At 45.6% G+C, this 115,343-nt stretch carries 82 protein-coding genes and 1 pseudogene (2 of these 83 cut by a window edge); 67 read left to right on the top strand and 16 right to left on the bottom strand.

Going from position 1 to position 115,343, the window contains the following annotated elements:
- Positions 1 to 1,109: the 5' portion of a right-handed parallel beta-helix repeat-containing protein gene (locus ABIE27_RS03885; RefSeq protein WP_429349985.1), read on the bottom strand. 124 nt of this gene lie to the left of the window's left edge; the window shows 1,109 of its 1,233 coding nt (coding positions 1-1,109); the start codon lies at positions 1,107 to 1,109; the stop codon falls past the left edge of the window.
- A gap of 737 nt (positions 1,110 to 1,846) precedes the next feature.
- Positions 1,847 to 3,439, bottom strand: a complete 1,593-nt coding sequence (locus tag ABIE27_RS03890) for a catalase (protein ID WP_429349942.1) — start codon at positions 3,437 to 3,439, stop codon at positions 1,847 to 1,849.
- A 201-nt stretch (positions 3,440 to 3,640) separates the two neighbouring features.
- On the opposite strand from ABIE27_RS03890, the gene ABIE27_RS03895 reads away from it, so the two are divergent.
- Positions 3,641 to 5,623, top strand: coding sequence for an ATP-dependent DNA helicase (locus ABIE27_RS03895; protein ID WP_429349943.1), 1,983 nt, complete (start codon positions 3,641 to 3,643; stop codon positions 5,621 to 5,623).
- Between the two features lie 358 nt (positions 5,624 to 5,981).
- Here ABIE27_RS03895 and cysK read toward each other — a convergent pair whose 3' ends face one another.
- The 4 genes from cysK to ABIE27_RS03915 all read right to left on the bottom strand — a co-directional run bounded on the left by cysK (position 5,982) and on the right by ABIE27_RS03915 (position 9,445).
- Positions 5,982 to 6,956 (bottom strand): cysteine synthase A, encoded by a 975-nt coding sequence (gene cysK, locus ABIE27_RS03900; RefSeq protein WP_429349944.1) that lies wholly within the window; start codon positions 6,954 to 6,956, stop codon positions 5,982 to 5,984.
- A gap of 216 nt (positions 6,957 to 7,172) precedes the next feature.
- Positions 7,173 to 7,559 carry a hypothetical protein gene (locus tag ABIE27_RS03905; protein WP_123062307.1) on the bottom strand — a complete coding sequence of 129 codons (387 nt, stop codon included), beginning with the start codon at positions 7,557 to 7,559 and terminating at the stop codon, positions 7,173 to 7,175.
- 618 nt (positions 7,560 to 8,177) lie between these two features.
- On the bottom strand, positions 8,178 to 8,411 hold the full coding sequence (locus ABIE27_RS03910) for a hypothetical protein (RefSeq protein ID WP_123062306.1): 234 nt from the start codon (positions 8,409 to 8,411) through the stop codon (positions 8,178 to 8,180).
- Positions 8,408 to 9,445, bottom strand: coding sequence for a nucleotide-binding protein (locus ABIE27_RS03915; protein WP_123062305.1), 1,038 nt, complete (start codon positions 9,443 to 9,445; stop codon positions 8,408 to 8,410). Before ABIE27_RS03915 ends, ABIE27_RS03910 begins: the two co-directional genes overlap by 4 nt.
- A gap of 901 nt (positions 9,446 to 10,346) precedes the next feature.
- Between ABIE27_RS03915 and ABIE27_RS03920 the strand changes: the two genes are divergently transcribed.
- Positions 10,347 to 11,081 (top strand): YitT family protein, encoded by a 735-nt coding sequence (locus tag ABIE27_RS03920; protein WP_123062304.1) that lies wholly within the window; start codon positions 10,347 to 10,349, stop codon positions 11,079 to 11,081.
- Positions 11,082 to 11,279: 198 nt separating this feature from the next.
- On the opposite strand, the gene ABIE27_RS03925 is transcribed toward ABIE27_RS03920, so the two are convergent.
- The gene (locus ABIE27_RS03925; protein WP_429349945.1) at positions 11,280 to 11,765 is read right to left on the bottom strand and encodes a DUF2188 domain-containing protein; all 486 of its coding nucleotides are present in this window, start codon (positions 11,763 to 11,765) and stop codon (positions 11,280 to 11,282) included.
- A gap of 190 nt (positions 11,766 to 11,955) precedes the next feature.
- Here ABIE27_RS03925 and ABIE27_RS03930 point away from each other — a divergent pair, with 190 nt between their 5' ends.
- From ABIE27_RS03930 to ABIE27_RS03980, 11 genes are all read left to right on the top strand, one after another.
- Entirely contained in the window at positions 11,956 to 12,756 is an 801-nt protein-coding gene (locus ABIE27_RS03930) for a lipid II flippase Amj family protein (RefSeq protein ID WP_429349946.1), read from the top strand.
- A gap of 583 nt (positions 12,757 to 13,339) precedes the next feature.
- Entirely contained in the window at positions 13,340 to 13,945 is a 606-nt protein-coding gene (locus tag ABIE27_RS03935) for an anthranilate synthase component II (RefSeq protein WP_123062301.1), read from the top strand.
- 27 nt (positions 13,946 to 13,972) lie between these two features.
- Positions 13,973 to 15,769 (top strand): aminodeoxychorismate synthase component I, encoded by a 1,797-nt coding sequence (pabB, locus tag ABIE27_RS03940; protein ID WP_429349947.1) that lies wholly within the window; start codon positions 13,973 to 13,975, stop codon positions 15,767 to 15,769.
- Between the two features lie 17 nt (positions 15,770 to 15,786).
- Positions 15,787 to 19,557, top strand: a complete 3,771-nt coding sequence (locus ABIE27_RS03945; RefSeq protein ID WP_429349948.1) for a condensation domain-containing protein — start codon at positions 15,787 to 15,789, stop codon at positions 19,555 to 19,557.
- Positions 19,547 to 22,015, top strand: coding sequence for a non-ribosomal peptide synthetase (locus ABIE27_RS03950; protein ID WP_429349949.1), 2,469 nt, complete (start codon positions 19,547 to 19,549; stop codon positions 22,013 to 22,015). Before ABIE27_RS03945 ends, ABIE27_RS03950 begins: the two co-directional genes overlap by 11 nt.
- Positions 22,008 to 35,531: an amino acid adenylation domain-containing protein gene (locus ABIE27_RS03955; protein ID WP_429349950.1), complete on the top strand. Its 13,524-nt coding sequence runs from the start codon at positions 22,008 to 22,010 to the stop codon at positions 35,529 to 35,531. Before ABIE27_RS03950 ends, ABIE27_RS03955 begins: the two co-directional genes overlap by 8 nt.
- A gap of 84 nt (positions 35,532 to 35,615) precedes the next feature.
- Complete coding sequence (locus ABIE27_RS03960; protein ID WP_429349951.1) at positions 35,616 to 49,592, top strand: amino acid adenylation domain-containing protein; 13,977 nt, start codon at positions 35,616 to 35,618, stop codon at positions 49,590 to 49,592.
- A gap of 28 nt (positions 49,593 to 49,620) precedes the next feature.
- Positions 49,621 to 49,770: a hypothetical protein gene (locus ABIE27_RS03965; protein WP_161556823.1), complete on the top strand. Its 150-nt coding sequence runs from the start codon at positions 49,621 to 49,623 to the stop codon at positions 49,768 to 49,770.
- Positions 49,771 to 49,899: 129 nt separating this feature from the next.
- Positions 49,900 to 50,529 (top strand): TetR family transcriptional regulator C-terminal domain-containing protein, encoded by a 630-nt coding sequence (locus ABIE27_RS03970; RefSeq protein ID WP_429349952.1) that lies wholly within the window; start codon positions 49,900 to 49,902, stop codon positions 50,527 to 50,529.
- 72 nt (positions 50,530 to 50,601) lie between these two features.
- A complete protein-coding gene (locus tag ABIE27_RS03975; protein ID WP_123062295.1) occupies positions 50,602 to 51,837 on the top strand; it encodes an MFS transporter in 1,236 nt (411 codons plus the stop codon).
- A gap of 17 nt (positions 51,838 to 51,854) precedes the next feature.
- Positions 51,855 to 52,565, top strand: coding sequence for a thioesterase II family protein (locus ABIE27_RS03980; RefSeq protein WP_123062294.1), 711 nt, complete (start codon positions 51,855 to 51,857; stop codon positions 52,563 to 52,565).
- Positions 52,566 to 52,746: 181 nt separating this feature from the next.
- On the opposite strand, the gene msrA is transcribed toward ABIE27_RS03980, so the two are convergent.
- Together msrA and ABIE27_RS03990 are read right to left on the bottom strand one after the other, a co-directional pair.
- The gene (msrA, locus tag ABIE27_RS03985; RefSeq protein WP_123062293.1) at positions 52,747 to 53,709 is read right to left on the bottom strand and encodes a peptide-methionine (S)-S-oxide reductase MsrA; all 963 of its coding nucleotides are present in this window, start codon (positions 53,707 to 53,709) and stop codon (positions 52,747 to 52,749) included.
- A 247-nt stretch (positions 53,710 to 53,956) separates the two neighbouring features.
- Positions 53,957 to 54,568 carry a TVP38/TMEM64 family protein gene (locus tag ABIE27_RS03990; protein ID WP_123062292.1) on the bottom strand — a complete coding sequence of 204 codons (612 nt, stop codon included), beginning with the start codon at positions 54,566 to 54,568 and terminating at the stop codon, positions 53,957 to 53,959.
- A 233-nt stretch (positions 54,569 to 54,801) separates the two neighbouring features.
- Here ABIE27_RS03990 and ABIE27_RS03995 point away from each other — a divergent pair, with 233 nt between their 5' ends.
- Both ABIE27_RS03995 and ABIE27_RS04000 read left to right on the top strand, forming a co-directional pair.
- Positions 54,802 to 55,740, top strand: coding sequence for a Gfo/Idh/MocA family protein (locus tag ABIE27_RS03995; RefSeq protein WP_123062291.1), 939 nt, complete (start codon positions 54,802 to 54,804; stop codon positions 55,738 to 55,740).
- Between the two features lie 91 nt (positions 55,741 to 55,831).
- A complete protein-coding gene (locus tag ABIE27_RS04000) occupies positions 55,832 to 56,146 on the top strand; it encodes a hypothetical protein (RefSeq protein WP_123062290.1) in 315 nt (104 codons plus the stop codon).
- 124 nt (positions 56,147 to 56,270) lie between these two features.
- On the opposite strand, the gene ABIE27_RS04005 is transcribed toward ABIE27_RS04000, so the two are convergent.
- Positions 56,271 to 57,089, bottom strand: a complete 819-nt coding sequence (locus tag ABIE27_RS04005; RefSeq protein ID WP_123062289.1) for an AraC family transcriptional regulator — start codon at positions 57,087 to 57,089, stop codon at positions 56,271 to 56,273.
- Between the two features lie 193 nt (positions 57,090 to 57,282).
- Between ABIE27_RS04005 and ABIE27_RS04010 the strand changes: the two genes are divergently transcribed.
- The 6 genes from ABIE27_RS04010 (at position 57,283) to ABIE27_RS04035 (ending at position 62,731) form a co-directional block, all read left to right on the top strand.
- Entirely contained in the window at positions 57,283 to 58,395 is a 1,113-nt protein-coding gene (locus ABIE27_RS04010; RefSeq protein ID WP_123062288.1) for a Gfo/Idh/MocA family protein, read from the top strand.
- 156 nt (positions 58,396 to 58,551) lie between these two features.
- A complete protein-coding gene (locus ABIE27_RS04015; RefSeq protein WP_123062287.1) occupies positions 58,552 to 59,520 on the top strand; it encodes a sugar phosphate isomerase/epimerase family protein in 969 nt (322 codons plus the stop codon).
- A 24-nt stretch (positions 59,521 to 59,544) separates the two neighbouring features.
- The gene (locus tag ABIE27_RS04020) at positions 59,545 to 60,273 is read left to right on the top strand and encodes a ThuA domain-containing protein (protein ID WP_123062286.1); all 729 of its coding nucleotides are present in this window, start codon (positions 59,545 to 59,547) and stop codon (positions 60,271 to 60,273) included.
- A gap of 311 nt (positions 60,274 to 60,584) precedes the next feature.
- Positions 60,585 to 60,908 (top strand): winged helix-turn-helix transcriptional regulator, encoded by a 324-nt coding sequence (locus tag ABIE27_RS04025; RefSeq protein ID WP_123062285.1) that lies wholly within the window; start codon positions 60,585 to 60,587, stop codon positions 60,906 to 60,908.
- Positions 60,909 to 61,092: 184 nt separating this feature from the next.
- Complete coding sequence (locus ABIE27_RS04030; RefSeq protein ID WP_123062284.1) at positions 61,093 to 61,821, top strand: hypothetical protein; 729 nt, start codon at positions 61,093 to 61,095, stop codon at positions 61,819 to 61,821.
- A gap of 160 nt (positions 61,822 to 61,981) precedes the next feature.
- Entirely contained in the window at positions 61,982 to 62,731 is a 750-nt protein-coding gene (locus ABIE27_RS04035; RefSeq protein WP_429349953.1) for a hypothetical protein, read from the top strand.
- 94 nt (positions 62,732 to 62,825) lie between these two features.
- On the opposite strand, the gene ABIE27_RS04040 is transcribed toward ABIE27_RS04035, so the two are convergent.
- The gene (locus ABIE27_RS04040; protein ID WP_123062282.1) at positions 62,826 to 63,542 is read right to left on the bottom strand and encodes a Crp/Fnr family transcriptional regulator; all 717 of its coding nucleotides are present in this window, start codon (positions 63,540 to 63,542) and stop codon (positions 62,826 to 62,828) included.
- Between the two features lie 428 nt (positions 63,543 to 63,970).
- Between ABIE27_RS04040 and adhE the strand changes: the two genes are divergently transcribed.
- From adhE to ABIE27_RS04100, 12 genes are all read left to right on the top strand, one after another.
- Positions 63,971 to 66,583: a bifunctional acetaldehyde-CoA/alcohol dehydrogenase gene (gene adhE / locus ABIE27_RS04045; protein ID WP_123062281.1), complete on the top strand. Its 2,613-nt coding sequence runs from the start codon at positions 63,971 to 63,973 to the stop codon at positions 66,581 to 66,583.
- 137 nt (positions 66,584 to 66,720) lie between these two features.
- On the top strand, positions 66,721 to 66,867 hold the full coding sequence (locus ABIE27_RS04050) for a hypothetical protein (RefSeq protein ID WP_429349954.1): 147 nt from the start codon (positions 66,721 to 66,723) through the stop codon (positions 66,865 to 66,867).
- A gap of 282 nt (positions 66,868 to 67,149) precedes the next feature.
- Positions 67,150 to 69,408: a formate C-acetyltransferase gene (pflB, locus tag ABIE27_RS04055; RefSeq protein ID WP_123062280.1), complete on the top strand. Its 2,259-nt coding sequence runs from the start codon at positions 67,150 to 67,152 to the stop codon at positions 69,406 to 69,408.
- Between the two features lie 86 nt (positions 69,409 to 69,494).
- Positions 69,495 to 70,247, top strand: coding sequence for a pyruvate formate-lyase-activating protein (gene pflA / locus ABIE27_RS04060; protein WP_123062279.1), 753 nt, complete (start codon positions 69,495 to 69,497; stop codon positions 70,245 to 70,247).
- A gap of 307 nt (positions 70,248 to 70,554) precedes the next feature.
- Positions 70,555 to 72,852, top strand: coding sequence for a stalk domain-containing protein (locus ABIE27_RS04065; protein ID WP_429349955.1), 2,298 nt, complete (start codon positions 70,555 to 70,557; stop codon positions 72,850 to 72,852).
- A 316-nt stretch (positions 72,853 to 73,168) separates the two neighbouring features.
- Positions 73,169 to 73,639 carry a Fur family transcriptional regulator gene (locus ABIE27_RS04070; protein WP_123062277.1) on the top strand — a complete coding sequence of 157 codons (471 nt, stop codon included), beginning with the start codon at positions 73,169 to 73,171 and terminating at the stop codon, positions 73,637 to 73,639.
- A 2-nt stretch (positions 73,640 to 73,641) separates the two neighbouring features.
- Positions 73,642 to 73,896: a membrane protein insertion efficiency factor YidD gene (gene yidD, locus ABIE27_RS04075; RefSeq protein ID WP_090922569.1), complete on the top strand. Its 255-nt coding sequence runs from the start codon at positions 73,642 to 73,644 to the stop codon at positions 73,894 to 73,896.
- 493 nt (positions 73,897 to 74,389) lie between these two features.
- Positions 74,390 to 76,420 (top strand): methionine--tRNA ligase, encoded by a 2,031-nt coding sequence (gene metG, locus ABIE27_RS04080; RefSeq protein WP_123062276.1) that lies wholly within the window; start codon positions 74,390 to 74,392, stop codon positions 76,418 to 76,420.
- A 264-nt stretch (positions 76,421 to 76,684) separates the two neighbouring features.
- On the top strand, positions 76,685 to 77,746 hold the full coding sequence (locus ABIE27_RS04085; protein WP_429349956.1) for a metal ABC transporter substrate-binding protein: 1,062 nt from the start codon (positions 76,685 to 76,687) through the stop codon (positions 77,744 to 77,746).
- 111 nt (positions 77,747 to 77,857) lie between these two features.
- Positions 77,858 to 78,616, top strand: coding sequence for a metal ABC transporter ATP-binding protein (locus ABIE27_RS04090; protein ID WP_429349957.1), 759 nt, complete (start codon positions 77,858 to 77,860; stop codon positions 78,614 to 78,616).
- A 49-nt stretch (positions 78,617 to 78,665) separates the two neighbouring features.
- A complete protein-coding gene (locus ABIE27_RS04095; RefSeq protein ID WP_429349958.1) occupies positions 78,666 to 79,469 on the top strand; it encodes a metal ABC transporter permease in 804 nt (267 codons plus the stop codon).
- A 77-nt stretch (positions 79,470 to 79,546) separates the two neighbouring features.
- Positions 79,547 to 80,266 (top strand): cytochrome c biogenesis CcdA family protein, encoded by a 720-nt coding sequence (locus tag ABIE27_RS04100; protein ID WP_090922559.1) that lies wholly within the window; start codon positions 79,547 to 79,549, stop codon positions 80,264 to 80,266.
- A 107-nt stretch (positions 80,267 to 80,373) separates the two neighbouring features.
- On the opposite strand, the gene splB is transcribed toward ABIE27_RS04100, so the two are convergent.
- Positions 80,374 to 81,444 (bottom strand): spore photoproduct lyase, encoded by a 1,071-nt coding sequence (splB, locus tag ABIE27_RS04105; RefSeq protein ID WP_429349959.1) that lies wholly within the window; start codon positions 81,442 to 81,444, stop codon positions 80,374 to 80,376.
- Positions 81,445 to 81,630: 186 nt separating this feature from the next.
- Here splB and mntR point away from each other — a divergent pair, with 186 nt between their 5' ends.
- From mntR to ABIE27_RS04120, 3 genes are all read left to right on the top strand, one after another.
- On the top strand, positions 81,631 to 82,059 hold the full coding sequence (gene mntR / locus ABIE27_RS04110; RefSeq protein WP_090922556.1) for a transcriptional regulator MntR: 429 nt from the start codon (positions 81,631 to 81,633) through the stop codon (positions 82,057 to 82,059).
- A 186-nt stretch (positions 82,060 to 82,245) separates the two neighbouring features.
- Positions 82,246 to 83,853, top strand: a complete 1,608-nt coding sequence (locus tag ABIE27_RS04115) for a family 10 glycosylhydrolase (RefSeq protein WP_123062271.1) — start codon at positions 82,246 to 82,248, stop codon at positions 83,851 to 83,853.
- Between the two features lie 127 nt (positions 83,854 to 83,980).
- Positions 83,981 to 84,982 carry a patatin-like phospholipase family protein gene (locus ABIE27_RS04120; RefSeq protein ID WP_429349960.1) on the top strand — a complete coding sequence of 334 codons (1,002 nt, stop codon included), beginning with the start codon at positions 83,981 to 83,983 and terminating at the stop codon, positions 84,980 to 84,982.
- A 95-nt stretch (positions 84,983 to 85,077) separates the two neighbouring features.
- On the opposite strand, the gene ABIE27_RS04125 is transcribed toward ABIE27_RS04120, so the two are convergent.
- Positions 85,078 to 85,416: a hypothetical protein gene (locus ABIE27_RS04125; RefSeq protein WP_123062270.1), complete on the bottom strand. Its 339-nt coding sequence runs from the start codon at positions 85,414 to 85,416 to the stop codon at positions 85,078 to 85,080.
- Positions 85,417 to 85,421: 5 nt separating this feature from the next.
- Entirely contained in the window at positions 85,422 to 86,414 is a 993-nt protein-coding gene (locus tag ABIE27_RS04130; RefSeq protein ID WP_429349961.1) for a DUF1385 domain-containing protein, read from the bottom strand.
- A gap of 319 nt (positions 86,415 to 86,733) precedes the next feature.
- Here ABIE27_RS04130 and ABIE27_RS04135 point away from each other — a divergent pair, with 319 nt between their 5' ends.
- From ABIE27_RS04135 to ABIE27_RS04155, 5 genes are all read left to right on the top strand, one after another.
- Positions 86,734 to 87,240 carry a YqhR family membrane protein gene (locus ABIE27_RS04135; protein WP_429349986.1) on the top strand — a complete coding sequence of 169 codons (507 nt, stop codon included), beginning with the start codon at positions 86,734 to 86,736 and terminating at the stop codon, positions 87,238 to 87,240.
- A gap of 77 nt (positions 87,241 to 87,317) precedes the next feature.
- Positions 87,318 to 87,761, top strand: coding sequence for a type II 3-dehydroquinate dehydratase (gene aroQ / locus ABIE27_RS04140; RefSeq protein WP_123062268.1), 444 nt, complete (start codon positions 87,318 to 87,320; stop codon positions 87,759 to 87,761).
- 39 nt (positions 87,762 to 87,800) lie between these two features.
- Positions 87,801 to 88,874, top strand: coding sequence for a M24 family metallopeptidase (locus ABIE27_RS04145; RefSeq protein ID WP_123062267.1), 1,074 nt, complete (start codon positions 87,801 to 87,803; stop codon positions 88,872 to 88,874).
- Between the two features lie 41 nt (positions 88,875 to 88,915).
- The gene (gene efp, locus ABIE27_RS04150; RefSeq protein ID WP_123062266.1) at positions 88,916 to 89,473 is read left to right on the top strand and encodes an elongation factor P; all 558 of its coding nucleotides are present in this window, start codon (positions 88,916 to 88,918) and stop codon (positions 89,471 to 89,473) included.
- 192 nt (positions 89,474 to 89,665) lie between these two features.
- The gene (locus tag ABIE27_RS04155) at positions 89,666 to 90,919 is read left to right on the top strand and encodes an aspartate kinase (protein ID WP_123062265.1); all 1,254 of its coding nucleotides are present in this window, start codon (positions 89,666 to 89,668) and stop codon (positions 90,917 to 90,919) included.
- Between the two features lie 89 nt (positions 90,920 to 91,008).
- Here the strand turns inward: ABIE27_RS04155 and ABIE27_RS04160 are convergent, their stop codons facing one another.
- A complete protein-coding gene (locus ABIE27_RS04160; protein ID WP_123062264.1) occupies positions 91,009 to 91,758 on the bottom strand; it encodes a 2-phosphosulfolactate phosphatase in 750 nt (249 codons plus the stop codon).
- A 253-nt stretch (positions 91,759 to 92,011) separates the two neighbouring features.
- On the opposite strand from ABIE27_RS04160, the gene spoIIIAA reads away from it, so the two are divergent.
- The 25 genes from spoIIIAA to spo0A all read left to right on the top strand — a co-directional run bounded on the left by spoIIIAA (position 92,012) and on the right by spo0A (position 113,940).
- The gene (gene spoIIIAA / locus ABIE27_RS04165) at positions 92,012 to 93,016 is read left to right on the top strand and encodes a stage III sporulation protein AA (protein WP_240036587.1); all 1,005 of its coding nucleotides are present in this window, start codon (positions 92,012 to 92,014) and stop codon (positions 93,014 to 93,016) included.
- Entirely contained in the window at positions 93,009 to 93,527 is a 519-nt protein-coding gene (gene spoIIIAB, locus ABIE27_RS04170; RefSeq protein ID WP_123062263.1) for a stage III sporulation protein SpoIIIAB, read from the top strand. The genes spoIIIAA and spoIIIAB overlap by 8 nt, the downstream gene beginning before the upstream one ends.
- A gap of 29 nt (positions 93,528 to 93,556) precedes the next feature.
- Positions 93,557 to 93,760: a stage III sporulation protein AC gene (spoIIIAC, locus tag ABIE27_RS04175; RefSeq protein ID WP_017687585.1), complete on the top strand. Its 204-nt coding sequence runs from the start codon at positions 93,557 to 93,559 to the stop codon at positions 93,758 to 93,760.
- A 31-nt stretch (positions 93,761 to 93,791) separates the two neighbouring features.
- Positions 93,792 to 94,181, top strand: coding sequence for a stage III sporulation protein AD (gene spoIIIAD, locus ABIE27_RS04180; protein ID WP_123062262.1), 390 nt, complete (start codon positions 93,792 to 93,794; stop codon positions 94,179 to 94,181).
- A gap of 20 nt (positions 94,182 to 94,201) precedes the next feature.
- Positions 94,202 to 95,392: a stage III sporulation protein AE gene (gene spoIIIAE, locus ABIE27_RS04185; protein ID WP_123062261.1), complete on the top strand. Its 1,191-nt coding sequence runs from the start codon at positions 94,202 to 94,204 to the stop codon at positions 95,390 to 95,392.
- Positions 95,393 to 95,424: 32 nt separating this feature from the next.
- Positions 95,425 to 96,276: a stage III sporulation protein AF gene (gene spoIIIAF, locus ABIE27_RS04190; protein ID WP_123062260.1), complete on the top strand. Its 852-nt coding sequence runs from the start codon at positions 95,425 to 95,427 to the stop codon at positions 96,274 to 96,276.
- A 15-nt stretch (positions 96,277 to 96,291) separates the two neighbouring features.
- Positions 96,292 to 96,930 (top strand): stage III sporulation protein AG, encoded by a 639-nt coding sequence (gene spoIIIAG, locus ABIE27_RS04195; protein WP_123062259.1) that lies wholly within the window; start codon positions 96,292 to 96,294, stop codon positions 96,928 to 96,930.
- Between the two features lie 67 nt (positions 96,931 to 96,997).
- On the top strand, positions 96,998 to 97,828 hold the full coding sequence (locus ABIE27_RS04200) for a SpoIIIAH-like family protein (protein WP_123062258.1): 831 nt from the start codon (positions 96,998 to 97,000) through the stop codon (positions 97,826 to 97,828).
- 139 nt (positions 97,829 to 97,967) lie between these two features.
- Entirely contained in the window at positions 97,968 to 98,432 is a 465-nt protein-coding gene (gene accB / locus ABIE27_RS04205; protein WP_123062817.1) for an acetyl-CoA carboxylase biotin carboxyl carrier protein, read from the top strand.
- 53 nt (positions 98,433 to 98,485) lie between these two features.
- On the top strand, positions 98,486 to 99,829 hold the full coding sequence (gene accC / locus ABIE27_RS04210) for an acetyl-CoA carboxylase biotin carboxylase subunit (protein WP_123062257.1): 1,344 nt from the start codon (positions 98,486 to 98,488) through the stop codon (positions 99,827 to 99,829).
- Positions 99,830 to 100,046: 217 nt separating this feature from the next.
- Positions 100,047 to 100,457 (top strand): Asp23/Gls24 family envelope stress response protein, encoded by a 411-nt coding sequence (locus tag ABIE27_RS04215; RefSeq protein WP_090922519.1) that lies wholly within the window; start codon positions 100,047 to 100,049, stop codon positions 100,455 to 100,457.
- Between the two features lie 146 nt (positions 100,458 to 100,603).
- Entirely contained in the window at positions 100,604 to 101,143 is a 540-nt protein-coding gene (gene amaP / locus ABIE27_RS04220) for an alkaline shock response membrane anchor protein AmaP (RefSeq protein ID WP_090922517.1), read from the top strand.
- A 14-nt stretch (positions 101,144 to 101,157) separates the two neighbouring features.
- Positions 101,158 to 101,391: a DUF2273 domain-containing protein gene (locus ABIE27_RS04225; protein ID WP_123062256.1), complete on the top strand. Its 234-nt coding sequence runs from the start codon at positions 101,158 to 101,160 to the stop codon at positions 101,389 to 101,391.
- A 216-nt stretch (positions 101,392 to 101,607) separates the two neighbouring features.
- Entirely contained in the window at positions 101,608 to 102,060 is a 453-nt protein-coding gene (gene nusB, locus ABIE27_RS04230; protein ID WP_123062255.1) for a transcription antitermination factor NusB, read from the top strand.
- 101 nt (positions 102,061 to 102,161) lie between these two features.
- A complete protein-coding gene (folD, locus tag ABIE27_RS04235; RefSeq protein ID WP_123062254.1) occupies positions 102,162 to 103,019 on the top strand; it encodes a bifunctional methylenetetrahydrofolate dehydrogenase/methenyltetrahydrofolate cyclohydrolase FolD in 858 nt (285 codons plus the stop codon).
- A gap of 10 nt (positions 103,020 to 103,029) precedes the next feature.
- Positions 103,030 to 104,394: an exodeoxyribonuclease VII large subunit gene (xseA, locus tag ABIE27_RS04240; RefSeq protein WP_123062253.1), complete on the top strand. Its 1,365-nt coding sequence runs from the start codon at positions 103,030 to 103,032 to the stop codon at positions 104,392 to 104,394.
- The gene (gene xseB / locus ABIE27_RS04245; protein WP_090922507.1) at positions 104,384 to 104,641 is read left to right on the top strand and encodes an exodeoxyribonuclease VII small subunit; all 258 of its coding nucleotides are present in this window, start codon (positions 104,384 to 104,386) and stop codon (positions 104,639 to 104,641) included. Before xseA ends, xseB begins: the two co-directional genes overlap by 11 nt.
- Positions 104,634 to 105,539, top strand: coding sequence for a polyprenyl synthetase family protein (locus ABIE27_RS04250; RefSeq protein WP_123062252.1), 906 nt, complete (start codon positions 104,634 to 104,636; stop codon positions 105,537 to 105,539). The genes xseB and ABIE27_RS04250 overlap by 8 nt, the downstream gene beginning before the upstream one ends.
- Before the next feature lie 285 nt (positions 105,540 to 105,824).
- Positions 105,825 to 107,732 (top strand): 1-deoxy-D-xylulose-5-phosphate synthase, encoded by a 1,908-nt coding sequence (gene dxs / locus ABIE27_RS04255; protein ID WP_123062251.1) that lies wholly within the window; start codon positions 105,825 to 105,827, stop codon positions 107,730 to 107,732.
- 31 nt (positions 107,733 to 107,763) lie between these two features.
- Positions 107,764 to 108,609, top strand: a complete 846-nt coding sequence (locus ABIE27_RS04260) for a TlyA family RNA methyltransferase (RefSeq protein WP_123062250.1) — start codon at positions 107,764 to 107,766, stop codon at positions 108,607 to 108,609.
- 86 nt (positions 108,610 to 108,695) lie between these two features.
- Positions 108,696 to 109,181, top strand: coding sequence for a hypothetical protein (locus ABIE27_RS04265; RefSeq protein ID WP_429349962.1), 486 nt, complete (start codon positions 108,696 to 108,698; stop codon positions 109,179 to 109,181).
- Positions 109,182 to 109,276: 95 nt separating this feature from the next.
- On the top strand, positions 109,277 to 109,726 hold the full coding sequence (ahrC, locus tag ABIE27_RS04270) for a transcriptional regulator AhrC/ArgR (RefSeq protein ID WP_090922497.1): 450 nt from the start codon (positions 109,277 to 109,279) through the stop codon (positions 109,724 to 109,726).
- A 23-nt stretch (positions 109,727 to 109,749) separates the two neighbouring features.
- A complete protein-coding gene (gene recN, locus ABIE27_RS04275) occupies positions 109,750 to 111,468 on the top strand; it encodes a DNA repair protein RecN (RefSeq protein WP_123062248.1) in 1,719 nt (572 codons plus the stop codon).
- A gap of 120 nt (positions 111,469 to 111,588) precedes the next feature.
- Positions 111,589 to 112,917 (top strand): SpoIVB peptidase, encoded by a 1,329-nt coding sequence (spoIVB, locus tag ABIE27_RS04280; protein ID WP_429349963.1) that lies wholly within the window; start codon positions 111,589 to 111,591, stop codon positions 112,915 to 112,917.
- Between the two features lie 204 nt (positions 112,918 to 113,121).
- Positions 113,122 to 113,940, top strand: a complete 819-nt coding sequence (gene spo0A, locus ABIE27_RS04285; protein WP_123062246.1) for a sporulation transcription factor Spo0A — start codon at positions 113,122 to 113,124, stop codon at positions 113,938 to 113,940.
- Positions 113,941 to 114,353: 413 nt separating this feature from the next.
- Here the strand turns inward: spo0A and ABIE27_RS04290 are convergent, their stop codons facing one another.
- Positions 114,354 to 115,106 (bottom strand): hypothetical protein, encoded by a 753-nt coding sequence (locus ABIE27_RS04290; RefSeq protein WP_123062245.1) that lies wholly within the window; start codon positions 115,104 to 115,106, stop codon positions 114,354 to 114,356.
- A 186-nt stretch (positions 115,107 to 115,292) separates the two neighbouring features.
- Between ABIE27_RS04290 and ABIE27_RS04295 the strand changes: the two are divergent.
- A pseudogene (locus ABIE27_RS04295) lies at positions 115,293 to 115,343 on the top strand (sporulation initiation factor Spo0A C-terminal domain-containing protein); its annotated part runs 64 nt beyond the window's last position; the annotation flags it as partial.

The following is a 115,343-nucleotide window of genomic DNA, read 5'->3' on the forward strand; positions in this document are numbered from 1 at the left end:
AGGGAGACGAAGTCGTCTGCGCTGGCGAGCAGGCCTTTGTCGTTAACGCTTTTTTTGTTTTTCCACCAGACGTTGGTACTGCTGACATCGGTTCCGCTGGTTTTGTCGCTGGCGCCGCCTTGGAAGGACAGGTTGTTGGTGAAGATATGGGTACCTTTGTCAAAGGCGAAGTTGCTTTGTCCATTGTTCCATGAGGTGTTGTTGGTCATCTGGATCGAACCCGGATTGCTGTTATAGGTAAAGCCATGCTTTTTGTTATTAAACGCAATATTGTTCTCGACAATATGGTTCACGGCAATTTTTTCGCCGCCCAGCTTGAAGCCGTTACCATCACTGTTGGAGGTGGAGGTTCCATCAGCGGTGGCGCCGTTACCGTATGCGATACTGTTGCGGATCGTCACTGCACCGATAGCGCCTGTGTCTGTTTTACTATAGAGATCCCAGCCATCGTCCACGTTATAGGCGGCAATACAGCCGTCAAAGACGTTCCCTGGACCGACCGTCAGCTTGGCGGCAAAACCGTCCGCATCCTCGCCGTCATCCGGGTCATAGTTGTTGTGGGAGTAGGAACGAATGACTTCGTTATATGAAGGCCATTCACTTTTGGTAGCCGTTGAAGCATAACGTCCGATCTGAATACCTGTATCCCGGTTGTGATGCGCTTCGATCTGCTCCAGACGGTTGTAGCTGCCACCGATGAAGATACCGTTATCGCCCGCACCTTTGACTTCAAGACCCTTGACGAACCAGTAGTCTCCGAACATTTGCAATCCCCGATTCGTGGAAGCAAAGGTTTGAGCCGAGAAATCGAAGACAGGTTTTTCCGATCCGTAGGCGACCAGATTTTTACGTTGTGAAGAGGTGCCGCTGTTGCCGCGTTCGATCGTAATCGTTTGCGAGAAGCTGTAGGTTCCGCCGCGCAGATAGATCGTTTTACCCGGGGCGATCTGGGTCAGAGCGTTAGCGAGTGACGTCGGACTGTTGATCGTTCCCGGATTGCTGGCAGAACCGTTAGGAGACACATACAAATCGCCCGCAGCCAGCGTGATATTGGAACTGTTCACCACTGACTCTGACGCTGAGGTATTAGGTAACCCGCCTTCCAACATTTCTGCGGCACCGACCGAACCACCACTTAATAGTAATAGAGGGAATGCGGCACTAAGACAGATGTTGGTCATTTTGGATTTCAGGGAACGCTGGGATCGTGCAGATGCATGAGTAGATGTGGAAGGGAATAATTTCATGATGCAAGCCTCCTTGGTTAATTGGAATAAAAGATCGAGCTGGCGGAAACCGAGTATGGACTGAACAAAGCAGAATAGAGCAGAACAGAGCAGAACAGAACAGAACAGAGCAGAGCAGAGAGTACCTTCAATGAAAGCACGATATGGTACATCATGCGCTTCGTCCTACCGTCCGGCTAGCTAAAAGGTATCCACCAGAACACAGCTTCATGGTAAATGTTGTAAACGTTATTATCAATAATCATTTGATCAGGTTGCGTTTAAGACTGGCAGGACAGGCATAAGCGCTCCGAATCCCATCCAATCCACAAGGGAAATGTAATCCGATCATTGGCTGATCGCCTTTTTTTAACGAACCATCGTCTGAAATGAACGTGAATATGCCTGTTTTTCCCAGGCTGATCACACGAGACTTATCCCTAATCCATCGCTTTGAACTTCACTTTTCTCCAAATCAACAGCTGTCACCACACAAAAAGCCCCATAAGCGGCTGCCAACACAGGCATCCAGACTCATGGGGTGATACTCTCATCTAACTTTTTATACGACAATACTCATTCAATTACGGACAATACTCGTTCGGCTCATCTAACGCCAATTAATACCCATCCGTTTCCCGACTACGCTTTTCGGCTTGTTCCACGGCTGGATCATGTTTCGGTTGTACCGTAGCACTATCGTCTGTGGATACAGCAGCCAGTCCTTCTGCCACACGTCGCCCGTAATCCGCATCCGCTTGGGTAAAATAAGAGATCATGCGCTCCCGGATATCCGGTTTGCATTGAGCCAATGCACCGACCATGTTGTTGATCAGCTCATCTCGCTCCCAGTCCTCGAACGCCCGGTACGTATCCCCGGCTTGTCCAAAATCATTCGTACGTTCAATCTTCTCCCGCACCAGATGGCCTTCCACCAGCGGTTCATGCTCTTTACCACGCGGCTGCGCTTCTGTTAACCCCCCTAGCGAAGAAGGCTCGTAGTTCACATGTGGATTCTGACCCGGTGCCCGATCGACTTTATATTGCATTTGCCCGCCGCTTTGATTGGTAGCTACCCGGTTCTTTGGCGCATTCACGGGTAGTTGCAGATAGTTGGCACCCACCCGGTGACGCTGGGTATCCGAATAGGAGAAGGTACGTCCTTGCAGCAGCTTGTCATCCGAGAAATCAAGCCCGTCCACAAGAACCCCCGTTCCGAATGCGGCTTGCTCCACTTCATTAAAATAATCCTCGGGATTGCGATTCAGCGTCATTTTACCTACAGGCAAAAACGGAAACTGATCCTGCGGCCACAGCTTGGTCGGGTCCAACGGGTCAAAATCCAGCTCCGGATGTTCACCATCCTCCATCACCTGAACGCATAGCTCCCATTCCGGATAGTCACCCTGTTCAATGGCATGATAGAGATCGAGCGTAGCGTGGTTGAAGTTCTGGCCTTGAATTTCACTGGCGTCCTTTTGCAGCAGGTTGCGTATGCCTTGTTTCAACGGTTCCCAGTGGTATTTGATGAGCACACCTTTGCCGTCCTGGTTCACCCATTTGTATGTATTTACACCTGACCCCTGCATCTGACGATAGTTCGCTGGAATGCCCCACGGAGAGAAGAGAAAGGTCACCATATGTGTTGCTTCGGGACTAAGGGAGACAAAATCGAAAAAACGCTCCATATCCTGTGCGTTGGTCAGCGGGTCGGGTTTGAAGGCATGCACCATATCCGGGAATTTGAGCGGGTCACGGATGAAAAAGATTTTCAGATTGTTGCCGACCAGATCCCAGTTGCCGTCTTCGGTATAAAATTTAACTGCAAATCCGCGCGGGTCCCGCAGCGTCTCCGGGGAATGCCCGCCATGGATGACGGTCGAGAAGCGTACGAACACGGGCGTTTGTTTGCCTTTTTCCTGAAAAAGACGTGCTCTCGTATACTTCGATACGGGTTCATTTCCAGCCGTTCCATACGCTTCAAATACGCCATGAGCGCCAGCCCCACGGGCATGCACGACCCGTTCCGGGATACGTTCGCGGTCGAAGTGTGTAATTTTTTCCAGAAAGTGATAGTTCTCCAGTGTGGTTGGACCGCGGCTGCCCACGGTTCGTACGTTCTGATTGTCGGTAATCGGATGGCCCTGCCGATCTGTCAACGTTTCGTTGGATGGGTCTGAGGAATGCCCGGATGGTGAAGAATGTTTATCCATGGAGTGGCATACCACCTTTCCTATAGTTGGATTTCTGTATATATTTTCCCTGTAGTCAACATCTATACATAGCCCTATTCAGGCTTCTCTATTAACCAAGTGAAAAAAAGCTTGTCACTTACCTCATCACATGCGATAATTAAATTTTGCCCTGCGGCCTTTTTTGAACGGAAAATGGATGAAAGAGGACCGCGTCTAAGAATGGAGGCTGACCCAGGATTGTCTACACAACGTTACCCTTTTGCATATGATCCGGCTGAACCTTTTGTATCCCGTCTGGGAGAGTGGGTTGCCGATGTGTTTTATGATATTTTGCCAGAGTCCGGCTTCGAGGTACGGGACGAACAGATTTTTATGGCGTACCAGCTCGAACGGGCCTATGGAGATAAAAAGACGATTATGGCCGAGGCCGGCGTAGGAACAGGTAAAACACTCGTTTATCTGCTCTACGCGGTTTGTTATGCACGTTATACGGGCAAACCGGCGGTGATCGCCTGTGCCGATGAGTCTTTGATTGAACAGCTGGTGAAGCCGGGCGGAGATATTGCGAAGCTCGCTGAACATCTGGATTTGCAAGTGGACGCGCGTCTTGGCAAGTCGCCAGATCAGTACGTCTGCCTGAACAAGCTGAGTGCCGTCCGATTCGCCGATGAGGATGCGCCAGTGATTGAAGAGGTGTACGAGAGTCTGCCGGAATTCGTGAACACGCCGGGAACACTACAGGCTTTCCATCCGTATGGTGACCGCAAGCAGTATCCGCATCTGAACGACCGCCAGTGGAACAAGATTAACTGGGACCCGTTTCAGGATTGTTTTGTGTGTCCGAAAAGACAACGCTGCGGCCTGACGCTATCGCGTGATCACTACCGTCGTTCCAAAGACATCATTATCTGTTCCCATGATTATTACATGGAGCATGTGTGGACCTATGAAGCGCGCAAACGAGAAGGACAACTGCCTTTACTGCCTGACCATAGCTCGGTTGTATTTGATGAAGGCCATTTGCTGGAAGAAGCGGCACTGAACGCCCTGAGTTACAAGCTGAAGCACCGCATTTTCGAGGAACTGGTTACACGTCTGCTTGAAGGCGAGATTCGTGAAACCCTTGCAGAGCGAGTAGATGAGGCGATTGAAAGCAGTGAGCGATTGTTCCGCTTGCTGGATACGTATACGGTGGCGATTCCCGGCTCGGAACGGAAAGAAGTGCGGGTAGAGGCTCCGCTGCTGCGTGAGATTGAACGATTAAACGGCGTGCTGGATGCGATTGGAGAAGAGCTGGTATTCGAAAGCGGTTTGTTCTCGCTGGATGGGTATCAGATGCGTGTCGTGGAAGAGCATTTGGATATGATCCAGACGGCTTTGTCCCTGTTCCGCAAGGAGGATGGTTACATCTGCTGGGCGGAAGAGAGCGAGGATGAGACGACATTGTCGATCATGCCGCGTACCGTAAAAGAAATTCTGAACGAGCGTGTGTTCAACACGGGTATTCCGATTGTGTTTTCGTCGGCTACGCTGTCTGTGGACAACTCATTCCGTTATGTGGCGGATAGTCTGGGGATTGACGATTTTGTATCGTTCTCCGTCGCTTCTCCTTATGATTACGCAGATAAAATGCAGATGAAAATTGCCGAACAAGCTGTTCCAGGCCATGCAGAGAACGAAAACCGTTTGCGTGATGCGGCGGCTTTGCTCCAAGAGAGCGGCGGTCGGGCATTGATCCTGTTCCGTACAATGGAGGAACTGCGCGCATTCAAGCAGGACATCGTTCATGTCCCTGAAGCAGAAGGATTACGCTTTATGTACGAGGGAGACAGAGAGATCAGTGACCTGATCGCAGCGTTCCAGCAGGATGAGGAGAGTGTGCTGTGCTCTGTCAATCTGTGGGAAGGTCTTGACGTTCCAGGACCATCGTTATCCAACGTGATGATCTGGTCACTTCCGTACCCACCGCAGGACCCCGTGTTTAATGCCAAACGGAATGCATCGGCTTCGCCATATGAAGAGATTGATCTGCCGTATATGCTGCTGCGTGTGAAGCAGGGCCTTGGACGTCTCATTCGCACAAGCAGTGACTCCGGTTCGGCCGCGATTCTGGATGAGTCACTCTATACCCAGAAGGAAGCCAAAGACCGCATTGCCGCTCTACTTCCCGAAGGTGTGGAATGGACAACCTTGGCACATTAATCGGTAACCAACTTTTCTAAGCGTTAAACGAACATGTAGGCGCAGCATGGATGTAGCACGGGACGAGGGATTTCATGTTTTGTGATGGATGTTTGTCATTCATATTTTGTGATTCATGTTTCCGCTGCATGCCTCATGTCTTATGTCTGATACCTGCGCTCTGAGCGATTACTTTTGTGTTGCGAAAATTAAAAATAAGCTCCTGTTCTCTTGGATACATGATCCGAGGTGAGCAGGGGCTTATTTATTTTGATTAGCTATTCGGTTATTCATTTGGTTCTCGATTTTGTTATGCGATATGAACGTAGAGCTTGTTGTGTAAAGATTGTCGGGTTAGGGATCGCTGCCTTTGGCCTTGTTAAAAAATACCCATGCTCAAATACCGTTCCCCGGTATCCGGCGCAATGCAGAGCACCCGGTGCCCCGGCCCCAGTTCCTTCGCGATGCGAAGGGCGGCCCACACCGAAGCGCCAGAGGAAGGGCCGAGCAGCAGCCCTTCCCGGGCAGCAAGCTGCCGCATCGTATCCAGTGCGTCCTCATCGGACACCTGGATGATGGCATCCCATACGTCGGTATTCAAGATGTCCGGGATGAAGCCCGGACTTGTACCGACGAGCTTGTGCGGTCCGGGCTCGCCGCCGGACAGCACCGGGGAACCTTGCGGCTCCACCGCATAGATGCGGAGGGCGGGAAGCTGCTTGCGCAGTTCTTCGCCCGTTCCGGTGATCGTGCCGCCGGTTCCGGCCGTAGCGATGAAGGCGTCCAGTCTGCCATCCATCTGCTCTATAATCTCAGGCGCCGTCGTGATTCGGTGGATATCCGGATTCGCCTGATTCTCAAACTGCTGCGGAATGAAGCTGCCCGGCAGTTCGGCATGAAGCTCCTTCGCTTTGCGAATGGCACCAGGCATCCGCTCCGCGGCAGGCGTAAGTACAACTTCTGCGCCATATGCCTTCAAAATGTTGATGCGTTCCTTGGACATGTTGTCCGGCATGATGAGAATTGCTTTGTAGCCTTTGGCTGCGGCATTCATCGCGAGGCCAATCCCGGTATTGCCGCTGGTCGGTTCGATAATGGTTGCCCCAGGCTGCAGCAGACCGTCTCGTTCAGCCTGGGCGATTAAGTTGTAGGCGGCACGGTCCTTGACGCTGCCGCTTGGATTGAAATACTCCAGCTTGACGAATACGTCAGCGGAGTCGCTGCCTGTAAGCCTGCTGAGTCGAACCGCAGGGGTCTGGCCGATCAGTTCCGTCACATCCGCGGCTACGAGCGGATGTGGCTTTGTATTATTTTTCGAAAATGAAGGTAAATGCGAATTTGAACTTCTATCCATAAAGTACAGCTCCTTGATTGAAAAGACGTGTAAGATATATCCGTTTCCCGTATTGGAATGGTTGGATATGTCTTCTCCATCTTAATGAACATCGCTGGCGATGGTCAAGCTGTTCAAAAATCATCATTCGAGTGGAACGCTGGGATTCGCAGTGCTTCCCTTTACCATATTGTTTTGGAAACGGATTGCACCTCATACCTCGAAAACCAATCGTACTCAGGTTTGCGTCAGATCCATCTGCAGATGGCGGCTCAGTTCTTTTTTGACCTCATTACGTGCAAATGTCCAGAGCATATAGAACTGTTGCATGTATCCCCTGCACAAATAAACGGTTTCAATGCCATCCTTTCCCCGTGTTTCCTCCAGAACTTTCACGCCACGGGTTCTCATCTGTTTTCTCAGTCCCAGCATCTCCTTAAGTACCTCATTCTGAATACGGGTGAGCGACAGAATATAGACCTCGGGCATTTTCAGAAGCAACGTATCCAGTGCTCGAATATCCCGTTCCAGTACATCGAGCAAAAGGGTGCGTACAACCATGCCTTTGATCAGGCGGTGATCTTCATCGGAAGGGGAGGGGGCGGAAGTAGAAGAGGATGTCATGCAATTCACTTCCTTAGTCTATAATTGGAATTTAATGTTTACAGAACATGTGTTCCTATATTATAATCAATATATGCAAAAGAGAACCGTTATACAACCGAGAAATAATGGAAATGGGTTTGTTCTCGATTTTAATCGTTTGTATAGAAATTTAAGTTGAAGTAAGGCGAACTCATCATTCATCTCACTTAAGTCTAATTGCCGAGTAAGAGCACATGATTTGCGTTACAACATATGTGATGTGTTAGTTGAGAAGTTTGTGGTTTTCAAATGGGTGAATACTTGTCAAGAACGGACAAGCTGACTCCAAATTTTAGGTATAATTTATGGGTTTTGCAGGAAACCTAAGGTCAGATGCAACGTCAACTTGGTAAACGATATATTCGGAGTTCACGTTCCTTGCATGCGGATATTGTAATTAGAAATAACATTGAATACATTGAGGAATTGGCAAAACGAGCATCAAAAAAGCCCTGCCTTGGGCGGCAGGGCCTTGAGTATATGCTGCCGATACAGCGGCAGTCTAAATGTTAGATGTGCAGAGCAATAAAATATAAGCTTCTTCCTTAGTAAACAAACAACTAGAACAAAAGTCTGCAACAGATTTTTTATCCCTTATTAAGCAAGATATTGAGGTTTCTCGTAATAGGCATCTTTTTCTAAAATGACCTTGTAAGGCCGCTCCTTGCCCTTCAGTGATGGGCCGATGGTAACGAGCGGTACGGCCGGTTTGTGGAAACGATCCTCTTCCTTGGGTTCCGGAACCGGTCGTGATGAATCAGGCGCAGAACTAAGGCGAACTTTCTTCTCGCTGCCCCAGCGCTTGCTTATTTTTTTCATTTCCGGTCTCATTCCGGTTCGCCTCCTAACAGATCGTTGATGGCGTTAAACAGTTGACGATTTTGCAAGTCAATGTGCTGAAACACCGCCTCATCCGCTTCAATATGACCAATAATGTGAACGGTAATTACATACCTCTTGGCTACAGGATAGCACAGCAGATACTCTTTCTCAAGGTAATCGTCGTACAGATTTACTTTGATTTTGTTTTCTTGATATGAATCGACAACAAGAATGCGTTTAGGATCATCCGGCGGTTTGTCATCATTGGCGGACAAGTCGTATTTTCTGCCGGGTTCTCCAACATTACCACATAATTGCTCAATATAACCATTACCATCTGTACGATAGATCGCAGTGCCGCGTACAGTGAATGGTGGATGTGAAACAAAGGCACTTCGCAACGCATCACTCATGCGTTCGAGCATCTGGGCATCTGCTTTGCGTGTGCGCAGCAATTCCCTAAAGAAACGTAGCAGCTTGAATAGCTGCAGTCTTGCCTGATCTTCGGAGCGTTTATGATTCTCGATGATACGCTCGGCTTCGGGATCACTCCAGCGTCCTTGCTCTTCAATGCTGTCTGCGATCTTGGAGCAGGCTACAGATACGGCGGGAGCCCATTTTCCGTCAGAACGAATCTCATATACCAGCGGATTCAATCCCAGCAGATCGGTGGGCATCCGCAATCCTTCGACTTTGGCAGCATCCTTGATGTCCGTAATATCTTCAGGAAGAATGAAAAAAATACGCTTTCGTCCCAGACGGCCCATAAATAGACCCATTTCAAGCATTGTATTATCCCGAACCGATGCGTAGTACTTCCCGCGAATTTTGGATATGTCATCCGGATGGAAGATAAAAATGGCAAAGTCCGTTGTGCGTACCTCAGTTTCCAGATCGTCCATGGTATAACTGCTTGGATTAAATACCCCCGAGTACCACGGGGTGACTTCGGCTGAAAAACGCAAGTTTTCGTGTACAGCGGCTGCAATCGGCTTAGCTTCCAGCGAGCAGCCAATAAAGACTCTCGGCTTTAACGTTTTCATCACTCCGCCTCGCTTAAACGGTAATGGGATTCAATTGTTATATTATACCATAAAAAGCAGAGTAAGTCTGGAAACGTTTGAATTGTATGGATGATACCGTTCGATATAGTGTATGTGCATAAGGAAAAGGATTCCTTAGCTAACGACCAGAAAATAAAAAAAAGCCCGTAATTGTCACAGTTGGGTGACTGCACTGTTATATTTGAAAGCTTCGGTCATAGAATAAAGGAGCAGGTAGCACCATTCGTAAGCTTTGTTGATCCCGGTGTGCCTGTATGACCGCTGGAGCAGTCCAGAGGCTGTTTTATGCGTGTTTTTGATGGGTTGCTTGTTTAGACCCAGTTACATTGGTGTTATATAATAGAAGTACAAGCAAGTTAGCTTTGGTGTTTAAATTGAATTAAATTTAAATGCTGTGAGTTGAATCTCCCTTTCACACGTTAACGAAGAGTGCAGAACCCATCTGTAGAAGCGAAGCGCTCGCGTTTATCACAGGATTTTTCCTTTTGAAAAAAGGAATCAAAAAAATCCGGGGATAACAGCGATCGAAAGAGGGTACTGCAATCGAAGTGGTGAGTGTAAAGTGACCTGTTCAACCTTCTGCATCATTTATTTTTCAATTTAACCAAGCACAGCTAACCACAAAACACAGAAAGGATCAGGATACCATGAGTCCCCGAAGGACAATCTCCCCAAGGACAATCTGGAAACGTTACGATCTCTCATACACATAGCGCCCCTTGTAGAGTAAACCAACCGTATTTCAAAAAAACGGCTGACTCTGCGAAAGAGGGGATTGGGATGAATATTCGAAGGACGTACACGATGATTTCTTCCAGGCTTGCCTTTTGCAGGGTACGGTCGGTCTAAAAAACCAACTACAAACTGCGAGGGAACCTGTATGAAGAGAACATCGTTAACCGTACAACACGTTAAGACAGAAGCGATCAAGTTTGCAATTATGTTACTTGGTACATTTATTTTGGCATTTGCTTATTATCACATTAACTTTCAGAATCATTTATCGGAGGGCGGATTTGTCGGTCTGGCCCTGCTCGGAAAATATGCAACGGGTTTATCGCCGGCGATCGGCATGTTGCTGCTCGACATTCCTGTCATGATCTTGGCCTGGTTCATCAAAGGCTGGAAATTCATGATCCAAGCGTTGCTTGGTGTGGGTGCATTTTCCCTATTCTATGACGGCTTTGAGCGTTACTCCACACTGGTGATGAATTTTAACGGAAACCTGTGGATTCCTGCAGTACTATCCGGTGTATTGACCGGAATTGGTGCGGGAATTGTGCTTCGCTTTGGTGGAGCGACAGGCGGAGACGATATTCTCGCCGTGCTCGTCAGCCGCTGGAAGGGATGGAAGCTGGGAACGGTTTTCTTTGTCAGTGATGCGTTCGTTTTAGGATTGTCACTCTTCTTTCTTCCGGTAAAAGAAACTTTATATACAATTCTGGCTGTATGGATTGCCAGCAAAATGATTACGTATGTGGTCAGCATTCCGGCTCGCGGTACAGTGGTTACAACGTCGGCTGTGAAATTGCCGATTCCATCGGTTGCTGCCAAAGCGGTCAATGCGGCTACAGCCACAACACGGACTTCCGTGGCACAAGGTGTAACGCATTGAGCAGGCAATTCAGAATAACCCATTGCTTATACGGCATAAAAAGTATTCGGGCTTTATTAAGCGCTGACTGGATTGAAGTAAGCTCTGATTTAGAGAGGAATCCCTTTTGTCTGCAGACTCGCAGCAAGAGGGATTTTTTGTTTGCATTTGGAATGCTTTTAAATGGATGACCTGGACATTAGTGTGGTAAATGTATAATTACGATTTAAGAGAACGAGAAATTTGTCCATCCTGATTATGAATGATGGCTCGAATATGATGTTTGGTGCTCCATGCTTTAGCGGCATCAACAGCCTCCGCTTTGGTATCGTAGGTGGAATAGTAATCGGATGTACCTTCTTGTTTAATGGCCCAGCCCGTTTCGGTCGGTACAACATGAATGTTGTGATGATTCTTGGACGAGGAGACAGGTTCAGAGTGGCGCCGATCCCGAGAAGACGATTCTGAAGAAGGCGACTCATCCTGTTTTTTGGATGATGTATGAGAAGCCGAATCGGAGCCTGACGCCGTATGATCAGGGTGATTCTCATCCCATTCCTCCGCCTTGGCTGTTGCAATGGCAATAGCCCGTCCTTCTTCATAACCGTCATCAAGCAGAGCGTTGGCAATGTCGATCGCTTTATGCCGAATGCGTGGCTTCAAATTTTTCATGGATACCGGGTAATCGTTTTTGTTCCATGGCATACGTTATCCCTCCTGAAATAGTATGGATTAGTAGTATATTACCCTTAGGCCCACAGGCAAATCAGGATAAATACCAAACCAGTTCTCGTCCCTTTTCTATACTTCCGGGGGGATAGGGCGTATAATACGTTGATGAAGAAAAATTGGATAAAATCAAACATAAGAACCAATATAAAGGAGAACGTACATAATGTTCAGTTTAAGTCTGGCTCTTCCGATGTTATTCACCATGCTGATCCATGCCACAGATAGCCTCTCCTATGCACTTCGTCTTGGCGGTTTACGTACGCGTCGGATTGCTCTTGCGATATCCCTCGCAGGCATTTTGCTGCTCGTCTCCCGCACATCCAATATGGCACAGGGCCCCATGATTGGTAGTCTGGTGGATGCCGCCACCCGTGGAGCTAACCCGTACTTTGCAACCCAACTCCATTGGTTGATGGGGGCGGCAACGATAGGAACGGCGTTAGCTATTCTCTGTTTCCCGACGATGGTCAAACTCTCATCCAGAATGGTGGTGCATTTTGAAGCGGCAGGTTCCATCCCCGGCATGGTGCGCCAATTGATGAAACGCAGTAAACTCCGAAATGCAACATACTACATTACTGCACCATCCTGGGAGATGGCCAAACGTTTGGTGCAGCATGGCATGCCAAGACGGTTAATGCTGCTTAATGTAGCCGTAACTGCCATCTATACTACAGGTGTTTTGTCCAGTTTATACGCAGCGTATCTATACCCGGATCAGGCTGTTGCTGCCTCTCAATCGACAGGATTGATTAACGGTATGGCAACCATTTTGCTTACGATTCTGGTCGACCCGCGGATTTCACTCCTGAGTGACCGATCTTTGCGTGGTGAAATCCGGCTGAATCGCATGAACCAAATTTATGGCTGCATGCTGATCTCTCGTCTTTTTGGCACACTTGTAGCGCAAGTTCTATTGATTCCTTTGGCTTATTGGATCGGTTGGATTGTAAGTATGATGTGATGATAGAACTGGCATTATCAGGAATGTAACCATACAATTCTGAAGGCCAGTTTTTTGGAATTCCGGCTCAAAGTGAATCGAAAAAAAGACAAAAAAACTTATTTTGTATTGAAAATTTACATAATAGGTTATAAAAGTGCAAAATATTTAAAACAATGGTGGTATACTTATTTAATATGGGTTATTATGAAATAGGAATGTGTTTTCACTTTAATTCCCAACATATGATAAAAATTACCTGCTACATGCTGTGACGCTTCAGATAACTCCCATTTTTTACCACCCAAAGGCAACCAGACGTCGTTCTCTTTGCTTCTCCTTTACAAGTCACTTATTCCAAGGTATCAACCCTCTGATTAGATTTCATTAAGCTGTAATGAATACTATTTTGCGCATAACACAAAACAATGAACTTAATTAAACCGAACAGTCTGTTTTTTAAAAAAATCCAAGCCTAGCATTCTTGAACGGAACTTGTATCAGAACGGCTATTTACGCCACTTGTCAGACCGAATAGTCAGTCTTCTATCTCGTGAGTCATCCTTTACAAAATTTTTATTTAATATTGGGGGGAGACCTGCTCATGATCGTCATGATTGATAATTTTGATTCTTTCACGTATAACCTTGTGCAGTACTTCGCTGATTTGGGTGAGACCGTAAACGTGTATCGTAATAATGCGATTACGGTGAAAAAATTGGACGAGATATCTCCAGATTATATCGTGATTTCTCCAGGTCCATCCAATCCGTCTAATGCCGGAGTTTCTCTTGAAGTGATACGATATTTTGCTGGAAAAATTCCCATTCTTGGTGTATGTCTTGGCCATCAAGCGATCGCGCAGGCGTTTGGAGGGAAAGTGGAATCAGCCAGGCATCTGATGCACGGTAAGGCTTCGGATATCTCGCATGATGGTAAAACATTGTTCGAAGGGCTGCCGGTCGTTCTGAATGTGGCAAGATACCATTCGCTTATTGTCAATCCTGACCTGCCTGAAGAATTGGAAGTTACGGCATGGTCTAGCGAAGGGGAAGTGATGGCACTTCGCCATAAGAAATGGAGTATAGAAGGAGTGCAGTTCCATCCGGAATCCATCATTACGCCATCCGGCAAACAGATTCTGGCTAACTTTTTGCAGAACTGCTCTTACCCAAAGACAGAATCCGACTCAAGTTACGTTACGCTCTAAACTCACTTCTCAAGGAGGTATTCTTGAATGAATCAATCCGATGCCAATCCGTACATCTTATTTGATTTTGTAAGCGAGGATCGTTGTAAACAGCGTAAAATTTTCACCAATCCTGTTGAAGTCATTAAGGCAACATCCATTGAAGAGGTAAAACCGGCTTTGAAGGAAATTCAGGATGCTGTTGATAAAGGATATTATGCAGTAGGTTATGTATCTTACGAAGCTGCGCCGGCTTTCGATCCCGCTTTTCGAGTTCATTCAGATGTGGTTTTACCGCTCATATGGTTTGGTATTTTTGAAGGGTATGATACAGGCTATGCATCCTCATCTAACGAGTATCAGATTTCAGGATGGGAACCAACGGTTACAGAGAATACTTATCATCAAAATATACATAAAATTCACGAAGCCATCGCGCGGGGAGACACCTATCAGGTCAATTATACGATGCGCCTTCGATCAGAATATGAGGGTGATCCCTACGCTTTTTATACAAAGTTATGTGATGCACAGCAGGCGGATTACTCAGCCATGCTGCAACTCGGTGATATCAGTATTTTGAGTGCTTCACCTGAATTATTTTTCAAAAAGAATGGAAATCAGCTGGAGACTCGTCCAATGAAAGGAACGGTGAAACGGGGGCTTTACCAGGAACAGGACGACGAATTGGCCAAGTGGTTGCATCAATCCCCGAAAAATCGGGCTGAAAATGTGATGATTACAGATTTGCTCCGGAACGATCTTAGTGTTATTGCCGAGACGGGAAGTGTACAAGTACCGAGACTTTTTGATATTGAGAAATATTATACTTTGTTCCAAATGACCTCTACGGTTACAGCAAATACAAGGTCCCATATCCAGTTAGAGGACGTGTTCACAGCACTTTTCCCCTGTGGTTCTATCACTGGGGCGCCGAAAATCAGCACAATGGATTTAATTTATGAACTGGAAGATACACCAAGAGAGATCTATTGCGGATCGATTGGTATGTTAAGTCCGGATGGTTCATCCGTTTTTAACGTAGCGATTCGGACAGTGTGGATGGATCATCAGCGGAATCAGGCTGAATATGGTGTGGGCGGAGGGATCACTTGGGACTCGACAGCTTCGGATGAATATGCAGAGGCCAAAACTAAAGCGTTGATGCTAACGGAACAAAAGCCGTATTTTGAATTATTGGAATCGCTTCGATTGGAGAAGGGACAGTATTCGCTCTTGGAACGTCATCTTGACCGAATGATGGATTCTGCATCCTATTTTAACTTTGTGGCGGATAGAGAGGTTATCCACAACCAACTGACTGTTTATGCCAGCAAACATACAACCGGTCTGCATAAGGTCAGAGTGCTGTTATCTCCATTGGGAGAAATTTCGGTTGAGAGCACACCGTTTATAGATCGAAGAGAAACACAGACGGTAGCTCTCGCAAAATCACCAATTTTGTCCAATCAGCGCTTCTTATATCACAAGACAACGTATCGGGACATGTACGATGTCCATCGCATGGCAGGTGGAGATGCTTATGATGTTCTTCTGTGGAATGAGCATAGGGAACTTACTGAATTCATAACAGGAAATGTTGTCATTGAGCAAAAAGGTAAAAAATACACACCGCCAAGAGATAGCGGGTTGTTAGCGGGCACATTCCGAAATCAGCTCTTGAATGACGGAATTCTTGAAGAAAAGGTATTAACGTACAAAGACATAATTGAAGCAACAAATATATGGCTTATTAATAGTGTCCGAGGGTGGGTCTCCGTTAAAATTTCACAGGAAAGTCTGGACCGTTCGTTACAGGAACTCACCGTTACCTCAGGGCAGTGAAAGGAGAAAACGTTCGAATGTCATTTCATACTAATCTCCAACGTTATATTAGAAATGAGCTTCCGGTTCAACAACTTTCAATATCCATGCGGGCAACGACCTCTTACGGCACTTGGAAAAAACGTTATATCCCAGCCACTGCTTCTGCTGTATTAAATACGCAGGAACATTTCAAATATGGTCAGAGACCGAAATTGTGGGATTCAGAATCAAATCTATTGGCTGGAGAGCCGGCAGTCTTGGTAGGGAAAGCACTTGACCATTCTGGACATCCCCGGACGCTTGCTGAGGCTTTTGATCTGACTGTTAGGAATCATCCAAAGAAGAAATTGCATTATAAGATGGAGAATGGAGAAGTCCGAATATCAGATTATTTGGATTTGTCACAGCACGCAGAGAGCATCCTTCAAGGGCTAAGTCAACAAGGTGTCGAGCCGGGAGACTCTGTCATTTTGCAAATTGAACGGATAGACCACTTCGTAGCTGCAATCTGGGCTTGTATACTTGGCGGTATGAATCCGGCGCCACTGAAGCCAGCTCTTCATTTGCCAACCGATCACGTGGATCACCAGAAGCTGAAGCAGGTGTGGAAGTTATTGGATTATCCGCTCGTTGTAGGAGATTTCGCTGGAATTTTTGAGGAAGAGGGTAAACGTGAAGGAGCGGTAATTTCGATAAACGAGCTATCACAGCATAACCGTTGCCAGAATAGGCACAGTAGTGAGCCACACGATCCTGTCCTTACCCTCTTCACATCAGGAACAACAGGTACTCCGAAGTGTGTCCGGTATCAAAATCGCCAGATCCTTGCGAACATTATAGGTATCAAACAACATTTGGGCTTGACTTCTGAAGAGATTACCTTGAATTGGATGCCTCTATATCATGCTGGTGGATTGTTAACCAATCATATCCTCGGAGTTGTGTTGGGCTGTGAGCAAGTGTTAAGTTCTGTTGAGCGTTTTTTGAACTCTCCTACTTCATGGCTAGAAGATATAGAGGAGCATCAAGTCACATTCACCTGGGCTCCTAATTTTGCCTATGCGCAGCTGAATCAGCATAAAGCCGTCCATGCCCGGCCATGGGACTTGTCATCCATTCGAACCATATTGAATGTAGGCCAACCGATTTCAGCTCGCACAGGCAAAGAATTCCTACATCAGTTAGCTCCATTTGGACTTAACGCTAATAGCATTGTTCCTGCATATGGCATGACTGAGTTTTCGGGAAGTCTCTGCTTCAGCAGAACGTTTGACCATTCCGAGACAGGTGGAATTCAGCATATTGTGAAGGGATCATTGGATGGGAAATTAATCTTTGCGGACGCCTCCAATACGGAAGAAACAATAGCTTTTGCCGAGATTGGAGAGGTCATTCCCGGAATAAGTCTGCGTATAGTCAATGATTGTAATGTTCCGCTTCCCGAAGCTCACGTGGGGAGAGTTCAGCTCAAGGGAGATTCAATCATAACGGAATACTTCAAGAACAAGGAAGCAACTAACAACGTATTGACTAACGATGGGTGGTTCGAATCCGGTGATCTCGGTTTTGTGAAAGGTGGAAGGTTGACATTAACCGGCAGAGAAAAAGATGTACTGATCATGAACGGAAAAAATCTTTACAACTATGAAATTGAAGCAGTGATGAAGAAAGTATACGGTGTTGATGCTGATTACGTGGCAGTAGCAGGAATTTCTGGTGGAGAGTCGGGCAATGACCAGCTGTTGTTATTTTATTCACCTCTGAATGATGATGAAGCCTTAAATATGTTCGTCATTCAGGAAATGAGAGGCAACATATCGAGACAATTTGGCGTAAATCCCAGGTATATCGTTCCCGTAAGCAAAAGGGAATTCCCTCGTACACCTACAGGTAAAATCCAGCGACTACAACTTGTAGATTTACTACTGGATGGCCAATTTGATGAAACGCTCAACCGAATAGATTGTATGCTGTATGAACGTCAACAGGTTCAGAAGATGATGGAAGAGGAGGTTGCAGCTACTTCTGTTGAACAGGATGCTTGTGGACAGGCGGAAGAAGAGGATTCCGAAGAAGCGCCGAACCAGCAGGACAAGTGTTGCATTATTCACTACACATCAGAGCAGGATCATTGCCATGAGGCTTTGGTGTACACCAAAGTACGTGAATATGTAAAGGAACATAATGTACATCTTGACCGAATTGAAGTGTACAGACAGCCTCATATAGGTGAAGGGGCATCGCTTTCTTCGGAGTATTATCCATTTCTTGAAAAAGCATTTCAATCCGTCTTGGGATTGACCGAGGTGGCCAGCCATGATGATTTTTTTCAATTAGGTGGTGACTCCCTCCGCATGACTCGTCTGCTCGCGATGATTGCTTCCGAGTATAAGGTGCGCATTTCAACACAGCGTTTTTTCAGACAAGCAACCATCAACGGAATTCTTCAGGAATTGCTGAATGCGGAACCGTTAAATAACCATACTCCTATCCCGGTACAGCAGCAACGGACGGAGAAGCTTCCGCTTACCATGAAACAAAAAAGTCAATGGGTCCTGCACATGATTGCTCCAGAGAGCGCCTTTTATACCAATACATTTTCAATTCACTTTACGGGTGTTTTTCATATATACAAACTTCAGAATGCTCTACAAGCACTGATTATGCGGCATGAGGCTTTGCGTGTCCGCTATGGTATTCAAGATGGGGAACCTTATCAGTATGTCGAGAAGCCAGCATCTGAAATTGAAATTCGACGGGTAGATCTTACCCAGCTACAGGAACATGAAAGACATGTTGGGATCAGGACAGAGATTGATCAGGAAGCAAACTTGCGGTTTGACCTGATGAACGATGCATGTCTTCGGTTATGCCTGATTGATTGCGGCCCGGACAAGCATATCCTGGTTGTATCCATGCATCACATTATTTCTGATGGCTGGTCAGTAGAGATTTTCGCCAACGAATTGGTGCAATTATATGTCTCGGGGTTGGAAGATTCACATCCAATGTTGACGCCACCTTCTGTATCCTACTCCGATTATGTGCTGTGGCAATCCTCCATGGAGCAGGGCAGTGATTCTGCCCTGTGGGAACTAAAAGATTACTGGATCAGTAAGCTAAACAGAACATTACCCATCATACAGGTACCCTATGATTTTCCATATTCTGAGGTTAGAACGTACAGAGGAAATACGCTCGAACGCATCGTAGACTCCCAATTAACCTCCCGGACATTAGCGAAGGCAAACCGGTCAGGGGTTACCCTCTTTATGCTTTTATTCGCGGTGTATGGCTACCTAATTCATCGTTTTACCAGACAGCCCTATATCCCCATTGGTACCGTAATGTCCAACAGGACCCGTGCTGAGGTGGAGAAGCTCATTGGTTTTGTAGCAAATACCGTTATTTTACCCGTCGAGTTTAGTGAAGATATGACGTTTGATGATCTGCTGCAACAGGTTAAAGATATATCCTTGGATGCTTATCAACATCAGGAAGTACCTTTAGAAATGCTGCTACCTGACCTTTCGTATCATATGGCACCAGGAGTAACACCGGGTTTTCAAGTCATGTTTACATTGCAAAATGAATTCACACACCACTATCAGCTTCAGAACTTATCTGTACAGTTGATGATCGAAGCAGGAAGTACATCCAAGTATGACTTGATTCTACATGTATATGAGGAGTCAGATATTCTTAAGCTGCGTATGGAATACAACACGGATGTGTACCGAATGGAGACCATCGAGAGGCTTCTTGAATTCTATATCACCATGCTGGAAGGGGTTGTTGAGCATTAAGCTGTCGAGTCTGAATACAATGCCTGATACCGAGAGGCGTATGCTTCTGGAGCAATTCAATGATACGAAGACCACATACCCGTTAGAAGCAACACTGGTCAGTTTGTTTGAGGAACAGGCGGAACGTTGCAGTGCACGAATTGCCTTACGTTATCAACATACAGAGATGACGTATGCCACATTAAATAGTAAGGCCAACCGTTTGGCGATATTTCTTCGACAGGAAGGCGTCAAACCAAATCAGGTTGTAGGCATTTTGTTTTCACGTTCACCTGGAATGGTTATCAGCATTCTTGCCGTGCTTAAGGCAGGTGGAGCTTATATGCCGATTGATCCCGAGTACCCCAAAGAGCGTATTCAATACATGCTTGAAGATAGTAAAGCGCAATTCTGTATCACGGAAGAGCAGGAGCTTCTGCCTGAAGAAGTGTCAATTAAGGCAATCGTTCCCGATCTACTGGATGACGATGGAATAGAAGGCATCTACGCAACTAATCCGAAACTAGTGAATCAGCCGTCGGATTTGGCATACATCATCTACACCTCAGGATCAACGGGCAAACCCAAAGGGGTCATGATTGAACATTCCAATGTGGTCAGGCTGCTTTTTAATGACCGAAACTTGTTTGACTTTACCAAAGAAGATGTGTGGACACTGTTTCATTCATTCTGTTTTGATTTTTCGGTGTGGGAGATGTATGGGGCGTTATTGTACGGTGCCAGATTGATTATAGTTCCTCTGAATGTAACAAGAGAGCCAGCACAGTTCTTATCGTTACTGCAGAAGGAACAGGTCACCATTTTGAACCAAACTCCGACGGCCTTTTACCGAATCGCTAAATTGGAAATACAGTCAGATTCGCATACACCGCTGGCTGTTCGAAAGGTGATTTTTGGGGGAGAAGCTCTTCAACCTATACAACTACTGGAATGGAAGAAGAAATATCCTCAAACTCAACTCATTAATATGTATGGCATTACGGAAACAACGGTTCATGTGACATATAAGGAAATGGAATGGGGTGATATCCAAGGCAAAACAAGCAACATTGGAAAACCCATCCCTACGCTTCAAATTTATATTCTCGATGAACAGCGGGAATTGGTTCCGATTGGTGTGGAAGGGGAGATTTATGTTGGTGGTGAAGGCTTGGCCAGGGGATATCTGAACCGAGAAGAACTGACCGCCGAACGGTTCGTTCCCCATCCCTTTGCCGCCTCACAGCGGTTATATCGAACTGGAGATCTCGCCCGCTGGCAGATGAACGGCGAACTTGAATATTTGGGAAGGATCGATCATCAAGTGAAGATCAGAGGTTTCCGAATCGAGCTTGGTGAGATCGAATCCAGACTTCTGGAAATCGATGGAGTGCAGCAAGCGGTTGTAACGGTCAGGGAAGGGGATACAGGAGAGGGTGTTCTCTGTGCATATTACGTCTCTGATCGATTTCAGCAGAGCAAAGATTTAAGAACAAGACTGTCTCAACATCTGCCACAGTATATGCTGCCTGCTCATTATATTCAAATGAAGACTCTGCCAATGACACTGAGCAACAAAGTCGATACGAGAGCACTTCCCGCTCCCAGCAACAGTGTGACTCCAACAGATGTTACCGATTTGGTTATGCCAAGCCATGAACTGGAATGGCAGATGCTGAACATCTGGCAGGAAATGCTGGATAACCGCAATATGGGTGTAGAGTGTGATTACTTTGAGCTTGGCGGAGACTCTATTCGTGTCATTGAACTGATCAGCCGAATGAACAGAGAGCTTGGACTACATATCCAAATTTCTGATATGTATGATTATCCAACGATTCGCAAATTGGCTAGACACCGAAGTGCTCTTCATGCACCCGATAACGTCCGGAACGAGATAGAGATGGAGTTATTGCAGATGCGCACAGAGTGGCTTGCGAACCCGGCATTACGAGCCTTGTTACCCTCCGATGTGGAAGATGTGTATCCCATGAGTGATATTCAGCAGGGAATGGTGTTCCATTACATGAAAAATGAAGGTCTGGGTGTATATCACGATCAGTTTATATATCAGATTCATGGGCATCGAATTCAGGTGCTGAATTTTCAAACGGTTATGAATGAACTCATAAGCAGGCATCCCATTCTGCGGACTGGTTTTAATATTTCTGATTTTCCCGTACCTGTCCAATATAGTTGTGAACGTATAGATTTTGAAATTCAGGAGGTCGTGCTGGAACATCGGGATACTGAATCGATAGAACAGGAAATTCTGAATTATATGGAGCTTGATCGGAAGCGACCATTTGATATTGAACATGCTCCACTCTGGCGTCTGGTAATTTTCAATTCCACGGAGGAGTCTTATGTGGGGTGGATCTTTCATCATGCCATTCTGGATGGATGGAGCGTTGCCGTCTTTATGTCGGAATTACTGAATTTGTACGGTGCTCTCAAAGGAGGGGAAGTCAGTGCCTGATCCGTTAAAAACGAGCTATAAAGATTATGTTATAGATCAGATGGCCCAATCTAGAAATTCGTCCATTATGGAGTATTGGCGTGAAGAGCTACTGGATTATCGAAAATACTCATTCACAGAACAGACAGAACAGTCCGAGATTTATCATGGCAATTCAGTAGCCAATTCAAGCGTGACTCTCCTTCCATCGGAACTGTACGCCCAGTTAAAAGAAGCTGCACGTAATCAGCGTGTTACCGTAAAATCCCTATGTCTGTCTGCATTCGTCACTTCATTATATATGTTGTCATATGAAGATGATATCCTGATCGGGCTTGTCGAGAATGGACGCCCTGTTCACGAGGATGGCGCCCGCATATTGGGCTGTTTCCTGAATACTGTCCCTTTGCGCACGCAATTTGAATCTCTAGTGAACTGGGGAGACATTACTCAAGACGTGTATCGTAAACAAGCCGAACTCAAAAAATATGGCCGATTGTCCCTTGTTCAGATTCTAAATGCAATTGGGGAGCAAAGCAGCCGAGAAAACCCGCTATTTGATATCGCCTTTAACTATATCGATTTTCATGTATATGAGACTTTGAAACAAGGAACGTTTGAATTTAAGTCTTACAGCTATGAGAAAACAAATACGCTCCTCGATTTCAGTATTTCAGTAACGCTGGGCGAGTTGTCTGTCAAAATGGTGTCATCTTATCCAGCAGCATTCACAGATCGGCTGCTTGAGGTATATCTGAGAGTTCTTGATTGCTTGCTTACCAAACCGGAACAGAAGATCGATACAGCCGATATTATCACGGAGGAAGAACACAAGTTACTCGAAACTTACAATGACACAACAGCCGAATATCCTCATGAGGCAACCGTTGTGGAGCTATTCGAGCAGCAGGTCATACAGCAATCTGAGCGAACCGCAATTGTCATGGGGGAGGAGAAGTTATCCTACCGGGAATTTGGTAAACGAGTTGATCAGTTTGCCATTCAGTTACTCGAGTCTGGCGTTGAACCCGGACAAAATATTGGCCTTATTTCAAGGCGGTCCATAGAGATGATAACGGCCATTTTCGGCATTTTGAAAGCGGGATGTACCTATGTTCCGCTGGATCCGGAGTTCCCGACTGAGCGAATTCGTACGATGCTTGCAGATAGTGATGTGGCGGTACTTATCGCTGAAAAGGATCTCTTTATCAGTGGCTATGAAGGCAAGCAGATCGATCTGATCCACCAAGAACAGTTACATAGTGACTGTGAGCGGCAAGCTGCGGACATGTTCATGAAATGCCACAGATCTGCTGAAGATGTAGCTTATATCATGTATACATCGGGGTCTACAGGTAAACCGAAGGGTGTGCAAACGACACATCGTAATATTGTGAAGACCGTAATCAATAACGGTTTTATGGATATTCATGAAACGGATCGGATGTTACAACTCTCCAACTATGCATTCGATGGTTCAACATATGAAATATTCGGTGCTTTACTAAACGGAGCTACCCTTGTACTGATTCCCAAAGAAAAAGTTCTCAACGTATCGGAGCTTGCTGATACGTTGGAGCATGAACGAATCACTTCGGCTTTTATGACTGCTGTACTGTTTAATGCCGTTGTGGAGTGGGATGTTCAATGTTTGAAACATGTGAGAAGGCTTTTCTTTGGCGGAGAGGCTGGATCCAAAAAGCATGTGGAGAAGGCTCTGCAGGTTCTGGGAAATGACCGGATTGCTAACGGATATGGCCCGACTGAAACGACCGTTTTTGCGGCGACTTATCTCGTCAATCAACAATTGCTGCATTATAACACAGTTCCCATCGGAAGACCTGTTCACAATACCCAGGCTCATGTAATGAATCGAAAAGGACAACTTCAACCTGTTGGGGTACCCGGCGAGTTGTATATTTCCGGTGCTGGACTTGCGTCAGGTTACCAGCATCAGGCTGAGTTAACCGAAGAACGTTTTGTAGTCGGTTCTTCTGGAAAAAGAATGTACAAAACAGGTGATCTCGTTCGCTGGTTGCCGGATGGAAATCTCGAGTACATGGGGAGACTGGATCAGCAAGTGAAAATTCGTGGAAATCGAATTGAACTTGGCGAAATTGAGAGCAGGCTATCCAGGATTGAATCGATCAAAGATGCTGTGGTCATGACAGAGAAGGATGAGCACGGACATGCCTATTTATGCGCGTATATCGTCCCAAGTGACAACAAAACTCCTGTATTGCACTGGAAAAAAGAGCTGAGGCAGGCCCTGCCTGAATATATGGTTCCCAATGCGTTCGTTACACTGGAAAGCTTCCCCATGACACTGAACGGTAAGCTCGATCGCAAGGCACTTCCCAAGCCCACGAGAAGACAGACCAACCATTTTGTCGCTCCGGCTAATGTATTTGAAGAGAAATTAGCACATATCTGGGAAGAGATTCTGGATATACAAAGCGTGGGAGTAGAGGAGCATTTCTTCGAAATCGGAGGACATTCACTTAAAGCTATGATGCTTGTGGCCAGAGTGCAGAAGGAAACCGGCGTAAAGGTTTCACTACAGGATGTATTCATCATGCCTACGATTCGAGAGATGGCCATGTGGATCATGACAGCACGCTCGACAGACCAGCCTGATGAGGAGCTTGTGCCTGCATCCTACAGGGACACGTATCCGGCGTCTTCCATTCAACAACGGATGTACATTGTTCAGCAAATGGAAAATGCAGCTGTAAGCTACAACATGCCTTTTCTGCTCCGATTAAACGGCAAGCTGGATGTAAATGCTTTGGAGAAATCAATGCAGATGCTGATTCAGAGACATGAGACATTGAGAACTTCATTTGAGTTACACCATGGTGAACTGCGGCAGCGTATTCACAGAGCTGATCAGATATCTCTGGAATCTTTGCGCGTCGAAGAAGCCGCATTAGCAGGGACGGAAGAGGCGGCTATACAGTCGTTTGCTGAACAATTCATCCGGCCATTTGATCTGGGAGAAGCCCCTTTGTTCCGAAGAGGTTTACTTCGGATGAATGAGGAGACTCATGTGCTATTGCTTGACCTGCATCATATCATTTCGGATGCACGCTCAATAGAGATTCTAATATCGGACTGGGTCCGATTATATCAGGGGCAGACTCTTTCGGACATGGGCGTGCAGTACAAGGATTATGCTGTATGGGAACAGGAGAAATATCTTCAACAAGAGGCATACAGCATAAGTCAGGATTACTGGTTGTCCTTGTACCAGGCCGAAGTCCCGGTTCTTGAAATACCGACAGACCATCTGCGCTCGCCGATCCGCAGATTCGAGGGAAGTCGGGTGAATGTAACTTTAGATCCTGCACTCGTGAGTCAATTAAAAGAAGCGGCTAAGACCAATCAACAGACCTTATTTATGCTAATGATGGCATCCTATCAGATTCTGTTGTCCAAATATTCAGCGGCAGAAGATGTTATAGTGGGCACTCCTTTCACATGCAGAGATACCATTCAGCATGAACGAATGGTAGGCATGTTTGCCAATACGCTGGCACTTCGAAGTGAACCCAAGGCAGAACTGTCGGTAAGCGTATATCTGGAGAAAATGAGAGAAATTACGCTGGCAGCTTATCAATTCGGCCGATACCCACTGGAAGACCTGATAGATCGCCTGTCCCTGCCGTTTGATTCCAGCCGGCATCCATTGTTCGATACGATGTTTATGCTACAGGATCAGGTACCAGCAGAGAAGCATATATCAGGGCTTGAGGTCCAGTATGCCGAGTGGGATCATCATACATCAAAATTTGACATGACATGGGTCTGCACATATTCGAAAGATGATATGACGTTATCTGTTGAATACCGAACGGATTTGTGGGAATCACATACCATAAAACAGATGTTAAAGCATTATGTACATTTACTGGAGCAGATTGTGGCGTTCCCGGAATTGAAAATCGGGGAACTGGAGCTTGTAACCGAATCTGACATGGCACAGATAGAGGTATGGAATAACAGCGCTGCAGATTATCCTCAAGATGCTTCCGTTGCTGAGCTGTTTGAACAGCAGGTTGAGCTCGGTAGCGAGAATACGGCTGTCGAGATGGATGGATACCGTATTACGTATGGGGAGCTAAATGAACGAGTGAATCGTCTTGCACGATATCTTATTTCACAGGACGTTCAGGCTGGGCAACGTGTCGGGCTAATTATGGAACGCTCCATTGAAGTCATTGTTGCAATACTCGCCATCGTCAAGAGCGGAGGGGCGTACGTCCCTATTGATCCGAGCTTCCCTGCGGATAGGAAAACATTCATGTTGAAGGATAGCGGGGCAAGGTGGTTGATTGCAGATCATCCTGATCATATCCCTCACTATGAGGGAGAAGTTCTGATTTTCAATGAAAATGTTTGGGCACAAGAGTCCAATCGGAATCCGGTGCTTGACCGAAATCATATGAATAACAGCGGAGATGACCGGTCTCCTGGCCCGGAAGATCCCTTATATGTCATGTACACCTCTGGTTCCACCGGCACTCCAAAAGGAGTAATCACGACACACCGCAATGTGATCAAGACGGTAATTCATAATGGTTACGTAGATATTACCCCTGAGGACCGTTTGCTACAGATATCCAATTATGCGTTTGACGGATCGACGTTCGACATCTATGGTGCACTGTTACACGGTGCTGGACTTGTGTTGTTGAAACGGGAAGAGGTGCTGGATGGGAATGTTCTCGCCAAGGCCATTCGCGAACAACATATAACGATTGCTTTCATGACAACGGCCCTATTTAACACGCTGGTAGATCTGGATCCAGCATGCTTGAACAAAACTAGGAAAATTCTCTTTGGCGGTGAGAAAGTATCCGGAACTCATGTCAAAAAGGTTGTTGATTTGCTTGGCAAACATAGACTTATACATGTATATGGCCCGACAGAAACGACGGTATTTGCCACATTCTACTCCATCGTTTCTGGTGAATACATTCCCATTGGTCAGCCAACGAATAACACAAAAGTGTATGTGCTGAACCAAGAAGGCAAGCAATTACCTGTTGGTATTCCTGGCGAGTTGCATATAGGTGGTCCAGGACTTGCCCAAGGATATTTGGGACAACCGGAGCTCACCCGTGACAAATTTATAATTAGTCCATTTGTTCCGGGAGAACGTCTATATCGGACTGGAGATTGGGTTAAATGGTTGCCAGATGGAAATCTCGAATTCATTGATCGAATAGACCAGCAAGTGAAGATTCGTGGCAATCGGATCGAACTAGGGGAGGTAGAGGGGCGCCTGCGCAAGCTGTCAGGTATCCATGAAGCGATAGTGATGGCGGATCGTGATGATCAGGGTCACTCCTATCTATGCGCGTATATTGTACTTCAGGATGGAGAAGCGAAGCAGTCTTTTCAAGAACTGGTAACGATGTGGAAGCAGGAACTCAAGCAACAAATGCCTGAATATATGGTCCCAACCGTCTTCTCCATTTTGAATGAGATACCGCTTACTTCGAATGGAAAGATAGACCGAAAGAAACTTCCGAAGCCGACAATTGTACGAGGTCAGCAATATGTTCCAGCAGAGAATCCAGTCCAACAGAGCTTGATAGAGATATGGGAAAGCGTTCTAGGCATTAAGAAGATAGGCATACAGGATCATTTCTTTGAATTGGGCGGACACTCTCTGAAAGCCATGTTACTAATAGGCAAGATCCACCAGGAACTTGAGGTCAGACTTACCTTGCTGGATGTATTCCAGACCCCAATTCTTCGGGACATGGCTGGATGGATTCAGAAGGCCGCTCGAAATCAATATAAAGCCATTAATCCGGCTCCAGTGATGCAATCCTATCCTGTTACATCGGTTCAGAAGCAAATCTACTACGCCCAGCAGTATGAAACCAGTGGAACAAGTTATAACATGCCGATGTTATTTGAAATATCAGGAGCATTGGACACCGCTCGTCTGGAAGCTTGTTTTAGACGGCTTATCGCACGCCATGAAATCCTGCGTACCTCATTTGTTATGGAGAAAAGCGAATTAGTTCAACGGATTCATTCAATAGAAGAAGTGGAATGGAAGCTTGAAAGGTGGACTATGGATTCATTGGAGTCCTCGATCAAGGAATTGGATGGAACTGAAACATATCCAATGTCTGGCGTAATGTCCACTTTTGTTAAGCCGTTTGATTTGGCAGAAGCACCGCTGATCAGGGCAAGTGTAATTGGAATCGATAAGGAACGGTATGTATTGGCGCTGGATACACATCATATTGTTTCTGACGGGGTGTCTACTCAACTGATATACGATGAACTGTTTGATCTTTATCAGGTACGGGAACTTGATCCGATACGTGTCCATTACAAGGATTATGTAATGTGGAAACAGAACCAGCAGACGAGCAGTACCTATGAGGAAGCACAACAGTTCTGGTTGGATCAGTACTCAGAATTCGAGAGTTCGGCAGAACTTCCAATGGATCGTGCCCGTCCTGCCATTAGATCGTACCGGGGGGAATCCTATACATTTGGTTTGCCGAGTAAAAAGGTGCAGGAATTAAAAAGAACAGCTGCCGGTTACGGTGCTACTCCATTCATCCTTCTTTTATCAGTGTATGGCCTGATGTTATCTAAATATACGGGTGAAGAAGACATCACCGTAGGGGTACCGATAGCCGGACGAGAACATGTAGATGTGGAGCCCATTGTGGGGATGTTTGTAAACACGCTACCTTTGAAGCTTAATCCGGCTTCTGATCTGACGGTCGGTGATTATATCCAACATGTCAAAAAATATATGCTAGCAGTCAATGAACGAGGCATATGTTCTCTCAGTGATCTACTGGACAAACTTCATTTTTCTTTTCAACCCAACCGAAATCCCTTATTTGACACACTGTTTGTATTGCAGGATATGACGCTTCCTGTCAAAACGCTTCAGGATATATCTGTTCGCAAGATGGATTGGCACGGACAGCAGGCCAAATTCGATATGTCCTGGGTATGGCATGAAGACGGGGATGAACTCGTGGCTGAGGTTGAATACAGTTCAGATCTATGGGATCGGGTTACCATTGAACAAATGACTCGTCATTATGTTCATTTATTGGAACAACTATTGAATAGCATGGATACGAAACTTCGGGAGCTGGAGCTGCTTACCCCGTCAGAAAAAAAGTATTTTAGAGAGCTTAATAAAACCGATGCTGAATATCCAAGAGACTGGACTGTGACGGATGCATTTGAATTCATGGTATCAGAGCAACCTGAACACGAGGCGCTTTTGTACGGTACAGAGATGGTGACTTATGGTGAACTGAACGAACGTGTAAACCGGATGGCGGCATTACTTAAACGACGTGGAATTAAGTCTGGTGACTGTGTTGGACTATTAACACATCGTAAACCGGAGATGATCATTGCCATTCTGGCGATATTAAAAGCAGGAGGAACGTATGTCCCCCTCGATCCCCAATTCCCGGAAGAGCGACTAACTTACATTTTACGGGATAGTGGAGCGCAATGGCTCATTATGGAGCAGGATCTGGCTCTGGATTCCTACACGGGAACAATCATCCCGCTGCTCGAACCACAAGTCTATGCAGAGGGGAGTTCGATTTATACATCCATCTCATATTCAGCAGAGCAGCCAGTCTATATCATGTACACTTCGGGTTCTACAGGAATGCCCAAGGGCGTGGTTACGAGTCACCGCAATGTAGTGAAAACCTGTATCAATAACGGATTTGTTGAAATTGGGCGAGAGGACCGGATGTTACAGTTGTCCAATTATGCATTTGACGGCGCCACATATGAAATCTTTGGAGCACTTCTGAATGGAGCAACGCTCGTGCTGATGCCTAATCAACACGTTTATGATGTGTCGTATCTTACACGCACATTAAGACAAGAGAGGATCACGAGTCTCTTCATGACAACCTCTCTGTTCAACACGGTAGTTGATTATGACGTACACAGCCTGCGTGGTATGAGGAAACTGTTTATCGGGGGCGAAGCAGCCTCGGTGAAGCATGTCATTAAAGCACTGGATGTGTTGGGAGAACATCGGATTGTAAATGGGTATGGCCCGACCGAGACGACCGTGTTTGCAGCAACGTACCCTATTGATGAGAGGGTAAGGAAAACCGGGCGTGTTCCCATTGGCCGAGCTATTCATAATACAAGGCTCTATGTATTGAATACATGGGGTCAGCCCCAACCTGTGGGGGTTCCTGGAGAATTGTACATCGGAGGCGAGGGTCTGGCTGCCGGATATTTGGATCAACCGGAGTTGACGGAAGAGAGGTTTTTAACCCGGCACGTGGAAGGCGAAGATAGAGTCTATCGCACAGGGGACCTCGTAAGGTGGTTAAAGGATGGCACCATAGAATATCTGGGAAGATTGGATCAGCAAGTAAAAATTCGTGGAAATCGGATTGAGCTGGCAGAGATCGAGGATCGCATTCTTGCTCTACAAGAGGTCAACGAAACTGTAGTCACTGCACATCGGGATGACCAGGGGCATTCCATGTTGGTGGCGTATGTTGTAATTGATTCTGCAAGTGTACTTGCCCAACATGAAATGAAAAACGAACATCAAGCCGAAAACTGGAGAAAAATTTTAAAAGAAACACTTCCTGAGTATATGATTCCATCCGTATTCATCGTGCTCTCATCTTTACCGCTTACACGGAATGGGAAGCTGGACCGAAAAGCGTTGCCTAAACCCGACATTGCAAGATCGTCTTCACATTATGTGGCTCCTTCAACACATACGGAGAAGGAACTGGCGCAATTATGGACTGAGGTTCTCGACCATACACAAGTGGGCTTGCATGATCATTTTTTTGAAGTGGGTGGTCATTCCCTAAAAGCAATGGTACTCATAGCAAAAGTGCAGGAGAAATGGGGCATCAAACTAAGCATGCCGGATTTATTTGATGCTCCAACGCTGAAACAGATGGCTACATCGATTGACCAAGGAGATAAGCAGAATCATGCTCGTATCCCGCGTGTCAATAAGCAAGAGGATTATCCCGTATCGTCGGCACAGAAGAGATTATATTTGGTTGAACAGTTCGAGGATACCGGCACAAGTTACAACATGCCCATGGTACTGATGATAAATGGTAAACCCGATGTGATCCGGTTAGAGCTTGCGCTTAAAGGACTTATACGTCGGCATGAATCGCTAAGAACCTCCTTCAGAATGGTTGACGGTGAACTGAGACAGCTCATTCATGAATTGAAAGACATGGATTGGAAACTGGAACACAGTGCCGAACCTGAAACTTTTGCAGTTCTTGAGAGGGATGAACAGATTGCTCGGTATATTGGCACATTTGTCCGGCCCTTCGATCTTGGATGTGCACCGCTTATGAGAGCAGGTTTATGCGCACTTTCAGACAGAGAATATGTGTTGGTCATGGACATGCATCACATTGTGTCCGACGGAGTGACGACCGGAATTCTGTATCAGGATCTGATTCAGCTCTACCAGGGACATTCTCTTGATGAGATGACAGTTCAATATAAGGATTACACGGTGTGGATGAATGAACAAAAGAAAAAGTCCTCCTACCTGACGAGTGAAGATTACTGGCTCAAGCGGTACGAGAAAGACGTCACCGTATTGGACATCCTCACAGAGGGACGTCGTCCAAGCAGGAGACAATTTACAGGTTCTTCCCATACGTTTGAACTGAGTACTGAGCTGAGTAGTGCAGTGAAACAGTTGGCGCAACAGACAGATGCCACACTTTTCATGGTGATGTTGGCAGCGTACAACGTTCTTTTGTCCAAGTACACCGGGGAAAAGGATATTGTAGTGGGCATTCCTTTTGCGGGAAGAACCCATACGGATATCTCTTCCGTTACAGGCATGTTCGTGAACACTTTGGCGCTAAGACAAGAATTGTGTGGTGATCTTCCAATTCGTGAGTGGATCGGTCATGTGCGCAGAAACACGTTGCTGGCTTATGAGCACGGAGTTTACCCATTAAATGAACTGATTGAGAAGCTGCAAATCGCAAGAGATCCAGAGCGCAATCCTTTATTTGACACCATGTTTGTTCTACAGGATGCCAAACCCCGAACGGTAGAACTGCAAGAGTTGCAAATTGAACCTCTGGATTGGACAAGTAACACTTCTAAATTCGATATGACGTGGGTAGTTCACGAGAATCAGGAATCTCTTAAACTGACCATAGAATATGCGACAGACCTTTACGAACATTCTCAGATGGAAAATATGGCGCTTCATTATGAGCATGTGATAAGGCAAATGTCTAGCTCTCCAGACATATTACTCGACGAGATCAGGCTGATTACTGACTCGGAAGAGCAGAAGATATTGGGGCAGTTTAATGACACTTATGCAGAGTATCCGCGTGATCAAACGATTAGTCAGTTGTTTGAAATCCGAACGTCGCTTCGTCCCAATCAAACGGCGTTGGACTTTTATGGGGAGACGCTAACCTATCAGGAGCTTTACCGGAAAGCCTGTCAGCTTGCAACCTATCTTGAGCAGAGTGGCTTGCGCCGTGGAGATGCTGTTGGATTGCTGGCAGACCGTTCAATTGACATGATTGTGTCGATCTTGGGAATCTTGCAAGCAGGGGGCGTATATGTTCCGCTGGATCCTTCCCATCCACCGGAGAGAATGATCTATATGTTGGAACAATGTCATGCAAATATGCTCGTTGCTCCAACGGAAAGACCTCTCCCTGGGTTCAAAGGGTTCGTGGTTCCGTTAGAAGAATCCAGTCGCACGTTATTGGAACAAAATATATTATCTGTTCAATACGAGGGTAGTTCAAGCACATTACCAGATGAAGCGAACACTCCAGCGTACATTATGTATACTTCGGGATCGACCGGATTGCCGAAAGGTGTGGTCACTACACACCGAAATGTCATAAAGACAGCAATGAATAATGGATTTATCGACATCCGTGAACAGGATCGGATGTTACAGCTCTCCAATTATGCTTTTGACGGATCAACCTATGAGATTTTCGGCGCATTATTAAACGGGGCTACGCTTGTACTGATCAGCAGAGAAGACATGCTGGATATCAGCAAGCTTTCCTCGATCATGAAGGGTCAGAGGATCACATCTGCCTTTGTAACCAGTGTACTGTTTAATGCGCTGGTTGATCATGATGTCACTAGTCTGCAATATGTGCATCGACTATTCGTTGGAGGAGAGGCTCTTTCCAAATCGCATGTTATGCAAGCTCATCAATATCTGGGAGACGACCGGATTGCGAATGGGTATGGTCCGACTGAAACAACGGTCTTTGCAACGACATATAATGTCGGGCCTAATTTGACAGAGCTTAGTTCGGTTCCTATAGGAAGACCCATTCATAATACGAAAGCCTATGTACTCAATGCGCAAGGCCAGCTTTTACCTGTCGGTGTAGCCGGCGAATTGTACATTTCCGGTGAGGGTGTAGCAGAGAAATATGTCGGGGATGCAGAGCTGACGCAGAACAGGTTTTTGGAAGATCCATTTTGTCCTGGTGAACGAATGTATCGAACAGGGGACAGAGTTCGATGGATGCCTGATGGCTGTATTGAATTTCTTACACGGATCGATCATCAGGTCAAAATTCGCGGGCACCGAATTGAACCAGGAGAGATTGAGTCTAAGCTGATACAACATTCTGATGTACAGGAAGTGGTCGTTGTTCCCCGACAGGACAATACAGGACATTATCTGTGTGCATATATCGTTTCAGCGGAAGGATTCCAAGAACAAGAGCTCAGAAAGTATGTTCAGCAGAGTTTGCCCGAATACATGGTTCCGTCGTATTTTGTACCGATTGCCAAGCTCCCGGTAACGCGTAACGGCAAATTGGATCGAGGAGCTCTCCCTGCACCGGATCTGAATAGCATAAAAGGGGATTATCGCGCACCTGTAACTCAAGAAGAACAAATCTTGGCCCAAGTCTGGTCAGAAGTACTGGGTGTGGAACGTGTGGGAATCGATGACAACTATTTTGTCCTCGGAGGGGACTCCATTAAATCCATACAGATTGCATCAAGACTCACTCGTTATCAAGTCAGACTACAGGTCAAGTATTTAATGCTGTATCCGACGATTGCCGAGTGTGCCGAGTTTTTGGAACCTATGGAAATGAGGAAAGAGCAACTAGACATCATTGAAGGAGACATCCCTCTCACGCCGATTCAACAATGGTTCTTTGCACAAGGGTACAGCAACCTGAATCATTGGAATCAATCGATGATGTTGTACAACCCAGAAGGGTGGGATGCGAACGCGGTAAAAGAGGTGTTCTATAAACTTTATGAACACCACGATGCATTACGTATCCGATTTGATATCCAACCCGATGGCGTGGTACAGCGTGTTTCATCAATAGACAAAGATAAGGATTTCCCTGTGGAAATACATGAAGTAGAAACTCACTGGGACGATGCCCACCTTGAACGTATTGCCACAGCGATTCAATCCAGGGTGAACCTGGAACATGACTTAATTCGGCTTGGTGTGTTCCGAACACCTGAAGGAGACCATCTGCTTATTGCAATACACCATCTTATTATTGACGGTGTGTCGTGGCGAATTCTGCTGGAAGATTTCCACTGCATGTATCAAGCTATTCTCCTAGGGGACAAGACGGTGAAGTTGCCTGAGAAGACGGATTCCTATGCCTTCTGGAGTCGTGAACTTCAAAACATAGCCACGGCGGAAGAGGTGAAGCGTCAACAAGCCTACTGGCACAAGCTAAATCAGGAAGCACTACAACTATGTGATCATCGTGATAAACCTGGTTTGCTCAAACAAAGCAAAACAGTGACTATGGAACTGGAACCATATAGAACACGCCAGCTATTGACTGAAGTTCATCGTGCGTATCACACCGAAGTCATGGATATTCTGTTGACGGCTCTCTCCATGACGTATGCAAAAGATGTTGTTATCGATCTTGAAGGACACGGGAGAGAAGGAATACTGGACCATGTGGATACCACAAGGACCGTAGGCTGGTTTACCACGATCTATCCTGTGCTTCTCCGTACAGCTCATGAAGAACTTAATGAAGCGCTGCGTCATACGAAAGAAATGCTTCGTGGTATCCCTGGCAAAGGGAGCGGGTATTCAATCCTGAAATATCTGACTACCGGGTTCACTTTTGAGGGGGGGACGTATAATCCCGATATCGTCTTTAATTATCTGGGGCAATTTGGAGGAGATTCCCGAGGCGAATCGTTCGCCGTATCATCCATGCCTATGGGAGAATTAATCAGTCCACTTAACAGAATGTCGCATTTCGAAGAGTGGAACTGTGTGGTCGATCAGGGGAAATTCCAATTGATCCTTCGTTATGATCCTTCAAGAATAGATGAGAGAGAAGCTATGGAGCAAGTAGCCCGCTACGGTTCGAATCTGGAGAGATTGATTGTACATTGCCTGACTCGTGAAGCCGAGGAATTTACACCAAGCGACTTTAGCGATACAGACCTCACGTTGGACGAACTTGATGATATCACGGATATCATTGACAAGCTGTGAGCATTCCGGAGATTTCTTAGCACGAAAAGGGGATCTCCGGGGCTCATTCGGCTATCTATAGATTTAAGGGGAGGACATTAAGGGATGATGAACAAACCGGAAATTGCTGATATTTATCCATTATCTCCAATGCAAGAGGCATTGCTGTTTCATTCGCTTTACGACAAGGGAGACATCTATTTCGAGCAAATGATTTTTACGATTGATGGGTTCGTCGATATTGAAGCTTTGGAACGCTCCATAAACAAAGTTATCGAGAGATACGATACGCTTCGGACAATCTTTATTCACGACAAAATCAACAAGCCGAGACAAATCGTGCTACGAAACAGAAAACTTAAATTGGAATACATTCAATTGAATGAGTCTGATCCGATCGAGAAAAGGAAGAGAATTCGGCAGATAGCGGAGGAAGATCGCCAGCGGTCTTTTGACTTGTCCAAAGATATTCTGTTACGTCTGCAAATAATCCAAACTGGCCCGGCGGCATATACGTTAATCTGGAGCAATCATCATATTCTGATTGACGGATGGTGCCTGGGGATCATTTTCCAGGAATGGTTCTCCCTCTACAAACAGGAGATTCACGGAACAGCTGCACAACTAGATCGTGTCATTCCCTATAAAAGATATATTAAATGGTTGGGTGAGCAGCAGGAGGTCGAAGCCAGAACCTATTGGAAAAATTATCTCTCTGGTTATGAGAACGGAGCGGACTTCCCAGTGGAAATAACTTCGGATTCGGCGGAATCACCTTCGGTTCAGGAGATAACGTTTAATTTGGGCAAAGTGCTGACTGAGCAATTAATGGATGTTAGCCGTAGATATCAGGTCACGATGAGCAGTCTTTTTCAGACGTTGTGGGGAGTCGTGCTTCAATACTATAGCAATTCTGACGATGTGGTTTTTGGGACTGTAGTATCTGGAAGGTCGGCTACCATACCAAATGTGGAGAAAATTGTAGGTTTATTCATTAACGCCGTGCCCGTAAGAATAACGTCGGAAGAGAAACAATCGTTTGCCCAATTACTGAAAAAGACACATCAAAACGCCATTCTGTCTGAGGAGTTTAGCTATCTATCTCTCGCTGAAGTGCAAGCGGAGGCAGGTCAGAGTGGTCAGCTTTTTAACCATATCATGGTGTATGAAAACTACCCGTCCAGTACCAGTATGTTTGATACCAAACAGTTCGAACTTGGATTTGATATTACCTCCATTGAAGCGTATGAACATACCAATTATGATCTGAACATTTCCATAGGCCCAGGGGAAGAGATCCGGGTCAAGATCAATTACAACGAGCAGGCATATTCGGATTCTTTTATTAAACGATTGTTTGTTCACCTCAAGCAAGCCTGTCTATTAATTGCGCAAGAACCGCAAATAAGTGTTGCAGATATTCTGATCCTGACCCCGGAAGAAAACAGCATGCTGGTGAAAGGAAACGAGACCACTGCGGACTATCCGAGGGATCAGTCCATTTCAGAATTATTTATTCAACAGGTAGAGTTATATCCTGATCATCCAGCAATTCAATTAGCACACCAAACATGGACTTATGCAGAACTTCATGCTCTGGTTGAAGATTGGGCCAAAGCTATGCAGTGGCATGGCATAAAGCCAAGAGACAGGGTAGGACTCGTTGCGCGGAAATCCATGGAGATGATTGCAGGCATGTTGGCTATTATTCGAGCTGGTGCTGCCTATATTCCACTTGACCCCACATTTCCGGCCGAAAGATTGACCCATATGCTTCAAGATAGTGAAGCACAATTCCTGCTTCGGTTCACTGAGTTAGAATTGCCCCATTATGAGGGAGAAATCTTAACCTTGGACATGTTGATGATGCATGAACGTTCATTCAACACAAGCGAGTACCAAGAGGTTAATTTCCTGTCAGGTCCACGGGATGCTGCTTACATTATCTACACTTCAGGTTCGACGGGAAAACCTAAAGGTGTGGTTGCAACCCATCAAAATATTATCAAGACCGTGCGAAATAATGGCTATGTGGAATTGAACTCCAAAGATCGGATTTTGCAAATTTCGAATTATGCTTTTGATGGGGCAACCTTCGACATATACGGAGCATTGTTAAATGGCTCCACGCTTGTACTTACTACTGAAGAAATGATGCAGAGCGTAGCTGCGCTTGCTGATACGTTCACCAAAGAAGAAATTTCGATTGCTTTTATGACAACTGCGCTATTCAATACGCTGGTAGATTGGGACCCGAACTGTCTCAGTAAGGTAAGGCATCTTTTGTTTGGGGGGGAGAAGGCTTCAATCCGGCATCTGAACAAGGCATTAGATGTTTTGGGCCCAGAACGGTTATTGCACATGTATGGACCAACAGAAACGACAGTGTATGCAACATATTATCCGATTACACAGCCTGATGTGGCACCCATAGGCAAACCGATTCATAATACCACTGCTTATGTTATGAACTCCAAACATAATCCCATGCCTGTCGGTGTGACGGGAGAGTTATACATTGGCGGTGAAGGTTTGGCCAGTTACCTGAATGCTCCAGAGTTGATGCGAGAACGCTTTGTTGATAACCCGCATGCTCCCGGTGAGAAAATGTATAAAACCGGGGATTTGGTTATACGTCTGCCTGATGGGAATTTGGAATTTGTAGGGCGGATCGATCATCAGGTCAAAATCAGGGGTCACCGCATTGAGCTTGGAGAGGTGCAGGAGAAGATGAGAGCTCTTTCCGGAGTGGAAGATGTTCTTGTTACGACATGGCGGGATGCTCAGGGGAGCTCTAACTTAAGTGCATATATCGTCCCTATTCAATATGCAGAGGGGCAAGCAGAGCAGAATCAGCAAATTCAGGAATGGAAGTTGGCGTTGAAAGACCGTTTACCTGAGTATATGATTCCTGCTACATTCCAGATTCTTCGGGTATTTCCGCTTAATTCTAACGGCAAAATCGATCGCAAAAACCTTCCGCTTCCTAAGGTGATGGATCAAAACAAAAATCTTCCACTGTCTGGAGAAACCGAACAGAAGCTGGCTCAGATCTGGGAAGATGTATTGGGCATCAAACCAGGTGCCGGAGATCACTTTTTTGAGCTTGGGGGCCATTCGTTAAAAGCTATGATGCTGGTAGCCAAAATACATAAAGAGATGGACGTAAAACTTTCTTTGCATGAAGTATTCCGTGCAGCACTGCTGCGGGAAATGTCACTATGCATAGAAAATTCTCGGAAAAGTGTATATAAGGCTATTCCTGCGGTGGAAGTACAAGAATCGTACCCAGTGTCCGCATCGCAAAAAAGAGTCTACATTGCACAACAGCTGGCTCCATTAGAGACCAGCTATAATATGCCGATGGTACTGAAGATTGAAGGAAAGCTTAACCGCGATAAGCTTGAAAAGGCCTTCATACAGCTTATACGGCGGCACGAGATTCTCAGGACGCGTTTCATCTGGTCTGGTGAACACTTGCGGCAACAAATTCTGGAACCCACGGAACTAAGCTGGAGTTTAATTAACTATGGGATGCAAGAACAACAAGGGGCAACGTATTACGGCACTGATGTTCTGAATAGACAAAAAACGATGATTGCTTCATTTCTTGAGAAATTTGTACAGCCATTTGATCTATCAACCAGTCCGCTAATCCGTGCAGCTCTTGCTGAAGTTACATCTAATCATAGTCTCTTGTTCATTGATATGCATCACATCGTGTCTGATGGTGTATCCACCGGAATTATTTATAAGGAACTGACCCAATTATATGAGGGAGAAGCGCTGTCACCTGTAAACCTACATTATAAGGATTACTCCGTATATGAACAAAATGAGCGGACGAGTCAGCGATATGAGGAAAATCGAAAATACTGGTGTGCCCAATTCGAAGGTGAACTTCCGACTACGGAGATTGTACCCGATTATGTCAGACCTTCGGTTCGGTCTTATGAGGGGTATTCAATCTCATTTCAACTTGAAACGGAGCTCACGAATCGGTTAAAAAGTCTTGCTGCTAAGCACAAAACCACATTATATGTGGTCTTGCTGGCTGCCTATAATATCATGATATCCAAATATACTGGAGAAGAGGATATTGTGGTCGGATCACCAATTGCAGGAAGGTATCACGAAGATGTTCAGCCTATGGTTGGCATGTTCGTCAATACGCTGGCCCTACGTAATGAGGTGTCAGGTGAACTCACAGTGGATGAATTCATAGGTCGGCTGAAGTCCAATTTTGTTGAGGCACAAGAGCATGGGGAGTTCCCTCTCGAGGATCTCCTTGAGCATCTTCAACTGTCCAGAGATCTTAGTCGACATCCGTTGTTTGATACCCTTTTTGTACTGCAAAATATGGATATTCCACCAATTCAACTAACGGGAACAACCTTTACTGCAGCGGAGTGGGACTGGAATTATGCCAAATTCGATATGACGTGGGGATGTCGGGAGGATCGCCATGGTTTGAACTGGACAGTGGAGTATGCTTCTTCCATCTACAAAAAATCCACGATACTTAAGATGATTGATCACTACAAAAACATCCTTGTGCAAATGGTGAACACCTGCTCCCTGAGGCTGAAAGAAATGCATTTGTTAACGAACAAAGAGAAATCCGCCATGCTAACTTGCAATGAAACACGGGCAGAATATCCGCGTCAATCCAGCATTTCGTCAGCAATGGAGGAGCAGGCAGCGCGAACTCCTGATCAGATTGCGGTTATTTATGAGGATCAGCGTCTAACGTACAAGGAATTTAACGAAGTAACAAACCAATATGCGCGGGTACTGATGGAAAAAGGAATGAAGCAAGGAGATGTTGTGGGTCTATTGACTGACCGTTCTATGGGAATGATCATAGCCATTTTCGGGATTCTCAAGACAGGTGCTATGTATGTTCCTATTGACCCTTCTTTTCCTGAAGAGCGTAAACACTTCATTGTGGAAGACAGCAATGCCAATTGGCTGATCACAGCCAATGAGTTAACCATCACCGGGAGTACTCCACAGCATTTGGTACTTGAAGAAATACTTCAAGAGGCAGCAAGGACGAGGTGGGATGGGGAAAATTGGAAGTTGCCGACGATCCCATCGGGAGCAACAGCGTATGTGATGTATACTTCAGGCTCGACAGGTAAGCCCAAAGGGGTGATGACCAGTCATCGAAATATTATGAAGACGGCTATTCACAATGGCTACAGTGAACTGTCCGCTGCCGATCGGGTACTCCAAGTATCCAATTATGCATTCGATGGCTCAACCTATGAGATTTTTGGGGCACTATTAAATGGTTCAACACTCCTATTGATTGCCAAACATACATTACTCGACGCTGCCGAGCTAGCGAGAACGATGGATGAAGAACAAATTACATCTGCTTTTATGACGACGACGTTATTTAATACGATGGTCGACTATGATGTTACATGCTTCAAGCATATAAGGAAATTGTTCTTTGGTGGCGAGAACGCATCGATTAAGCATGTACTGAAAGCATTGGACTACTTGGGCGAACATCGTATTGTGAATGCGTATGGACCCACAGAAACGACGGTTTTTGCAGCGACGTATTCGGTTGAAAACAGCTTGTATCAATATTCTCGGGTTCCTATCGGACGTCCGATACACAATACAAGACTATATGTGCTTAATCGATGGAACCAATTGCAGCCTATAGGGATTCCTGGTGAATTATACATTGGTGGGGAAGGTGTATCAAAAGGATATCTGAACCAGCCTGATTTAACGGAAGAACGCTTTGTTCCAGATCCATTTGTTCCTGGAGAAACGATGTATCGGACAGGGGATTTGGTAGTTTGGAGAGAGGATGGCCAACTGGAGTACCTGGCAAGAATGGATAATCAGATCAAAATTCGAGGCAATCGGATCGAGCTCGGCGAGATTGAAACCAAATTGAAAGAAATCCCCTCCGTAAATGAAGCAGTGTTAATGGCACGTAAAGAGGAGCGTGGCGAAGGTTCACTTCTTTGTGCCTACGTAGTACCCGAAAATCTTGTGATGAAGAAGATGGATAGTTCCGATCTGGTTTCGAAGTGGAAAAGTGAATTGAGACAGTCACTTCCGGAATATATGATTCCTTCATTTATTCTCATTGTGGACACCATACCGATGACAACCAATGGTAAGGTGGATTATGCTGCTCTTCCCAAGCCTTCGGCTAAATGGAATACGCTGGAGGTCATACAACCTGAAAACCCGTATGAAGAGCAGTTGCAGCATATCTGGTCCGAAGTTCTGGGAAGGGATTATCCGGGCATGCTGGAATCATTTCTCGATCTTGGAGGACACTCGCTTAAAGCGATGACTATGGTGGCCAAAATACATCAGATGTTTGATGTAAAGCTAAGTCTTCAAGATATCTTCAGCCATCCTACCATTCGGGAACAGGCTATGCTTATTCAAGGGAACGACAAGCTTCACAGGTATGTCTCCCTTCCTACTGTGGGTCAGGATACAAGTTATAATGTGACTTCTGCCCAGAGAAGATTGTATATTATTCAGCAAAATGAAAATATTGGTACCAGTTATAATATGCCGATGGTATTACGAATCGAAGGCCGTCTGAATATGGAGCGACTCGAAAATGCGTTGCTTCGGTTGATTGAGCGTCATGAGTCCTTACGAACCTCTTTTGTATTGGAAGATGATCAGGTTAGACAACAGGTACACGCGCTGGGCGAACTGGACTGGAAACTTAATCTGACAGAAGTAAATAAGGGCACATTACAATACGGGTCTATAGATCATGACGAGGCGTCATGGGTTGCATCATGTATTTTTCCTTTTGATTTGTCGGCTCCTAGCTTGTTTAGAGCCTATATCCGCAAGCAATCGGATACAGAGCATCTATTATTGCTGGATGTTCACCATATCGTTTCGGATGGGATATCAACAGCGATTATGTACGATGAGTTATTCAAATTATATGAAGATGAAGAGCTACCGCTTCTGCATAAACAGTATAAAGATTACGCTGCCTATGAGCAGCTGCAGCAATCAACGGAAGCCTACAGTGCTGCTCGTGATTATTGGCATCGAATGTATGAGGGAGAACTGCCGATATTGGACTTCCCTCTCGAAAACGTGCGTCCACGAGTACAGCGCTATGAAGGAGCACAACATACATTCCTACTGGGTGACGTTCTTGCCAAGCGCCTGACCGAGCTCGCGTCAAACCACGATACAACCTTGTATGTGCTACTGCTAGCTGCATATTACATTCTGCTATCCAAATATAGCGGACAGGAAGATATCATTGTGGGTACACCGATTGCAGGCAGAGACCATGCCGAAACGGCTTCCATGGTGGGGATGTTTGTTAAAACGTTACCTTTACGCAGCGAAATCAAGCCGGAACTTACGGTTGCAGAATACGTTACTTCATTGAAGCAACGTGTGCTGGATTGCTCCGATTATACGGTGTATCCGCTTGAAGAGCTGCTGGATCATCTGCAAATGGTCAGGGAGCCGAGTCGTCATCCCCTTTTTGAAACCATATTTGTACTACAGAACATGAACATGACTCAGCTAAAGGCGGATCAGCTTACTATTGATCAGCTGGAGACAACAACAGGGCGATCTAAGTTTGAGATGACTTGGGCTGGACACGAGTTGAAAGAAGACATTTCCATGACGATTGAATACAATACCGATTTATTTTCCCATGCCAGGATTCAACAAGTGTCTTCCCATTATGCGTATATTCTCGAACAGATGGTCAACGATACCAACCGGGCTCTAAACGATATTGAATTGTGTACATTGGAAGAAACCGTGTACTTTGAGAAGTATGAAGGACAAGTTGTCGAATATCCAAGAGAAGAAACAATACCCGTGCGGTTTGAAAAACAAGTGAGACAGTATGCAGATCGTCCTGCGTTGATTATGGGCTCCCTGAGCATGACCTATAGTGAGCTGGGTATGAATGTTAAACGAATGGCTGAAGCGTTAAAACACGAAGGGGTTCGTCCGGGAGACAGAGTCGGATTGTTAACGGATCGCTCTATGGGGATGATCGTGTCCATTCTCGGTATTTTGAAATCCGGAGCCATGTATGTTCCACTTGATCCGGGCTTTCCGCAAGAGCGCCTCCTCTTTATGCTTGAAGATAGCCAGGTAGAATTGCTCCTAGCTGAGCAAGGCCGGACTATCCCAGGATTCTCAGGGAAAACGATGGTGTTAAATGAACAGTGCTGGAGTGAAACTCATAATGAAGAGCTTGGGGAAGATCGAGAAACCCGGCCGGATCATGCAGCTTATATAATGTATACATCGGGTTCAACCGGGAAGCCCAAGGGAGTCATAACGACACATCGCAACATTATGAAGACCAGTATCCAAAACGGGTTTATTGATATGATGCCTACGGATCGGGTTCTGCAATTGTCCAATTATGCCTTTGACGGATCGACTTATGACATTTTCGGAGCCTTATTGAATGGTTCAGCACTAATCTTGATTTCCAGAGAGGATATGCTGCATATTACAGAACTTGCTCGTACATTGGATGAACAGCGAATTACAACGGTCTTCATGACGACAGCCTTGTTCAATACACTCGTAGACTACGACATGAGTTGTCTCAAACATATACGACGACTATTTTTCGGTGGGGAGCCAGGCTCCAGAAAACATGTTCTGAAAGCATTGGATTATCTGGGTCCCCATCGAATTATTAATTGTTACGGTCCAACGGAGACGACTGTTTTTGCAACAACATTTTCGGTGGATGAGAGTATGCGGGACAGAAGCAATGTGCCAATAGGCTGTCCAGTTCACAATACACAGGTATATGTGCTGAATCCGTGGGGAAAGAGACAGCCGGTTGGGGTACCCGGAGAACTTTATATCGGGGGAGAAGGATTGGCACAGGGTTATCTGAACCAACCCGTGTTGACGGCAGAGCGGTTTGGCGAGAATCCGCTGAAATCAGGAACAAAACTCTATCGTACAGGAGATTTGGTGAAGTGGCTACCTGATGGAAACCTAGAATTTCTGGACCGTTTGGATCAGCAGGTCAAAATTCGTGGCAATCGAGTAGAGCTTACAGAGGTCGAAAGCAGACTACTGGTTATGCCGGAAGTTAAAGAAGCGATGGTAACATCTGGACGTGATGAGCAAGGGCACTCCTTTCTTTCAGCGTATATCGTTCCTCATTCGATATCTGAGCCTAGGCTGCCGTACATCATTCGGGAACAGTTGCTTCACGTTCTTCCAGATTATATGGTGCCTTCCACATATACCTTGCTTGTCTCTTTTCCACTCACAAGTAATGGCAAAGTGGATAAAAGAATGCTTCCGAAGCCACATCCCCTTGTATCCGAAAGTTATGTTGCACCAACCAATTCGCTCGAAGCTGAATTAGTTGAGATTTGGAGCAGTGTTCTGGGTTTATCAAAAGTAGGCATTCACGACCACTTCTTTGAACTTGGAGGGCATTCTCTTAAGGCAATGTCCCTTATAGCCCAGATTCATAAAGCATTTGATGTAAGGTTGACGGTACAAGATGTGTTTACCTACACTTCCGTGTTGGATCAGGCCAAATTTATTCAGAAAGCCAGAGGGACCCATCGTTATGCATCTTTGCAACCTGTGGCGGTTCAAGATACCTATCCAGCATCGTCAGCGCAGAAGAGATTATTTTTCATTCAACATATGGATCAGCAGAGCACCAGTTACAATATGCCAATGATATTTGAAATTGAAGGTAGACTCTTTGCTGACCGACTCGAGGAAGCATTTATTTCCCTGATCCATAGACATGAAGCGTTGCGTACGTCTTTTGAACTTGTTCAAGGTGAGCTGAGACAGCGCATATGGCCTGCTGCAGACCTGGAATGGGGGATGGAACATATATTTGTCAAAGGGAAGGGAAAAGTTGATATAGAGACGTACGTTCATTCATTTGTTCGTCCCTTCAACCTGAAAGCTCACAAATCGCTTATTCGTGCAGGCTTGTTAAGTACTTCGTCAGAAAGGCATATTCTGGTTGTAGATACCCACCACATTGTTTCTGATGGCATATCGACTGGTATCATCTTCACTGAACTGTTTCAGTTGTATGAACAACAGAAGTTGGAGCCGCTTTCTGTTCAGTACAAGGAGTATGCTGTTTGGGAACAGGAATATAAGAAGGCGGGAAGCTATCAAAGTAGTGGAGAATACTGGTTAAATCAATTCCAAGGTGAACTTTCGATGTTAAATCTACCTTATGATGATTTTAATGCCAGAACTCGTAAAGCTACTGGGGCACGAGTAGAAATGCAGCTTAATGAAGAACTGACTAAGCAGCTGCGGATTCAGGCAGAAGAGTACAAAACAACGTTGTATACGGTAATGTTGGCGGGCTATTCCATTCTGTTATCCAAATATGCGGGACAGGAGGATATCGTTATCGGTGTCCCTACAGCCGGGCGGGAGCATGCGGATACTGCATCCATAGTTGGCATGTTTGTGAATACGTTGGCATTGAGATTGAGGCCAGTGGGAAAGAATGAAGTTCAGAATTATATTCAACAAGTTCATGCCCAGTTGATGCAGGGCTACGAACACGGGATGTTTGCTCTTGAGGAGCTGATTGAACAGCTGGCATTGCCAAGAGAACTGAACCGGCATCCGCTATTTGATACGATGTTTGTATTGCAGAACATGGAGCACTCATCACCTGAAACGAGTTCGATCTCCGTCCGTCAGTTACCTTCTGGATCCAGTGAGCCGAAGTTCGATATAACATGGGGAAGTGTTGAGCACGCCGGAGGCATGAGCCTAACTGTTGAATATAATGAAAATTTGTTCTCTTCAGAAACGATTGAACGGATGATGCATCATTATGAACATATCCTTCAGCAAATGGTGATTCGTCCTTATGAGCAAGTCATGAAAATTGAGATGTGTACTCCAGAGGAAAGGCTGCACTTAGCCAGTTTCGAAGGAGAGACAGTAGACTACCCGAGGGAAGAAACGATATCACAAAGGTTTGAGAAGCAAGTGCTGCGATATGGGGATCGTCCATCCGTTGTCATGGGTTCAGAGGTAATAACCTATGACGAGTTGCAGATAAAGGCCAATCAGATTGCAAAGGTACTCAGACTGAAGGGAATCGTCCCGGGTGAAGTGGTAGGATTACTGGCTAATCGTTCTATAGGTATGATCGTCTCCATTATGGGGATTATGAAGGTGGGAGCCGCATATGTACCGCTTGATCCAACATTTCCTGAAGATAGGTTAGCCTACATGTTGAAAGATAGCCAAGCCCAACTATTAATAGCTGGAACTAATCTGGGCATAGCTGATTTCCAGGGTCCAACGATAATGCTTGACGAACGCTTATGGAGTGAAGAAGTTAAGGAAGAGGCAGTGTCTGATCAGGTTGAGACGTGGACGGCTGATTCGCCTGCCTATATCATGTATACCTCTGGGTCGACTGGTGCACCCAAAGGAGTCGTGACTACGCATCGGAATATCTTGAGAACAAGTATTAATAATGGTTTCATGGATATGGGGCCGGAAGATCGGGTATTGCAGTTGTCTAACTATGCATTTGATGGATCTACCTATGAAATATTCGGTGCTTTGCTCAATGGTGCTGTCCTGGTGCTTATTCCCATGGAGGACGTTGTACACACAGCCCAACTTGGCAGAATGCTGAATAAAGAGCGGATTTCCTCTGCTTTTATGACAGCTTCACTGTTCAATACCATTGTGGATTATGATGTGACTTGTCTGAAACATGTTCGCAAACTGTTTTTTGGCGGCGAAGCAGCCTCACGAAATCATGTTCTAAAGGCTCTGGATTATCTGGGTCCACACCGATTGGCTAACGGATACGGGCCTACAGAAACGACTGTCTTCGCTGCAACCTATACTGTGGATGAAACACTAAGAGATAGACGAAATGTACCTATTGGGCGCCCAGTTCACAATACCAAAGTTTACGTGCTTAACCGTTGGGGCCAACGACAGCCGATTGGTGTTCCGGGGGAACTCTATATTGGTGGGGATGGCCTGGCTTTGGGATATCTCAATCAGCCTGCGCTGACATCAGAACGATTTATTGAAAGTGTTATAACACCTGGAGAGATTATTTATCGTACTGGTGATTTGGTCAGATGGTTGCCTGATGGAAATCTGGAATATCTGGATCGTCTGGATCAGCAAGTCAAAATTCGTGGGAATCGCATTGAACTTACGGAAATCGAGGATCGCTTGAGATCACTACCTGAAGTGCGGGAGTCTGTAGTTGTTCCCAAACGGGATACACAAGGACATTCCTACCTTGTGGCCTACATTGTAATGCAACGGGAGCAACAGGCTGGGAAGGAACAATTGGCTCATATCAGGCAAGCGTTAAGTTCAATGCTGCCACAGTATATGATCCCATCTAGATTTGAATTTTTGAATAATTTGCCGCGCAACTCCAATGGGAAAATAGATCGAAAAGCCCTGCCAGAACCAAGCAGTGAATTGACAACTGGTTATTGTGCGCCTCAGAATGCACTTGAACAGGATTTGGCATTAATCTGGGCAGAGGTACTGGGTATTGAGCGTGCAGGTACAGAGGATCATTTCTTTGAACACGGTGGACATTCACTGAAAGCCATGATGTTAAATACGCTTGTACAAGAGCAGCTTCATATCCGAATAGATCTGCAGGATGTATTTAAGTATCCCACAATTAAGATGTTGGCCGCTTATATCCAGCAGCAAGGGGCAAATCTTTACCATGATAAATATGAGCGTATTCGACCTGCACCTGAACAGCGCATCTATCCTGCAACGCCTTATCAAGCTTACGGTTACGAAGCAAGCGAGGGGAATAATCATTGGAATATGCCGATGGCATTTCGCATCAACGGAAGACTTCAGGCGGAGCGGTTGGAGCATAGCTTTAGGGCTTTAATAGAACGCCATGAAGCTCTGCGTACCTCATTGCACAAAGAGGGAGGACAAGTTGTCCAGTCTATTCACAAAAGCACTCATTTTGATCTGATTCAGGAAAAGGTTGAGTCAGATTCGGAAAGAGTACGTATTATGGAATCTTTCATTCAACCCTTCAATACAGAGCTACCACCACTTCTTCGTGCGAAGCTGCTTCATATGGGAGAAGAGGATCATGTGCTTCTGATGGATATGCATCACGCCATATCTGACGGCACATCCGTGGGCATTTTGATGAATGAATTGTTTCAGCTCTATGAGGGGATAACACTTCCTCTTGTTCAGTTACAATATAAAGATTATGCTGTTTGGCAAAAAGAGAGACTTGATCAGGGAGGATATGCCGAATCTCAAATCTTTTGGAAAGAAACACTTCAAGGCTACCATCCGTTTACGGTAAGAGGCGAGCTTGTAAATGAAGAGGTTATCCCTTCTTATGAGGGAGATCAGATAGTTGTAAAACTACCTGCTAGCCATCTCGTACAACTTAGAGAAAAACTTCATGATTCAAGTTTAACGGATTATGCTATTTTATTTTCGGTGTATCTGCTTACGTTGCATCAGAAGACGAAAAGGACAGATATGATTGTTGGAACGTATGCATTTGGCAGAAGTAGACCTGAACTGCAGGACACGGTTGGTTTATTTATTAATTCAATTCCCTTGCGAAATATAATATCAACAGGCGATACGTATTACGATTATCTCCTTAAAATTCAGGCTAACCAATTGCAGGCATTTGATCATCAGAATTATCCATTTGAAAGAATGCTGGAAGATGCAGGCTTCTCTTCTGCACCCGATGAGCAGTGCTTGTTTGACACGATGTTTAACATGAATAATTTTGTTGATCGATCTGTAGAAACTGCTGAAATTCAGATTACTCCATTCAAGTATGAATGGAATTTCAGTGAGTATGAGGTCTATGTTACTGCTCAAAAAATGGAAGAACATTTCAGTATCCACTTTGACTATCGTGTGAAAAGTTTCAGCCGGCAAGAAATGGACCAATTTACCAACCAGTATCGTAAATTATTCGAACATATTTTGGAGAAGCCTCATATTCTTATTGATGAACTGAATCAAATAAATCTTTGGAGAGATTCTGTGATACACTAATATAAACCATTCATAGGAGGAGAAAAAGATGAGCAAATTTTTCAAATTCGGAGTTGTAAGGGACGAAGAGGTGCCTCAAGAGATCAATGAATTGGTGGAAGAAACAGAAAAACTGCCTGAGACGATTAGACAGGAATTAAGTGACGCTTTCAAAGAAGAAGATGAGGGTAAAAAATAACGAATTAATAATAATTTTATTTTTCCTAACGTCCCCTCTTGCAAATCTCAGAAAAATATGAGATATGTAAGAGGGGACATACATAAAGTGCATTGACGGGAAATTTTTGGTGTGATACTATTAGACTGAATGGTCAGTCTTTTTATGGAGGGATCTTCAATCGAAGTCAAACGGAGAAAAGATGTCGCTCAGATCAAGAAAGATATTGCTCGTAATACAAAAGAGTTATTTGCCCAAAAGGGATATGGCGCAACCTCCATGGAGGACATATGTACAATTAACAATCGAAGTAAAGGCAGTATATATTATCATTTCAAAAGTAAGGAAGAACTTTTCATGTATCTCATCAAACTCAATAACGAAGAGTGGATGGATTCATGGCTCGAAAAGGAACATCAGTATGAGACATCCGTAGATAAACTATATGGCCTTGCAGATCATTATGTTGACGATTTGGCGAATCCACTCAATCATTCGATTAACGAGTTTGTCTCAGGTCAGGTGGTCAGTCAAGAGATGCTTGATGAGATGCTGTCCCTGATCCGTATTCCTTATATGACGTATGAACGGATCATTTCAAAAGGGATTGAGGATGGCGAATTGAAACCCGAGGATCCACAGGATTTAATGCACATAATTAACGGTCTTTTTAACGGATTAAGCACCCTTTATTATGAGAAGGATCTGACCGATATCAGACGTCTCTACAAAAAAGGGATTGCCAGCATGTTAGTGGGCATCCAACAACTTCAACCATGAAAAGCTGATGTATAATCAGTTTTTCTTTTGAAAATTAATAAACCGGACAGTCGGTTTAAAGGGAGATGGAGAATGAGCACATTGTTCAGGAACAAAGCGTTTCTTATTGTCACGGGGTCTGATCTACTGCAGAATCTGGCTATATGGATACGGAATATGGCGATCCTTTATTATGTTATGGACCAAACCCAGGGCAATCCGATAGCAGTATCACTAATTACTGTACTTGAATATGCGCCGATTTTCGTTTTCTCCATCATTGGCGGTGCACTTGCTGATCGTTGGAATCCTAAACGCACCATGATAATAGGTGATATCCTTAGTGCATTATCGATTGTTATGATCATTGCTGTTTTATCTTCTGGTTATTGGCAGATTTTATATGTTGCCACTTTTGTGTCCTCTATCGTTAGTCAGTTTTCACAGCCGTCATCAGTTAAAATTGTAAAGCGTAATGTCGAGGAAGAGCATGTGCAGTCCGCAATTGCCATTACACAGAGTGGTCAATCACTTTTCCTAATTCTCGGCCCTATCGTCGGAACTTTTATATATACGGTTATGGGGATTCAAACCTCAATGTATGCATTACTTATTTTGTTTATAGCGTCTGCTATTCTTCTTACGTTCCTGCCGAAGGATTCAGCTCAGCAGGAAACGGAAACTTCATTACTAGCGGATATCAAGGAGGGCTGGCAATATGTCGGGCAATCCCGTTCATTAAAAATGCTCAGTTTAGTATTCATTTGTGTAGGACTCTCCTCGGGTCTCATCAGCCCACTAGAAATATTTCTGATCACTGAACGTTTGGGATTGGAACAGACGTCGTTACAGTTTCTGTCTGGTGTATCTGGATTGGGGCTTTTAATCGGTGGAGGAATTGCTGCTGCTTTCAGTGGCAAAATGAATCAAACATTGACACTTATAGTAGGTGTAATGTGTCTGGTGGTAACCACCATGGGTGAGGTATTATCCAGTTGGTTCTGGCTTACTCTTGTAATAAGTTTCCTGAGTTCCATTAGTCTTGCTTTTATCAACGTCATTATCTCCACATATTTAGTTACCCAGATTGATGAGCGCTTGATTGGGAGGGTTAATGGTACCATCACCCCATTATTTATGGGGGCCATGCTCCTCGGTTCTTCCATGGCGGGTGTAATTATGAATAACACGTCCTTATTTATCGTCTATGTCATCTCGGTTACCGTGATGATACTGAGTATTCTTCCAGGTATGAGAATTGAATTTGGTAAACAAAACGCTCCTGTGAACACATTGAATCCGGAAGTCGCACATCAGGCTGTAGACTAGAAAATTGGAGGAAGTTCATGAATTGTATACATCTCATCTGCTTTCCTTATGCCGGGGGTTCTTCCATGATGTATTATCGCTGGCGTAATAACCTTCCTTCTCATATTCACTTACATCCGGTTGAATTGTCCGGGAGAGGCCGAAGAATGAATGAACCTCTGTACACATCCATGGAACAGGCTGTGGAGGATGCGTATTTATCCATTCCATCCCACTTGTTCGAGGAGAAGTTTGCTTTATTTGGATATAGTATGGGGAGTCTCATTGCTTATGAACTGGCTCACTATATCAAGGAAAAGCAGGGCAGAGATCCAGCGCATCTTTTTGTGGCCGCGAGAAGGGCTCCGCATATAACAAGACATAAAAAAGCACTCCATGCATTACCTCACGATAAGTTTGTACAGGAAATGCTTCAACTTGGCGGCATGTCACGAGAAGTATTTGAAAATAAAGAATTAGCAGAGATCTTTGTTCCTTTGCTCAGATCAGATCTACAGATCGTGGAGGGCTACCACTGGGCAGGGACGAGAGAACCGTTAAATACAGATATAACTGTTCTTGCGGGGGCTAACGACTCGATTCCCATGGAACACATGCATGCATGGAAGCAAGTAACGAAGGGGAACTGTACGCTAAGTGTTTATCCAGGGGACCATTTCTTCATTCATCAGCAGTATAACCGAATCACGGAGCAGATCACCCGTGTAATGAGTGATTATAATGTATAACAAGAACTAAGTCTCGCGTAGAGGAGGCTACAGCATTAAGCATCTTAGTCCAATTCATTATGCAGGAACCGAACTCCGTAACGTAAGTCTTGACTATGGGAACTCTATATTTCATTCAGATAAGGATGTGTGTAAAAAGAGCAGTGGGAACATCATCCCGCTGCTCTTTTTTGAATTACTCTTATTGAAAAAGGATGGTGTATTCGCCGTAGCCTTCTTTTTGCAGATCCTCTTTCGGTACAAAACGAAGTGCCGCGGAGTTGATGCAATAACGCAATCCGCCTGCTTCCGTAGGGCCATCCGGGAATACGTGCCCCAGGTGGGAATCCCCTTCACGGCTACGAACTTCGGTACGGATCATGAAATGGCTAAGATCCGTTTTTTCCTTCACGTTGTAGTCTCGAAGTGGACGAGTGAAGCTTGGCCAGCCGCAACCCGAATCGTATTTGTCGGTAGAACTGAACAGCGGCTCTCCCGATACAATATCCACATAAATGCCGTCCCCGTGATGATCCCAGAATTCGTTGTGGAACGCGGGCTCCGTGGCATTATTCTGTGTTACCTCATATTGAAGCGGGGTCAGACGCTCCTTCAATCCGCTTTTGTCCACATTACCCGACCAGTTGCGCTCAATGAAGTCCTGACGGCCTGAGCCTTTGCTGTACCGTTTGTAGTGAGCAGGGTTTTTGCGATGATAGTTCTGGTGATGTTCTTCTGCTTCATAGAACGGTTTCGCAGGCAGAATCGGGGTGAAGATTGGTTTGTCAAAACGCCCACTTTGTTCCAACGCAGCTTTGGAAGCTTCAGCAATCTGGCGCTGCTCCTCACTGTGGTAGAAGATAGCCGTCTGATAAGACGATCCGCGGTCATGGAACTGTCCACCGGCATCTGTTGGATCAATCTGCTGCCAGAAGAGCTCAACCAGCTTCTCATATGGGAAAATGGACGGATCAAACGTGATCTGCACCGCTTCCACATGACCTGTTGTTTCCGAGCATACTTCCTCATACGTAGGATTCTCGGTATGTCCGCCTGTATAGCCTGATACGATCTTATGAATACCAGGCAGTTCTTCAAAAGGGGATACCATACACCAGAAGCATCCGCCTGCAAATGTTGCTTTTTCTAATGACTGTTGTTCCATGCTATATTCACTCCATTTCTGATGAAGAATCTGGCGCTCTCATTCGAACAGTTGCTCTGCTTCTTGGCATGCGTATGCCCCGAAAACATCCGCTCCAGTTCAAAGAGAGGCTCCAGCAATCATCGGTATATTTGAATTTCTAAATATGAATATTAGGCTTACTCTTCTATTATATCCCGAATGGTCAAGTCAACCAAGCGGGAGCGCGCAAGCAGGCGTGAATCAGACTGAAAAGTTCAGCCAATCCTCAAGCCTTTTTACGTGACCGATAGCGGAACAACATGAAAATCATAGCCATAACGATCATATATCCCGCCAGTATTCCCAAACTCATCCAGATCGATGAACCCGCCTGAGCCCCTGCGTAGGCAAATACAAAGATTGCAGGCATTTTGCCAATCGCTGTCGCGGCCAAGAACACCCAGAAGGGGGTATACGTAATACCGGCATAGATATTAACAGCCATCTGCGGAACCACGGGCAGTAAACGCATCGTCATCACGCCCATGAACGGATGTGCTTCCATCCAGGCCGTGAACCGATTCAATCCACGGATACGTTCAAGATAACCCCGAGCCTGTTCCCGAAAAATAGTTCTTGCTCCAGCATAGACGAGAATTGCCGCAAGCGTTGTGCCGAGCCAGCAAATCCATGCTGCCATCGTTATACCGTAGCTGTACCCAAAAGCAATAATAACTATTTTGTAGGGAATAACAGGTACAAGGGCAAACAGTGTTGCCAAGGAAAGTAAAAGCGGGATGGACTGATGGTCATCGGCCCATGCCAGCAGTTCATATCTGTAAATAAACGTGACTCCGGCAAGTAAAACATAAACGAGGAGCCATAACCATTTTCGCAAAAGCCAAACGCTCCTTTCAGTTCAGACCCTTGGATGACACCGAGTCTCATCCGGTTCTGCTGTCCTCCATAGTTTACCACGACAGGCCATCTTATGAACAATGTAGACATCCATTACTTCGATCACTGGCAAGTTGGAGGCGAAGAGGTTACACTATAGGACGGAGAAAGTCATAGGCCGGATTATAAAATGAAGGCTGACGAAGGAATTTAGCTGAAGGTGGAATGCTTATCATGGAAACGACCAAGCGTACCCGAATTGCAATGATTGGACTCGGAGGAATCGCACGTAAAGTATATTTGCCACTGCTCACTGCCCGTCCGCAATTAGAGATTGTAGGCATCATGAACCGGTCACCTGAACCGGTAAAGGAGATTGGACAGGCGCATCGCATTGAGCGGGGAACAACAGATCTGAAAGAGCTGCTGTCCTGGGATTTGGATGCGGTATTTGTACATACGGCAACGGAATCCCATTTCGAGATTGTGATGGCATGCCTGGAGAAGGGACTGGCCGTTTATGTAGACAAGCCATTGTCCTATACCCTGCGGGAGTCCGAAGAGATGACTGCATTCGCAGAAGCACAGGGCTTGCTGCTCGCAGTTGGATTCAACCGCAGATTCGCACCGATGTATCTAAAGGCAAAAGAATGGATGCAGCGCGGAAAGGGGTACGAAACACTCACTCTGACCAAACATCGCACAGGCATACAGGATCGCCCAGCCGCCGAGACCATCTATGATGATCTCATTCATATGCTGGATCTGATGTTATGGTACGCAGATAACGATGTGCAGCTTGTACATCAGTGGCTTCGCCAAGATGATCAAGGGCGGTTGTTGCATGCGGCTGGAACAGCCAAGCAAGGTAAAACGGGACTCGCTCGGTTCGAAATGATTCGTGCCGCAGGGGCTGACCTAGAGAAGGTAGAGATGCACGGCGGAGGAAGATCGGTAGAAGTCGTGAATATGGATACGGCTTACTATGCGGAACAGGGGGAACTGGAGACAAAAGAGACGTTTGGAAGCTGGGATACCGTACTGGCACGCAGAGGTTTCGCCGGAGCTGTAGATCATTTCCTTGCTTGTCTGCATACACCCGATGACTGCCAGATCAGTGCGAGTTATGTTATGGACAGTCATGAGCTGGCTGAGCAGCTGATCAAGGGATAAGTAATCGAATTTGATCCATGCCGATCCAAAAGTGGATACAGAATCATTGCAGTAAATACAGTTGAATGAAGTAAAGGAGCGTTAGCAAAGCATGGATGAGTATCAAAAGGAACGAAACAAACAAATTGAAGAAGCAGTCATTGAGTCTTATAAGCAGGAAGAAGAGATGATGATCTTGGTCTTTGCTCAGTGGTGCGTAAATAACGAGCTTGACCCGGAAGAGATGTATCGACAAGCGTATCCCGAGCAACAGAGCAATGAGCGTTTGCAGCAGGTACAGAAGCTGATTGTATCCAAGGAGGAAGCTGGAGATATTCCAGACGATACTGTGCTTGGTGTGCTCTCGATGTTTGGCAACGAAGACCTCGCTATGGTTGTATCCGAGGCCATCGCCGCGCGCAAATAAGTGTATAAGACGTATACTATTGTTAACATATGCACACATCCGATGTTCAACAGTATTTAAGCATCTAGAAATCTTAACGGATTCATAATGAGTTAGTAGTATATCCTCAAAATCCAGGACATCGTTACATCTGTTCCCGGTGAATCAGGCGAAATTCCTTTGGTGACATGCCGAACCGGGAACGGAACACACGATGAAAATATGTATAATTGTTAAAACCGGACGATTCAGAGACTTGTTCCAGGGTCATCGGACTAAAAATAATCCGTTCTCTGGCCATATTAAGCCGTACATCGAGCGTATATTGCATAATGCTTTTGCCAAACGTTTCTTTAAAAAGGTGCACACCTCGTGAGACGCTGATGCCCAGATGCGTTGCCACATCCTCCAGTTTAAATAGGGAAGAAGCATTTTCCTCGATATAATTTTTAATTTCATAAGCAACATAATTGGTTTTCGTATGGGTGGGATGCTCCGATAACAATCGATCCACTTCCAGACACAATATACGCATGTAATAACTCGAAATCTCGGGGTAAGGATTGGAAAGGCGACGTTGCTCCAGAATCAGCTGTCTGAACAGAGATAACAGGCTCTCGGACAATTCAACCTTGATTCGAGTCGGCCGTTTATGGTGTTTCCACCACTCATCCACCCAGGAACCGTTGAAGAAAATATGATAATCCCCACTCTCCACAAGCCGCTCTCCCATGGGATTGTACTCATTGTCTATTCTCAGTTCATAAGGCTCATCCGGGTCAAAAAGAAGCAAGTCTCCTGCGTCAACCTTGGACATGGAACCATCAATGCGAGCACGGCAGCGTCCATCCGTTTGAAGTCGCATCAAGTAATTTTTCACCCCGTCCAGCTGTACCATGCTATAGGGTTTACGATGAAATGAAAAGCCAGCTGTAAGAACTTGGCAGGAAAGGTCTGTTGGCATATGGATACTCCTTGTTTAAATTTCAAAATTATGACCAGATAGTTCATGTTTCAGTCATATTATTCATTTTAATTGAAGCGCAAACAGAATACCATAGACTTAGAGTTGAGCAACATAATGAATTAAGATTTCAACAAGCATTTTGAACAGCTGAACATAGCTCTTACAAGCGCGTAAGGAGATGAACATCATCGTGAAAAAAATGAAAGCAGGCATCATCGGCTGCGGTAACATCAGTGCGATTTACTTAGAAAATCTTAAAACGAATCCTTATATCGAGGTTGTGGCGGTCGCTGACCTGATCCGTGAGCGTGCTCAGGAACGGGCAGATGAATTTAATATCGCAAACGTTTACAATGTAGATGAGTTGTTACAAAATGACGAGATTGAGCTTGTGCTGAACCTGACGATTCCGGGCAGTCATGCGATGACTGATCTGGCTGCTCTGGAAGCAGGCAAGCATGTGTATGCCGAGAAACCACTGGCCATTTCGCTGGAAGATGGACGCAAAGTGATCGAACTTGCCGAGGAAAAGAAGTTGTACGTCGGTTCTGCGCCGGACACATTCCTTGGCTCAGGCATCCAGACCGCTCGCAAAGCCATTGAAGAAGGTTTGATTGGCAAGCCAATTGCGGCTACTTCCTTCTTTATGGGCGGGGGGCCGGAGGCATGGCATCCTGATCCTGAGTTTTTTTACATGGCAGGGGGCGGGCCAATGTTTGACATGGGGCCATATTATTTGACGGCTCTCGTTACGCTGCTTGGCCCGATTCGCCGGATCAGCGCGTCCGCAGGCATTCAGATTGCTGATCGCAAGGTTGGTTCAGGTCCCAAAGAGGGCACTACGCTTCGTGTCGAAACACCAACCCACTTGGCTGGAACGATCGATTTTGCGGATGGAGCCATCGTAACGATGATTACAAGCTTTGATATCCGCGGCGCTTCTGATCTGCCACGTATCGAAATCTATGGTACGGCTGGCACGCTTAGTGTACCTGACCCTAACTTCTTTAATGGAGAAGTCAAGCTTCGCCGTTATGGTCAAGACACATGGGAGACGGTTAAGCCGGCCTTCGAAAGCGGCCACAACGAGAGGGGCATTGGACTGACCGAGATGGTGGAGTCCATTCGTGCCGGACGCGAGCACAAAGCAAGTGGTAAGCTGGCATATCATGTGCTTGAAGCCATGCACGCATTTCAGCGTTCTTCTCTTGAAGGCAAGCACATTCATCTGGAGAGCACCTATGACAGCGTTGTAACAACCAATGCCAGTCCATCCGAAAATGAAACAGTTGAATCTCATTAATGGATAATGGAGTTTCGAGTTTGAAGATCCATGAGTGATAACGTTGAATTTTCGGGATAGAATCATGCTTGTTTTTCCACAATAACTAAACAAGCATGAGAACGGAATAGCAAAACACAGCAATCATACACTATCTAAATCAGGGAGGAATTGCATTTGAAACTCGGCGTATTTTTGGTACTATTCGGTGGACGTAAATTAGAGGATGCTCTTGATTTTGTAGCTTCCAAGGGACTTAAAGCAGTTGAAATCGGAACAGGTGGACACCCAGGGAACGCTCATTGTAAACCAGATGAGTTGTTAAGCAATCCTACAGCACTTAAGAACTTCAAAAATGCGGTAGAATCACGTGGTCTGACAATCAGCGCATTGAGTTGCCACGGTAACCCGTTGCATCCGCAAAAAGATATTGCGAAGGGGTTCCATGATGATTTCGTAAAATCGGTAGAGCTGGCTCAAAAGCTGGAAGTGCCTGTTGTTAATACGTTCTCCGGCTGTCCGGGAGACCATGAGGATGCCAAGTATCCAAACTGGCCTGTGGCGCCGTGGCCGAACGATTTTCAGGAAATTTTGAAATGGCAATGGGAAAACAAAGTCATCCCTTACTGGACGGAATGGGGCAAATTTGCTGCAGACCGTAACGTAAAAGTAGGTTTGGAGCTGCACGGTGGATTTTCAGTGCATACACCAGCTACCTTGCTAAGACTGCGTGAAGCTGCAGGTGAAGTCATTGGTGCCAATCTTGACCCAAGCCATATGTGGTGGCAAGGCATTGATCCGGTCCAAGCGATTCACATTTTGGGTCGTGAAAATGCAATCCATCACTTCCATGCCAAAGATACAACGATCGATCCGGTGAACGTGAATAAACACGGGGTAACAGATATGCAGGATTACACGAACATGTTGGATCGTGCTTGGCAGTTCCGCTCCGTGGGTTACGGACATGATAACAAAACGTGGGCGGACATTATGAGTGCCCTGCGTCTGGTTGGATATGATTATGTGGTAAGTATTGAACATGAAGACGGTCTGATGTCGGTTGAAGAAGGATTCTCTAAAGCCGTACAAAATCTCCAGCAAGTATTGATCGAGGAACCGCTGGGCGATATGTGGTGGGTTTAGAGCTATACTAGGGGGAAATTGAATATGATTAACGTCACCATTTGGAATGAGTTTGTCCATGAGAAAATACATGATGAAGTCAAGGAAGTTTATCCGGACGGTCTTCACCGTGCGCTTGCTGACGGACTTGGCGGCGAAGGATTTGCGATTCGAACAGCTACACTGGATCAGCCTGAACACGGTTTGAGTGATGAGGTACTGAATTCCACAGATGTGCTTATATGGTGGGGACATATGGCACATGATCGCGTCAGCGACGAGATTGTACAGAAGGTAGTGCAGCGCGTATTGAACGGTATGGGTATGATTGTGCTGCATTCCGGTCATTTCTCCAAGCCTTTCAAAGCGCTGATGGGAACGAGCTGTGATCTCAAGTGGCGTGTAGCAGATGAGCAGGAGATCGTGTGGTGTGTCAACCCGTCCCATCCGATTGCGGAAGGCATTGACGGCAAGATTGTATTGGAAAAAGAAGAGATGTATGGTGAATTCTTCGATATTCCAGTACCGGATGAGCTGGTGTTTGTGAGTAACTTCCAGGGCGGCGAGGTATTCCGTAGTGGATGCACATTCCGACGTGGTGAAGGTAAGATTTTTTATTTCCGGCCTGGGCACGAGACATATCCTACCTATTACAATCCGGAAATTTTGAAAGTGATCAGCAACGCTGTAAAATGGGCCTACCCTGCCCGTAGCTCGAAGCCGCAATACGGCAAGAGCGAACCTGTAAGACCAATTGGTGGCGTGCTGGTCTAAGCCGCAGCAGCTTAGTTAGGTTCATGGACAATTCATAATAAGTCGATAAGGTAAAACCTAGCCCTTCTCCAGGTCATCTGACTGTGGTAGAAGGGTTCTTTTTGGGTAATATAAGGATATCAGGTGTTAAACGATATTTCCCATGGTTACCTGCCATAACGTGTTGTATACTGAAGGTATGCGGTAAACATTGTAGCAAGTATTGCTTCTTAAATGTAAAGTTTTTCGTAGCAGACGTTTTCTTTAAAGCTTAAATGTGTTATTATGAAATATACTAACAAAACGTAAGTTGAGTGATCTCTAAAGAGGTGATGAAAGTGGAAGATCAAGATATGCGGATGTGTCCGCGCTTTGAGACGGCGTTTTCTTTTTTGGGCAAGCGCTGGAACGGTTTGATTATTCAAACGTTGATGAGTGGTTCAAAGCGATTCAAAGACATCTCCAATCTGATACCATCCATGAGTGACAAGATGTTGTCTGAACGGATGAAAGATCTGGAGAGTGAAGGTATTCTGGTGCGTCATGTGTACCCGGAAACGCCAGTGCGGATTGAATATGAGTTGACCGAGAAGGGCAAGGCGTTACAGCCTGTTATGAACCAAATTCAAGACTGGGCCGAGCATTGGGTGGAATAAACCAGCAGATGCTGTGTGCAGAAAGTACAGAAACTCTTGATTTCCAGTGAAATCAAGAGTTTTTTGTCTTCTGTGACAGTTTACCTGGGACTTTTTCACTTATCCGGTGCACATGTTGTCATCAGATGTAGTATAATCTATAGAAAATGGCCGCAGACGGCCGGAGCGAAGGAGGCCACTTGTCATGAGAGAAGAAAGCTTATCCCGTGAAATACGCTACGGCAAACAAGATATTGCAGAACTTGAGAGCGCATCCATTCAGGTTCATCTGATTTATCAGAAAACGGCAGAACTGTTCAAACGCTCGGTTGATTCACGTTCGGGTAGGGAAAACCCTGTCCTCGCAGATGCGTATTTAATGAACAGCGCTGGCTCAGAATCGCCTCCGGCGGTGCTGCAAAAATGGATTCAAGCGCCTAGTGGCTGGAAATGTATCGGTTGTGAACTGCGGTTACCCGATCGTGTATCTCATGCAAAACAAAAACCCTACAACGACCGGCTTTGTCTTAAGGCCGGAAACGGGAAATTGGTTCAGATTGAAATGCTTATTCAGGCCGTTGTCTGGTCACAATATGAAAAAATCCGCATGTTCGCACCCTGGCTTGGTGATGAGCCTTTCTATACAGCAGATGAACTGGAAGTCATCGGACAATACATTGTGCCAACGTATTTCTCCGATCGCCCGTTGCATGAGCAGGGCAAGGTGTTCAAAATACATCAGCCCTATGGTCATATTCCTTTGTATCAGGAATACGTAGATGCCCCATCCTGCTGTGTGCAGGTAGACGGTGCATTACTTGAAGGTCGTTTACTTACTGGTGTTTTTGTATCAGATAGCCAGACGTTTGGCCTTAATCCCTATGTGAAGGACGGCGACGGAGGTCGTACCTACATGCAGGCTTTTGTTCAATAAGTGGTCTGGTCAAACGGATGGCCAATGCAGTTTAGGAGGGTCTGCTTGCAGACTCTCCCTTTTTTGACGGCAGGTGCTTAACAGGGGAAGGACAAAAGTAACGGCTTTGACACTGTTTTTTATCAAAGAATGTGCCATAATAAAGGGTATGGACAACAGGGTGAATGATTTTACGCAGGGTGGTGTTACCTACATGATGAAGAAAATTCCCGGTTACATAGGTCTATGCATGCTTATTCTCGTCATTTTGACGGGGTGTACCAGAGAGACACAGCCTTCCGAACAGCCGGTTGTCTCAGAGAAAGATTCAGCCAATACGATTACTGTTGCTATTGATGGCAGTACCTTTTTACCCGATGCAACGAAGTCCATCAAACGAGATTTCAGTGAGGGATTGACGCTCAAAAAAGCGTTGCTTAACAGCGGGTTGGTTGATTTTACGGCAGATGGAAAACGAATACAATCCGTGGGAGAGGTTTCTCTTGATTCATCTCTGAGTTGGGCAGTGAAGTTGAACGGTAAGGATATTGCTCCAGAAAAGTGGGATACCGAGCTTCATGCTAAAGATGAAGTCATAATATACGTCAAAGCAGCTGACAGCGGGGGAGAAGGTGTCACATATCAGACAACCCTGCTTAAGGTGAGCGGTGGCAGTGTTGAACCAAATTTGAATCGGCAGTATGCCGGTATTTATGTCCAGGAATGTACCGTTCGTGACGTATTAAAATCCAGTGGAGTTGTGCGGCTGTCAGAGAATAACAAATTTGTGGTTTCCGTTGAGAATGTTATGCCTCGGATGAATCAGCGCTGGGTCATCAAGGTTAATGACAAAGAGTTAATGGAGAACGGTTTGGATATGAAATTAAATCCACGGGATGCGGTAAAGCTTGAACTTGTTAACGCATCCTGAGAAGATACAAGGAAGCAAAGAAAGCCCAATGGGATGTAGCGACATTGGGCTTTTTTACGTGGAATGATATTTTAAAAAGACGGTTCAGGCAAAGTCAAATGCGGCAGATTTCACTTGGGCACAATTCGCAGTGGCAAATACCCTGCAACATTTTAAGGTCTTTGATAACAATCATACCGTTGTCATACTCAATGGCATCTTTTTTGCGAAGATCACTGAGCATGCGGTTTACACTTTCACGGGTAGCTCCAATCATATTGGATAGGTCCGTATGGGTAATTTTTTTATGAATCATCACATGATCTCCGTGCGCTTCTCCATACGAATTGGACAGCCTGATCAATGTAGAACAGAGTGCCCCTGGTTTACCGTACAACATCAAATCCCGGAATTTCGTTTGTGTCAAACGATGGTGAATGCCCATCCACTTCATGAAATCAATCGCAAAATCACAGTGCTGACAGATCAGCATCTCCAGGTCTTTGTGTTCCAGCACACCAATCTCGCTATCCTCCAGAACTTCCGCCGAGAAGCTGTGTCTGGAGCCAAAGAATGGATCAGCCTGACCAATCATATCGCCCGTCTGGTACATGTACATGATCAGTTCCTTACCCTCGTCGGTGGATTTTGTGATCTGTGCACGTCCCCGTTTCATATAATAAAGTTTGTCAGAGACGTCACCTTCCCAGTATAGATGTGTACCTTCCGGGTAGGTGCGGTCTTTCATCGTTACGAGCAGATGATTAAAATTCACTTCCGAGAAACAGTTGGTGTTTCCTCGTTTTTCCAGTACGTTTGTTAGTTCTCCCATACGTTGATCTCCCCTTTGTCTCCCCGGTCAGGCAAGTCTAGCTGCATGTTGCCCCCGAGGTTCGCCGCAAACTGTGCCATCCTGATCTGGTCATCTCGGCCGTGTGGAGGTACGGTACAAATTGCGGTGGTTCAATTTTTAAGTTCAGTATATACCTAAACTTACCGTTTGAGGGGCATGGAAAGCCTTTAAAAATGGCGAAATTTCAAACATTGTGATTAAATTCACTTTTACAGGGGAAGGATGAGGCTGTTGATCTACTATTTTAAATAGATAGGGAATTCTCATCTAAAAGGGGATGTTAAAAACTTAATTAAAATTCATCATACTTTGTGAAAAAAATCACATAATATATCTTTTCCCCATGATACGATGTGGATGTAAACAAGAGAGACAAACCAATACGAACCTTTAGGAGGATGAGGGAGATGGCTGTAAAGAATGAAGTCGCCCCAACAAAAGAACCGACAGCAGGTCAGTATATTCAAACGTTAATCGACAAAGCAAACAAAGCACATGCAGCATTCATGTCCATGGATCAGCAGCAAATTGACCGGATTGTGCAGGCTATGGCGCTTGCGGGACTGGATAAACATATGATGCTCGCCAAAATGGCCGTGGAAGAAACGGGACGCGGTGTATATGAAGATAAAATTATTAAAAATATATTCGCAACGGAGTATGTTTATAACAGCATTAAATACGAAAAAACAGTAGGCGTTATTGAAGACAATGAGTACGACAGCTTTCAGAAAATTGCGGAGCCCGTTGGTATCATCATGGGGATTACTCCAGTAACCAACCCGACATCAACAACGATGTTTAAAGCACTGATTGCCATCAAAACACGTAACCCGATCATCTTTGGTTTCCACCCTTCCGCACAGAACTGTAGCCGCGAGGCCGCAAAAATTCTGCTTGAAGCCGCTGTGAAAAACGGTGCTCCAGCTGACTGTATCCAATGGATTGATGATCCATCCATGGATCGTACCAACGCATTAATGAACCACAATGATGTTGCTCTCATCCTGGCGACAGGCGGATCAGCGATGGTGCGGGCAGCGTACAGCTGTGGTAAACCGGCACTGGGCGTAGGACCAGGTAACGTGCCTTGCTTTATTGAGAAAAGTGCAGATATCAACCAGGCGGTAACGGATTTGATTCTGTCGAAGTCTTTCGATAACGGGATGATCTGTGCGTCCGAACAAGCGGTCATCATTGAAGAACCCATCTTCGACCAAGTGAAAAAGAAAATGATCACGAACGGCTGTTACTTTGTGAACAAAGAGGAAGCTGCCAAATTGACAGCAGGTGCAATCAACGCAGAAAAATGTGCAGTTAACCCAACCATTGTAGGTCAGTCCGCTGTGAACATTGCTAAAATGTGCGGCATCGAAGTACCTGCAGGCACTAAGATTTTGGTAGCCGAGATTGAAGGCGTAGGCACCAAATTCCCATTGTCCGCCGAGAAACTGAGTCCGGTGCTGGCATGTTACAAAGTTAAATCCGCAAAAGATGGTATTGAGCGTGCGGCAGAAGTGGTTGCTTTTGGCGGAATGGGTCACTCCTCCGTTATCCACTCGAACAATGAAGAAGTGATCAACCAATTTGCGGATCGCCTGCAAACGGGACGGATTATCGTAAACTCACCTTCCACACATGGTGCGATCGGGGATATCTACAATACGAATATGCCATCACTGACACTGGGTTGTGGATCGTACGGACGTAACTCAACATCTTCTAACGTAACTGCTGTGAACCTAATCAATGTGAAAAGGGTGGCTCGCCGTACCGTGAATATGCAATGGTTCAAAGTGCCGAACAAAGTCTACTTCGAAAAAGGGGCAACACAGTATCTCGCCAAAATGCCGGACATTACTCGCGTAGCAATCATTACGGATGCCGTGATGGTCAAACTCGGATATGTAGAAAAAGTAGAGCATTACCTGCGTCAACGTCAGACACCGGTAGCCATTGAAGTCTTCTCTGAAGTTGAGCCAGATCCATCAACAACAACAGTAGACCGTGGTACAGCGATGATGGAACGCTTCCAGCCAGACTGCATTATTGCACTCGGCGGTGGATCGCCAATGGATGCTGCCAAAGCGATGTGGCTGTTCTATGAATATCCAGATACAGATTTTAACAACCTGAAACAAAAATTCATGGATATTCGTAAACGGATTTACAAATATCCAAGACTCGGTTCAAAAGCAAAATTCGTAGCCATCCCGACAACATCGGGTACAGGTTCGGAAGTCACATCGTTTGCGGTAATTACGGATAAAGAGCATGGCAACACCAAATATCCGCTGGCTGACTATGAATTGACACCAGACGTAGCGATTGTTGACCCTGAGTTTGTATACAGTTTGCCAAGAACCGCAGTTGCCGATACCGGTATGGACGTACTGACTCACGCCATTGAAGCATATGTATCCGTAATGGCCAATGACTACACAGACGGTCTGGCAATCAAAGCGATCCAACTGGTGTTCCAATATCTGGAGCAATCCGCATTACAGGGCGACAAACTGGCACGCGAGAAAATGCACAATGCTTCGACGATTGCCGGTATGGCGTTTGCCAACGCGTTCCTGGGCATTAACCACAGTTTGGCGCATAAATGGGGCGGTCAATATCACACCGCACACGGACGCACCAATGCGATCCTGATGCCACACGTCATTCGCTACAATGCGAAAAAACCGACGAAATTTGCATCGTTCCCGAAATATTCGCACTTTGTGGCAGATGAGCGGTACGCCGAAATCGCACGCATTCTTGGATTGCCAGCACGGACAACCGAAGAAGGCGTGAACAGCTTGATCAAAGCGATCCGTGATCTGAACAAAAAACTGGGCATCGAAGAATCGTTCCAGGAAATCGGATTTGACGCGAAAGACTTCGAATCGCGTGTAGATTACTTGGCAGATCGCGCCTTCGAAGACCAATGTACAACAGCGAATCCAAAACTGCCGCTTGTAACTGAACTGGCCGATGTGTACCGCAACGCTTTCTATGGGAAGTTTGAATAAAAAACAGCATAAATAATAAATAACCATTTCAGGTTGTGGCAAGTGATTCAGGGGTTCTCCATATTGGGGAGCCCCGATTGCCGTATCGTTAAGGAAAAGGAAGCAGAGAAACAGGAAAGGAGGTGGGAAAGAGGTAGGTGAAGCAGAGAGGGCAGAAAAACGGAGAGGCGAAGCGTTCGCTTGAAAGCTTTCTGAAAGAAAGCTACATCGGAAGCATACGCTTATCACCGGATTTTCACTTTGGAAAAGTGGATCGAAAAAATCCGGGGATAACAGCGATCTGAAGTGGTTCTGCCCGCGGAGTGGTCAAGGGGTGAACAACCCTCGTATCGTGCAATAAGACAACGTCCATAGTTTGTGACAAAAATCACAGATGATGAAACCAGCTCGACGTATACTGAAAATGTAAAGAAAACAATCATTCCGCGGTTCCGGTTCCCAACTAGAGAAAAAGTGTTCCGGCTCATGTGAAACAATTCACATCAATCGCGGATCTGGACATCTGATGATACGTGTACTGCAACAATGTGATGTGTCCAGAAATCCAAAAAAGCGGAGGGATTAAGATGTCGGTGATCGAAAAAGATGTCAAACAACAAACAGGCTGGAGAAACTTTACTAAAGGAACTTGGACCAAGACCGTAGATGTGAATAATTTTCTGGTACACAATCTGTCTCCATATTACGGGGATGAAGCTTTCCTCGCAGGCGCTACCCAGAATACCAAAGAATTGTGGGATATCGTATCGGACCTGACTAAAAAAGAACGCGATAATGGCGGCGTGCTTGATGTGGATGTAAACACACCTTCTACCATTACATCACACCAACCGGGTTATCTGGATCAGTCGAAAGAGCAGATTGTCGGAGTTCAGACAGACGCTCCATTCAGACGTTCCATTCAGCCATTCGGCGGAATTCGTATGATGATTGATGCTTGTGAAGCATATGGTTTTGAAATGCCTCAAGGTGTCATTGATATATTTACAAACATTCGTAAAACGCATAACCAAGGTGTATTTGATGCTTACACAGCAGAGATGCGTGCAGCACGTAAAGCCGGTATTATCACAGGTTTGCCAGATGCTTACGGCCGTGGCCGGATCATCGGTGACTATCGCCGGGTTGCTTTGTACGGGGTAGACTTCCTGATTCGTAACAAAAAAGGTGAACTCAATGCACTGGAAGTCGACGTGATTGATGAAGATGTCATTCGTTTGCGCGAAGAGTTGTCCGAACAGATTCGTGCACTGCAAGAACTGAAACAACTGGGTGAGATGCATGGCTTCGATATTTCATTACCAGCAACTACGGCTAAAGAAGCATTCCAGTGGCTGTATTTCGGTTACCTCGCAGCGATTAAAGAACAGAATGGTGCTGCAATGTCCCTTGGACGTGTATCTTCCTTCCTGGATATCTACATTGAACGTGATCTGCAAGAAGGTATCTTGACAGAAGAACAAGCACAAGAATTAGTTGACCACTTTGTCATGAAACTGCGGATTGTCAAATTCCTGCGCACGCCGGATTACAACGAATTGTTCAGTGGTGACCCAACGTGGGTAACGGAGTCCATCGGCGGAATGTCCGTTAACGGCGAAACACGCGTAACTAAAAACAGCTTCCGTTTCCTGCACACACTGCACAACCTGGGACCTGCTCCAGAGCCGAACTTGACCGTCCTATGGTCCACGAAGCTGCCTGAAGCTTTCAAAGATTATTGCAGTAAAGTATCTATTGAAACCAGTTCCATCCAGTATGAAAATGATGATCTGATGCGCCCAATCTATGGCGATGATTACGGTATTGCCTGCTGTGTATCCGCAATGAAGATCGGTAAACAAATGCAATTCTTCGGCGCACGTGCCAACTTGGCGAAAGCATTGCTGTATGCAATCAACGGTGGACGTGACGAAAAATCGGGAGCACAGGTTGGTCCAGAATATCCTGCCATTACAAGTGAGGTACTGGACTACAATGAAGTCATGAAACGCTTCAAACCGATGATGGAGTGGCTCGCTAAACTGTACATGAACACTCTTAACGTGATCCACTATATGCATGATAAGTACAGCTACGAACGTATCGAAATGGCACTCCATGACCGAGACATTCTGCGTACGATGGCTTGTGGCATCGCCGGACTGTCGGTAGCAGCGGACTCACTCAGTGCGATCAAATATGCCAAAGTTAAACCGATCCGCAACGAGCAAGGCATTGCTGTTGACTTTGAAATTGAAGGTGAATTCCCTTGCTACGGCAACAACGATGACAGTGTAGATAACATTGCTGTAGAACTGGTGGAAAGCTTCATGAGTATGATTCGCAAGCACAAAGCCTATCGTAACGCAATGCCAACGCAATCTGTACTGACCATCACTTCCAATGTGGTGTACGGCAAGAAAACAGGAACAACACCTGATGGACGTAAAGCAGGCGAACCATTTGCACCAGGGGCAAACCCAATGCATGGTCGGGATAAAAAAGGTGCACTGGCATCGCTCGGCTCGGTAGCGAAACTGCCTTATGAACACAGCCTTGACGGTATTTCCAACACCTTCTCCATTGTGCCAAAAGCACTGGGGAAAGAAGATGCGACACGCAAATCCAATCTGACCGCAATGATGGATGGATACTTCGGTCAAAATGCGCATCACTTGAACGTAAACGTATTTGATCGTCAGCAACTGATTGATGCAATGGATCACCCGGAACAATATCCGCAATTGACTGTGCGGGTGTCGGGTTACGCAGTTAACTTCATTAAACTGACGCGTGAGCAACAGCTGGATGTTATCAACCGTACGTTCCACGGTTCGATGTAAGTCACTTTTCCAGTATTCCAGTCAAGTATTCTTATTCAACATAAAAGCAGGCGCATAGCGGATGCGAAAAGAAAGGAAGAGGCAACATGATGAACGGACATATTCATTCACTCGAAACTTTCGGGACGGTTGACGGCCCAGGCATCCGCTTCGTGCTTTTTATGCAAGGATGCCTGCTCAAATGTCAGTACTGCCACAACCCTGACACTTGGGCATTGGATGGCGGGAAAGAGATGACACTGGAGGAGGTACTGGCTGAAATCCAGCCGTACCTGTCCTACTATCGTAGCTCTGGCGGTGGACTTACCATATCTGGCGGAGAACCTACCCTGCAAGCTCACTTTGTCGCAGAAATATTCAAGGAAGTCAAACGTCGCTGGGGGCTTCATACGACACTGGATAGCAACGGGTTCAATGAACCGGATCGCATTCATGACTTACTTGATCATACAGACCTAGTATTACTCGATCTAAAGCATATTGATGACGAGAAACACATCAAGCTGACGGGGAAATCCAATGAACGTACGTTAAAGACCGCAAGATGGTTATCCGATCATGGTCGAAAAATGTGGATCAGACATGTATACGTGCCTGGTATCCATGATCAGGAAGAGGATTTATTGAATCTCGGGCGTTTCATTGGCACGCTGAATGGGGTGGAGAAGTTCGAAATTCTTCCTTATCATCAAATGGGGATTTACAAATGGGAAGCGCTGGGTAAAGTTTATCCGCTGGATGGCGTACCTTCACCAACCGAAGAAGAAGTTGAACGGGCATATCGCCTGATTGAGCAAGGTCGTGCAGAAACGGCTGGTGTCACTTGTTCAGGGAAGTAAGCGGTAAGCGGAGATCTATAGACAAGCAACCTTTACGAATATTATTTCGTAGAGGTTGTTTTTTTATTTTTTCACTCTGAACGGGTATAACCAATACTTCTGCATTGGGGCTGTGTAAATCTTTAGTTCAACTCATATAGCTTGTTTATATTAACAGATAACTATTTTCATAGTTTTTCACTTCTATTAAAAGTTTACAATTCTTATTCATTATTTTTAGCAACTTTTCCCGTTTCTGAGCGTCTAATCATATGACTTTTAGAGGGGATATTAATAAAATGGGAGCAGAAGGAGCCAAAGACAAAGAATGAATTTGAAGAAGAAGTTGTCCATACTAACCGCTTTTGCTGTTTTTCAGGCGTTTACAGTCATTCCTGCGAATACACAAGCAGCAGAATCAAGCGAAGCTACGCCAGTGAATACCGCAAAAGTGAAATCCGTTGAGGTTGTGAAGAGAGAACAGCCAATTGCTGAGTCCGAAGTGAAATCAGGAGCAACGACTGATCCTGCTAACAATCCATCAAACAACACACAACCTGCCAACAATGAAAGTGCCATAGAAACGGATCAGGGAACAACAGGTCCTTCTGGAACAGAAGCTACACCGGTAAATCCGGCAACAGAAGCAAACGGGGAACAACAAGGAACAGGTGAAGAAACAAACACACCAAACACACCAACACCTGCTGAAGTAGAGCAACCTACGACTGGTGGAACAGATGCGACTGTGCGATCGGCCGGAGACCTGACACTTTATATGAACAGCAACAAGATGATTCAGGATGGAAAAACGTATCTGGCTGGACAGCCGATGGCCGTAAAAAATGGTGTTTCTTACGTGGCCATTCGTGCATTGGTTGATCGGGTAGGTTACGACGTGAAGTACGATAATAAAACCAAAGAGACCATCATTCTCAGCGGTACGGACGAACTTCGTTTCAAAACAAACAGCAAAGTGTATACCGTTAACGGAGAATCCAGAACGATGAAAGGCCCAGCTTATCAAGAAAAAAACACGTTCATGATTCCATTGACATCTATCACACAAGCGCTGAACATCACATATACCGTTAATCAGTCTGCGAAGACGGTTGTGTTGAAGCTTAACACTAAACCTGTAGCCAGCTTTACGGTACAAAAGGAAATTTTTGCAGGGGATCAAGTGATCTACACGACTAAAAATAGTTCACCGAACGGCCTTCCTATTGTGGATGAGCAGTGGACTGGACGTCAAGATTCCTTTGATCAGCCGGGAGTTTACACTGTGACTTACACCGTTCAAGATTCGAGTGGTCAATGGAGTAACCCGTATACGCTTACGATAAAGGTGGAGCGTCCGAATCTTCCCCCAGTAGCGATGTTTACTACAGACAAGGAAGAATACAAAATGGGTGAAAAAATCTCCTACACCGACCAAAGTACAGATGATGAGGATGCGATCATCAAAAGAGACTGGAGCAACAATGCACTCGCATTTTTCCTTCCGGGACCTAAGACGGTATCACTTACTGTTACAGATCAGCATGGTCTGAGCAACACCTATACGAAAGAGATTATGATCACAAGCGAAACGCTGTATAATCAGTCTGATTTCAACAAATTGTTCGTACCTGTAGGGGACAAATTTACATTCAACGGCGGGGAAGTTCCTGCTATGGAAAAAGTACCATTTACGTACACGGATGAACCAAGCTTGCTTATTCGTAGTAACAGTCCGGAAACCGTTAACCAGGAAGGCATCGTCTACAAGGAATCTTCCTTTGGACAGACGCGTTTCATGATTCACCATGTCAATAATACGGGCAAAAGAGTGAAAATGTATGTGATTGCTACCAATAACAATCCATACACAGCTGTATTCGACCAGCAAAATATGGGCTTTGCAGGACCGACGCCATTTGCAACCGTTGCGGGTAAATTGTCCATCGATAAATGGTTCAAATCCATGCAAACGGGAGCAGATTCGAAGAAAGTATACATCCAGCCAGGAGAAAGCAAATTGATTCTGACTGAATTGAACAATATTTCCATGAAAGAGGGGCAGGTCATCTCCCTTTATTCCGACGCTTTCAGTGATTATACTCTTGACTACAACATTGTAATGATCGAAGAAAATAAAGATCCGATGGCCGTATTGTCTTCCTTGCCGGTTCTGGACCGTGACGGCGTTCATAACCGTGGGACTTATCCAAACGCAACACGAATTATTACGTACGATCAGGAAGTTGGCACGAAGCCTTCCCGTCTGCCATTAGGAGATAATGCAAGTGATCCGAATCTCGACGGCACAGACCCGATGGCTTTCACAAGCGCTTCTAACGCTGGTAATTTCGGTGTACTGTACAAAATTACCTTGAACAATGTTGCTCCGCGTACACTGATTTCGTTTAATCCTCGCGGAGGCAAGTATTATGGTTCAGCACTTGTAAACGGACAGTTGGTACAGTTATCGAATAACAGCCAATCTCTAAGTGCGCCGAATGAACAGAATGTGCTGTATCGCACAGGTTCTTACGGTGAAAGTGTAACCATTATTTTCTCTGCTGCACCAGGAAGCAACTTGCCGGTAAATATTCTGTTTACACCGCTTCCAGCTGAGAAGTAATATTTTGCGAATCAAACCGTACGGTTTGGAGTGAAAGCTTATATTTTATATACCCGTTCACCCCAAAAGTCACCTGTATGACCTATATTCTGAACCGTCAATCGAAGGACTCCATATTTGGGGTCCTTTGTTTTTAGTTTAAGTTTTCAATTTGAGTAAAAACGGCTATGCGTTGCAGAGCTTCGTTGACTCTGATCTCCATTTCATGCATTATTAGAGGTATACCAAAAGAGCAGAACCAACGGCTTTTGTCCAAAAGTTTTTGTCGCATGATGAAGAATGCAAAAGGTTTGTATGACAGGAGGTGCTTTAAATCATGCTGTCGACGGAAGAAATTATAACGACCATGTCCTCACAGGGACTTCGTATAACCGATCAACGCAAGACACTTGCACGGTTATTTGCCGAATCTCCAGGGTATCTTACACCCAAGGACGTCTACGAATATATGGGTAAGACTTACAGCGGATTAAGCTTTGACACGGTGTATCGGAACTTGCGTGTGATGCAGGAACTGGGTGTGCTGGAGCAAGTGATCTTTGAAGATGGAGTGAAATTCAGAGCGCATTGTAGTGAAGGCCACCATCATCATCATATGATCTGCCTGAAGTGTCAGAAGACCTACCCGATCGTTTTTTGTCCAATGCAACTTGCTGATGCTCCCGAGCAATTTCAGGTCGTGGATCACAAGTTTGAAGTGTTCGGATACTGCAAGGACTGTGCTGAACATGCTCCAGCTAAGAAGTCATCTGCCCATCAGCATGCACATAGCCACGGGAAGAATTGAAGATGAAACTTTCGCGTAGAATCGTGCAAGCTCCGATCCGGGTGTACCGCAATTATATCTCTCCCTTAAAACCGCCAACATGCCGATTCTATCCTACGTGTTCGGCATATGCGATGGAAGCTATTGAAGTGCACGGTGCACTCAAAGGTTCGTTGCTAGCGGCGAAACGGATTGCCAAATGTCATCCGTTTCATCCGGGCGGTGTAGATTTGGTTCCGCCAAAGGTGGAGAAAAATGTAGTGATATCCGAACCGTAATGTGCAGAAGAGCCTGATGTTCATTTTTGCTGATTAAAGTGGTATTGAGCAGGTAACTGGAACCCATAAACTTGGCTCTATTCAGCGGTATACTTGACAACATGGTCCGCATTTCAGTATATTTTTTGTATATGATTTTCCAGTGAAGGGATAAGTACAGACACACCCCCAGTGCAGAGAGCCGGAGAAGCTGAGAACCGGTCTGGGAGGAGGATGGAAGATGGTCCCGGAGGAACCTCTTTCGAGCGTACAATCAGCGACTTGTCGCTATTGTCGTAAGCCTGAGGCGTGATCCAGCGTTAATGGGCGGTCGAAGGACCGGAAGAGCCTGCGTTTTGCGAAAAATGCGGGGAAATTGGGTGGTAACACGTGAGAGATACTCTCGTCCCATACAGGGCGGGAGTTTTTTTGTGTTCATTTTCGGATCAGGAATATGTTTCCATTCGAACAATTGCACGTATTCGTTAGACAATTGAAGGAGGAGAAGTCATTCATGACGGATCAAAAAACATTTTATTTGACAACACCGATTTATTATCCAAGCGACAAGCTACATATCGGGCATGCGTACACAACGGTAGCAGGTGATGCAATGTCTCGTTACAAACGTTTGCGCGGATACGAGGTGCGTTATCTGACAGGTACCGATGAACATGGCCAGAAGATTGAGCGCAAGGCTCAGGAGAAGGGTTTGTCTCCACAGGCCTTTGTTGATGAGATTGTCGCAGGCATTAAAGAACTGTGGAACAAGCTGGATATCTCCAATGATGACTTCATTCGCACAACCGACGAGCGTCACAAAACCGTTGTACAAGATATCTTTGATCGTTTGCTGAAGCAGGGAGATATTTATAAAGGTGAGTACGAAGGCTGGTACAGCATACCGGATGAAACCTATTACACTGAAACACAACTGGTGGATGTAGAAAAGAATGAACAAGGCGAGATTATCGCGGCTAAAAGTCCGGACAGCGGTCATCCGGTGGAACTCGTCAAAGAAGAATCATACTTCCTCCGCATGAGTAAATACGCTGATCGCTTGCTGAAATATTATGAAGAGAATCCTGGTTTTATTCAACCGGAATCCCGTAAAAATGAGATGATCAACAACTTCATCAAGCCAGGGCTTGAAGATTTGGCCGTATCCCGTACGACATTTGAGTGGGGTGTTAAAGTCAAGGGTGATCCGAAACACGTTGTTTACGTATGGATTGACGCGTTGTCCAACTACATTACAGCACTGGGCTACGGCTCTTCGGATGCTACATTGTACGACAAGTTCTGGCCAGCGGATGTTCACCTAGTGGGCAAAGAAATTGTTCGTTTCCATACGATTTATTGGCCAATCATGCTCATGGCGCTGGATCTGCCATTACCGAAAAAGGTATTTGCACACGGCTGGCTGCTGATGAAAGATGGCAAAATGTCCAAATCCAAAGGGAACGTAGTGGACCCGGTAACCCTGATTGATCGTTACGGTCTGGATTCGCTTCGTTACTATTTGCTGCGTGAAGTACCGTTCGGTTCCGATGGTACATTTACACCGGAAAGCTTCGTAGAGCGTGTGAACTCTGATCTTGCAAACGATCTGGGTAACCTGCTGAACCGGACTGTCGCGATGGTGGACAAATACTTTGAAGGCAAAGCTCCTGCATTTGCTTCCAATGTAACGGAGTTTGATGCTTCGCTGGAAGAAGCAGGACATGCAACGGTGGAAAAAGTGGAGCAAGCGATGGAGAACTTGCAGTTTTCTGTGGCGCTTACAGCGATCAGTCAATTTGTTAGCCGCAGCAACAAATATATTGACGAAACACAGCCATGGGCTCTGGCACGTGATGAAGCGAAACGGGATGAGCTGGCATCCGTGATGTCTCATCTAATTGAAAGTTTACGGATTGCTTCCATTCTGTTGCAACCGTTCCTGACTCGTGCGCCGCGCAAAATCTGGGAACAGCTGGGTGTTCAGGAAGGTGAGCTGACGGCTTGGGATTCAGCGAAACAATGGGGCATTATACCTGAAGGCAATTCGCTGCACAAAGGCGAACCTATCTTCCCGCGTCTGGATGCAGAACAGGAAATTGCATACATCTCCGAAGCGATGACAGGTGGACAAAAAGCAACGCAGTCCGATGCAAGTCAGGCAGAAGCAGAAGCAACTACTCCAGCTTCAGCAGAACCGGTAACTGCACCTGAAGGCAAGGAAGAGATCGCCATTGATGATTTTTCCAAAGTTGAGCTGCGTGTGGCACAAGTTATCGCTTGTGAGCCTGTTAAAAAGGCAGATAAATTGCTTAAGCTGCAACTGGATCTTGGTTATGAGCAACGTCAGGTTGTATCTGGTATCGCCAAGTTTTATTCGCCAGAAGAGATGGTTGGACGTAAAGTCATCTGTGTGACCAATCTTAAACCAGTAAAACTGCGCGGAGAGCTGTCTCAAGGTATGATCCTGGCAGCTTCTCATGGGGATCAGCTGACCCTGGCTACCGTACCGGACAGCATGCCAAACGGCGCGCAAGTGAAATAAATAGTTTCTAAAACAAGACAACTCAACTAGGTTGATCCATCGTACAGAGATTGTCACAAGTTTGAACCAAGGGTGGTCCGAAGTGATTCGGACCGCTTTTTTTATGCTGAAAAAAGAGCTGATAACAGAAGAACAAGCATATATTGTTATGAACTCTGCACTTCGGGAAAGAATGAATAGGACACGAGCCTTGACAATTGGGGGTATGTTACCTATAATTCTTTCAGTAATGTTTACGATTAAGAGATGCGGAGTGAATCATATATGACATTTATTCAAAAGAAGAGACAAGCTCGATTAGATCGTTCCAGCAAACTTGGCAAACGGAGTACAAGGAAGCTACTTTGGAGCGGTCTGCTTATACTTAGTTTGTTTGTACTGTCCGCATGTGGGCAGAACAACGAGAATACAGCCAAGATTGTGGAAGGTAAAGTTAATGTGGTGACCACGTTTTACCCGGTATATGCGTTTACTGCAGCGATTGGCGGAGAGGATGCCAATGTCATTAACCTGCTGCCTACAGGAGTAGAGCCGCACGACTGGACACCGAAGAGCCAGGATATTGTGAACACGTCCAAGGCACAGCTTTTTCTTTACAATGGTGCAGGTTTGGAAGGATGGGTGCCCAACTTTTTGAAATCACTGAACAGTGATACAAAAGTAAAATCCGTTGCAGTCAGCGAAGGTATCAAGTTGTTATCAGCAGAAGGAGACGATGGTCACGGACATGGTGAAGAGCATGAGGATGAACATGCCGATGATCATGCAGACGAGAGTGGCAATGAGGAACAGATAGCCGACCATCATATCGATCCTCATACATGGGTTAGCCCCAAATCAGCAATGATCATGGCGGAAAATATCAAGGACAGTTTAGTAGAAGTTGATCCTGAACATAAGGCAGGTTATGAACAACGTTATGAGGAGCTTCATACCAAACTTGAAGCACTGGATCAGCGTTTCACGAATGAATTAGCGTCCGTACCAAACAAGGAAATTGTGGTTTCGCACCAAGCGTTTGGTTATCTTGCTCGTGATTATGGTTTGAAGCAACATGCCATCATGGGACTGTCCCCGGATGCAGAACCAACTGGACAGGATATTGTAAAACTGGCTAAGCTGGTTAAAGATGAAGGCATCAAGTACATTTTCTTTGAAGAGCTTGTGTCCGACAAATTAGCTAAAACGTTGGCAAGTGAAGCAGGGGTAGAAACGATGGTGTTAAATCCGGTAGAGGGTCTGACTCAGGAACAGGTGAACAACAAAGATGATTATTTCACCCTGATGCAGAAAAATTTGCAAAATCTGCTGATCGCATTAAAATAAGAAGAATGAAGGTAAACATCCAGAAGTCTTTGCTGTTCCATCGGCGAAGACTTTTGGAATGTTAAATAGCAAATTTACGTATTTTTATTTATTATGAAGGGCGGCTTTGCCATGCAGCAAATCATGCCATTATGTCATGATCCGATTATCGAGATCGAAAATCTGTCTTTTTCCTACGGGGATCAGCGCGTGATTCAAGATCTCAATTTTATGGTTCAGCAACGGGACTTTGTAGGTATTATCGGTTCGAACGGAGCGGGGAAAACAACGTTGCTTCGTATGTTGGTAGGACTGCTTCCTCCTGCACAAGGGGATATCAAGTTGTTTGGACAGTCGATTCGTAAATTCAAGGATTGGAACAGGATCGGGTATGTGCCACAAAAAAATGCATTTAATCCATTGTTCCCGGCTACTGTTCGTGAAGTTGTCATGTCCGGTTTGTATAACAACAAAAACATGTTCCGCCGCATCTCTCGACAAGGTCAGCAACAATGCATCGATGCGATGAAGGTCATGCGAATTGAGGATATTGCAAACAAACGTATTGGACAACTGTCCGGCGGTCAGCAACAACGTGTTTTTTTGGCTCGTGCGCTGATTAATCACCCAGATCTTTTGATTCTGGATGAACCTACCGTGGGGATTGATGCGGAGTCACAGGCCAGTTTTTTCGAACTGATTACCCACATGCATGAACATCATCGGATGACGTTCCTGATGGTGTCTCATGATATGGATCGTATGGAGAGTTATCTTGGCGCGGAAGCGGCGCTCACGAATGGCAAGATCCATTTCCATGTGCGTCATTCGCATGAGATCGAGGATTGTGCAGAAACCAACCTGCAGCATACTACCGCGCAGGTACGCTAGCTATGTTTGTGGGCCATTAGATGAATAGGCCGAAGGAGTCGTGTTAGTTTTGGAAATATTATGGAGTGATTTTTTTCAGCGTGCACTTGCAGGTGGTTTGCTTATTGGGATCACTGCTCCGCTGATTGGACTTTTTCTTGTACTGCGCAGACTCTCGATGATCGGTGACACGTTGTCACACGTAACGATCGCAGGCGTAGCACTTGGTTTTCTGATCGAGGTATACCCGATCGGTGTTGGGTTGATTTTTGCGGTACTCGCATCGTTTGCTATTGAAAAGCTGCGTAAAGCATATAAGAGCTATGCTGAGTTGTCCATTGCGATCATTATGTCTGGAGGCGTAGCGCTGGCTTCGCTGTTCTTCACACTGGGAAAAGGGTACAATGCGGATGTGATGAGCTATTTGTTTGGCAGCATCTACACATTGGACGCAACGGATCTGAAGTTGGTTGGTATCGTGACCCTAATCGTTGTTATTGTAGTGGGCTTCCTACATAAAGAGTTTTTCCTGCTCAGCTTTGAGGAGGATGCAGCTGCAGTGACCGGATTGCCAGTCAAAATGCTGAATATGTTAATTACAGTGATGACAGCATTGGTGATCAGTACGGCGATTAAGATCGTGGGTGCTTTGCTTGTATCCGCTCTGTTGACCATCCCTGTAGCCGTCAGTTTACTCATGGCTCGAAGTTTCAAATCAGCCATCATTCTGTCGGTGGTCATTGGAGAGATTGCGGTTGTGATTGGACTGGTTACTGCGGGAATTTGGAACCTGGCACCCGGAGCAACCATTGTATTGCTGCTCATTGGTATGCTGATTTTAACGATGGTTGCCAAAAAAGGGTTCCGAGCCTGAGTTCAAACCATTACATGATCATCGATGAAAAGGAACAGTAAAGAGCAAGTGAGCCCAAGGAAGGGAGACATTGCTTCATGCCTGATGTTAATGTATGGCTGGCTTTTGTAGCTGGCCTCGCTTCTTTTATATCACCGTGTTGTCTTCCACTATATCCTTCATATCTCTCATATATCACGGGAATGACCGTGCAACAGTTGAAAGAGGATCGGAATCAGCGAGAGGTGCGTTTGAAGACGTTAACGCATACACTGGCGTTTATCCTCGGTTTCTCTGCTGTATTTTATTCGCTCGGTCTGGGAGCAGGATTGTTTGGACAATTTTTCAATGATAACCGGGATTTGATTCGTCAGCTGTCCGCAATTTTAATTATGTTAATGGGACTGTTTCTGTTGGGCATATTCAAGCCGCAATTTTTGATGAAAGAACGCAAACTGGATATGAAATGGAAGCCGGCGGGGTATTTAGGTTCCTTCGTTTTTGGGATTGGCTTTTCAGCAGGCTGGTCGCCTTGTATCGGACCGATTCTGACGGCGATTATCGCCATGGCAGCGAGCGAACCTTCAACTTGGCTGACACTGATTACAGGTTATACGGTAGGCTTTGCTTTACCCTTTTTTGTTCTAGCGTTCTTTATAGGTTCAACACGCTGGATTTTGCGTTATTCAAACCTCATGATGAAGATTGGCGGAGCTTTAATGCTCTTAATGGGTATTTTGCTATTCACGGATCAGATGACCCAAATAACAATCTGGCTGCAGCAAATTACACCTGATTGGATGATCAACTTAACGTGAAGCATTTTTCTTCTTCAGCAGAATAAATAATTGAAAGCAGGCTGCAGGAACCAGAACTTTTCTGGAACATGCAACCTGCTTTTTGATCTGATGATATACGAGTTGAATTAGGTAAAATAGTCAATGTTGGCTAAAGGAAAGTGTTCGAAAATGCGTTCTGTAATGAATTCGCGCAGGGCATCTTGCTGGTCATCTTTATACACATATTTGTACTGACCCCAGCGGCCCCATTTCATTTTCCGTTTCTCAATATCCATCTCCAGCTTGGTTTTTGGATATCGTTTCTCAATGGTCGCTTTAGCCGTTTTGGTGAAACGATGCTGAATCATTTCAAACGTCAGGTCTTTGGTAGCCTCTTCAGGCAAGGTATCTGCCAGCTTTTGCAGTAATTCAGCATAACCTTCTTGCCAGCCATCGTACCAAATAATCGGAGCGATAATGAAACCGAGTGGATACCCGGCATGGGCTATTTTCCCAGCAGCTTCAATTCGCTCTTCAAAGCGGGAAGTTGCGGGTTCAAAATTTTTGATAACATAATCCGAATTCACGCTGAACCGGATACGCGTATGGCCATTATGCTTGATGTTAAGTAGCGGATCGACGTGATGATATTTTGTCACAAAGCGTAAACGCCCGTATTCTTCATCAGCCATAAAACGAATAAGGTCACTCAGGTTTTCCGTGATATGTTCCAGACCGACGGGGTCGGAGGTACAGGCTGCTTCGAAACGGGTAATTTCGGGTTTGCGTTCCTCGATGTAACCTTTGGCAGCTTCAATGATTTCTTCCGTGTTTACATACACGCGAACGTATGGTTTTGCACCTAATGTAGTTTGAAGATAACAATAATGGCAATGCCCCATACAACCTGTCGAGATAGGGATCGCATACTCTGCTGATGGTTTGGACTGGTCAAATTTCAAGGTTTTACGTACCCCTACAACCAGAGTTCGCTTGGCCATCCGGTATTTTTCTTGCTCTGTCTCACCGGGAAGGTTGGTGATTCGATTGTGTGAAGTGGTCATCTGATAAGGAATGTTTTTGGAGGTTACCCATTCCATAATCCGTTTTCCTTTTTCATATTCAAGCGCACCTGGTTCAAAATACACCAAATCGGGAATAAAGGGTTTAGTACCCTTTACTTTTCGAACAGGGGGCTGGGCCACGCTTGTGCTCACAGAATCACTCCTTTCAATACGAAACTGGACTTAGTTTGCCTCAAATGAAGAGAAGTCACGCCTGCCAATCCTTGTGTAAGGCGGATCGGAATCGGGTAGGACTTGCCAATGCGCATTGATAACATGTATCATTAGAAGATAGGGACCAGGTACGTAGAACCGGTCAGAGAGAAGAGAGGGAAGCAGATGCCAACGCCCAGTATGGAAGATTATTTGGAGCGTATATACAAATTGATTGATGAAAAGGGCTATGCTCGTGTGTCTGATATAGCTGAAGGACTGGAAGTACATCCTTCATCCGTGACGAAGATGATCCAAAAGCTAGACAAAGACGAGTACCTGATCTATGAGAAGTACCGCGGGCTGGTACTAACGCCAAAAGGGAAAAAAATGGGCAAACGGTTGATGGAGCGCCATCATCTGCTTGAGCAGTTTCTAACGACGATCGGTGTTCAGGAAGAGAACATATATAACGACGTAGAAGGTATTGAACATCACTTAAGCTGGGACTCCATTACATGTATTGAGTCTCTCGTGGAATATTTCCGTCAGGATGAGAGCCGTCTGCAAGATCTAAAAAACATTCAGGAAATCATGAGTAACACGGACTCTTGAGCCTTGAATTCATATGTTGATAAATAAAGGATGCTTCTTGCCAGGTGAATGGCGAGGAGCATTTTTAATTTCAATATTTTAATTCCAACCAACATTTGGTCAATTGCGCAACTAAACCCGTCTGCCAAGCGTCTATTAAACTAGTAGAATTTACCGCAAATTTAATGATGTTGGAGGATTGAATTGATGAAATTGCGTAAAGGATTGTTGCTACTGCTCATTTTTGTTCTTGGATTACAGTCAGTAGGGTTGACCGCTCAGGCAGCAAGTTCAAAACAGATTTCTATTTTTCTGGATGGTCAGCGTCTGGAATCAGATGTGTCACCATATATCATTCCCAAGGTGAACGTAACGATGGTGCCGTTACGGGTCATCAGTGAAGGATTGGGTGCTTCTGTGTTATGGTCCCAGGCAACCCGGACGGTGACGATTCAGAAATCGGATTCAACGATTACGATGACGAGTGGACGTCAGCAAGCGACAGTGGACAATGCCGTGGTTGATCTGGATGCTTCCGTGCAACTAAAGCAAGGTCGTGTAATGGTTCCTATTCGTTTTGTAAGTGAAAATTTGGGAATTCAAGTGAGCTGGAATCAGGCGGCTCAAACCATTGATCTGTACACCGGAGCAGAACCTACGCCAACGCCAGAACCAACTCCAGCAACACCTGCAGAACCAGGAGGAAGTGTAACCCCAGCAACGAATGAGATGCGCGGAGCCTGGATATCTACAGTCAATGGTGACTGGCCATCTTCTGGCGCGAAAGGCAATGTAGAGAAACAGAAACAGGAGTACACAAGTCAACTGGATCAATTGAAAGACATGGGGATCAATGCTGTATTTGTACAAGTTAGAGCCAATGCAGACGCCATTTATCCTTCCAGTCTGGTGCCTTGGAATAGTGTTCTGACAGGAACACAGGGTAAAGATCCAGGCTACGACCCATTGGCTTTTATGATTGAGGAAGCGCACAAGCGCGGGCTTGAATTTCATGCCTGGTTCAATCCGTTTCGGGCAACGAACTCGGCAACAACAACCAACTTGGCTGCAAACCATGTATCCAAGCTACATCCGGACTGGATTGTAAATGCATCGGGTAAACTTTATATTAACCCAGGTGTTCCAGAAGCAAGACAGCATATTATGGATACCATTATGGAAGTGGTGAATAACTACAACGTGGATGGAGTGCATTTGGACGATTACTTCTATCCTTCTAATGTGACCTTTAACGATGATGCTGCTTACAAAACGTATAACGCGTCAAATGCAACAGACCGCGCAGCATGGCGCCGTGACAACATTAATCAGTTTGTAGAGCAGCTTGGACAACGTATTCATCAAGCGAAAGCTAATGTAGAATATGGGATCAGTCCATTTGGTGTATGGCGTAACAAAGCAAACGATCTGACTGGCTCAGACACCAAAGCGGGTGTAACTGCGTATGACAGTATGAATGCAGATGTCCGGACATGGATCAAACAGGGCTGGATCGACTACGTTGCACCACAAGTATACTGGAGCATGACGCTAAGTGCAGCAAGATACGATAAGGTCGTAGATTGGTGGGTTAATGAGGTAGCTAATACCAATGTAAAATTGTACATCGGCCATTCTCCTTATAAACTCGGAACGCCAGAGATTGGATGGCAGACATCACAAGAAATCATTGATCAATTGACATATAATCAGAAGTATCCATCTATTGGCGGAGACATTTATTTCAGTTCCCAGTATCTTACGAAAAACCCGCTGGGTTTGATTGAACGACTGAAATCTTATTATGGATTGTAAGGTCTAACGCACAGTATTCTTTTTTATTAATAATCACGAATTCATCAACTCATAGTTATATGACCAACCCCTGTTCTCATACAGTGGCAGTAGAATCATGGCTGCCTGGAGAACGGGGGTTTTTGTGGTGTTAATTAATGGAGTGTTTGAAGGTGGAGGCGTAAAGGGGATTTCGCTTGCAGGTGCTGTACAGGGAGCACAGGACTGCGGGGTGCAATTCAACCGGGTTGCTGGCACGTCATCCGGTTCGATTGTTGCTTCGCTACTGGCTGCAGGTTACCGGGCCGAGGAGATGAAAGAAATTATTGAGAGTACGCCGTTTGCTACGCTTCTGCAAAGGTCACCTATATTTAATACACGCTGGATTGGTCCGGCAACAAGGATGTTTTTGAAAAAAGGTTTATATTCAGGTGAAGCTCTGGAATCATGGATACGCAAGATGCTGGCACAAAAAGGAATACGAACCTTCGCTGATTTGCCGCCTGGAAAGCTGCTCATTACCGCATCGGATATTTCCAACGGAAACATTCTTGTCTTACCCGACGATATCCGGCGCTTTGGTATTGAGCCGACGAAACTTGAGGTTGCCAAAGCGGTGCGTATGAGTTGTAGCATTCCGTATTTTTTTGATCCTGTCATTATTCGGAAATCACCGATAGTGTCCAAGGGGCTACCTTTCCAAGATCAGTTTGTTTATGTTGTGGACGGAGGGCTGTTAAGTAACTTCCCACTATGGTTGTTTGATGGAGAACACTCTGAATCAGGAGGAGAGATCATTCCAGTAGTCGGTTTTAAAATGGTAGGTAAGACTGAAGTAGAACCTGCACGAATTAAAGGGCCTTTGACCATGTTGCAAGCGCTTGTCGAGACGATGTTAACGGCTCACGATGAGCGTTACATTGAGCAGATTAACCGATTCCGTACGGTTAAAATTCCTACGCTTGGCATTAAACCGACACAATTTAATCTTTCTGTTCAGGACAGCACGAACTTATATCGCTCAGGCGTTGCCTCCGGCCTGGAATTTTTCAACACATGGAATACAAAGATGTACAACGAGCAATTGGAAAAGCAGCGAAAAGAAATTCGGAAGAAACAGGCGGATCCACCGCCGTTGGTTCCCGTATAAAAACATAAAAAAGCAATTCTCCGGATGATGGAGAATTGCTTTTTGGGTTTTATTTTACCGTAAAAAGAAAACAGAGACATCACCGAAATGACAAATCAGTGATATTTAGGGATGTCCTCTTCGTTGCTTTTTCCTTTTTGGCCCTGAATGACCTGAAAAGGATAGTCCTTGCGTTTCTTGGACGAACTGCTCTTTCTTGCACTGACATTATTCTGTGCGTTCACTTTAGCCATCGTTTTTGCCGAAGGTTTGATCTTTGGTGTTTTGGCTTTTCGTGACCAACGGGCAGGCGGATATTTGTACAGCAGGAACACAACTCCGAACACGATCAGAGGGATCAGAATACTGGAGAACGAGGCTCTACCCAATAAACCGATAACCCCAAGAGCAGCCAGCACGATGAATGCCCAAAATACAATTGCCTGCTTATTCATATCATTCACCCTTTCACAGGATCAAGTGTTGCTACAGGAACTTCCGTTGCGGTCGAAACGTTAGCAAGCTTGGCGTCCAGTTCAAGCATGCGGTTAAACGATGCAATGGATACTTCCACTTGAGCGTTCGTAGGTTCTTTGGTAGTAAGCAATTGCAACCACAGGCCAGGGTATCCCAGATAACGGAGCACAGGAATATCACGAAGCGAATTCGTAATCTTGAGTAGCTCGAACGAAACACCAAGTACAACTGGCAACAAAAGCAAACGCTGTCCCATCCGTTCCCATAAATTATCGTATGTGAATACGGAGTACAAGAAAATACCGATGATGACAGTCAACATGATAAAGCTACTACCACAGCGGTAATGCAGTCTGCTGTACTTCTGAACGTTTTCCGGTGTAAGTTCTTCGCCAGCTTCGTATGCACTTATGACTTTATGCTCTGCGCCGTGGTATTGAAACAGGCGTTTAATCATCGGTGTCTGCGAGATTAGCCACAGATAAGCGAGTAACAGGATCAGCTTGATGACACCTTCCAATACATTATGCAAAAATTGATTGTCGAATACACTTTTAAATAAGAAGTCCTCGATCACGACAGGAAGCAACGTCAACACAATTTTGCCGAAAAGGAAGGAAAGAATGGCTACTGCAGTCACACCGATAATCATGCTCAGACTCCAGCCAGTTCCTTGTTTCTCTTGTTGTTTGGCTTTTTCTTCAGGTTCGAGTTCATCATCAGCATAAGCGTCAGCAGAGTAATTAAGATGTTTGCTACCTTTGACACTTGAATCTATAATGCTGACAATTCCGCGTAATAAAGGAATCCGCCGCAATTTCATGACCCAGGTCTTGTCTTGCTTGGGAACTTCCAGATACGTAATTTCGCCGTCTTTTCTACGCACGGCTGTAACATTGACGTGTTTACCGCCAAACATTACACCCTCGATGACAGCTTGCCCCCCGTAGCTGACAGGCTTGGATTGTTGAGGCAAATTATTCACCTTCCTATTCTGTTCTAAGCCTTTACAATCAAAGGCAGTTTAATATCCTTATTGTATCGAATTTTGAGAGCAATTTCTAGTTTACGAGAGAAAAGGCAAGTGATGCTGTTAAGATTGTCCTGTTTTGAACATACTACGCCCTAGAACTGTGAGAAAATATCTAGCATGGCTGCGAGATCATCTTGCGAAGAAGGGGACGTTTATGATGACAGATCATATTCATGAGGACGTATCAACGAATCATAATCACGAAGGTAAAGCGGACCAAAGCACAAATCGGCAACACCCGCGAGAGCGTGACGAAAACTTGATGAAACGGCGCTCCGTGCCAAGGCAGGGGGATGCGCACTATTTCACAAATCCGTTTTCTTTTGCGCTGGAGCTGGGGTTCTTTGCTGGGCTAATATGGGGCGGCATCCACTGGTTATTCCATCTGCTACATTTTACGGTTGTACCCGTGGGTTTTCTGGCGGAACCTTTTTTCAAGCATAAATATATATATACGCCGGCAGGTCACTTGACAGGCTTGCTGTGTTTTATCGTGTTTTCCATCTTTGCTTCGCTGTTATATACCTTTACCATTCGAAAATTAAAAGGGCCGTTTCCCGGCATGGTGTATGGAATCGTCTGGTGGGTGATCCTCTTTATCCTCCTTGGACCTAAACTCGGAATGATGAAACCGTTAAATCAATTGACATGGGATTCAATTTTCACAGAAATTTGTTTCTTTCTCCTCTGGGGGCTGTTCATAGGTTACACCGTAGCGATGGAGTACACCGACGAAAGGAAACGGGAGCCAGAGCATGCAGGAGCCTAGACGCAAAAAAGCTTCTCAATCTGGTAACGGCTGTGTTAAAATAGCAGATGGTTATTTGCAGAGAGGGTGGAGCAGCGATGAAACGAATTATTGTAATCAATGGCCCGAACCTAAACATGCTTGGTGTTCGTGAACCAGGTATCTATGGAACGCTTAGTCTGAAGGATATTGAAGACAAAATTCGCAGACAAGCTGAACAATTGGGCGTCTCCATCGCTTTTTATCAATCCAACCATGAAGGGGACATTATTGACCGCATTCATGCCGCAATGGGTGAGGCAGACGGGATCATGCTGAATGCCGGGGCTTTTACTCATTACAGCTATGCGATTCGTGATGCAATCAATGCCGTGAAAGTTCCTACCGTGGAGGTTCATCTATCCAACATTCATGCACGCGAAGCGTTCAGACATCATTCAGTGCTTGCAGCAGAAACGATCGGGCAGATTGCCGGATTTGGCGAAGTAAGCTATGAACTGGGATTGCTGGCTCTCGTGCGTCATCTGGACAAACAAACCTGAGCCGGGAACCCGGGAATGTGAGAGAAAGAAGGGTTACCGATGGAAAACAAACGAGTACACAAGTTACGTGAGGCCATGGCTGAGCGTGAACTCAAAGCAATGCTGATCACGAATCCAATTAACCGCCGTTATATGACGGGATTTACTGGTTCGGCAGGATATGTGCTTATTACTGAACAGGAAGCCTGTTTGCTTACTGATTTCCGTTATATGGCACAAGCATCCTCTCAAGCCAAAGGCTTCAACGTGGTGGAACACGGTGTAAAACCGATGGATTCTGTACGTGATTTGCTGGCAGCAGCGAATATCACCGAAGTGGGCTTCGAGCAGGATTCGGTTACATTTGGTACGCATGCTTCTTATGCGGAAACATTGCAATCGGTTAAACTGAGAGCGGTGTCCGGTATTGTGGAGCAACTTCGTATGTTCAAGGATGCAGAAGAGATCGCGGTGATGCAGCGTGCTGCAGATTTGGCAGATGCTACATTCAGTCACGTTTTGCAATTTGCTAAACCGGGAATGACTGAACGTGAAGTGGATCTGGAAATGGAGTTCTTCATGCGCAAGCATGGAGCAACAAGCTCTTCCTTTGACACCATTGTCGCTTCAGGTGAACGTTCTGCCATGCCTCACGGCGTAGCCAGCAACAAGGTGATTGGACAGGACGAACTGATTACGTTTGACTTTGGTGCGTTACTGGACGGTTACTGTTCAGATCTTACGCGCACGATCGCAACAGGTAATCCTGTACCTGAACTGCGCAAGATTTACGACATCGTACTGGAAGCACAATTACATACGCTGGAGAACCTGAAACCAGGTATGACCGGACGGGAAGCGGATGCACTTGCTCGGGATATCATTGCAGGCTATGGATATGGAGAACAGTTTGGACACAGCACGGGCCATGGTCTGGGTATGGAGGTTCATGAAGCTCCGCGTCTGTCCAAGCTTAGCGATGATGTGTTGAAACCGGGTATGGTGGTTACAGTTGAGCCGGGGATTTATATTGATGGACTTGGCGGCGTACGAATTGAGGATGACGTTGTGATTACCGAGTCAGGTATTCATATTCTTACGAAATCGGACAAAAAGTTCACCGTTATTGGCTAACATACGAACATACTTTTTACTTATATCAGGAGGGATTTTTTGTGATTTCAGTTAACGATTTTAAAACAGGCTTGACCGTACAAGTAGACAATGATATCTATACCGTACTTGATTTCCAACACGTAAAACCAGGTAAAGGTGCTGCGTTCGTACGTTCCAAATTGAAAAACCTGCGTAACGGTAACACCGTTGAGCGTACATTCCGTGCAGGTGAAACGATTGGTCGTGCAATTATCGAAAACCGTGGTGTATCTTACCTGTATGCAAGTGGTTCTGAGCATACATTTATGGACAATGAAACATACGATCAATTCACACTGACTAGCGATCAACTGGAGTGGGAACTGAACTTCCTGAAAGAAAACATGAACGTGAAGATCGTTAGTTACCAAGGTGAAATCCTGGGTATCGATCTGCCTACAAGCGTTGAGCTGAAAGTTATTGAAACAGAGCCAGGCGTTAAAGGTAACACAGCTCAAGGCGCTACGAAGAACGCAAAAGTGGAAACAGGTCTGAATGTACAAGTTCCTTTGTTCATCAATGAAGGCGACGTGCTTCTGATTGATACACGTGAAGGTAAATACTCTTCCCGTGCGTAACTTTCACTTGCTGTAAGCTCTATAGCCAGAAGTGAAGACCCTTTGCCATGCATATGGCAAAGGGTTTTTTTGAAAAAAGATTAGCCTATCAGGCGCTTTCGTAATATACTGGGTTAAAGTCATTTCTCGTAGAGAATAATGACGAAAGATATCAATTGATGCATACTGCACAAGGTAGGGAGTGGATTTGCGTTGTCATTGTACGTCATGAAATTTGGGGGCAGCTCGGTCGGAGATACAGAACGCATGAAGCGTGTAGCCGGACGTGTTGTAGAAAAAGCGGATGAAGGACATCAATGTGTCGTCGTGGTTTCGGCCATGGGGGATACTACAGATGATTTGATTGATCAGGCGAAGCTGCTAAACAGTGATTTGCCTGCTCGTGAAATGGATATGTTGCTGACGACAGGGGAACAAATTTCGATCTCCTTATTATCCATGGCCATTCAGGCACTTGGACGCAAGGCCGTATCCTTTACAGGATGGCAAGCCGGTTTCCGAACAGAACCGGTTCACGGTAAAGCTCGGATTCAGGATATCCGTCCTGAGCGTGTCAAATCGGCGCTCGCTGAGGGCAATATCGTTATTGTTGCTGGTTTCCAAGGCATGACGGAAGACGGCGAGATCACTACACTGGGCCGCGGTGGTTCGGATACAACAGCTGTTGCGCTCGCAGCGGCAATTCAAGCGGACGCTTGTGAAATCTATACGGATGTGGACGGAATCTATTCCACTGATCCGAGGATCGTCAAGGTGGCACGCAAATTGAAGGAAATATCCTACGACGAAATGCTGGAGCTTGCGAATCTGGGAGCGGCGGTATTGCATCCGCGTGCGGTTGAGTACGCGAAGCATTCCGGTGTACCTCTGATTGTAAGATCAAGCTTTAACCATAATGAAGGAACGGTTGTGAAGGAGGAAGCAGCAATGGAACAAGGGGTAGTGGTAAGTGGAATCGCATATGACAAAAACGTAGCTCGCATCAGTATTTTGGGTGTACCCGATGTCCCGGGTGTCCTTGCCGAAGTATTTGGCGAACTGGCTAGTGAGCAACTGGACGTCGATATTATCGTGCAGAGCGGAGTTCAGGATGGCAAAGCGGACTTCTCCTTCTCGGTTGCCTTGTCGGATCGCGAGAAGGCACTTCGTGTCATCGAAGGTTTGCACAGCCGTCTGCCTTACCGTGAAGTGACTTCCGAAGAGAACTTGGTTAAAATCTCGATTGTTGGTGCGGGGATGGTGAGTCATCCAGGTGTAGCTGCTAAGATGTTCAAAGTGATCTCTGGTGAAGGCGTTAGCATCAAGATGGTCAGCACATCTGAGATCAAGGTGTCATGCGTTATCGATGGAGAGAAGCTTCATGATGTGATTAAAGCGCTGCACACAGCGTATGATCTGGATACGGCTGAGCAAGCCGTAATCGGTGGACCGCAAATTCGCAGATAAATCAAGTAAATGATTCTACAAATAAACGGATAAACAAAAAGGTGTAACGGCTGCCCATGGGCAGCCGTTACACCTTTTTTTATCTATAACTACAGCCGTTTGCACATGTTCCCACCTCGTAATTTACGGTAAGGTTTTAACTCATTGCCCTCCCTCATCTCGGGTACACAATCCAGTAGATTCAATTGTGAACAGTAGGTGACATCATGCGTCATTCCCAGTTTATCCAGTCTGCGTGCACTGGATGATGTGCGAATCAGGTCCATGATGCGATCATGAGATTGAGACACAGCCTGATGCAAAATGATTCCAAGATCGTTTAGTTGCAATGGAGAACGGGTCTGACGATACAACTCTTCAATAATACATCCGGCACATAGGCCGTCTTCCAAAGCAAACTCATCCTGCTCTCCAGCACATAACAACAAAATATCCCGTTGTAATTCCAGTAGAGCGGAAGCAACCGCTCTAACGTTTAACAATGCTCCCGCAAGTATATGTCTGGCTCTGGATGCCTTGATCAGAGCTCTCGTACCATCTGTTGTGGTAAGGATAATGACTTTTTCCGCGATGTCACCACTCATATATTCATAGGGAGAATTACCCGCATCGAATCCGGTTATTTTTTTGTCAAAACGTTCTCCACCCCGAATACTGTTTCCAACCCACATCTGTTTGGCTTGCGGAACAGTCTCCGTAGCAATAACCCCCGCAGCATGATGGGCAAGCGCGGTCACAATTGTGCTTGTTGTTCGCAAAACATCAATGACAACGACACTTCGCCCTTCAATATCTATCGTTCGCACTTCATTTACATTACCTACAACGTCGACACGCACACCCCACAACTCCTTTTTGTTCCTCGGGATCGAGCATTGGTTTCTCAGTGGAACAGTCCATCTGTCTGCAAGCACTATATGCATGAATGTCTAGACAGGTGCCTAGAACAAGAGATGTCTATGAGTTTTGGCTCTCATTCATCATCCTTAAAGAATTGATAGATTTCAGCGTCATAAAATGAATGTACAGGCATAAACTTGAGATATGAACAAGCATCAGAGATGAAATTAATCAAGTTGGAGGAGCCTACTCATGAAAGTGAAATGGAGGGATCTTTTTCCGGAACCCATCCGAACCATTCTGGGCAGAATGCCGCCCGCCTTATTGGAACAAGTAGAGGAAATCCGTATTCGAGAAGGCAGGCCACTGGAGATTAATGCAGGCAGCAATTATCACTTTCTCACCCCAGAAGGTATACCAACGGGAAAACCAGAGGAAGCATATGTTCCTCTGAAAGAAGTAACGCACAGACTGCTTGATCTCATAAGCAATCATTCGCTCTATACCTTGGAAGAAGAATTGCGAAAAGGATTCATCACCATCCCGGGAGGGCATCGAATCGGACTAGCTGGCCGGACGGTGCTCAGTGGAGGGCGTGTAGAATATTTACGGGATATCAACGGATTTAACGTCCGTGTTGCCCGGGAAGTACAAGGCGTGGCTGACTCGGTTCTTCCATACTTGCTAGATATGAGGAACGGGCAGGTGATGCATACCCTGATTCTATCTCCACCTCAGCAAGGCAAAACAACGTTACTGCGAGATTTGGCAAGGCAGATCAGCAACGGCTCGAAACTGACAAATGGTGATGAACTGAGGCAGGGGATACGCCCAAGACTAAAAGTGGGCATTGTAGATGAACGTTCTGAAATAGCGGGAAGTTACAAAGGTGTGCCTAGCTTCGATGTAGGGCCGCGCACAGACGTTATGGATGGATGCCCTAAGGCTGAAGGCATGATGATGATGCTTCGTTCCATGTCACCGGATGTTCTAATTGTGGACGAGATTGGGCGGCCAGAGGATGCGGAGGCAGTTATGGAGGCTCTGCATGCAGGAGTTTCTGTCATTGCCACAGCCCACGCACGGGATCTGTCTGAACTATCTGCAAGACCCGCCTTGAAAACACTGATTGCCGAGCAGATGTTTCAGCGGTATGTACAGCTACAGCGAACGAGCAGAGGCATGAGCTTTCGACTGTCCGATGGCAAGATGAGAGGGTTGCAACAGACCGGGGCAGGAGGTGAAGCCTTTGCTTAATATGCTTGGCGCGGTGCTGATTCTGCTAGCAAGTACTCTCGCCGGATTTTACAAGGCGAGGCAATATGCATTGCGGCCAAGGCAGCTGCGTGAGTTGATTGCAGCGCTACAACGGCTGTTGACAGAGATTAATTACGGCTTAACGCCGCTGCCTGATGCGATGAGCAAGATGGGGGCTCAGACCAAAGAGCCGGTGAAAACTCTTTTTTTACACGCATCCACACGGATGGAACCCCCACATGGCCTTACAGCCAGGGAGAGTCTGCAAGCCGGTGTCGAGGAGGCATGGGGGAAATCAGCGATGAAGTCAGACGAACGGGAAGTCATGCTCCAGTTGAGTTTCAGCCTTGGCACCAGTGATCGTCAAGATCAGACCAAACATATTTCGTTAGCCATTCAGCAACTTATGCATGAGGAATCCCGCGCACAGGCCGATCAAGTGAAGTACGAACGAATGAGCCGCAGCCTGGGGATGCTTGTCGGAGCGTTAATCGTCATACTGATCTTCTGAAATAGCCGGGATAGCGAGGTGCCAAGGTCATGAATTTAGAAGTGAACGCAATCTTTCAAATTGCGGGCATTGGAATCATTATAGCAATGATTCATACCGTGCTGAAACAAATGGGAAAGGAAGATATGGCTCACTGGGTGACCGTAATCGGATTTGTCGTTGTACTGTTCATGGTTGTTCGAATGCTGGACAGCCTGCTGCAAGAGATTAAATCCATATTTCTTTTTCAATGAAAACGGTCATGAAGCCGGATGGTGGTGACCCGTGGAGATTATTCAAGTTGTTGGTTTGGCACTCATTGCAACCGTACTGATTTTAGTCATTAAGGAACAAAAGCCAATGTTTGCCTTTCTGATTGCGGCAGCCACTGGTGTAGTGATCTTTATGCTGTTGATTGGCAAAATTGGCGCAGTGATCGAAGTGCTGAAGCGACTTGCTGAAAATTCCGGTATGGAGAGCATCTATCTGAAAACAGTATTGAAGATTATCGGCATTGCTTACATTGCCGAATTCGGTGCACAGATTGTCAGAGATGCCGGGCAAGAGAGCATCGCATCCAAGATTGAACTGGCTGGCAAAGTGCTGATTCTTGTACTCGCAATTCCGATCATTAGCATCATTATCGAGACCGTGATGAAACTGATGCCGGTGTAGAAAGGGCGTGCGGATAATTAATGAAATTGATGCATAACAAGCCGCGCTGGCGCCTCATCATTGTGCTGATGATATGTTTCATGTTCGGTGTAATTGGACAGGTTGTGGCTACTACACCTTCAAACGAGTGGATAGAGCAGCAGGCCGATCAGCTTCCGAAGGATCAGGTGGAGAAATATTGGAATCAGCTAATGAAACAATACGGTGGTTTTTTTCCAGAAGGCAAAACACCATCTTTCATGGATATGTTAATTCCCGGAAATGAAGGATTTAGTCTGAAATCGGTATTTTCTGCCATTGGCACGTTTATGCTCCATGAAATTTTATATAACGGCAAACTTTTAGTCACGATCGTAATGTTAACGGTGCTGAGCATGATTCTGGAGACACTTCAGACCGCATTCGAGAAAAACAATATTAGCAAAATTGCGTATTCGATCTGTTATCTGGTCATCATTATCATCGCGATCAACAGCTTTAGCGTGGCGATTGGTTACGCAAAAGAGGCCATATCCAGCATGATCAACTTTATGATGGCGATGGTTCCACTTTTGTTCACACTGCTCGCTTCAATGGGCAATGTCGTTACAGTTTCGGTGACGCACCCGCTAATTATTTTTATGATTCATCTCGTAAGTACGCTAATTCATCTGCTGGTATTCCCTCTTCTCTTCTTCTCGGCGGTGTTGCATCTGGTGAGCTCGCTTTCGGATAAATACAAATTGACACAAATGGCTGATCTGTTGCGAAACATCAGTGTAGCCTTGCTGGGAATTCTGCTCACGATGTTTCTAGGGGTTATTTCGGTACAGGGAGCTTCGGGATCGGTTGCGGATGGCGTCAGCTTAAAGGCAGCCAAATACATTGCAGGAAACTTTGTACCCGTTGTAGGGAGGACATTTGCAGATGCAACAGATACGGTGATCACGGCATCACTGCTAGTCAAAAATGCGATCGGACTGACAGGAGTCATTATTATCTTGTTCCTGTGTGCGTTTCCGGCTATTAAGATTCTGGCGCTGGCCTTGATCTACAACGTGACCGGAGCGATAATGCAGCCGCTGGGAGAGACACCGATCGTAGACTGCCTGCAAGCGATCGGTAAAAGCATGATTTATGTATTCGCAGCACTGGCCGCGGTTGGACTCATGTTTTTTCTGGCGATTACGATTCTGCTGACCGCAGGCAATCTTACGGTCATGATGCGTTAAATACCTGTCTGCAGGGAAAGGGGCTGGAGAGGATGGGGTGGCTGAGCAACTGGCTGCAGGATCTGATCATGATCGTTTTACTCGCAACGTTTGTAGATATGCTGCTTCCGAATCGTTCCATGGAGCGTTACGTCAAGCTTGTGCTGAGCCTTCTCATCCTGCTGACCCTGTTATCACCCATCACCAAGTTATTGAAAAGTGATCCCGTAGGCGAACTGAAACGAGCCATGACTGCAATGGATGCTCCCGCAGATGGGCAAGCCACACTGGAGCATATTCTGGCTCAAGGGAAACGAATGCAGGCGAGCGAACAACTGCAAACTTTGAAGTGGACGGCGAAGGAACTGGCTAACGTTATGAAAGGTCAGATTGAGGAGACAACGGGCGCAAAGGTTCAGTCGGTTGAGGTGCAACTGGCGATGAAGAAAACAAATTCGGATACCCAAGCAGCCACTTCTGTTGAACTGCCTGTCATTCAGCATGTAGAGGTGCAACTTGCAACTGGAAAAGTTGATTCGAAAACGGATGCGGATGTGGCCGAACCTGTGAGTAGCAGCCCGATGACAGAAACCAAAGATGCGGTAGGACAGGATGAAAATAACCCAAGTACTCAATCTATTCAGATTGATCCAATTGAAATTAAAAATATACAGATTGAGTCAAGTGTCGAGCGATCCGAGCAATCAAAGAGAGAGCAAGTCGCTTCTAATCAAAATACCGAAACTCCTGTTACCTGGAGCGATAGTAAGGATTCCAACGTACAGCAAACAAGTGGTTCACGGTCTGAACACGCAGTACAAATTATCACATTGCTCAAAGAGAAGTGGGAAGTTGATGCGAGCCAGGTGCGAGTGACGGAGACAAAAAATGCAGAAGTGCTCTGAAAAGGAGGCGATCCGATGAAACACTGGTTCAAAAAGCTGGAAAGCTGGATGGGTGGCGGTGAAGGTGGTGCGAAGCGCAGTCAAACCTTACGGTGGCTGATCATTCTGGGACTGATCGGTGTGGGCATCATGCTGTTTAATTCCTTTGTCAACGTCAAAAAAATTGATTCCGAAAACATCGGCCGGGAACCACCAGAACAAGCTACTTCCATGTCGGCGATGCAAAATGGTCTGTTGGAAGAAAATCCTTTTCAGGCGATAGAAATGGCATTTGAAGACAAAATCAAAGGCGTGCTGGAAAATATCGTTGGTGTAGGCACTGTGGATGTGATGGTTACCGTGGATTCTACGGAAGAACTGGTGGTGCAGCGGAACGTCAAAGATTCACAGCAGCTTACAGAGGAGACGGATGCCAATGGTGGCAAACGGCATATGACGCAATATACCCGGGACGGTGAGATCATTACGTATGAATTATCAGGGGATCAGACACCCATCGTCACGAAAAAGTTGAAACCGCAAATCCGCGGAGTGCTGGTTGTGGCAAAAGGTGCAGAGAACAAGGTTGTTAAAGACCTGATTACAGATGCTGTTGAAAAAGGTTTGAACGTAGCGGCTTACCGGATCTCGGTTGTTCCGCGTAAGCAGGATTAAGCTTCGAATGATGATAAGAAGAGATGTGTTGTCAGAATCAACCCTATTTTTGAGGAGGATATTTTAAATGAATAACAAACGTCAAACAATATGGCTCGTTTCCATGCTGAGTCTGATGGTTATTTTGTCCGCATATTATCTGTTCACTGAAGATTCTGGGCCAGTAAATCCCCCTGTAGCTGACAGTCAGCAGGTGGATGCGATGAAACAAGGTGAGGCAAAGGAAACCGCCGGTATTCTTGATCCAACAGAAGGTCTGGTCATCAACGAGGTTGTGAACAGCGGAGAGGTTACTGGTGATTCCGGTACGGCGAACCCGGCTGAAAACACAACTGGCGCAGAAGGTAAGGAAGCGGGAAGTGCAGAAAAAACACCCGCCACTGAACCAGGCAGCAAAGAAGGAGAAACGGATCAAAAGTCAGAAAGTAGTGCGGAAAAAGGAGCGGCGACTACCCCGGAAACTGAAGGGAAAACAGAGGGGACTGCTGCTAAAACGGATGAAGAAGTGCTGAAAGAGATGGAACAGCAAAATACTGCTGTGTCCGCAAGCAGTCAGTTCCAGAATTACCAGTGGCAGCGTGAAGAGAGTAACAACCGTAAGTACGAGGAATTGATGACCATTGCAGGAGATCTCAGTAAAACACCGGAAGAAAATGCAAAAGCGACAGAACAACTCCGAGTACTTGAAGATAAAGAAGCCAAAATTACAGGCATTGAAGAGACACTTTCCCAACAATTTGCAAATGCAGTCGTTCAAGAAGAGGCTGACAAGTATAAAGTGGTGGTTCTGAGTGACAAACTTGACGTTAAACAGGCGGTTTCTATTGTTGATCTGGTTATGAAAGAATTGTCTGTATCACAAAACAAAATCAGCGTGCAATATGTCACAGAGCAGTAATCGGAAATGTGATAAGGAAGCCCCGGGAGCTTGTTCGACTCTCGGGCTCTTTCCATTTTTAATGATTATGATATAATACTAAAAGCCATATGACCGTCCTCGTGAGACTGGCATGATGCCGAAGGAGTGAATAATGGAAATGTTTAAATTGAGCGAAATTAAAGAACTGATCAAATTGGTAGATGAAAGTTCTGTTCAGGAATTGGAAATTGAAAATGAAGGATCACGTTTGTCGATTCGCAAACCGGGTAAAACGGAGTTCGTACAGGCTGCTGCCGTACAACCACAGATGATTGCTGCTCCGCAGGTACAGCCTGCTGCAGTAGTGAGTGAAGCTGCTCCGCAAGCCGATACAACAAGTCATTTACATAAAATCGTATCTCCGATGGTAGGTACATTTTACAGAGCTTCCTCACCGGAAGCGGGTCCTTTTGTGAGCGTGGGTGATAAAGTTGTGGAGAAAACAACGGTATGCATCATCGAAGCCATGAAACTGATGAACGAGCTTGATGCGGACATCAAGGGAGAAATCGTTGAAGTGCTGGTTGAAAATGGACAGCTTGTCGAATATGGACAGCCTCTGTTCTTGGTAAAACCGGAATAAAGGTTAACTGTTCTACAGCAGCCGCATGAGCTTCGAAGGAGGACAATGACGAAATGAAATTTCATAAAATATTGATTGCCAATCGTGGTGAGATTGCTGTGCGCATTATTCGCGCCTGCCGTGAACTTGGCATATCGACAGTGGCTGTTTACTCGGAAGCGGACAAAGATTCTTTGCATGTCCGTCTTGCAGACGAGGCTTACTGTATCGGACCAACACTGTCTAAGGACAGTTACCTTAACTTTACGAACCTGATGAGTGTGGCTACTTTGACGGAATGTGACGCCATCCACCCTGGATACGGATTTTTAGCCGAGAATGCTGATTTTGCGGAAATCTGTGATTCCTGCAACATTACATTCATTGGCCCTTCACCGGAAGCCATCACCAAGATGGGTGACAAGGCTGTAGCGAAGCAGACGATGAAGGATGCAGGCGTGCCTGTCATTCCTGGATCAGACGGCCTTGTAGAAACAACCGAAGAAGCGATTATGATCGGACGTGATATCGGGTATCCTGTCATTATCAAAGCTACCGCTGGTGGTGGGGGTAAAGGAATTCGGATCGCTGAAGACGAAGAGCAACTGGTGAAACAGATCACGGCTGCACAACAGGAAGCTCAGAAAGCATTCGGGAACGCTGGTGTCTATCTGGAGAAATTCCTTACAGGCATGAAGCACGTTGAAATTCAGATCATGGCTGACAAGCATGGCAATGCCGTGCATCTTGGCGAGCGTGACTGTTCGGTTCAGCGCCGACGTCAGAAGCTTGTTGAGGAAGCACCGTGTCCTGTGATCAACGAGGAAGTTCGTACACTCATGGGAGAAGCTGCTGTGCGTGCTGCACTTGCGGTAAATTACTCGGGAGCCGGTACTCTGGAATTCCTGCTTAGTCCAAATGGTGAGTTCTACTTTATGGAGATGAATACACGTATTCAGGTGGAGCATCCCGTTACTGAGATGGTAACAGGTGTAGATCTGATCCGTGAAATGATCTCCGTTGCCGAAGGTAATCCGCTCTCTTTCCGTCAGGAAGATGTGGTCATTAACGGATGGTCGATTGAATGCCGGATCAACGCTGAAGATCCTGACCGTAACTTTATGCCTGCACCAGGCAAGATTGGTTTTTACCTTGCACCGGGTGGACCTGGAGTTCGAGTGGACAGCGCAGCATATCCTGGTTACACCATCTCGCCGTTCTATGACTCCATGATTGCGAAATTGATCGTTTGGGGTGCAACTCGTGATGAAGCGATCGCTAAAATGAAGCGTGCTTTGGCAGAATTTGCGATTGAAGGTATCTCAACAACGATTCCTTTCCATCAGAAACTGTTGGAGCATCCAACGTTTATTCGCGGAGATTTCGATATTAAATTTCTCGAGGAAAACGAGATTTAACAGTCATATTGGGCTTGTTTGTCATAATGTAGCCCAAATGATATAGTATGTAATAATAAGAGCGCATGTCTCCTGCATCGGATAAGCCCGCCTATTAGCGGATGGTTGCAGGAGCTCCGGCAAAGCCGGACCGTAAGGGTTCTGAGTGTTGTGAAAATGAACCGGCGCCCTGACGGACGGCCGCAAACTTATCTCGCGAAAGGTGTGTTGAACATTTATGAGTACACTACCGACAGAATTTGAACGTACGGATATCGGTGAAATCCAGATCGCACCTGAAGTTATTGAAGTGATTGCTGGACTTGCAACTGTGGAAGTCAAAGGAGTAGCAGGAATGAGCGGTGGATTCGCAGGTGGATTCGCGGAATTGCTCGGCCGTAAAAACCTTTCAAAAGGGGTTAAGGTTGAAGTAGGTCAACGCGAAGCAGCTGTGGACGTTTCCGTTATTATTGAATATGGATACCGTTTGCCACAGGTTGCTACTGAAATCCAACAAAACGTGAAGCGCTCCATTGAAAACATGACAGGATTGAACGTGAATGAAGTGAATGTTCACATTCATGACGTTCAGTTCAAGAGTGCTGAAAAAGTGGAAGAGATCGACCTGAACACGCAACGTGTAAAATAAAAAGACAGATTTCCCCCGGCACTTCTGTCGGGGGTTATCCCGTCTTGGACGGGTCTTTCGTTATGCACTTGGGATGGACAAGGGGATCAACGTTAAGCTTTTCAGCAGTTAAGCAATGTGAGTGAGCAAGGGAGGCTGTGCAGTTCGTGGCTAAAATACTGGATCGGCTTCTGTTGTTTATATACAGCATAAGCGTAGGAGCAATATCGGCAGCGGTCATCTTACTGATTAGCGGTGTGCTGCCATACGAATTGAATTACCAGCAGGAACAAAATGTTATTGTTGCGTCGATTGTCGCGGCAGCAATTTTGTTTGTCCTGAGTTTGCGTTTTTTCTACATCTCGATTCGCCGCGAGCGTGGCTCGTTACCTTCAGTGGATCAACGTACCGAGTTCGGGGACGTGCAGATTTCGATGGAGACGATTGAAAATCTCTGTCTGAAGGCCACTTCCCGTTTTCGCGGAGTACGTGACGTCAAGGCGCGCATTCGCGTGGTGGAGTCCGGACTGGAGATTAAGATTCGGGCTGTTGTGGATGGGGAGACACCTATCCCGGCTCTGACTACGGATCTGCAAAAGGCGATACATGATCATGTGCAAGAGATTACAGGCATTCCTGTTTCTTTTGTAACCGTGTATATCGCTAATGTGACCCAGTCGCCTAACTACAAGAGTCGCGTGGAATGAGGTGAGTTTCACAGATGTTGTGGAAAGAGATTTGGGATAGTTACAAGGGACGGATTCTTGGCGTAGCCTTCGGTATTCTATTAGGATTTCTTTATGTATGGATCGGTTTTTGGGATATGTTGTTCTTTGCACTTTTGGTGTTCATCGGGTATACATTTGGCAGACGAAGCGATGCGAGGCTAGGCTCGTTCATCCCTTGGGGTGAGTTACGACAATGGCTTGGAGATCGCTGGCGTCCGTTCAAATAAACCTATCAGAACCCTGCAATATGTTTCTTCCGAAAATAGAACTGTAGTTTGAGTTGCCCGATTTTCGGAGGAAACGTTTTGCAGGTTTTTTTGTGAAAAGAGATCGCAATATCAGAGAGGAGCCATGGGTATCCTGTATAGGGTAATGGAATGGTTTCCTTGAATTTTAAAATAAGCATGATGACGCTCGTGATTGAGCGCTGCAGGAGGCAGGACATGAAAAGACGTTTGGCAAGGGAAATTGCAGTACAAAGTCTGTATCAGATGGAAATGAATGAAGTGAGCGCAACCGAAGCGGTGAATATGCTGATTAACGAAGCAGCTGGAGAGAATGAAACGGAAGTTGAAATCCGTGATGAAGAAAAAATGCGCAGCTACGTTACCGAAATGGTTCAAGGTGCATGGAGTCATAAGGAAGCGATTGATGGTTTGCTTGTGGACTATTTGAAAGGCTGGCAACTGAGCCGGTTGTCGCGTGTAGACCGCCAAATTTTGCGTTTGTCCACGTATGAGATGGTGTTCCGTGATGATGTTCCAGCCAAAGTTTCGGTCAACGAAGCGATTGAACTGTCGAAGTATTTTGGTACAGATGAATCAGGCAAGTTCGTTAATGGTGTTCTTGGCCGCATGATTCAGGAAGTGGATAGCATCAAGCAAAAATTTTCCTGAGGCAACATCCTGAATGGAGTAGAGTAAACAAGCCAGCTTTTCTGTAAGGATGTATCTAGATCGTTTTATCTAATATATGTTCATATAAGGGAGAGAGTACAATGACAGCATCTATTATTAACGGTAAGGAAGTATCCCAAGAGATCCGCGCGAGCATGACTGCAGAAGTAAAACAACTTAGCGAACAGGGAGTAGTACCTGGTCTGGCTGTTGTGCTCGTAGGGGAAGATCCGGCTTCTCAAGTTTATGTGCGTAATAAGGAAAAAGCATGTCATGACCTCGGCTTTTACTCTGAAGTACATCGGTTGGATGCAAGTACATCGCAAGCGGATTTGCTAGCACTCGTGGACAAGCTGAACAATCAGAAATCCATCAATGGTATCCTTGTGCAACTTCCATTGCCTAGCCACATTGAAGAGAAAGCGGTAATCGATGCGATTGCTGTAGAGAAAGACGTAGATGGATTCCACCCAGTGAATGTGGGGAATTTGGTTATCGGTGATGACAGCTTGCTCCCATGTACACCTGCAGGTGTCATTGAATTAATTAAACGCACGGGTCTGGAAATGTCCGGTAAACACGCTGTCGTTATCGGTCGCAGTAACATTGTAGGTAAACCGGTATCCTTACTGTTGCAGCGTGAAAATGCAACCGTAACGATGTGTCATTCCCGTACAGCTAATATGAAGGAAATTACACGTCAAGCGGATATTCTGGTCGTAGCGATCGGTCGTGCTAATTTTGTGGATGCCGATTATGTTAAACCAGGTGCTGTTGTCATCGATGTCGGCATGAATCGTTTAGATAACGGAAAACTCGCAGGGGATGTAGATTTTGAAAGTGTAAAAGAAGTCTCTGGCCCAATTACACCTGTTCCTGGGGGCGTTGGTCCAATGACAATCACCATGTTGATGCAGAACACTCTGATCGCGGCAAAACGCGCTCACGGATTGGCCTAGGTAACTGTCTGTGGCAGAGCAGAAAATTTACTCTATTAAAGACCTGAACCGATATATCCGGATGAAACTGGAATCGGATCAGGTTCTGTCGGACGTCTGGCTGCGCGGAGAGATATCCAATTTCACGCATCACTCCAGCGGCCACATGTATTTTACGTTAAAGGATAAGGACAGTCGAATCAAATCCATCATGTTTGCCTCACATAATCAGCGTTTACCCTTTGTACCGAAGGAGGGTGCAAGGGTTATTGCGCGTGGTAACGTTTCGGTATACGAACGTGACGGGCAGTATCAATTTTATGCGACACATATGCAACCAGATGGTATAGGCAGTCTGTATCTGGCCTATGAGCAGTTGAAAAAGAAACTGGAGGACGAAGGATTGTTCTCTCCTGCTCGCAAAAGAGCCATTCCACGTTATCCAAATACCATTGGTGTTGTAACATCTCCTACAGGAGCGGCTGTTCGTGACATTATGATCACACTGCACCGAAGATATCCATCGGCTAAAGTTGTTTTGTACCCGGTGCTTGTTCAAGGCAAGGGGGCCGCGCCATCCATCGTCAGAGCGATAAACAACTTTAACCATATGGCTGAAGCAGATGTGCTTATTGTGGGACGGGGCGGTGGATCACTCGAAGAACTGTGGGCTTTTAACGAAGAAATTGTAGCTCGTGCCATTGCAGCTTCGACCATTCCAGTGATCTCTGCGGTTGGTCATGAAACGGACTTTACGATTGCGGATTTTGCTGCGGATTTACGTGCTGCGACACCAACGGCGGCAGCGGAACTTGCTGTGCCGAATCGTGCAGAGCTGATGGAACAGATTGCACGAAGACAGCGCCAATTACAAAACAGTCTGAAACAACGTGCTGTGTACCATCGAGAACGCCTAACTCGTCTTCAGCGTTCTCCAGTGCTGGTGCATCCGCGCAGAACGTTGATGCAACATACGGAACGTCTGGATATGCTGCATCAACGCTTGCAACGAAGTGTGAATACACGCATGAAATGGACAGGAGAAAAACAAGAACGGTTGCGAACGGCTTTACAGCGTTTTAATCCTCGGGAACAAGTGAATACAGCACGTCGGGATAATGCTGCGGCTCGTAAGCAACTTGAACTTGCGATGAGATCAATTGCACGTAGCAAGCAACAACAATGGAAGTCGCTTGTACGGCATCTCGACGCACTCAGTCCGCTGAAGGTAATGTCACGTGGTTATAGTCTAGTCTACGATGAGAAGGAACAGCAACTGATTAAATCCATAAACGATGTACAGCCGGGCGACTCGGTGAAGATCAAATTAGCGGACGGACAGCTGGACTGTCAGGTCTGGGGAATGAAGGAGGACAACAACATCCATGGCGAATGAACCGGAACTGAATTTTGAAGAGGCAATGGCGGCATTAGAAGACATCGTAGGTCAGCTGGAGCATGGGGATGTTCCTCTGGAACAAGCGATTGATTTGTTTCAGCGCGGAATGAAACTTTCCCAGTTATGCGGTTTGAAGCTTGAACAAGTGGAACGCAAGATCGAGATGATCGTAGAAGAAGATGGGGAGCTTCGCAAGAAGCCTTTTGGTACGGCTGACGAGGAGAGCGGTGAGATCAATGAGTAACCGCCTTTCATTCGAAGCTTATCTTCAGGAAGTTACTGGAGATGTTACAGAAGCGCTGAAACATACCCTTCCCGGGCATTGGGATGTGCCTCGTTCGCTCACGGAATCGATGCAGTATTCATTAATGGCTGGAGGTAAACGCCTTCGTCCACTTCTGGTCGTTGCTGCGGCGGAAGCCTTCGGTGCGGAGCGTACAGCTGCGATGCCGGTAGCCTGCGCCGTGGAGATGGTTCATACATATTCGTTGATCCACGACGACTTGCCTGCGATGGATAATGATGATTACCGTAGGGGAAAATTAACGAATCACAAAGTATATGGCGAAGCAACAGCCATTCTAGCAGGAGATGCACTGCTAACCCATGCTTTCTACAGCATTGTTCAGGCTGGACGTCAAAGCGGAGTAGATGCTTATGCTTTGTTAGCTATTGTCCAGGATTTGGCTGAACTTGCAGGAGCCAGAGGCATGGTCGGGGGGCAAGTTGCTGATATGGAAGGCGAGCAAGGAATGACTGATTTGTCTCAGCTTCAGTATATTCATCTGCATAAAACAGGTGATCTGATTGTCTTTTCCCTCCTTGCAGGTGCTCGCATCGGCGGAGCTACACCAGGACAGCTCGAGGCTCTACGCGTATTTGGCCGGGATTTAGGGCTTGCGTTCCAGATTCAGGATGACATTTTGGACTTGACGGGCGACGAGCAGAAGATGGGGAAAAAAACGCAAAGTGACGTGAATCAGCAGAAGGTAACTTATCCGTACTTCATTGGAATGGAAGCTTCCGTTGCCGAAGTGAATTCCCTCACGCAATCGGCTAAAGATGCACTTGAACGAGCGCAATTGCCGGATGCTTCGCGGTTAATGGAGATTGCCGATTATCTGATGAGTCGTGACCATTAACATTTAACGAAGCAGGCTGATTCAATGTGAAATGAACGGTGTAATGATAGTAATGGCCTATTCATGCCAATAAACGAAAAAGTCCTTTCATCATTGGGGAGTACATAATTATAGAGCTTCGGATATGAATCGTAAGCGAACGATTCGTGATCGGCTGAAGTGGCTGTAAATTATGATTCTTGTTCGTTTATGGTATAATGATTCAATGTTATTCAATCCATTACACTCAATAAATGATATACATCTAATAAACAAACAACATTCTAGGAAAGCGGGGAGATTCTCGTGCTGCTTCCACAAATTAAACAACCCAGTGATCTAAAGGTGATGTCCCAGGATGATCTTGTCCTGTTGTCGGCAGAGATCCGCCAGTTTCTGATTGAGAAGCTGTCTGCTACAGGTGGGCATCTTGCACCGAACTTAGGAGTGGTTGAGCTCACCGTGGCCCTGCACTACTGCTACAACAGTCCGACGGATAAAATGATTTTTGACGTAGGACACCAGGCTTATGTGCATAAAGTTTTGACGGGCCGGATGGATCGCTTTGATACGCTGCGCCAACAGAACGGATTATGCGGATTTGTCAAACGGAACGAAAGTGAACATGACGTATGGGAAGCTGGCCACAGTAGTACTTCATTGTCTGCTGCTATGGGTATGGCTATGGCTCGTGATCTGAAAGGTGAGGATAACCAGGTCATTGCCATCATTGGAGACGGAGCGCTTACAGGCGGTATGGCGTTTGAAGCTCTGAACCATATCGGACATGAACAACGTAAGCTGATGGTTATTCTAAATGATAATGAAATGTCTATCGCACCCAATGTGGGAGCCATGCATAAATACTTAAGTAAAATTCGTTCAGATCGTCATTACTTGAAAGCTAAAGATGATGTGGAAGGTATTCTCAAAAAAATTCCGGCCATTGGTGATCGTCTGGCAAAATCGGCGAGCTGGATTAAGGATAGTGTCAAATATATGATGGTTCCTGGTGTTCTTTTTGAAGAACTGGGTTTCACGTATTTAGGCCCGATTGACGGGCATGACATTCCGCAACTGATAGAGGCTTTCAAACAGGCTGACAATGTGGATGGTCCTGTAATGGTTCATGTGCTTACAACCAAAGGTAAGGGTTATCAGCCTGCTGAGGCGGATTCGCATAAGTGGCACGGAATATCGCCATATAAAATTGAATCAGGTCAAGTGCTCAAAGCAGTTGGAAAACCGATGTATACCGAAGTATTCGGTCAAACGCTGGTTGAACTTGCAAAAGAGGATAAACGGATCGTTGCGGTTACGCCTGCGATGCCAACAGGTTCAGGTCTAATTCCTTTCAGCAAAGAGTTTCCGGATCGCATGATTGATGTGGGGATCGCGGAACAGCATGCAGCTACGATGTGTGCGGCACTGGCGATGGAAGGGCTAAAACCTGTCTATGCGGTGTACTCTACGTTCATGCAACGTGCATATGATCAGATTGTTCACGATATCTGTCGTCATAATGCAAATGTTATATTTGCAATTGACCGCGCTGGATTTGTTGGACCTGACGGTGAGACCCATCAGGGAGTATACGATGTTGCGTTTATGCGTCACATTCCCAATATCGTACTTATGATGCCAAAAGATGAGAATGAACTGCGCCATATGATGAAAACGGCGCTGGATTATAACGAAGGTCCGATTGCGTATCGTTACCCGCGTAACAATGTGGTCGGCGTACCATTGGATGACGTGTTAGTTCCGATTCCAATCGGATCCTGGGAACAGCTGCGTCCAGCTGAAGGGTACGCGATAATCGCCTCGGGTTCCATGGTTCAGCTGGCTGAGGAAGTTGCAGATACGGTGAAAAGGGAAGGGATAAATACTGGAGTTATCAATGCTCGTTTCCTCAAACCATTGGACGAACAGATGCTGCGTGATTTGGCTGTCCGGGGGACAAAGCTAATAGTGCTTGAAGAAACCTCTCAGGCAGGTAGCATGGGAAGTGCGGTATTGGAATTTTATGCTGAGCAAGGTATACATGATGTTCATGTACATCTGATGGGCATCCCTGATCGATTTATCGAACATGGCAGCATCAAGGAACAACGTGAAGAAGTTGGTCTGACGGTGGAGAATGTAAGTGCCGAATTACGCAAAATGGCCGTGCAATCTTCATACGGAATGTCCAAAACACGTTTCCCTTCCTAACATTAGAATGATTAGCGGATAGGAGAAAGACATGTCACTCCCGAAAGAACGAATCGATGTGCTGCTGGTGGAACAGGGCTACTACGAAAGCCGTGAGAAGGCAAAGGCTGCGATTATGGCTGGACTTGTGTATGCTAATAATGAACCGATTGAAAAAGCAGGCATGAAAATTCCAAGGGATGCTCAGCTGAAGGTAAAAGGTTCAGTGCATCCTTATGTAGGCAGAGGTGGACTAAAGCTTGAAAAAGCGATTCGTCATTTCAACCTGAATATGAATGATCTTGTTATGTTGGATATTGGTTCATCCACGGGTGGTTTTACGGATTGTGCTCTTCAACATGGTGCATCCCACGTATACGCCATTGATGTGGGGTATAATCAACTGGACTGGTCACTGCGTAATGATGAACGGGTCACTGTAATGGAACGTACCAATTTCCGTTATGTCACACCTGAGGATCTGAGTGGTCCTGTGCCAAACTTTGCAAGCATTGACGTATCCTTTATTTCTTTGCGAATTATACTTCCACCACTGCTGGCTCTGTTGCAGCGGCCTGCGGATATTGTGGCTCTAATTAAACCACAGTTTGAGGCCGGGCGAGATAAAGTGGGTAAATCTGGTGTTGTCCGGGACACGAAGGTACACAGGGATGTATTGCAGACCATGCTTCAATTTGCGAGTCAACTTGGATTAAACCTGAGAGGTCTGACCTTCTCGCCAATTACGGGCGGGGAGGGAAATATCGAATTTCTCGCACACTGGCGTCTGGAAGCACCAGAGGCCGCACAACCAGAGAACGACGAGGCTTCACTTGATGCACTTGCAGAGCAGGTGGCCAAAGAAGCCGCTCATACTTTTACGGGAAACTCATCATAGGATGAGTTTCTTTTCGCTGGAAAGATATTCGGAGACAAAGGAAAACGGGTGTTCGATCTCGAATATATCACTTGAGGTGAGCGGTAATGGATGGTCAATATGACACAATCGTTATTGGTGTGTTTGCTGTCTGTTTAATCGTATGGTTGTTTCTCGGACTGCGTAGCTGGCTGAATCGACCGATTCCGGTAAGCTTGGCCGAATTGAGACTTAATGAAAACATACAAGATTCTCCTGCTCTGACTTTACTTGAGGCACATGGATATGACGTGATCGGTGGAAAAATGAAAGTACCTTTAGCCTTTGAAGCCGATAATTCCGTATTATACAGCAGGTTGTTTATTGATTATGTTGCTGAACGGGAGGATGCAAGGTATTTGGTCAAAACTTCGCGTCGCAGACAGCCGCTTGAACGAAGCGGACCTGCCATAAGAGATCGCTTTCTTCCCTATTTATTATTGTACCCTGGATGTGAAGGATTGCTTTATGTAGATCTGGAGGATTCCGATATAATGGTAATCAGGCTTATGGATTATCAAGAAGACGTGTATGATGGAGAGGATATGGATTAATATATAATAAGCATTAAATATGGCATGATACAGCATTGCGGTAAAGGTCAAGTCAAGGCCGCATCTTTGCAATATATTTTTAATTGGAGGCATATATGAAAGGACAACGACATATCAAGATTCGTGAAATTATTAGTCAAAATGAAATAGAGACCCAGGATGATCTGGTTGAAGCATTGCGTCAAGCGGGTTTTCAAGTGACACAAGCAACGGTATCGCGGGATATTAAAGAGCTTCTTTTAATCAAAATTCCAATGGATGATGGACGATATAAATATTCCCTCCCAACCGATCAGCGCTATAATCCGATTCAAAAGCTCAAGCGTGCTCTCGTTGATAATTTCCTGCACATTGATCACACCAACAATCTTGTGGTGATGAAATGTTTGCCGGGAACAGCGAACTCCATTGCAGCATTGCTTGACAACATTGAGTGGACTGAAGTGATGGGCACGATCTGTGGAGATGATACGATCCTTATTATTTGCCGTACAGAAGACAATAGCGTCACTGTCATTGAGCGCATCATGGGATATATTGCTTAAATCAGCCGGAGGTGTTTTTGCAGATGTTAGTTACATTATCAATTCGCAATCTCGCCGTGGTGGAAGAAGTCGATGTGGTCTTTCATCCGGGATTTCATGTGTTGTCTGGGGAAACCGGTGCAGGTAAATCCATTATCATCGATGCTCTGGGCTTGATCGCGGGGGGGCGAAGTTCAGCAGATCTGATCCGGTACGGATGTGACAAAGCAGAGATGGAAGCGCTGTTTGAGATGGAGCCAAGCCACCCGGTGTGGAGTACGCTGGAGCAGCTGGGCATTCATTGTGAGCCGGAGGAACATCTGGTGATTCGGCGTGAATTGAACACGCAGGGTAAAAGTACATCACGGATTAACGGACAGCTTGTGAATTTGACAATGCTGCGCGAAGTGGGCGAGAAGCTGATCAATATTCACGGTCAACATGAGCATCAGAGTCTGCTTCGTGCAGAAAGTCATCTCGGACTGCTTGATACGTATGGCTCCGGTATTATCGGCCCCGTCAAAGCTAAATATCAGGAGCGATACAGCAAATTTATTGCAGCGGAGAAGGAATTACGAGCGCTACAAGAGTCAAGCCAGCGGGCTTACCAACTGCTTGATATGTACCGTTTTCAACTGGAAGAGATCGCTGCAGCCAGTCTTACCCGAGGAGAAGATGAATTACTTGGCGAAGAACGGGTCAAACTATCCCATAGCGAGAAAATGATGGACAGTGTTTCTGGTGCATACGAATTACTAAGTGGACAACGCGGATTAGAAGCAATAAGCATCGCGTTATCCCAAATTGAAGATATCTCTGGATATGACAGTAAAAGATTACAGCCGATTGTAGAGCAACTGCAGTCTGCTTTTTATCAATTGGAAGACGTCACCTTTCAACTGCGTGATTATCGGGAACGAATCGAATTTAACCCTGGCAGACTGGAAGAGGTAGAACAACGATTAAATCTGATTTCTGGACTAAGACGTAAATATGGAGACAGTGTAGAACTCATTTTGAATTATTATGAACAGATCAGTCATGAGACCGACCAGCTTGAGAACAAAGATGAGCGCTTGGAAAAGCTTCGCACGGAGCGTGACAAATTGCTTGTGCTTGTGATGGAATCGGCTGAAGAGTTAAGCAAAGTGCGCAAACAATGTGCGGAGGAACTGGCTGCTCAGGTAGAAAGTGAGCTCAAGGATCTGCAGATGGAACGAACATCACTGCGTGTTCAGATCGTGCCTGCGGAAGATCCAAAGGGAATTGAATGGAATGGACGTCGTATCAGGTTCAGTCGCCAAGGTGCGGACAATGCGGAATTTCTGATCTCTCCTAATCCAGGTGAGCCTCTTCGGCCGCTAGGCAAAATTGCTTCGGGCGGAGAATTATCCAGAATCATGCTGGCGATGAAGAGCATATTTGCTCGTCATGACCGCATTCCGGTATTGATTTTTGACGAGGTGGATACAGGGGTTAGCGGCCGGGCAGCACAATCCATTGCAGAGAAGCTTCATCGTCTGTCTTCGACGTGTCAGGTATTCTCCATTACACACTTGCCGCAAGTAGCTTGTATGGCGGATCATCAGTATTTGATTGAGAAACATGTCTACGACGGGCGTACGATGACTCAAGTCGAATCGCTGTCTGAGGAAGGCCGAGTGAAGGAATTGGCGCGTATGCTCGGTGGTGTGGAAATTACAGAAAAAACATTGCATCATGCGCAAGAAATGCTGAATCTGGCGGAAGCCAAAAAAGGGTGAAACGGACGGCTGGCGTAATGATTGACAGTAATAAAAGCCTGGGGGCAGGGTTATCTTATAGGTACGCAATTGGCGACCACCTTTCGTCAAGCGAAAGAAGCAAAGGGAGTGTGACAGCCATTGAATTCCCCCCTCAGGAAAAAATTGCTAGGTCTTTTATTTGCCTTCTTTCTATGTGTACTTAGCCAGGTTGTACAGCCGATGCAGAGTTATGCTTCTCTGCCTGATGAAGTGCAGGTCTTCGCAGGCAGGCAGGCAGACGTCAGGCTGGCAGTACCAGCCGCTTCAAGCGCTGTCGTAGATCGACCTGATATCGTGGGATTGGATCATCAGTCTGCGCTCAAGGTTACTCGTCAGGAACCTTTACATCTTCATCCTCAGCAGACGGGACGTGCTAAACTAACCTTGAAGTTATGGGGAAAAATTCCCGTTAAAACGGTTAATGTAAACGTAATTCCTGATCTGCGTGTTGTTCCAGGGGGTCAAACGATTGGCGTCAAAGTTAAATCTGCAGGTATCCTGGTTGTAGGGCATCATCTCGTTCGTTCTATTCCGGATGAACAAAAATCACCAGGTGAAGCGGCAGGGATCAAATTAGGTGACCTGATTACACATATGGATGGCAAACGTCTGGATGGTGTAGCGGGTGTGTCCGAGGCCGTAGAACTTGCTGGTAAACGTAATCAAGGTATTGATGTTGTGCTAAAACGGGGCAATGAAACCATTAAAACCAAGTTAACCCCGGCGTATGATGCAGAAGATAAAGCCTGGAGACTTGGATTGTACATTCGAGACTCGGCAGCTGGTGTAGGTACGCTTACCTTCTACGCACCTGATCAAGGCGTTTATGGGGCATTGGGTCATGTCATTACGGACATGAATACTCAAACCTCTATCGTTGTAGGCAGTGGACAAATTGTACAGTCTAATGTAACGTCCATCTCCAAAAGTGAAACTGGTGATCCTGGTGAGAAAAGAGCCCATTTTCTTAAAGAAAGCAAAATTTTAGGAAACATCGAGCGTAATACGGCTTTTGGTATCTTCGGTAAAATGTCTCAGAATCCGGAACATAGCTTGTATTCGCAAGGAATACCTGTCGCTTTTTCACATGAAGTGAAGGAGGGGCCGGCCGAGATTTTGACTGTGGTCGATGGGCAACAGGTTGAGCGATTCACCATCGATATTGTGCATGTTGCAGATCAATCGGAGCCAGCGACAAAAGGGTTGGTATTGCGTATTACAGACCCTAAACTGATCGATAAGACGGGTGGCATCGTTCAAGGAATGAGTGGTAGCCCGATCGTTCAAGACGGCAAGCTTATTGGTGCAGTGACTCATGTCTTTGTGAATGATCCGAAATCGGGTTATGGATGCTTCATTGAATGGATGCTTCAAGATGCTGGTGTAATGATGAAAAAAGGTCAAGCGAAAAACCTTAAGGCTGGTTAAACAGCTCTAAGGTTTTTTTGTCGAAAGTAAACATATTATATCGTATGCTGAAATAAAATATTTATTATAAAGGATCAAGAAAAAAAAATAAAGAAAAATAATTTTCGACAGAAGGAATTTCACTTGGCGTGTCGAAAATTTAACGTGTAAGGAAATGTACGAAATTGTAAAATACGAGGTTTTAAATAAAAGGAGGATACCGTTTTGCAAAAAATTGAGGTATTGCTGGCCGATGATAACCGTGAATTTACGAATTTGCTCGCCGAATATATATCCGAACAGGAAGATATGGAAGTGACCGGTATTGCATACAACGGTGAAGAAGTACTGCAATTGCTGGAACAAACTCGGGATGTACCGGATGTATTAATTCTGGATATTATCATGCCTCATCTGGATGGACTCGGAGTGTTGGAGCGTCTGCGCGGCTTGAACCTGTCTCCGCAGCCTAAAGTAATTATGCTCACTGCATTCGGCCAGGAAAACATCACACAGCGTGCTGTGCAACTCGGAGCTTCCTATTACATTCTCAAGCCATTTGACATGGAGGTACTGGCGAATCGTGTACGTCAGCTTGTCGGGACGCAAACGACAATGTCTACAAGCAGCGGTTCTTCTTCTTCCTCCATGTATATCAATAAATCTAATGTTGTACCGATGGGCAAACACAAAAATCTAGATGCCAGTATTACGTCAATCATACATGAAATCGGAGTTCCTGCGCATATTAAAGGATATCAGTATTTGCGTGAAGCCATCACGATGGTATACAACAATATCGAAATCTTGGGTGCCATCACCAAAACATTGTACCCAGCGATTGCCGAAAAATTCAAAACGACGCCGTCCCGCGTCGAACGTGCCATCCGTCACGCGATTGAAGTGGCATGGACACGCGGCAACATCGACAGCATCAGCCACCTGTTTGGTTACACCATCAACATCAGCAAGTCGAAACCGACGAACTCGGAATTCATCGCGATGGTCGCTGACAAGCTGAGAATTGAGCATAAGGTTAGCTGAAAGGATAAGCTGTAAGATTTTTAGGATATTAAGGACTATTACGTTTAGTTGCGGCTATAAAAAATAAGCCGATAATATCGGATAAATAATACAACAAAAACCACTTGTTTATGGGATTTCTACATTCACATAAACAAGTGGTATTTCTTATCGACAAATTTATGCTTTGTATCAGTTCGAAAAATCTTTTCCGCAAGACATCGGCTTCCTTTGTTTGGCGTATGATTTACAAAATCTGGCGAAGGTCAAGCCAAATCAAGTTTATATTTATTTCAAAAAAAGAGAAAATTCTCAACGTAAATTAAATAAAACTGACACCGTAAGATTAACGACGTCAGTTCGAGACATAAATGTTTTACAATGTTTTGAATTGAGATATTAAAATCAGAATTCAATGAGATGTTCTTTTCTTTTTATCCTTGTATCCATGATGTAACAGCAATGGATGATGGCTTTGGTTCAAGATATGTTGCTCCACCCAAAAGCGTATCACCGAAGAGCCCTTTTTGATAAACTTGACCATACGTTGATTTATAAATTGGATAGCCAACTCCTATACCTGTTTTACCTCCGGGGACATTCATAGGAACCATTACGGATGTGGATACGCCAATTTGTTCATTAAGGCTACGACCAAACTCAGCCGCAACAAACTCTTTAACTCCGAGGCTGAGAGAAGTTTGTACCTCTACTGATACACTTTCGTTTGCAGCTATCGAAATTTCTACACCATTGCATGACTGAGTTTTCGGTTTATTGCAAAAGTGTTTACCTCTTGCAATTTCAGTCCAACCATCAACACTTTGGGTTGGACTTTTTACAAGTTTGAAACCCCAAATGTTCTGTGGACTAATAGAGTCATCTTGCTCTTTTACAAGATCTCGAGGGTTATCAGATTCATTGTTTACTATTTGAATCGAAACCAACTTTGCGCTTTCGGAAGGCTTTTCAAGTCCGTATTTCTCAATAAGTTCTTCCTGATTATTTTCTGTAGCGTAAACAGTGGTGTTTTCTTTAATTGGTTCCCCATTTAGGTAAACATAGCCATAGATTTCACCAGAATTTACGGGGATCAACTCTTTTTCGGAAGCACTGGCTAGACTGTAAAAAGTAGCAGATATAGCCAAGACTGAAGAAGCGAGGACCAGAGATAATTTCTTCTTCAATTTTTTAGTCCCCCTTTTAATATTATGTACTAATAATATCCAATTGGAATGGTATATTCAACATATATTTGTAAATATAATTAATCTTTTGGAAGTAAAAAGAGTCAACCTATTAAGTTTCATTAAAATGATTTTTCCACATAATATATTGACTAACGTTAAATTATATAGAAGTGTATAAACTGCTACCCAGCTATTGCCGAAAAAATTCAAAATGATGCAGTTCACATCGAACTT

The organism is Paenibacillus sp. 4624 (genome assembly GCF_050435065.1).
In the GTDB taxonomy this organism is placed as follows: domain Bacteria; phylum Bacillota; class Bacilli; order Paenibacillales; family Paenibacillaceae; genus Paenibacillus; species Paenibacillus amylolyticus_D.

What these genes read in the sequence shown, in the direction of transcription:
- ABIE27_RS03890 (WP_429349942.1), bottom strand. Translation starts at nt 3,439, where the DNA reads ATGGATAAACATTCTTCACCATCCGGGCATTCCTCAGACCCATCCAAC.
- ABIE27_RS03895 (WP_429349943.1), top strand. Translation starts at nt 3,641, where the DNA reads ATGGAGGCTGACCCAGGATTGTCTACACAACGTTACCCTTTTGCATAT.
- cysK (WP_429349944.1), bottom strand. Translation starts at nt 6,956, where the DNA reads ATGGATAGAAGTTCAAATTCGCATTTACCTTCATTTTCGAAAAATAAT.
- ABIE27_RS03905 (WP_123062307.1), bottom strand. Translation starts at nt 7,559, where the DNA reads ATGACATCCTCTTCTACTTCCGCCCCCTCCCCTTCCGATGAAGATCAC.
- ABIE27_RS03910 (WP_123062306.1), bottom strand. Translation starts at nt 8,411, where the DNA reads ATGAGACCGGAAATGAAAAAAATAAGCAAGCGCTGGGGCAGCGAGAAG.
- ABIE27_RS03915 (WP_123062305.1), bottom strand. Translation starts at nt 9,445, where the DNA reads ATGAAAACGTTAAAGCCGAGAGTCTTTATTGGCTGCTCGCTGGAAGCT.
- ABIE27_RS03920 (WP_123062304.1), top strand. Translation starts at nt 10,347, where the DNA reads ATGAAGAGAACATCGTTAACCGTACAACACGTTAAGACAGAAGCGATC.
- ABIE27_RS03925 (WP_429349945.1), bottom strand. Translation starts at nt 11,765, where the DNA reads ATGCCATGGAACAAAAACGATTACCCGGTATCCATGAAAAATTTGAAG.
- ABIE27_RS03930 (WP_429349946.1), top strand. Translation starts at nt 11,956, where the DNA reads ATGTTCAGTTTAAGTCTGGCTCTTCCGATGTTATTCACCATGCTGATC.
- ABIE27_RS03935 (WP_123062301.1), top strand. Translation starts at nt 13,340, where the DNA reads ATGATCGTCATGATTGATAATTTTGATTCTTTCACGTATAACCTTGTG.
- pabB (WP_429349947.1), top strand. Translation starts at nt 13,973, where the DNA reads ATGAATCAATCCGATGCCAATCCGTACATCTTATTTGATTTTGTAAGC.
- ABIE27_RS03945 (WP_429349948.1), top strand. Translation starts at nt 15,787, where the DNA reads ATGTCATTTCATACTAATCTCCAACGTTATATTAGAAATGAGCTTCCG.
- ABIE27_RS03960 (WP_429349951.1), top strand. Translation starts at nt 35,616, where the DNA reads ATGATGAACAAACCGGAAATTGCTGATATTTATCCATTATCTCCAATG.
- ABIE27_RS03965 (WP_161556823.1), top strand. Translation starts at nt 49,621, where the DNA reads ATGAGCAAATTTTTCAAATTCGGAGTTGTAAGGGACGAAGAGGTGCCT.
- ABIE27_RS03970 (WP_429349952.1), top strand. Translation starts at nt 49,900, where the DNA reads ATGGTCAGTCTTTTTATGGAGGGATCTTCAATCGAAGTCAAACGGAGA.
- ABIE27_RS03975 (WP_123062295.1), top strand. Translation starts at nt 50,602, where the DNA reads ATGAGCACATTGTTCAGGAACAAAGCGTTTCTTATTGTCACGGGGTCT.
- ABIE27_RS03980 (WP_123062294.1), top strand. Translation starts at nt 51,855, where the DNA reads ATGAATTGTATACATCTCATCTGCTTTCCTTATGCCGGGGGTTCTTCC.
- msrA (WP_123062293.1), bottom strand. Translation starts at nt 53,709, where the DNA reads ATGGAACAACAGTCATTAGAAAAAGCAACATTTGCAGGCGGATGCTTC.
- ABIE27_RS03995 (WP_123062291.1), top strand. Translation starts at nt 54,802, where the DNA reads ATGGAAACGACCAAGCGTACCCGAATTGCAATGATTGGACTCGGAGGA.
- ABIE27_RS04000 (WP_123062290.1), top strand. Translation starts at nt 55,832, where the DNA reads ATGGATGAGTATCAAAAGGAACGAAACAAACAAATTGAAGAAGCAGTC.
- ABIE27_RS04005 (WP_123062289.1), bottom strand. Translation starts at nt 57,089, where the DNA reads ATGCCAACAGACCTTTCCTGCCAAGTTCTTACAGCTGGCTTTTCATTT.
- ABIE27_RS04020 (WP_123062286.1), top strand. Translation starts at nt 59,545, where the DNA reads ATGATTAACGTCACCATTTGGAATGAGTTTGTCCATGAGAAAATACAT.
- ABIE27_RS04025 (WP_123062285.1), top strand. Translation starts at nt 60,585, where the DNA reads ATGAAAGTGGAAGATCAAGATATGCGGATGTGTCCGCGCTTTGAGACG.
- ABIE27_RS04030 (WP_123062284.1), top strand. Translation starts at nt 61,093, where the DNA reads ATGAGAGAAGAAAGCTTATCCCGTGAAATACGCTACGGCAAACAAGAT.
- ABIE27_RS04040 (WP_123062282.1), bottom strand. Translation starts at nt 63,542, where the DNA reads ATGGGAGAACTAACAAACGTACTGGAAAAACGAGGAAACACCAACTGT.
- adhE (WP_123062281.1), top strand. Translation starts at nt 63,971, where the DNA reads ATGGCTGTAAAGAATGAAGTCGCCCCAACAAAAGAACCGACAGCAGGT.
- pflB (WP_123062280.1), top strand. Translation starts at nt 67,150, where the DNA reads ATGTCGGTGATCGAAAAAGATGTCAAACAACAAACAGGCTGGAGAAAC.
- pflA (WP_123062279.1), top strand. Translation starts at nt 69,495, where the DNA reads ATGATGAACGGACATATTCATTCACTCGAAACTTTCGGGACGGTTGAC.
- ABIE27_RS04065 (WP_429349955.1), top strand. Translation starts at nt 70,555, where the DNA reads ATGAATTTGAAGAAGAAGTTGTCCATACTAACCGCTTTTGCTGTTTTT.
- ABIE27_RS04070 (WP_123062277.1), top strand. Translation starts at nt 73,169, where the DNA reads ATGCTGTCGACGGAAGAAATTATAACGACCATGTCCTCACAGGGACTT.
- yidD (WP_090922569.1), top strand. Translation starts at nt 73,642, where the DNA reads ATGAAACTTTCGCGTAGAATCGTGCAAGCTCCGATCCGGGTGTACCGC.
- metG (WP_123062276.1), top strand. Translation starts at nt 74,390, where the DNA reads ATGACGGATCAAAAAACATTTTATTTGACAACACCGATTTATTATCCA.
- ABIE27_RS04085 (WP_429349956.1), top strand. Translation starts at nt 76,685, where the DNA reads ATGACATTTATTCAAAAGAAGAGACAAGCTCGATTAGATCGTTCCAGC.
- ABIE27_RS04090 (WP_429349957.1), top strand. Translation starts at nt 77,858, where the DNA reads ATGCAGCAAATCATGCCATTATGTCATGATCCGATTATCGAGATCGAA.
- ABIE27_RS04100 (WP_090922559.1), top strand. Translation starts at nt 79,547, where the DNA reads ATGCCTGATGTTAATGTATGGCTGGCTTTTGTAGCTGGCCTCGCTTCT.
- mntR (WP_090922556.1), top strand. Translation starts at nt 81,631, where the DNA reads ATGCCAACGCCCAGTATGGAAGATTATTTGGAGCGTATATACAAATTG.
- ABIE27_RS04115 (WP_123062271.1), top strand. Translation starts at nt 82,246, where the DNA reads ATGAAATTGCGTAAAGGATTGTTGCTACTGCTCATTTTTGTTCTTGGA.
- ABIE27_RS04125 (WP_123062270.1), bottom strand. Translation starts at nt 85,416, where the DNA reads ATGAATAAGCAGGCAATTGTATTTTGGGCATTCATCGTGCTGGCTGCT.
- ABIE27_RS04135 (WP_429349986.1), top strand. Translation starts at nt 86,734, where the DNA reads ATGAAACGGCGCTCCGTGCCAAGGCAGGGGGATGCGCACTATTTCACA.
- aroQ (WP_123062268.1), top strand. Translation starts at nt 87,318, where the DNA reads ATGAAACGAATTATTGTAATCAATGGCCCGAACCTAAACATGCTTGGT.
- ABIE27_RS04145 (WP_123062267.1), top strand. Translation starts at nt 87,801, where the DNA reads ATGGAAAACAAACGAGTACACAAGTTACGTGAGGCCATGGCTGAGCGT.
- spoIIIAA (WP_240036587.1), top strand. Translation starts at nt 92,012, where the DNA reads ATGAAAGTGAAATGGAGGGATCTTTTTCCGGAACCCATCCGAACCATT.
- spoIIIAC (WP_017687585.1), top strand. Translation starts at nt 93,557, where the DNA reads ATGAATTTAGAAGTGAACGCAATCTTTCAAATTGCGGGCATTGGAATC.
- spoIIIAE (WP_123062261.1), top strand. Translation starts at nt 94,202, where the DNA reads ATGAAATTGATGCATAACAAGCCGCGCTGGCGCCTCATCATTGTGCTG.
- spoIIIAF (WP_123062260.1), top strand. Translation starts at nt 95,425, where the DNA reads ATGGGGTGGCTGAGCAACTGGCTGCAGGATCTGATCATGATCGTTTTA.
- spoIIIAG (WP_123062259.1), top strand. Translation starts at nt 96,292, where the DNA reads ATGAAACACTGGTTCAAAAAGCTGGAAAGCTGGATGGGTGGCGGTGAA.
- ABIE27_RS04200 (WP_123062258.1), top strand. Translation starts at nt 96,998, where the DNA reads ATGAATAACAAACGTCAAACAATATGGCTCGTTTCCATGCTGAGTCTG.
- accB (WP_123062817.1), top strand. Translation starts at nt 97,968, where the DNA reads ATGTTTAAATTGAGCGAAATTAAAGAACTGATCAAATTGGTAGATGAA.
- accC (WP_123062257.1), top strand. Translation starts at nt 98,486, where the DNA reads ATGAAATTTCATAAAATATTGATTGCCAATCGTGGTGAGATTGCTGTG.
- ABIE27_RS04215 (WP_090922519.1), top strand. Translation starts at nt 100,047, where the DNA reads ATGAGTACACTACCGACAGAATTTGAACGTACGGATATCGGTGAAATC.
- ABIE27_RS04225 (WP_123062256.1), top strand. Translation starts at nt 101,158, where the DNA reads ATGTTGTGGAAAGAGATTTGGGATAGTTACAAGGGACGGATTCTTGGC.
- nusB (WP_123062255.1), top strand. Translation starts at nt 101,608, where the DNA reads ATGAAAAGACGTTTGGCAAGGGAAATTGCAGTACAAAGTCTGTATCAG.
- folD (WP_123062254.1), top strand. Translation starts at nt 102,162, where the DNA reads ATGACAGCATCTATTATTAACGGTAAGGAAGTATCCCAAGAGATCCGC.
- xseB (WP_090922507.1), top strand. Translation starts at nt 104,384, where the DNA reads ATGGCGAATGAACCGGAACTGAATTTTGAAGAGGCAATGGCGGCATTA.
- ABIE27_RS04250 (WP_123062252.1), top strand. Translation starts at nt 104,634, where the DNA reads ATGAGTAACCGCCTTTCATTCGAAGCTTATCTTCAGGAAGTTACTGGA.
- ABIE27_RS04260 (WP_123062250.1), top strand. Translation starts at nt 107,764, where the DNA reads ATGTCACTCCCGAAAGAACGAATCGATGTGCTGCTGGTGGAACAGGGC.
- ABIE27_RS04265 (WP_429349962.1), top strand. Translation starts at nt 108,696, where the DNA reads ATGGATGGTCAATATGACACAATCGTTATTGGTGTGTTTGCTGTCTGT.
- ahrC (WP_090922497.1), top strand. Translation starts at nt 109,277, where the DNA reads ATGAAAGGACAACGACATATCAAGATTCGTGAAATTATTAGTCAAAAT.
- recN (WP_123062248.1), top strand. Translation starts at nt 109,750, where the DNA reads ATGTTAGTTACATTATCAATTCGCAATCTCGCCGTGGTGGAAGAAGTC.